99 protein-coding genes, 2 pseudogenes and 1 riboswitch (2 of these 102 cut by a window edge) are annotated in these 114,509 nt (G+C 70.0%); of the genes and pseudogenes, 41 read left to right on the top strand and 60 right to left on the bottom strand.

Features of this window, described 5'->3' with window-relative positions:
• The 3 genes from SLUN_RS34270 to SLUN_RS34260 form a co-directional block, all read right to left on the bottom strand.
• Positions 1-528, bottom strand: the 5' portion of a protein-coding gene (locus SLUN_RS34270; RefSeq protein WP_108153808.1) for an SGNH/GDSL hydrolase family protein. It extends 264 nt beyond the left edge of the window; 528 of the gene's 792 nt are visible here — the first part of the coding sequence; the start codon lies at positions 526-528; the stop codon falls past the left edge of the window.
• Positions 529-739: 211 nt separating this feature from the next.
• A complete protein-coding gene (locus tag SLUN_RS34265) occupies positions 740-1,681 on the bottom strand; it encodes a LysM peptidoglycan-binding domain-containing M23 family metallopeptidase (protein WP_108153807.1) in 942 nt (313 codons plus the stop codon).
• A gap of 2 nt (positions 1,682-1,683) precedes the next feature.
• Positions 1,684-1,859, bottom strand: a riboswitch (cyclic di-AMP (ydaO/yuaA leader).
• A 385-nt stretch (positions 1,860-2,244) separates the two neighbouring features.
• Complete coding sequence (locus tag SLUN_RS34260) at positions 2,245-4,338, bottom strand: alpha-galactosidase (RefSeq protein ID WP_108153806.1); 2,094 nt, start codon at positions 4,336-4,338, stop codon at positions 2,245-2,247.
• A 193-nt stretch (positions 4,339-4,531) separates the two neighbouring features.
• Here SLUN_RS34260 and SLUN_RS34255 point away from each other — a divergent pair, with 193 nt between their 5' ends.
• Positions 4,532-5,335, top strand: a complete 804-nt coding sequence (locus SLUN_RS34255) for a tyrosine-protein phosphatase (RefSeq protein WP_170146671.1) — start codon at positions 4,532-4,534, stop codon at positions 5,333-5,335.
• Positions 5,336-5,352: 17 nt separating this feature from the next.
• Here SLUN_RS34255 and SLUN_RS41730 read toward each other — a convergent pair whose 3' ends face one another.
• From SLUN_RS41730 to SLUN_RS34165, 19 genes are all read right to left on the bottom strand, one after another.
• Complete coding sequence (locus SLUN_RS41730) at positions 5,353-5,484, bottom strand: DUF6126 family protein (RefSeq protein WP_246339064.1); 132 nt, start codon at positions 5,482-5,484, stop codon at positions 5,353-5,355.
• 20 nt (positions 5,485-5,504) lie between these two features.
• The gene (locus SLUN_RS34250; protein ID WP_108153804.1) at positions 5,505-6,125 is read right to left on the bottom strand and encodes a helix-turn-helix domain-containing protein; all 621 of its coding nucleotides are present in this window, start codon (positions 6,123-6,125) and stop codon (positions 5,505-5,507) included.
• Positions 6,126-6,186: 61 nt separating this feature from the next.
• Entirely contained in the window at positions 6,187-7,599 is a 1,413-nt protein-coding gene (locus SLUN_RS34245; protein ID WP_108153803.1) for an aspartate aminotransferase family protein, read from the bottom strand.
• A 3-nt stretch (positions 7,600-7,602) separates the two neighbouring features.
• Complete coding sequence (gene dxs, locus SLUN_RS34240; RefSeq protein ID WP_108153802.1) at positions 7,603-9,477, bottom strand: 1-deoxy-D-xylulose-5-phosphate synthase; 1,875 nt, start codon at positions 9,475-9,477, stop codon at positions 7,603-7,605.
• A 24-nt stretch (positions 9,478-9,501) separates the two neighbouring features.
• Positions 9,502-10,668, bottom strand: coding sequence for a flavodoxin-dependent (E)-4-hydroxy-3-methylbut-2-enyl-diphosphate synthase (ispG, locus tag SLUN_RS34235; RefSeq protein ID WP_108155096.1), 1,167 nt, complete (start codon positions 10,666-10,668; stop codon positions 9,502-9,504).
• A 4-nt stretch (positions 10,669-10,672) separates the two neighbouring features.
• On the bottom strand, positions 10,673-11,695 hold the full coding sequence (gene hpnH, locus SLUN_RS34230) for an adenosyl-hopene transferase HpnH (protein WP_108153801.1): 1,023 nt from the start codon (positions 11,693-11,695) through the stop codon (positions 10,673-10,675).
• A gap of 5 nt (positions 11,696-11,700) precedes the next feature.
• Positions 11,701-12,354 (bottom strand): phosphorylase family protein, encoded by a 654-nt coding sequence (locus tag SLUN_RS34225; protein ID WP_108153800.1) that lies wholly within the window; start codon positions 12,352-12,354, stop codon positions 11,701-11,703.
• Positions 12,354-14,354 carry a squalene--hopene cyclase gene (shc, locus tag SLUN_RS34220; protein WP_108153799.1) on the bottom strand — a complete coding sequence of 667 codons (2,001 nt, stop codon included), beginning with the start codon at positions 14,352-14,354 and terminating at the stop codon, positions 12,354-12,356. Before shc ends, SLUN_RS34225 begins: the two co-directional genes overlap by 1 nt.
• Before the next feature lie 140 nt (positions 14,355-14,494).
• Positions 14,495-15,571, bottom strand: coding sequence for a polyprenyl synthetase family protein (locus tag SLUN_RS34215; protein ID WP_108155095.1), 1,077 nt, complete (start codon positions 15,569-15,571; stop codon positions 14,495-14,497).
• Positions 15,572-15,609: 38 nt separating this feature from the next.
• Positions 15,610-16,998 carry a hydroxysqualene dehydroxylase HpnE gene (gene hpnE, locus SLUN_RS34210; RefSeq protein WP_108153798.1) on the bottom strand — a complete coding sequence of 463 codons (1,389 nt, stop codon included), beginning with the start codon at positions 16,996-16,998 and terminating at the stop codon, positions 15,610-15,612.
• An 82-nt stretch (positions 16,999-17,080) separates the two neighbouring features.
• Complete coding sequence (gene hpnD / locus SLUN_RS34205) at positions 17,081-18,019, bottom strand: presqualene diphosphate synthase HpnD (protein WP_108153797.1); 939 nt, start codon at positions 18,017-18,019, stop codon at positions 17,081-17,083.
• Between the two features lie 8 nt (positions 18,020-18,027).
• Entirely contained in the window at positions 18,028-18,939 is a 912-nt protein-coding gene (gene hpnC / locus SLUN_RS34200) for a squalene synthase HpnC (protein ID WP_108153796.1), read from the bottom strand.
• A gap of 420 nt (positions 18,940-19,359) precedes the next feature.
• Entirely contained in the window at positions 19,360-20,145 is a 786-nt protein-coding gene (locus SLUN_RS34195) for an ABC transporter ATP-binding protein (protein ID WP_108153795.1), read from the bottom strand.
• Positions 20,138-21,067 (bottom strand): ABC transporter permease, encoded by a 930-nt coding sequence (locus SLUN_RS34190; RefSeq protein ID WP_108153794.1) that lies wholly within the window; start codon positions 21,065-21,067, stop codon positions 20,138-20,140. Before SLUN_RS34190 ends, SLUN_RS34195 begins: the two co-directional genes overlap by 8 nt.
• A gap of 98 nt (positions 21,068-21,165) precedes the next feature.
• Positions 21,166-22,011: a glycosyltransferase family 2 protein gene (locus SLUN_RS34185; RefSeq protein WP_175313029.1), complete on the bottom strand. Its 846-nt coding sequence runs from the start codon at positions 22,009-22,011 to the stop codon at positions 21,166-21,168.
• Positions 22,012-22,046: 35 nt separating this feature from the next.
• Entirely contained in the window at positions 22,047-22,829 is a 783-nt protein-coding gene (locus tag SLUN_RS34180) for a CDP-alcohol phosphatidyltransferase family protein (protein ID WP_175313026.1), read from the bottom strand.
• A complete protein-coding gene (locus SLUN_RS34175; RefSeq protein WP_108153792.1) occupies positions 22,807-23,868 on the bottom strand; it encodes an iron-containing alcohol dehydrogenase family protein in 1,062 nt (353 codons plus the stop codon). Before SLUN_RS34175 ends, SLUN_RS34180 begins: the two co-directional genes overlap by 23 nt.
• Positions 23,856-24,593: a phosphocholine cytidylyltransferase family protein gene (locus SLUN_RS34170; protein WP_108153791.1), complete on the bottom strand. Its 738-nt coding sequence runs from the start codon at positions 24,591-24,593 to the stop codon at positions 23,856-23,858. The genes SLUN_RS34175 and SLUN_RS34170 overlap by 13 nt, the downstream gene beginning before the upstream one ends.
• Positions 24,590-26,476 (bottom strand): DUF5941 domain-containing protein, encoded by a 1,887-nt coding sequence (locus SLUN_RS34165; protein ID WP_108153790.1) that lies wholly within the window; start codon positions 26,474-26,476, stop codon positions 24,590-24,592. The genes SLUN_RS34170 and SLUN_RS34165 overlap by 4 nt, the downstream gene beginning before the upstream one ends.
• 282 nt (positions 26,477-26,758) lie before the next feature.
• Here SLUN_RS34165 and galE point away from each other — a divergent pair, with 282 nt between their 5' ends.
• From galE to idi, 4 genes are all read left to right on the top strand, one after another.
• On the top strand, positions 26,759-27,739 hold the full coding sequence (gene galE, locus SLUN_RS34160) for a UDP-glucose 4-epimerase GalE (protein ID WP_108155093.1): 981 nt from the start codon (positions 26,759-26,761) through the stop codon (positions 27,737-27,739).
• A gap of 141 nt (positions 27,740-27,880) precedes the next feature.
• Positions 27,881-28,822: a cation diffusion facilitator family transporter gene (locus tag SLUN_RS34155; protein WP_108153789.1), complete on the top strand. Its 942-nt coding sequence runs from the start codon at positions 27,881-27,883 to the stop codon at positions 28,820-28,822.
• A 210-nt stretch (positions 28,823-29,032) separates the two neighbouring features.
• Positions 29,033-30,280, top strand: a complete 1,248-nt coding sequence (locus SLUN_RS34150; RefSeq protein WP_108153788.1) for a bifunctional class I SAM-dependent methyltransferase/N-acetyltransferase — start codon at positions 29,033-29,035, stop codon at positions 30,278-30,280.
• Between the two features lie 144 nt (positions 30,281-30,424).
• Positions 30,425-31,018, top strand: a complete 594-nt coding sequence (gene idi / locus SLUN_RS34145) for an isopentenyl-diphosphate Delta-isomerase (protein ID WP_108153787.1) — start codon at positions 30,425-30,427, stop codon at positions 31,016-31,018.
• A gap of 24 nt (positions 31,019-31,042) precedes the next feature.
• Here the strand turns inward: idi and SLUN_RS34140 are convergent, their stop codons facing one another.
• Positions 31,043-31,513 carry an ATP-binding protein gene (locus tag SLUN_RS34140; RefSeq protein WP_108153786.1) on the bottom strand — a complete coding sequence of 157 codons (471 nt, stop codon included), beginning with the start codon at positions 31,511-31,513 and terminating at the stop codon, positions 31,043-31,045.
• A gap of 197 nt (positions 31,514-31,710) precedes the next feature.
• On the opposite strand from SLUN_RS34140, the gene SLUN_RS34135 reads away from it, so the two are divergent.
• Complete coding sequence (locus SLUN_RS34135) at positions 31,711-32,463, top strand: enoyl-CoA hydratase/isomerase family protein (protein WP_108153785.1); 753 nt, start codon at positions 31,711-31,713, stop codon at positions 32,461-32,463.
• Here SLUN_RS34135 and SLUN_RS34130 read toward each other — a convergent pair.
• Both SLUN_RS34130 and SLUN_RS34125 read right to left on the bottom strand, forming a co-directional pair.
• Positions 32,438-33,085 carry a DJ-1/PfpI family protein gene (locus tag SLUN_RS34130; RefSeq protein WP_108153784.1) on the bottom strand — a complete coding sequence of 216 codons (648 nt, stop codon included), beginning with the start codon at positions 33,083-33,085 and terminating at the stop codon, positions 32,438-32,440. The two genes, SLUN_RS34135 and SLUN_RS34130, sit on opposite strands and share 26 nt — an antisense overlap.
• Before the next feature lie 22 nt (positions 33,086-33,107).
• The gene (locus SLUN_RS34125) at positions 33,108-34,073 is read right to left on the bottom strand and encodes a GlxA family transcriptional regulator (RefSeq protein WP_108153783.1); all 966 of its coding nucleotides are present in this window, start codon (positions 34,071-34,073) and stop codon (positions 33,108-33,110) included.
• Positions 34,074-34,185: 112 nt separating this feature from the next.
• Between SLUN_RS34125 and SLUN_RS34120 the strand changes: the two genes are divergently transcribed.
• Together SLUN_RS34120 and SLUN_RS34115 are read left to right on the top strand one after the other, a co-directional pair.
• Entirely contained in the window at positions 34,186-35,049 is an 864-nt protein-coding gene (locus SLUN_RS34120; RefSeq protein WP_108155092.1) for an SCO6745 family protein, read from the top strand.
• A 107-nt stretch (positions 35,050-35,156) separates the two neighbouring features.
• Complete coding sequence (locus SLUN_RS34115; RefSeq protein ID WP_108153782.1) at positions 35,157-37,562, top strand: Tex family protein; 2,406 nt, start codon at positions 35,157-35,159, stop codon at positions 37,560-37,562.
• A gap of 83 nt (positions 37,563-37,645) precedes the next feature.
• On the opposite strand, the gene SLUN_RS34110 is transcribed toward SLUN_RS34115, so the two are convergent.
• The 6 genes from SLUN_RS34110 to SLUN_RS34085 form a co-directional block, all read right to left on the bottom strand.
• Positions 37,646-39,283 carry an ABC-F family ATP-binding cassette domain-containing protein gene (locus SLUN_RS34110; RefSeq protein ID WP_108153781.1) on the bottom strand — a complete coding sequence of 546 codons (1,638 nt, stop codon included), beginning with the start codon at positions 39,281-39,283 and terminating at the stop codon, positions 37,646-37,648.
• A gap of 32 nt (positions 39,284-39,315) precedes the next feature.
• The gene (locus SLUN_RS34105) at positions 39,316-39,849 is read right to left on the bottom strand and encodes a TrmH family RNA methyltransferase (RefSeq protein WP_108153780.1); all 534 of its coding nucleotides are present in this window, start codon (positions 39,847-39,849) and stop codon (positions 39,316-39,318) included.
• Between the two features lie 124 nt (positions 39,850-39,973).
• Positions 39,974-41,002, bottom strand: coding sequence for an oxidoreductase (locus SLUN_RS34100; RefSeq protein WP_108153779.1), 1,029 nt, complete (start codon positions 41,000-41,002; stop codon positions 39,974-39,976).
• Positions 41,003-41,124: 122 nt separating this feature from the next.
• A complete protein-coding gene (locus SLUN_RS34095; protein ID WP_108153778.1) occupies positions 41,125-42,867 on the bottom strand; it encodes a BCCT family transporter in 1,743 nt (580 codons plus the stop codon).
• Between the two features lie 84 nt (positions 42,868-42,951).
• Positions 42,952-44,232 carry a M14 family metallopeptidase gene (locus SLUN_RS34090; protein WP_108153777.1) on the bottom strand — a complete coding sequence of 427 codons (1,281 nt, stop codon included), beginning with the start codon at positions 44,230-44,232 and terminating at the stop codon, positions 42,952-42,954.
• Positions 44,229-46,205 (bottom strand): Xaa-Pro dipeptidyl-peptidase, encoded by a 1,977-nt coding sequence (locus SLUN_RS34085; protein WP_108153776.1) that lies wholly within the window; start codon positions 46,203-46,205, stop codon positions 44,229-44,231. The genes SLUN_RS34090 and SLUN_RS34085 overlap by 4 nt, the downstream gene beginning before the upstream one ends.
• Positions 46,206-46,491: 286 nt before the next feature.
• Here SLUN_RS34085 and SLUN_RS34080 point away from each other — a divergent pair, with 286 nt between their 5' ends.
• Positions 46,492-47,532: a LacI family DNA-binding transcriptional regulator gene (locus tag SLUN_RS34080; protein WP_108153775.1), complete on the top strand. Its 1,041-nt coding sequence runs from the start codon at positions 46,492-46,494 to the stop codon at positions 47,530-47,532.
• 6 nt (positions 47,533-47,538) lie between these two features.
• Here the strand turns inward: SLUN_RS34080 and SLUN_RS34075 are convergent, their stop codons facing one another.
• On the bottom strand, positions 47,539-50,319 hold the full coding sequence (locus tag SLUN_RS34075) for a glycosyl hydrolase (RefSeq protein ID WP_108155091.1): 2,781 nt from the start codon (positions 50,317-50,319) through the stop codon (positions 47,539-47,541).
• Between the two features lie 252 nt (positions 50,320-50,571).
• Between SLUN_RS34075 and SLUN_RS34070 the strand changes: the two genes are divergently transcribed.
• The 4 genes from SLUN_RS34070 (at position 50,572) to SLUN_RS34055 (ending at position 55,288) form a co-directional block, all read left to right on the top strand.
• Entirely contained in the window at positions 50,572-51,876 is a 1,305-nt protein-coding gene (locus tag SLUN_RS34070) for an extracellular solute-binding protein (protein ID WP_108153774.1), read from the top strand.
• 116 nt (positions 51,877-51,992) lie between these two features.
• Positions 51,993-52,937: a carbohydrate ABC transporter permease gene (locus tag SLUN_RS34065; RefSeq protein ID WP_108153773.1), complete on the top strand. Its 945-nt coding sequence runs from the start codon at positions 51,993-51,995 to the stop codon at positions 52,935-52,937.
• Entirely contained in the window at positions 52,934-53,839 is a 906-nt protein-coding gene (locus tag SLUN_RS34060) for a carbohydrate ABC transporter permease (protein ID WP_108153772.1), read from the top strand. Before SLUN_RS34065 ends, SLUN_RS34060 begins: the two co-directional genes overlap by 4 nt.
• Before the next feature lie 48 nt (positions 53,840-53,887).
• Entirely contained in the window at positions 53,888-55,288 is a 1,401-nt protein-coding gene (locus SLUN_RS34055) for a GH1 family beta-glucosidase (protein WP_108153771.1), read from the top strand.
• On the opposite strand, the gene SLUN_RS34050 is transcribed toward SLUN_RS34055, so the two are convergent.
• Positions 55,260-56,135: an oxygenase MpaB family protein gene (locus SLUN_RS34050; RefSeq protein ID WP_108153770.1), complete on the bottom strand. Its 876-nt coding sequence runs from the start codon at positions 56,133-56,135 to the stop codon at positions 55,260-55,262. The genes SLUN_RS34055 and SLUN_RS34050 overlap by 29 nt on opposite strands.
• A gap of 238 nt (positions 56,136-56,373) precedes the next feature.
• Between SLUN_RS34050 and sph the strand changes: the two genes are divergently transcribed.
• From sph to SLUN_RS34035, 3 genes are all read left to right on the top strand, one after another.
• Positions 56,374-57,357 (top strand): sphingomyelin phosphodiesterase, encoded by a 984-nt coding sequence (gene sph, locus SLUN_RS34045; protein ID WP_108153769.1) that lies wholly within the window; start codon positions 56,374-56,376, stop codon positions 57,355-57,357.
• Positions 57,358-57,441: 84 nt separating this feature from the next.
• The gene (locus SLUN_RS34040; protein WP_108155090.1) at positions 57,442-58,362 is read left to right on the top strand and encodes a cation diffusion facilitator family transporter; all 921 of its coding nucleotides are present in this window, start codon (positions 57,442-57,444) and stop codon (positions 58,360-58,362) included.
• Between the two features lie 169 nt (positions 58,363-58,531).
• Entirely contained in the window at positions 58,532-59,644 is a 1,113-nt protein-coding gene (locus tag SLUN_RS34035; RefSeq protein WP_108153768.1) for a S1 family peptidase, read from the top strand.
• A 100-nt stretch (positions 59,645-59,744) separates the two neighbouring features.
• Here the strand turns inward: SLUN_RS34035 and SLUN_RS34030 are convergent, their stop codons facing one another.
• Positions 59,745-60,224, bottom strand: coding sequence for a macro domain-containing protein (locus SLUN_RS34030; protein WP_108153767.1), 480 nt, complete (start codon positions 60,222-60,224; stop codon positions 59,745-59,747).
• A gap of 170 nt (positions 60,225-60,394) precedes the next feature.
• Between SLUN_RS34030 and SLUN_RS34025 the strand changes: the two genes are divergently transcribed.
• A complete protein-coding gene (locus SLUN_RS34025; protein ID WP_108153766.1) occupies positions 60,395-61,123 on the top strand; it encodes a MerR family transcriptional regulator in 729 nt (242 codons plus the stop codon).
• Positions 61,124-61,191: 68 nt separating this feature from the next.
• Here SLUN_RS34025 and SLUN_RS34020 read toward each other — a convergent pair whose 3' ends face one another.
• From SLUN_RS34020 to SLUN_RS34005, 4 genes and pseudogenes are all read right to left on the bottom strand, one after another.
• Complete coding sequence (locus tag SLUN_RS34020) at positions 61,192-63,366, bottom strand: 3-hydroxyacyl-CoA dehydrogenase NAD-binding domain-containing protein (RefSeq protein WP_108153765.1); 2,175 nt, start codon at positions 63,364-63,366, stop codon at positions 61,192-61,194.
• A 32-nt stretch (positions 63,367-63,398) separates the two neighbouring features.
• Positions 63,399-64,613 (bottom strand): acetyl-CoA C-acetyltransferase, encoded by a 1,215-nt coding sequence (locus SLUN_RS34015; protein WP_108153764.1) that lies wholly within the window; start codon positions 64,611-64,613, stop codon positions 63,399-63,401.
• A gap of 48 nt (positions 64,614-64,661) precedes the next feature.
• Positions 64,662-65,803: pseudogene (locus SLUN_RS34010) on the bottom strand (acyl-CoA dehydrogenase family protein).
• Positions 65,800-66,951: a CaiB/BaiF CoA transferase family protein gene (locus SLUN_RS34005; protein ID WP_179955309.1), complete on the bottom strand. Its 1,152-nt coding sequence runs from the start codon at positions 66,949-66,951 to the stop codon at positions 65,800-65,802. The pseudogene SLUN_RS34010 and the gene SLUN_RS34005 overlap by 4 nt, the downstream one beginning before the upstream one ends.
• 215 nt (positions 66,952-67,166) lie before the next feature.
• On the opposite strand from SLUN_RS34005, the gene SLUN_RS34000 reads away from it, so the two are divergent.
• Positions 67,167-68,366, top strand: a complete 1,200-nt coding sequence (locus tag SLUN_RS34000) for a saccharopine dehydrogenase family protein (protein WP_108153762.1) — start codon at positions 67,167-67,169, stop codon at positions 68,364-68,366.
• 1 nt (position 68,367) lies between these two features.
• Here SLUN_RS34000 and SLUN_RS33995 read toward each other — a convergent pair whose 3' ends face one another.
• Positions 68,368-69,066, bottom strand: a complete 699-nt coding sequence (locus tag SLUN_RS33995; RefSeq protein WP_108153761.1) for an endonuclease V — start codon at positions 69,064-69,066, stop codon at positions 68,368-68,370.
• 232 nt (positions 69,067-69,298) lie between these two features.
• On the opposite strand from SLUN_RS33995, the gene SLUN_RS33990 reads away from it, so the two are divergent.
• Positions 69,299-69,598 (top strand): YciI family protein, encoded by a 300-nt coding sequence (locus tag SLUN_RS33990; protein ID WP_108153760.1) that lies wholly within the window; start codon positions 69,299-69,301, stop codon positions 69,596-69,598.
• 42 nt (positions 69,599-69,640) lie between these two features.
• Here SLUN_RS33990 and SLUN_RS33985 read toward each other — a convergent pair whose 3' ends face one another.
• On the bottom strand, positions 69,641-70,744 hold the full coding sequence (locus SLUN_RS33985) for a WD40/YVTN/BNR-like repeat-containing protein (RefSeq protein WP_108153759.1): 1,104 nt from the start codon (positions 70,742-70,744) through the stop codon (positions 69,641-69,643).
• A gap of 159 nt (positions 70,745-70,903) precedes the next feature.
• On the opposite strand from SLUN_RS33985, the gene ssgD reads away from it, so the two are divergent.
• The 6 genes from ssgD to SLUN_RS33955 all read left to right on the top strand — a co-directional run bounded on the left by ssgD (position 70,904) and on the right by SLUN_RS33955 (position 76,634).
• A complete protein-coding gene (ssgD, locus tag SLUN_RS33980) occupies positions 70,904-71,320 on the top strand; it encodes a spore wall synthesis regulator SsgD (protein WP_108153758.1) in 417 nt (138 codons plus the stop codon).
• A 411-nt stretch (positions 71,321-71,731) separates the two neighbouring features.
• Positions 71,732-73,366, top strand: coding sequence for an ABC-F family ATP-binding cassette domain-containing protein (locus tag SLUN_RS33975; RefSeq protein ID WP_108153757.1), 1,635 nt, complete (start codon positions 71,732-71,734; stop codon positions 73,364-73,366).
• Positions 73,367-73,535: 169 nt separating this feature from the next.
• Positions 73,536-74,312: a dimethylargininase gene (ddaH, locus tag SLUN_RS33970; RefSeq protein WP_108153756.1), complete on the top strand. Its 777-nt coding sequence runs from the start codon at positions 73,536-73,538 to the stop codon at positions 74,310-74,312.
• 115 nt (positions 74,313-74,427) lie between these two features.
• The gene (locus SLUN_RS33965; RefSeq protein WP_108153755.1) at positions 74,428-75,402 is read left to right on the top strand and encodes an acyl-ACP desaturase; all 975 of its coding nucleotides are present in this window, start codon (positions 74,428-74,430) and stop codon (positions 75,400-75,402) included.
• Between the two features lie 138 nt (positions 75,403-75,540).
• On the top strand, positions 75,541-76,323 hold the full coding sequence (locus SLUN_RS33960; protein ID WP_108153754.1) for a peptidoglycan recognition protein family protein: 783 nt from the start codon (positions 75,541-75,543) through the stop codon (positions 76,321-76,323).
• 83 nt (positions 76,324-76,406) lie between these two features.
• A complete protein-coding gene (locus SLUN_RS33955) occupies positions 76,407-76,634 on the top strand; it encodes a hypothetical protein (protein ID WP_108153753.1) in 228 nt (75 codons plus the stop codon).
• 222 nt (positions 76,635-76,856) lie between these two features.
• Here SLUN_RS33955 and SLUN_RS33950 read toward each other — a convergent pair whose 3' ends face one another.
• Both SLUN_RS33950 and SLUN_RS33945 read right to left on the bottom strand, forming a co-directional pair.
• Positions 76,857-77,231 (bottom strand): VOC family protein, encoded by a 375-nt coding sequence (locus tag SLUN_RS33950; RefSeq protein ID WP_108153752.1) that lies wholly within the window; start codon positions 77,229-77,231, stop codon positions 76,857-76,859.
• Positions 77,232-77,375: 144 nt separating this feature from the next.
• Positions 77,376-78,497, bottom strand: a complete 1,122-nt coding sequence (locus SLUN_RS33945; protein WP_108153751.1) for a baeRF3 domain-containing protein — start codon at positions 78,495-78,497, stop codon at positions 77,376-77,378.
• A 186-nt stretch (positions 78,498-78,683) separates the two neighbouring features.
• Here SLUN_RS33945 and SLUN_RS33940 point away from each other — a divergent pair, with 186 nt between their 5' ends.
• On the top strand, positions 78,684-79,235 hold the full coding sequence (locus SLUN_RS33940) for a hypothetical protein (protein WP_159100390.1): 552 nt from the start codon (positions 78,684-78,686) through the stop codon (positions 79,233-79,235).
• Positions 79,236-79,296: 61 nt separating this feature from the next.
• On the opposite strand, the gene SLUN_RS33935 is transcribed toward SLUN_RS33940, so the two are convergent.
• The 3 genes from SLUN_RS33935 to SLUN_RS33925 all read right to left on the bottom strand — a co-directional run bounded on the left by SLUN_RS33935 (position 79,297) and on the right by SLUN_RS33925 (position 81,541).
• Positions 79,297-80,205 carry a YhjD/YihY/BrkB family envelope integrity protein gene (locus tag SLUN_RS33935; RefSeq protein ID WP_257153847.1) on the bottom strand — a complete coding sequence of 303 codons (909 nt, stop codon included), beginning with the start codon at positions 80,203-80,205 and terminating at the stop codon, positions 79,297-79,299.
• 155 nt (positions 80,206-80,360) lie between these two features.
• Positions 80,361-80,606 carry a WhiB family transcriptional regulator gene (locus tag SLUN_RS33930; protein ID WP_108153749.1) on the bottom strand — a complete coding sequence of 82 codons (246 nt, stop codon included), beginning with the start codon at positions 80,604-80,606 and terminating at the stop codon, positions 80,361-80,363.
• Positions 80,607-80,743: 137 nt separating this feature from the next.
• Positions 80,744-81,541 (bottom strand): VOC family protein, encoded by a 798-nt coding sequence (locus tag SLUN_RS33925; protein WP_108153748.1) that lies wholly within the window; start codon positions 81,539-81,541, stop codon positions 80,744-80,746.
• Positions 81,542-81,677: 136 nt separating this feature from the next.
• On the opposite strand from SLUN_RS33925, the gene SLUN_RS33920 reads away from it, so the two are divergent.
• Positions 81,678-82,325 (top strand): TetR/AcrR family transcriptional regulator, encoded by a 648-nt coding sequence (locus SLUN_RS33920; RefSeq protein ID WP_108153747.1) that lies wholly within the window; start codon positions 81,678-81,680, stop codon positions 82,323-82,325.
• Positions 82,326-82,356: 31 nt separating this feature from the next.
• On the opposite strand, the gene SLUN_RS33915 is transcribed toward SLUN_RS33920, so the two are convergent.
• Positions 82,357-83,250: an alpha/beta hydrolase gene (locus SLUN_RS33915; RefSeq protein ID WP_108153746.1), complete on the bottom strand. Its 894-nt coding sequence runs from the start codon at positions 83,248-83,250 to the stop codon at positions 82,357-82,359.
• Positions 83,251-83,362: 112 nt separating this feature from the next.
• Positions 83,363-84,445, bottom strand: a complete 1,083-nt coding sequence (locus tag SLUN_RS33910) for a multicopper oxidase domain-containing protein (protein WP_108153745.1) — start codon at positions 84,443-84,445, stop codon at positions 83,363-83,365.
• Positions 84,446-84,638: 193 nt separating this feature from the next.
• Between SLUN_RS33910 and SLUN_RS33905 the strand changes: the two genes are divergently transcribed.
• Both SLUN_RS33905 and SLUN_RS33900 read left to right on the top strand, forming a co-directional pair.
• Positions 84,639-87,122, top strand: coding sequence for a ThuA domain-containing protein (locus SLUN_RS33905; RefSeq protein ID WP_108153744.1), 2,484 nt, complete (start codon positions 84,639-84,641; stop codon positions 87,120-87,122).
• Positions 87,123-87,178: 56 nt separating this feature from the next.
• The gene (locus SLUN_RS33900; protein WP_108155087.1) at positions 87,179-89,323 is read left to right on the top strand and encodes an OmpL47-type beta-barrel domain-containing protein; all 2,145 of its coding nucleotides are present in this window, start codon (positions 87,179-87,181) and stop codon (positions 89,321-89,323) included.
• Positions 89,324-89,382: 59 nt separating this feature from the next.
• Here the strand turns inward: SLUN_RS33900 and ligD are convergent, their stop codons facing one another.
• Positions 89,383-90,393 (bottom strand): non-homologous end-joining DNA ligase, encoded by a 1,011-nt coding sequence (gene ligD / locus SLUN_RS33895; RefSeq protein ID WP_108153743.1) that lies wholly within the window; start codon positions 90,391-90,393, stop codon positions 89,383-89,385.
• Between the two features lie 52 nt (positions 90,394-90,445).
• Between ligD and SLUN_RS33890 the strand changes: the two genes are divergently transcribed.
• Complete coding sequence (locus SLUN_RS33890) at positions 90,446-91,516, top strand: ATP-dependent DNA ligase (RefSeq protein ID WP_108153742.1); 1,071 nt, start codon at positions 90,446-90,448, stop codon at positions 91,514-91,516.
• Between the two features lie 41 nt (positions 91,517-91,557).
• Here SLUN_RS33890 and SLUN_RS41725 read toward each other — a convergent pair.
• A pseudogene (locus SLUN_RS41725) lies at positions 91,558-91,909 on the bottom strand (AMP-binding protein); the annotation flags it as partial.
• A gap of 127 nt (positions 91,910-92,036) precedes the next feature.
• Here SLUN_RS41725 and SLUN_RS33880 point away from each other — a divergent pair.
• Positions 92,037-92,294 carry a hypothetical protein gene (locus tag SLUN_RS33880; protein ID WP_108153741.1) on the top strand — a complete coding sequence of 86 codons (258 nt, stop codon included), beginning with the start codon at positions 92,037-92,039 and terminating at the stop codon, positions 92,292-92,294.
• A gap of 98 nt (positions 92,295-92,392) precedes the next feature.
• Here the strand turns inward: SLUN_RS33880 and SLUN_RS33875 are convergent, their stop codons facing one another.
• From SLUN_RS33875 to SLUN_RS33865, 3 genes are all read right to left on the bottom strand, one after another.
• Positions 92,393-92,812, bottom strand: coding sequence for a VOC family protein (locus tag SLUN_RS33875; protein ID WP_108155086.1), 420 nt, complete (start codon positions 92,810-92,812; stop codon positions 92,393-92,395).
• 134 nt (positions 92,813-92,946) lie between these two features.
• Positions 92,947-93,909 (bottom strand): GlxA family transcriptional regulator, encoded by a 963-nt coding sequence (locus SLUN_RS33870; protein ID WP_108153740.1) that lies wholly within the window; start codon positions 93,907-93,909, stop codon positions 92,947-92,949.
• A 383-nt stretch (positions 93,910-94,292) separates the two neighbouring features.
• The gene (locus tag SLUN_RS33865; RefSeq protein ID WP_108153739.1) at positions 94,293-94,727 is read right to left on the bottom strand and encodes a YchJ family protein; all 435 of its coding nucleotides are present in this window, start codon (positions 94,725-94,727) and stop codon (positions 94,293-94,295) included.
• Between the two features lie 114 nt (positions 94,728-94,841).
• Between SLUN_RS33865 and SLUN_RS33860 the strand changes: the two genes are divergently transcribed.
• Positions 94,842-96,623: a hydroxysqualene dehydroxylase gene (locus SLUN_RS33860; RefSeq protein ID WP_175313701.1), complete on the top strand. Its 1,782-nt coding sequence runs from the start codon at positions 94,842-94,844 to the stop codon at positions 96,621-96,623.
• A 4-nt stretch (positions 96,624-96,627) separates the two neighbouring features.
• On the opposite strand, the gene SLUN_RS33855 is transcribed toward SLUN_RS33860, so the two are convergent.
• The gene (locus tag SLUN_RS33855; RefSeq protein WP_108153737.1) at positions 96,628-99,942 is read right to left on the bottom strand and encodes an NACHT domain-containing protein; all 3,315 of its coding nucleotides are present in this window, start codon (positions 99,940-99,942) and stop codon (positions 96,628-96,630) included.
• A gap of 163 nt (positions 99,943-100,105) precedes the next feature.
• On the opposite strand from SLUN_RS33855, the gene SLUN_RS33850 reads away from it, so the two are divergent.
• From SLUN_RS33850 to SLUN_RS33830, 5 genes are read left to right on the top strand one after another with little or no spacing between them, the layout of a single operon-like run.
• Positions 100,106-101,161 carry an NAD-dependent epimerase/dehydratase family protein gene (locus tag SLUN_RS33850; protein WP_108153736.1) on the top strand — a complete coding sequence of 352 codons (1,056 nt, stop codon included), beginning with the start codon at positions 100,106-100,108 and terminating at the stop codon, positions 101,159-101,161.
• Between the two features lie 11 nt (positions 101,162-101,172).
• On the top strand, positions 101,173-101,907 hold the full coding sequence (locus tag SLUN_RS33845; RefSeq protein WP_108153735.1) for a glycosyltransferase family 2 protein: 735 nt from the start codon (positions 101,173-101,175) through the stop codon (positions 101,905-101,907).
• Positions 101,904-102,674, top strand: a complete 771-nt coding sequence (locus SLUN_RS33840) for a TIGR04282 family arsenosugar biosynthesis glycosyltransferase (RefSeq protein WP_108153734.1) — start codon at positions 101,904-101,906, stop codon at positions 102,672-102,674. Before SLUN_RS33845 ends, SLUN_RS33840 begins: the two co-directional genes overlap by 4 nt.
• Complete coding sequence (locus tag SLUN_RS42455; protein WP_108153733.1) at positions 102,671-103,687, top strand: methyltransferase domain-containing protein; 1,017 nt, start codon at positions 102,671-102,673, stop codon at positions 103,685-103,687. The genes SLUN_RS33840 and SLUN_RS42455 overlap by 4 nt, the downstream gene beginning before the upstream one ends.
• Before the next feature lie 16 nt (positions 103,688-103,703).
• Positions 103,704-105,119, top strand: coding sequence for a hypothetical protein (locus SLUN_RS33830; RefSeq protein ID WP_159100389.1), 1,416 nt, complete (start codon positions 103,704-103,706; stop codon positions 105,117-105,119).
• Here the strand turns inward: SLUN_RS33830 and SLUN_RS33825 are convergent.
• Both SLUN_RS33825 and SLUN_RS33820 read right to left on the bottom strand, forming a co-directional pair.
• Positions 105,080-105,601 (bottom strand): hypothetical protein, encoded by a 522-nt coding sequence (locus SLUN_RS33825; RefSeq protein WP_257153845.1) that lies wholly within the window; start codon positions 105,599-105,601, stop codon positions 105,080-105,082. The two genes, SLUN_RS33830 and SLUN_RS33825, sit on opposite strands and share 40 nt — an antisense overlap.
• Positions 105,601-106,797: a molybdopterin-dependent oxidoreductase gene (locus SLUN_RS33820; protein ID WP_108153731.1), complete on the bottom strand. Its 1,197-nt coding sequence runs from the start codon at positions 106,795-106,797 to the stop codon at positions 105,601-105,603. The genes SLUN_RS33825 and SLUN_RS33820 overlap by 1 nt, the downstream gene beginning before the upstream one ends.
• Positions 106,798-106,910: 113 nt before the next feature.
• On the opposite strand from SLUN_RS33820, the gene SLUN_RS33815 reads away from it, so the two are divergent.
• On the top strand, positions 106,911-108,323 hold the full coding sequence (locus tag SLUN_RS33815) for a glycosyltransferase 87 family protein (protein WP_108153730.1): 1,413 nt from the start codon (positions 106,911-106,913) through the stop codon (positions 108,321-108,323).
• Positions 108,324-108,412: 89 nt separating this feature from the next.
• Here the strand turns inward: SLUN_RS33815 and SLUN_RS33810 are convergent, their stop codons facing one another.
• Together SLUN_RS33810 and SLUN_RS33805 are read right to left on the bottom strand one after the other, a co-directional pair.
• Complete coding sequence (locus SLUN_RS33810; protein WP_108153729.1) at positions 108,413-108,649, bottom strand: DUF397 domain-containing protein; 237 nt, start codon at positions 108,647-108,649, stop codon at positions 108,413-108,415.
• Positions 108,650-109,510: a Sco1979 family transcriptional regulator gene (locus SLUN_RS33805; protein ID WP_108153728.1), complete on the bottom strand. Its 861-nt coding sequence runs from the start codon at positions 109,508-109,510 to the stop codon at positions 108,650-108,652.
• A 126-nt stretch (positions 109,511-109,636) separates the two neighbouring features.
• On the opposite strand from SLUN_RS33805, the gene SLUN_RS33800 reads away from it, so the two are divergent.
• The 3 genes from SLUN_RS33800 to SLUN_RS33790 are packed head-to-tail and all read left to right on the top strand — an operon-like array spanning position 109,637 to position 110,895.
• Complete coding sequence (locus SLUN_RS33800; RefSeq protein ID WP_257153844.1) at positions 109,637-110,128, top strand: ATP-binding protein; 492 nt, start codon at positions 109,637-109,639, stop codon at positions 110,126-110,128.
• Positions 110,122-110,541 carry a hypothetical protein gene (locus SLUN_RS33795; RefSeq protein WP_371413881.1) on the top strand — a complete coding sequence of 140 codons (420 nt, stop codon included), beginning with the start codon at positions 110,122-110,124 and terminating at the stop codon, positions 110,539-110,541. Before SLUN_RS33800 ends, SLUN_RS33795 begins: the two co-directional genes overlap by 7 nt.
• 60 nt (positions 110,542-110,601) lie before the next feature.
• A complete protein-coding gene (locus SLUN_RS33790; RefSeq protein ID WP_108153726.1) occupies positions 110,602-110,895 on the top strand; it encodes a hypothetical protein in 294 nt (97 codons plus the stop codon).
• Between the two features lie 113 nt (positions 110,896-111,008).
• Here the strand turns inward: SLUN_RS33790 and ahcY are convergent, their stop codons facing one another.
• The 3 genes in view from ahcY to metH are tightly spaced (each overlapping or abutting the next) and all read right to left on the bottom strand, a layout consistent with a single transcriptional unit that may run on beyond the window.
• Positions 111,009-112,445 carry an adenosylhomocysteinase gene (ahcY, locus tag SLUN_RS33785; RefSeq protein WP_108153725.1) on the bottom strand — a complete coding sequence of 479 codons (1,437 nt, stop codon included), beginning with the start codon at positions 112,443-112,445 and terminating at the stop codon, positions 111,009-111,011.
• Positions 112,423-113,325, bottom strand: a complete 903-nt coding sequence (gene metF / locus SLUN_RS33780) for a methylenetetrahydrofolate reductase [NAD(P)H] (protein WP_108153724.1) — start codon at positions 113,323-113,325, stop codon at positions 112,423-112,425. Before metF ends, ahcY begins: the two co-directional genes overlap by 23 nt.
• Positions 113,322-114,509 carry the final stretch of a methionine synthase gene (gene metH, locus SLUN_RS33775; RefSeq protein ID WP_108153723.1) on the bottom strand. It continues 2,310 nt past the right edge of the window, so 1,188 of the gene's 3,498 nt are visible here — the last part of the coding sequence; its start codon lies off the right edge, out of view; its stop codon occupies positions 113,322-113,324. The genes metF and metH overlap by 4 nt, the downstream gene beginning before the upstream one ends.

The following is a 114,509-nucleotide window of genomic DNA, read 5'->3' as shown; positions in this document are numbered from 1 at the left end:
CCGCCTGTCCTGGACGGATTTGAGCGACCACAGATCGAGTACGGGACAGTCGTAGCGATCGGCGATGGCCCGTACGTGCGCGGTGTACGTGGCGATCTTGCCGCGCAGATGGCGCAGTACCGGCACCCCACGCGTATCGAATCCGGTGGTCACCATGACGGTGCCGACCGAGCCCGCGAGGTCGGCGACGGCGCGCTCGAAGCGCTCGGCCACATCGTCGGGGTCGGTGCCGGGCCGGATGATGTCGTTGCCCCCCGCGCAGAACGTCACCAGATCCGGGGCGAGTTCCCTCGCCCTCGGGACCTGTTCCTCGACGATCTGATCGAGGAGACGGCCGCGTACGGCGAGATTGGCGTACCTGAAGGTGTGCTCCGGCATCCGGTCGTCCAGCAGGACCGCGAAACGGTCCGCCCAGCCGACGTACATCCCATCGGGGCCCGGGTCGCCGACGCCCTCGGTGAAGCTGTCACCGATCGCCGCGTACGACCCGAATGCGCCATCTTCTTCTGTTCTCGAATCGTCTGCCACGAGACCTCATCTTTCCCTTACGGATGTGACCTACGCGACCGTAAGGAGGGGTTGACGAGGGGTGATCTTTGCCACCGGTCACGTTTCGCCCACGCCGGAATACGCCGAATCCCCCCGCGCCACTCAGGACGGCGCGGGGGGATTCGGCGTGCTGGATTCGTCGGGCGTCAGGGCATCGGCCCGTTCATCAGCGCGTCAGTTCACCAGCGCGTCAGATGCTGACGCCGTGGCTGCGCAGGTAGGCCAGCGGGTCGATGTCCGAGCCGTAGCCCGGGCCGGTGCGGATCTCGAAGTGGAGGTGCGGACCGGTGGAGTTGCCCGTGGAGCCGGAGAGGCCGATCTGCTGGCCGCCGCTCACGTTCTGGCCGGAGGAGACGGACAGGGAGGAGAGGTGGGCGTACTGCGAGTAGGTGCCGTCGGTGTGCTGGATGACGACCTCGTTGCCGTACGCGCCGCCCCACCCGGCGGAGACGACGGTGCCCGGGCCGACGGACTTGACGGTGGTGCCGGAGGACGCCGCGAAGTCGACACCGGTGTGGTAGCCGCTGGACCACATGCCACCGGCGAGGTGGTACGGGGTGCTGATGGTCGCGCCGGAGACGGGCGAGGTGAAGCCGGAGCCGCTGGTCTGCGCGGCGGTGCTGCCCGTGCCCTTGGACGACGCCTGCTTTGCCGGCTTGGCCGGCTTCGAGGAGGAGTCCGGGGAGCCACTCGAAGAGGACTTGGCCGGGCCCTCGGAGCTGGGCTTCGGCTTCTCCTGCGCGGGGGCCTTCGCCTTCGCCTTCGCGCCGAGGGTGAGCTTGAGGCCCGGGTGGATCAGCGAGGGGTTCTCGCCGACGACCGCACGGTTGTCCTCGTACAGCTTCTTCCAGCCGCCGCGGACATCGTGCTTGTCGGCGATCTTGGCCAGGTAGTCGCCGGAGACGACGGAGTACGTGGTGGGGGCGGCCTTCTTGGCGGGTGCCGGAGCCGCGGCGGCGGTCACTGCCACCGTGTGCGAAGCCGCGGCGGGCGCGGCCTTGTCGGCGGCGTGGGCGCCGGTGGCACCCATGAGCGGAAGTGCGATGACGGCGCCACCCGTACCGGCGGCGGCGACGAATCCGCGCGTGATCGGGTTGACCTTGGGACGGCGGTGCTTACCCTTCGCGGGCATGGCGAATTCCTCTCCGGCGCCTACGAGGTGAGCTGTCGGGTTCGGGCTGGAGATGCCCGGCCGCGCAGTTGCGCGACTTAACCCCAAGCCGTCTCCGGACCTCCGGAATCGGCGTACTTACCTGGGTCCCCCGCTCCTGCCACACGTGGGTGGGTGGAATTCCGGGCGGCGGCAGGATTAGGCGTTCCGTCCGGATTGGTCGTGACCGTAAACCGGCAAACCGACCGGAAACAAGCTGCCCCTTTCCCCGGTCAATGATCCCTTTGATATTGCCGGGGAATTCCGGTCACCCTCCGTGAATCGAAGTCCTTGGCTCGCCGCCTGGCAGCGGAATTGGCTTCCGCCGTACCGCCACACACCGTCACGAATATGATCCTGCTCACGGGTCGTGCCCCATCTGCATTGCAGACGGGGCACGTTATGCCGAATCGACCAATTCGGACAGAAGCGTCATTTATTGACGAGGTGGCTTATCGCCATCACATACACCTCATTCCCGCCTTGCGGGCGGAATTCGGCGGCCTTCCGGCTCGGATCAGCGGGTTCGGATCAGCGGGCTCGGGTCAGCGGCGGCGCAGCCGGATCACCGTGGCGTCCATGTCACCCTTCAGCCCGGTGTGCAGCCCGTGGTGCAGGAGTACGGAGCCACGGTGCACGGCGCCGGTGTCCAGGCACTCGTACGCGGCCGCCGGGTCGAGCCCCCGCAGCCGGAGCCTGGGCGGCAGCTCGCCGTAGTGCTGTGCCTGGAGCCAGGCGAGCACGACGGTCTCGTCGCCGCGCACGTACTGCACGGCGCTCAGCCCGCCCTCCGGGGCCCGCAGCCGGTACAGCCCGCCGTGCTGCACCACCGGCCTGATCTTCTTGTAGAGCTCCGCCCAGCCGCGCGCCTCGGTGAGCTCCCCCTCGCTCCATTCGGTCAGGTCGCCGCCGACTCCGAGCACTCCGGCCATCGCGCTGACAAAGCGGAAGCGCAGCGTGCTGAAGCGGCCGTTGAGCTGGACATTGGGGCTGTCGGTCACCCAGGCCGCCATGACCCGTGCCGGGTGCAGCTGGGTGAAGCCCTGCTGGATGCCGAGCCGGTCCAGCGGATCGGTGTTGTCGGACGTCCATACCTGGTCGGTACGGGAGAGGATGCCGAGGTCGATCCGGCCGCCGCCGCCGGAGCAGGACTCGAACGCCACCGTCGGGTGCGCGGCCCGCAGCCGGTCGAGGAGTGCGTACAGCGCGTGCACATGCTCGACCCACAGCTTCTGCGGATACTCCTCACCGGGCCAGCCGACGTCCGTGAAGCAGCGGTTGAAGTCCCACTTCACATAGTCGATGGGCGCGCTGCTGAGCAGTCCGTCCAGCTGTTCCCAGAGACAGGCCTGTACGTCCTCGCGGGCGAGGTTCAGTACGAGCTGGTTGCGGAACTCCGTGCGGGCCCGGCCCGGGTGGTGCTGCACCCAGTCGGGATGCGCGCGGTAGAGATCGCTGTCGGCGTTGACCATCTCCGGCTCGACCCAGATCCCGAACTGCATGCCCAGCGCGTGCACTTCGTCGGCGAGCGGCTTCAGTCCCTGCGGGAAGCGTTCGGCGTTGGGGGTCCAGTCGCCGAGTCCGGCCCGGTCGCTGGTGCGCTGCCCGAACCACGCGTCGTCGACGACGAACAGCTCGATGCCCATGGCGGCGGCCCGCCGCGCGAGCGCCCGCTGCTGTTCCTCGGAGATGTCGAAGCCGGTGGCCTCCCAGGAGTTGTAGAGCACCGGACGCTCGCTCGCGGCGTCCGGGATGACGTGCGCCAGCTGCCAGGCGTGCCAGGCCCGGCTGGCTCCGCCGAATCCGCCGTCGCTCCACAGACCGGCGAAGACGGGCGAGGTGTAGGACTGGCCGGGCGCGAGCCGCAGCAGTCCGGAGTCGTCGTAGCCCGCGCCGCCGGTGATCTGGACGAGTCCGTCGGGCAGCCGCTGTACGGCGATCCGCCATGACCCGGACCAGGCGAGCGCGCAGCCGTACACCTCTCCGTGCTCCTCAGTGGCGCCTTCGGCGTCGAGGGCGACCCACGGCAGGTGCTGGTGACCGGTGTGCCCGCGCCGGCTGCTCAGTACCTTCTCGCCGTACGTCAGCTCCGACCGTACGAGCAGGGACTCGGCCGCCCAGCGGCCGTGCAGCTGGCTGAGCCGCCAGTGGCCGCGCTGCGGCAGTGTCCAGGTGGCGGCATCGGCCCGCAGCAGCTCCAGGTCCGGTCCTTCGCCTTCGTGGGTGACGGTGACCCAGCGCTCGATGACGTCCGCGTCGCCGCGCATCCGGTGGTGCAGGGTGAGCCCGAGGCCGTGCAGCGCGTCGGTGAAGCGGAGCCGCAGCTCGTCGCCGTCGATCACCTCGGCGCCGGCGAAGGTCCACTGGGTGCCGCGGACCATGTCCGTACGGACGGAAAGCGCGGGCCGTACGAAGCGGGGCCCGCCCTCGACGGGATACTCCTCGTGCCCGTCGAGCTGCGACTCGAACGGCCAGCAGGGCGGCAGGCCCTGGGCCGCGAGTGCCTCCGCATCGGCGCCCGAGATCCGTGGTCCCCAATGAAGATGCAGCAGTTCGTCGCCGTCGGTGAGGTGCAGCCCATAGCTGCTCGCCGTTCCGGAGAGAACCCACGTACGACCCTTGCCAACGCTCTCAATCATCCCGACCCCTCAGATACTCACAGGTCCGCACAGGCCCGCACATCATCCGACCGCGACCGCTGCCTGTGCAACGCCCTTGCGGGCACGGCCGAGATGATTGCCCCAGGAATCCATGTCGTATCGTCGGGAAAGCGCCATCGTCGGCGAGCAGCGCCGACGGCAGTCACTTCAGGAGCCCCCCGTGACGCAGCAGCTGCCGCCGCAGGTCCCGTCGACAGAGCCGGAGCTGTCGGGAGTGCGCAACTTCCGGGACGTGGGCGGCCTGTCGACCGCGGACGGCCGGCGAGTGCGGTACGGCAGCCTCTTCCGCAGCGGCCATCTCGCGCACGCCACGGAGAGCGACGCGGCGTTCCTGTCCACCCTGGGCCTGCACACGATCTTCGACTTCCGCAACGCCGCGGACCACCGGCTGGAGGGCCAGGACGTCGAGCTGCCCGGCGTACGCAATGTGAACCTGCCGCTCTCCGACCCGGCCGACGGCGCCGAGTTCTGGAAGATGGTGCGGGACGGCAACCTCGACCAGCTGAAGTCGATCCTCGCGGACGGCAAGGCGGCAGGCCGGATGTCGGAGTCGTACCGGCGGATCGTCAAGGAGCGCACGGCCGAGCACAGCCGCGTGCTGCACGCCCTGGCGGAGGACAGCGTCCCGGCCCTGATGCACTGCGCGGCCGGCAAGGACCGCGCCGGTATCTCGATCGCGGTGTCCCTGCTCGCGGTGGGTGTGGAGCGCGAAGCGATCGAGGCGGACTACCTCAAGTCCAATGACCCGCACCGCCGTTACCTGGTCCGCCGCAGCGACAACTCCCCGGCCGGGATGTCCCCCGAAGTGATGGAACTGCTGAGCCCGCTGTTCGACGCGCGCGCCGAGTACCTGGCCGCGGCCTTCGAGACGATCGACCGGACCTGGGGCACGACGGACCGGTATCTGGCGGAGGGCCTGGGGCTCGCGCCCGAGACGCGCGAGCGCCTGCGCGACCGCCTCCTCGACGAGGTGTGACCTCAGGCGGGCGACCGCTAGTGGCCCTGGCCGCCCAGCGTGAACAGCAGGAAGAGGAACCCGGCGAACAGATGGCCCGCCACCAGATAGGCGAAGAGCCGGATCACCAGCCCCCGGGGGAACGACTTCTCCTCGTTGTGTCCGGACATGGCGGACCTCTCTTCTGATCTCAGCGGTGCGGATGGAGCTCGGGGCTCTGCAGCAGCGTGTGGACGAACAGCAGCTCGGCCCCCTCGCGCGTCGCCGCCGCGATGCGGTGCGGCGTCAGCGAGTCGAAGTGCGCACTGTCCCCGGGGGCCAGCTCGTGGACCGTGTCCCCCAGGCTCAGCCGCAGCCGTCCGTTCATGACGTACAGCCACTCCTCGCCGGGGTGCACCCGCACGAGATCGCCCTGGGTGCCGTACGGGACCACCAGCCGCAGGGCCTGCATCGCCCGGCCGGGGCCGCCGGCCCGGTGGTAGGTCCAGCCGTCGGCCGCCGCGGGTTCCCGGCGGTCGGCGCGGATGACCGGGTCGCGCTCCGGCGCCGGCTCGCCGAGGAGCTCGGCGACCGTCGTACCGTAGATCCTGGCGAGACCGAGCAGCATCGGCAGCGACGGCTGCCGGCGGCCCGTCTCCAGCCGGGACAGATGCGCCGGGGAAAGCCCCGCGCGCTGCGCGGCGGCCTCCAGAGTGAGGCCGCGACGGCGGCGCAGTTCACGCAGCCGTGGCGCGACCTCAGGCAGCGCGGGCGCCGCCTCCGGGTCAGGAGACCGGGGGTCCGGGGGGTGCCCCCCGGGATGGCTCAGCATGAGTCCATTGCGCCAGGTTCCTTCCTCAGGGGCAAATTTTTTGCCCCGGAGGCAAAGGAGCTCAGCGGTTGGAGACCGCCTGCTTGACCAGCGTCCTGCCGAAGTCCCACATCAGCCCGCCACCGCCGTGCGCATCGTCCATGACCTCGGTGAAGGCCGCCACGAACCGCTCGACCTCCCGTTCCCCGATCGTCAGCGGCGGAATCAGCTTGATCACTTCGAGATGGTCGCCGGAGACCTGGGTGAGGATCCGGTGCTTCTGCAACAGCGGCACCACCACCATCTGCGCGAAGAGACCCTTGCGGGCGGCCTGCAGCATGGTCCAGCGGCTGCGCAGCTTGATCGAGTCCGGGCGGCCGAACTCGATGCCGATCATCAGGCCTCGCCCCCGCACATCGTGCAGCAGCTCATAGCGCTCGACGAGCGCGGCCAGCCGTGACCTCAGCAGCTCCCCGGTCACGCGCGCGTTCGCGACGACGTGCTCGTCCTCCAGCACCGAGAGCACCGCGAGCCCGGCGGCCATCGCCTGGGCGTTGGAGCCGAAGCTGGCCGAGTGCACCAGCACCCGGTCCATCGACGAGTAGACCTTCTTGAAGATCCAGTCCTTGCCGAGGGTCGCCCCGACCGGTACGTACCCGCCCGAGAGCGCCTTCGCGACGCAGACCAGATCCGGCTCGACCCCTGCCTCGTACTGGTACGCGTAGAAGTCTCCGGTCCTGCCCAGGCCGGTCTGCACCTCGTCGGCGATCAGCAGCGCCTTGTGCCTGTGCAGCAACTCCTGTGCGGCGTACAGGAATCCGGGCGGGCTCGCCTGCACGCCCTTGCCCTGGATGGGCTCCACGACGAAGCCCGCGACATCGCCCCGCCTCAACTCCCGCTCCAGCGCGGCCAGATCACCGAGCTCGATCGCCGTGTCGGGCAGCAGCGGCGCGAATCCGTCGCGGAAGCCCGACTCGCCGTTGACCGACAGTGACCCGGTGGTCAGCCCGTGGAAGGCGTGCGAGCAGTACAGGATCCTCGGCTTCCCGGTCGCGTACCGGGCGAACTTCAGCGCGGTCTCCACCGCCTCCGTACCGCTGTTGCCGAAGAACACCCGGTCCAGATGCGGGCTGTGCACGAGCAGCTTCTCCGCGAGGAGCCCCGGTAGCGGCTGGCAGTCGAAACGGGTGAGGTCCGCGAGCGAAGCGTCGAGGACGTCGTGCAGCGCCTTGCGTACGACGGGGTGATGCCGGCCGAGCCCCATCACCCCGAAGCCCGCGAGCATGTCGAGATAGTCGTTGCCATCGGCGTCCCAGAAGTACGCGCCCTCGGCCCGTTCGTAGACCTTGTCGAAGCCGATGGTGTGCAGCATGCGCGGCAGCTGGTGGTTGAGATGCCGCGCATGCAGCTCATAGCGTTCTGCCCCGCGTTCCGCGAGGAGCCTCGCCAGATCGAAGCCCTTGAGCGGCTCGCTGCCCGTGGCCGGCTCGGTCATTCCTCAGCTCTCCTTGACTGCCATCGAGGCACTGATACGCCCCGCGATCTCGACCGGTGTGAGGCCGATGTCGGCCAGCACCTCGCCGCGTTTCGCGTGCGCGAGGAACTGCTCGGGGATGCCGAAGGTACGCAGCGGCACATCCACGTCCGCGTCGCGCAACGCCTGTCCGACGGCCGAACCCACACCGCCGTTGCGGCTGTTGTCCTCCACGACCGCCACCAGCCGGTGCTGGGCCGCGAGCGGCGCGAGCTGCTCGTCGACTGGCTTGACCCAGCGCGGGTCCACGACGGTGCAGCGGATCCCGCGCCCCCCGAGCAGCTCCACCGTCTGCAGACAGACAGAGGCGAGTGCGCCGACCGACACCAGCAGCACCTCCGCGTCGTCCGCCCGGTGCAGTACGTCCATCCCGCCGATCCGCCCGATCGCATCGACGGGTTCCCCCACCGACTCCTTGGGGAAGCGCACTACGGTCGGCGCGTCGGCCACCTCGACGGCCTCGCGCAGTTCCTGGCGCAGCCGTTCGGCGTCGCGCGGCGCGGCGATCCGCAGCCCGGGTACGACCTGCAGGATCGACATGTCCCACATGCCGTTGTGCGATGCCCCATCGACACCTGTGATGCCCGCCCTGTCGAGGACGAAGGTCACTCCGCACTTGTGCAGGGCGACATCCATCAGCAGCTGGTCGAAGGCTCGGTTGAGGAAGGTGGCGTAGACGGCGACGACCGGGTGCAGCCCGCCGGTGGCGAGCCCGGCCGCGGAGACCGCGGCATGCTGCTCGGCGATCCCGACATCCCACACCCGCTCGGGGAAGCGCTCCGCGAACTTCGTCAGACCGACGGGATGCAGCATCGCCGCGGTGATCGCCACGACGTCCGGCCGCCGCCCACCGATGTCGGCGATCTCGTCCCCGAACACCGAGGTCCAGGAAGGCCCGTTGGAGGGCGCGAGCGGCTCACAGGTGAGCGGGTCCATCACACCGACGGTGTGGAAGCGGTCCGCCTCGTCCTCCAGCGCGGGCTGGTAGCCCCGCCCCTTCTCGGTCAGACAGTGCACCAGCACGGGCCCGTGGAAGCGTTTCGCGCGCCGCAGCGCCGACTCGACGGCCGCGATGTCGTGCCCGTCGATCGGCCCGACGTACTTAAGGCCCAGGTCCTCGAACATCCCCTGCGGTGCGAAGGCGTCCTTGAAGCCCTTTTTCGCACCGTGCAGTGATTCGTACAGCGGCTGACCGATGACGGGCGTGTGCTGCAGGACGTCCTTGCCCCAGGCCAGCACCCGCTCGTAGCCGTCCGTCGTACGCAGCGTGGCGAGGTGGTTGGCGAGGCCGCCTATCGTCGGCGCGTAGGACCGCTCGTTGTCGTTGACGACGATGATCAGCGGCCGGTCCTTCGCCGCGGCGATGTTGTTGAGCGCCTCCCAGGCCATGCCGCCGGTGAGCGCGCCGTCCCCGATGACCGCGACGACATGACCGCTGCTGCCCAGCACCTGATGCGCCTTGGCAAAGCCGTCCGCCCAGCCGAGGACGGTGGAGGCGTGGGAGTTCTCGATGACGTCGTGCTCGGACTCCTCGCGGGAGGGATAGCCCGAGAGTCCGCCCTTGCCGCGCAGTTTGGAGAAGTCCTGCCGGCCGGTGAGCAGCTTGTGCACGTAGCTCTGGTGCCCGGTGTCCCACAGGATGCGGTCGACGGGCGAGTCGAAGACCCGGTGCAGGGCCACGGTCAGCTCCACCACCCCGAGGTTCGGTCCCAGATGGCCCCCTGTTCTGGCCACCGCCTGGACCAGGAACTCCCTGATCTCCTCGGCGAGTTCGTCGAGTTCCGCTTCGGTCAGCGCCTTCAGATCGCGCGGCCCCCGGATGCTCTCAAGAATCGTCACGGTCGGACCCCCTTCACATGCTGTTCAGCTCACGGTGACGGCGGGCCGCCCGGAGGCCACCCCTGCGTCCTCCATGGATTCGGCGATCTTCATCGCCTCTTCGATGAGGGTCTCGACGATCCTCGACTCGGGCACGGTCTTGATGACCTCGCCCTTCACGAAGATCTGACCCTTCCCATTGCCCGACGCCACACCGAGGTCCGCTTCCCTCGCCTCGCCAGGACCGTTGACGACACACCCCATGACGGCGACGCGCAACGGCACCTCCATGCCCTCGAGTCCCGCCGTGACCTGGTCGGCGAGCTTGTACACATCCACCTGCGCCCGCCCGCAGGACGGGCAGGAGACGATCTCCAGCCGCCGCTGCCTCAGATTCAGGGATTCCAGGATCTGGATGCCGACCTTGACCTCTTCGGCGGGCGGAGCCGAGAGCGAGACCCGGATCGTGTCGCCGATGCCCTCACTGAGCAGCGCACCGAAGGCCACGGCGGACTTGATCGTCCCCTGGAACGCCGGTCCCGCCTCCGTCACCCCCAGATGCAGCGGATAGTCGCAGGCGGCCGCCAGCTGCCGGTAGGCGCCCACCATCACCACCGGGTCGTTGTGCTTGACCGAGATCTTGATGTCGCGGAAGCCGTGCTCCTCGAAGAGGGACGCCTCCCACAGCGCGGACTCCACCAGCGCCTCCGGCGTCGCCCTGCCGTACTTCTTCAGCAGCCGCGCGTCCAGCGAACCGGCGTTCACCCCGATACGGATCGGGGTGCCGGTGGCCGAGGCCGCCTTCGCGATCTCCTTGACCTTGTCGTCGAACTGCTTGATGTTGCCCGGGTTCACCCGCACCGCCGCGCAGCCCGCGTCGATCGCCGCGAACACGTACTTCGGCTGGAAGTGAATGTCCGCGATCACCGGAATCTGCGACTTGCGCGCGATCGTGGCGAGCGCGTCGGCGTCGTCCTGCGTGGGACAGGCCACCCGCACGATCTGACAGCCCGACGCCGTCAGCTCGGCGATCTGCTGCAGCGTCGCCCCGATGTCCGAGGTACGCGTCGTCGTCATCGACTGCACCGACACCGGCGCGTCCCCACCGACGGCCACGGTGCCGACCTGGATGCGCCGCGAGGTGCGGCGCATCGCGATCGGCCGGGCCGGCAGCTCCGGGAGCCCCAGTGCGACCGGCTCTCCTTGGGACATCACGTCACCCGCGGTTTCCCGAGACGGTGTCCCGTGCCGCCCTGAGGGACTCCTTGAGGGAGCCCATGGTGGCGAGGACGGCGGTGGGCTCGTAGCCGCAGTGCGCCATGCAGTTGGCGCAACGCGGGTCCTTGCCGCGGCCGTACTTGCTCCAGTCGGTGTCGTCGATGAGCTCCCGGTAGGTGGGGACGTATCCGTCGGCCATCAGATAGCAGGGTCGCTGCCAGCCGAAGAGCGAGTAGTTGGGGATCGCCCACGCCGTGCACGGGAAGTCGACCTTGCCCTCGAGGAAGTCGAGGAAGAGCGGTGAGTGGTTGAGCCGCCAGCGCCGCCTGTTGCCGCCCGCGAAGGACTTCTTGAACAGCTCGCGGGTCTGCTCGACACCCAGGAAGTGTTCCTGGTCCGGCGCCTTCTCGTAGGCGTACGCGGGCGAGATCATCATCTCGTCGACCTTCAGATCGTCATTGAGGTAGTTGAGCACCTCGATGACGGTCTGCGGGGTGTCGGTGTTGAAGAAGGTGGAGTTGGTGGTGACCCGGAAGCCGCGCTTCTTGGCCTCCTTGATCGCCTCCACGGCCTCGTCGAACACCCCTTCCTTGGCGACCGATTCATCGTGGCGCTCCCGCAGCCCGTCGATGTGCACGGCAAACGCGAAGTAGGGAGAAGGGGTGAAATTCTCGATCTTCTTGCGCAGCAGCATCGCGTTGGTGCACAGGAAGACGTACTTCTTCTTGGCCACCAGCTGCCGGACGATCTCATCGATCTGAGGGTGCATCAGCGGCTCGCCGCCCGCGATGGAGACCATCGGGGCACCGGACTCGAGCACCGCCCCGACGGCCTGGGCGACCGGCATGCGCTGCTTCAGGACTCCGGCCGGATGCTGGATCTTCCCACACCCCTCACACGCCAGATTGCAGGCGAAGAGGGGTTCCAGCTCGACGATGAGCGGGAACTTCTCACGCTTGCGGAGCTTTTGTTCAAAGAGGTACGTCCCGACCCTGATGGTCTGGCGGAGCGGCATGGCCATCTAGCTCACCTCCTGGGGAGCAGCAAAGAACGGTGCCATTCATAGAAAGCAGGAAGGACGGCGCGAAGAACACGGAAGGCTGATATTCCACCGCGCACCGTGCCAATACGGACCAGCTCATGCTCTGGAGCGTCCACGACCACCCGGACGGCCGCAACCGGGCGGGGCCCGGCGCTCAGAGCGCTGCGCAGGGTGGCGGCCGATTCCATGTCCACCGCGATCGCCCCGGTGGCACGCAGCTCGGCCCGCTCATGCCCGCGTACGACATGGTCGGACCCGGTCAGCGGGCCGGTGTGCACGGTGCGTCCCGGGACAGCCCTGGCGACCGCCTTGACCAGCAGTTCCGTGCTGGTGCAGACCGTGGCACCGGCCGCGCCACGGGTCTCGTCGGCGACGACCAGGTCCCCGGGGTGCATCCCTGGGGCCAGCCCCGCGCAGAAGCCGGACGCGACGACCGCCGCGTCCCTGAGCGGACCGCCGGCCAGCGCGCCGAGCAGGGCACGTTCCGCGTTGTCCGGCCCCATGCCCGTACGGAGCACGGTCACCTGGCCGCGGGCGCCACTGCGGTCGCCGCTTCGCAGGGCGAGCTTCTCGATGCCGAGCGCACAGGCGATCAGCAGCGGCGCGGCAGAGCCGGACGGCTCCGGGGAATCGTGCATCAGCCCCCCTCACGGTTGTCCGTGCGGCCGGCGAAGGGCTCCCCGTGCACATAGCGGCCGAGCGCGGTGAGCGGGAAGACCTGCCGGTACAGGTGGTAGTTGATGGAGAAGTCCCAGGGGAAGCCGGTGCCGGTGAAGTACGGCTCGTCCCAGGAGCCGTCCGCCCGCTGGGTCTCGGCGAGCCAGGCCACGGCCCGCTCCACCGGTTTGGTCTCCCGCTCCCCCGCCGCGAGCAGGGCAAGCAGCGCCCAGCCGGTCTGGGACGCGGTGGAGGCGCCGTGACCGATCCACTTGTCCTCGCGGTAGGAGCGCAGGTCCTCGCCCCAGCCTCCGTCGTCGTTCTGGACGGATTCGAGCCAGCGGACGGCACGGCGGATCGCGGGGTGCGCGGCGGGCATCCCGGCCGCGATCAGCGCGGGCACCACCGACCCCGTCCCGTATACGTAGTTGACGCCCCAGCGCCCGAACCAGGGGCCGTTCGTCTCCTGTTCGGCGAGGAGCCACTCGATGCCGCGGCGGGTACGGGGGTGATGCGTCTTGCCCTCGTACGCCAGCATCTCGACGACATGCGCGGTGACGTCCGCCGACGGCGGGTCGATGACCTCGCCGAAGTCGCAGAACGGCAGCCGGTTGGGGAACGAGCTCGTGTTGTCGGCGTCGAACGCGCCCCAGGCACCGTTCCTGGACTGCATGCCCAGCGTCCAGCGCGCACCACGCTCGACCGCCGAGTCCACCCGCCGGGGGTCGTGGTGCTTGACCCGCCGCAGGGCGAGGACGACCTCGGCCGTGTCGTCGATGTCGGGGTAGTTGTCGTTGTGGAACTCGAACGCCCAGCCGCCCGGGGTGAGTCCGGGCCGGCGTACGGACCAGTCGCCCGGCCGAACGATCTGCTCGCCCAGCATCCAGTCGGCGGCCTTGACGAGCGCCGGGTGGTCGGCCGGCAGTCCCGCGTCGGCGAGCGCGATGGTGGCGAGGCAGGTGTCCCAGACCGGCGACTGACAGGCCTCGATCATGCGGGCGCCGTCGTCCCGCCACACGGCGAAACGATCCAGCGACTCAAGTCCCGCACGCATCACAGGGTGCTGGAGGTCGTAGCCGAGCAGGTGCAGGGCGATCACGGAGTACACGGCGGGCGGCTGGATACCGCCCCAGCAGCCGTCGTTCTCCTGTCGCTCGATGATCCAGCGCGCGGCGGCGTTCATAGCGACGCGGCGCAGCCGGCGCGGCGCGAACCGGTGGTACACGTGCAGTGCCTTGTCCGCGCGCTGGAAGAAGCCGTCCCAACTCGCGGCGGGCGCCATCGGCTTGGGCGGGTTCGGCACCCGGGCGTCGGTGTGCAGCTCGTCGAGGGGGAACGGCGCCGGCCGTACCGGCCGCTTCGCGGAGACGACGGTGAGCGGCACGATCGTCTGGCGCGCCCAGCAGCCGAAGTCGTAGATGTTCAGCGGCATCCACTTGGGGAAGAAGATCAGCTCGGGCGGCAGCTCGGGCAGGTCGTCCCACTTCCACCAGCCGAACAGCGCGAGCCAGATCCGGGTGAAGACCCGGCCGGCGGCGATGCCGCCCTGCTCGCGGATCCAGGCGGAGGCGCGTGCCATGTGCGCTTCGTCCGGCCGGTCCCCGGCCAGCCGCAGCGCGACGTACGCCTCGATGGTGGCGGAGAGTTCACCGGGACCGCCATAGAAGGTGGCCCAGGTCCCGTCCTCGCGCTGCTCGCCCCGGATGAAGCGGGCGGACGCCTCGGTGGTCGTCGCGTCCTGGATGCCGAGGAACTGGCGCAGGAGGAGATCCTCCGCGTCCATCGTCACATTGGTCTCGAGATCGCCCTTCCACCAGCCCTCGGCGTCCTGGCGGCCCAGCAGATGCTGGACGGAGCGTTCCGCGGCCCGCCCGGCAGCCTCGAGGATGTCGCTCGCGGCGGAAGTCGTGTCCGTTGTCCTGCTGGCCGCGGCTGCGCCGGCCCTCACGGGCCCGGCGCTTCCGTCGGTCGTCGCTGTCATGGCTTCCCCTTCGGTGCAGTGGTTCTCTGCTGTGCTGGGGTCTCCGTCGGCCGGTACCACGAAGGGGCACCGGCCGGCGACTGCTTGAGGGCCTGAGGGGGGCTAGCCCCCAGAAGACACGCATATACGGGCGATAGCGATCATCTCTTTCGTACGACGACGAAGTCCGCGAGCGCGACGAGCTGCGTACGGACCTGTTCCGGCATGTCGACACCGCTGAGGGCCTCGATCGCGACGGCGTGCTGCCTGCGGGCCTCCTGGGAGGTCCACTCGCGGCCGCCCGCCTCCTCGATCAGGGCCGCCCTCGTGGCGAATTCCGCCTCGGAGAAGCTGTCGAAGTCATTGCTCTTGGCGTCGGCCGCGAGCAGCTCCCCGAGACGCTGGGAGGCCGGTCCGCCGGCAGCGAGCGCGGCGACGACCGGCAGGGACTTCTTGCGCTGGCGCAGATCGCTCCAGGTCTGCTTGCCGGTGGAGACAGGGTCGCCCCAGATGCCGAGCAGATCGTCGACGGCCTGGAAGGCGAGGCCGAGGTGGTAGCCGTACGCCTCCAGCGTGTCGGCGGTCTTGTCGTCGGCCCCGCCGAGCACCGCGCCGATGGAGACGGCGCAGGCCAGCAGCGCGCCGGTCTTGTTGCCCTCCATCTCCAGGCACTCCTCGACGGTGACCCGCTCGCGGTGCTCGTAGGAGATGTCCTGGGCCTGGCCGTCGATCAGCTTGCGCGATGCGGTGGTCAGCCGGCGCGTGGCACGCCCGGCCTCGACGGTGCCGAGCTCGAGGAGAACCTCGTTGGCGAGGGCGAAGAGGGCGTCGCCGACGAGGATCGCCTGGGCGGGGCCGTGCACCTTCCATACGGTGTCGCGGTGGCGGCGCTGCTCGTCGCCGTCCATCAGGTCGTCGTGCAGCAGCGAGAAGTTGTGCACCAGCTCGACGGCGACCGCGCCGGGGACACCGACCTCGGGCGCGGCTCCGGCCACCTCGGCGGAGAGCAGCGCGAGCGCCGGGCGTACGGCCTTGCCGCCGTCGCCGGCGGAGGGCTGTCCCTCCGCGTCGATCCAGCCGAAGTGGTAGGCGGCGACGGTGTCCATGGGCGGCGCGAGCCGGTCCACGGCGGCGCGAAGCACCGGGGTGGACATGGTCCGCCCGCGCTCCAGCAGCGCGAGGATGTCCAGGCTCTCTCCGCCAGCTGCGGTGTCATCAGCCGGGTTCGCCGAGGGCACAGTCGGCACGGTCTCTCCTCTTGTTCCAGTACTAAGGCTCACGCCGCCTCCTTGAGCGGATGTTCATGGGGGCGGCCGAGCGCGGAGAGTGCGGCGCCCGCGGCGCTGAAACCGCTGCGTACGGCGCTCTCCATGGTCGCGGGCCAGCCGGTGGCGGTCCACGCGCCGGACAGGTACAGGCCAGGTGCGCGGGTGCGCGCACCGGGTCGCAGCCGGCCGACGCCCGGGGCCGGGGCGAACGTCGCTGTCCGCTCCCGGGTGACGAAGAAGTCACGCACCCGCGCGCCGCGCGCGGCGGGCAACAGCCGCTCCAGCTCGGGCAGATAGCGCTCACGCAATTCGGCCACAGGTGCGTCGATCTCGTCCTGGGCCGCGGACTGGGACAGCGCCAGATACTGGCCGTCCTTCAGCCCGGATGCGTCGGTGCGGTCGAAGACCCACTGGACCGGGGTGCCGAGCGCGGCGAAGAAGGGGCGGCGCAGCACCTTGCGGTCGTACAGGACATGGATGTTCAGGATCGGCGCGGTGCCGATGTCGAGCAGCCGGTCGGGGACCTCGAGCGCCCCGTCGGGCAGCAGGGCATGGGTCTCGCGCTGCGGTACGGCGAGGACGACGGTGTCCGCGTCCAGCTGCTCGCCGTCCACCTCGACACGCCAGCGCCCGTGCTCCGCGCGGGAGATCTCCCTGACGCGGGTCGAGCGCTCGGTGCGTACGCCCGCGGAGTCGAGGGCCTTGCGGGCCAGGGTGTCGTGCAGTTCGCCCAGGGGCACGTGCGCCCAGCCGATGTCGGCGGCGCCCGGCTCGGAGAGCAGTCCGGTCTTGAAGACCATGGCGGCGAGCCCCATCGAGGCGTTCGGCGCGGTGGCGTTCAGGGTCGCCACGCCGACGAGGTCCCACAGGGCCTCGATGGTGCGCTGCGACTGGCCGTGGCGGCGCAGCCAGGTCGCGAAGTCGATGCCGTCCAGGGCCGGATCGGCCGGGTCGAGCCTGCCCAGCGCGAGTGCGGCGCGCCCGACGCCCGCCCGCTCGGCGAGCGAGAGGTGCGGGTAGGTGGCGAGGCTGCCGGCGAGGTGCAGCGGTACGGGCAGCGCGGTACGGCGCAGCCGTCCGAGCCGCGCGCCCCTGGCCCGCGCGACGTCCAGTACGGGTACGTCCAACCGGTCCTGGAGCGGGGCGAGATGAGCGCCTTCGACCCGCTCGAGGAACCAGCGGTAGGCGGTGCAGCAGCGAAGATAGACATGCTGGCCGTTGTCGACGGTGAGGTCGCCGCGGCGGAATGAGAAGGCGAGGCCGCCCAGACGAGGGCGGCCTTCGACCAGAGTGACGCGGATTCCCGCGTCGGCGAGTTGCAGCGCCGCCGTGACTCCGGCGAGTCCCCCGCCGACCACCACCGCGTTCCGGGACCGCAAGCCGTCGTCGTCCGTCATGCGACCTCCCCTCGGGCCGTTGCATTCAGGGACGCCGCGCCGCGCCGGACGGTTGCCCACCGGTTGTACGCGTACGGACGCATCAGGAACGCCCCCTGAGGGTCAGCCGGGTCACGTGCCTGGCGTCGAGTCCGGACAGGCCGCGGACGGCAACGTACGCCTTCTCGCGTCCGGGCAGGGACACGCGGCCGCGCAGCACCGCCTCGGGGTCGCGCTCGATGCGGTCGAGCAGCCGGCGGTAGATGCCCGCCATAGCGGCGACGCAGGCGCCGCTGCGCCGGTCGAGCATGGGGAGCAGCCGGTAGCCCTCGGCGAAGAGGGCGCGGGCGCGCCGGACTTCGAAGTGCACGAGTCCCGCGAAGTCGGATCCCGGCGGCGGGGTGGCGCTGTGGAAGGCCGCGGAACAGCCGAACTTGGCGAGGTCGTCGGCGGGCAGATAGGTACGTCCGTTGCCCGCGTCCTCCCGAACATCCCTGAGGATGTTGGTGAGTTGGAGGGCGAGGCCGAGCGTGTCGGCGTACTCGGAGGCCCGCTCGGCGCCGGGCGCGCCGGGCTGCGTGCCGAACACGCCGAGGGAGAGCCGCCCGATCGCGCCCGCGACACACCGGCAGTAGACCCTGAGGTCGTCCCAGGTCTCGTACGTCCGGCCGTGCACGTCCATCAGGACGCCGTCGATGAGCTCGTCGAGCCCGCCGAGCGGCAGCGGGAAGCGGCGCGACGCGTCCGCGAGCGCCACGGCGACCGGGTCGGTGTCGTCCTCGTCGACCGCGCCGTGCCGGATGCGGTCGAGGAGTTCGCGCGTGCCTTCGAGCCTGTCCTGCTTTGCCTTCGGCTCGAGCGTGCCGTCGCCGATGTCGTCGACGCGCCGCGAGAAGGCGTAGAGCGCCGACATGGCCTGTCGCTTCTCGGCCGGCAACAGCCTGATGCCGTAGGCGAAGTTACGCGCCTGCTGCCCGGTGACGGCTTCGCAGTAGCTGTACGCAGCCTGCACCGGCGCGGACACCTCCGTCGGTCCCTCCATCGTCCGGCTCACCCCTCTCTACGCGCTCTTCGCAAGACAGCTCCCACTTCACGCAGCAGATTCGCCTTGGTGGGCTTGGGCGGTCCGGGCAGGACATCGTGTCCGGCGGCCGCGATCGCGGTGAGGGCTGCGCGCCCCCCGGCCACGAACCCGGCGAGCAGCAGCCGAAGCCTGCCGTGGACGCTACCCACCAGCGGGGTGCCTTCATTCAGCAGCCGCCCCGCGCGTTCGGCTTCGTACGCGACCAGCGCGCGCACCGACGCGCCCCCGGTTCCGGCGGCGAGGTCGGCCTCGGTGACATGGAACCGCTGCATGTCCTCGGCGGGCAGGTAGACCCGGTCGCGGCCCAGGTCCTCGGTGACGTCCTGGAGGTGCTCGACGACCTGGAGCGCGGTGCACACGGCGTCGGAGCGGCGGACGCGCTCGGGGCTGGCGGTCCCCGTGATCTGCAGAACCAGGCGGCCGACGGGGTTGGCGGAGAGTTCGCAGTAGGCGAGGAGATCGTCGTACGTCTTGTAGCGCCGTACGAGCTGGTCCTGGCGGTTGGCCGCGATCAGACCGAGGAAGGGCTCGGGGGTGAGCGAGCGGCGGCGCACGGTCGGCTGGAGGGCGAGCAGCAGGGGGTGCCGGGGCGTGCCGTCGAAGACGCGCCGCAGGTCGGCCTCGAAGGCGTCGAGCATGGCGAGCCGGTCCTCGGCCGACGCCGCCTCGACCCCGAGATGGCGGGCGTCCGCTCCGCCGGGTGCGAGGTCGCCGTCGCCGATGTCGTCGACGAGGCGTGCGTAGCCGTACACGGCCATCAGGTCATCGCGCCACGCGCGCGGCAGGAAGAAGGGGGCAACGGGAAAGTTCTCGTGGGCGGCCTTGTCGAGGGTGGCGCGCGCGGCGGCCTCGGGGTGCGCCTGCCGGGTGCCCGTCATTGCGCGCTGCCCGGTGCGGGGACGGCGAAAGCCTCGCGGAGCTGGAGATTTCCCGTCATTGCCGTCACATCTCCCGTTCTACACTGCTGACCCAATACATCCCATTTCGGACACGCCGCCGGACCTCCCGACTGGGGGACCTCCTGGCGGACAGGATGCCTAGGGGGTATCGCCCCACTTGCCTCGATTCGGCACCGGTACAGCTTACGTTGTACAACGCCCAGTGATACGCCGGGGTGTTGCGCGCATTACAAGAACACTCCAATCCGGGTCAACCTTCCCCGGCACCACAGGACTTGACCTTGGCTTGACGATCCAGGCCCGAATGTCCGGTTCCGGCTCACGGCCCGCCGTCTCCTCCAAGGACGCGGAAGACCCCCGCCCGGATGCCACGGCGGGGGTCTTCGACCGGGAACCGGACTACTTGCCGGTCTCCTTCTCGTACGCCTTGATGACCTCGTCGGTCGGGCCGTCCATCAGAAGCTCGCCCCGCTCCAGCCACAGGACGCGGTCGCAGGTGTCCCTGATCGTTTTGGCGCCGTGACTGACCAGGAAGACCGTGCCGGCCTCCTTGCGGAGCTCACGGATGCGTGCCTCGGAGCGGATCTGGAACTTGCGGTCACCGGTCGACAGCGCCTCGTCGATCATGAGGACGTCGTGGTTCTTGGCCGCTGCGATGGAGAAGCGGAGCCTGGCTCCCATGCCGGAGGAGTAGGTACGCATCGGCAGGGTGATGAAATCGCCCTTCTCATTGATTCCCGAGAAGTCGACGATCCCCTCATACCGGTCGCGGATCTCCTCACGCGACATGCCCATGGCCAGGCCGCCGAGTATGACGTTCCGCTCGCCGGTCAGATCGCCCATGAGCGCGGCATTGACGCCGAGCAGGGACGGCTGGCCGTCGGTGTACACCTTGCCGCTCTCGGTCGGCAGCAGGCCGGCGATGGCGCGCAACAGGGTCGACTTGCCGGAACCGTTGGTACCGATCAGGCCGATCGCCTCGCCGCGGTACGCCGTGAAGGACACGCCGCGCACGGCGTGCACCTTGCGGATCGCACGGGACTCGCCCTTGTCCCGACGGATCATGCGGTTCAGCGCCGCCGTGGCGCTGCCCTTGCCGCCGCTGCCACCGCTGACCCGGTACACGATGTGGACGTCGTCGGCGATGACGGTGGGGATGCGCCCCTGCACGTTTTCTTCAGCCACGGCCGTATCGCTCCTCAGCCTTCCAGAAGTACACAAAGCCGGCTACGCCCACGAGAAGGGCCCACAGGCCGCCCACGAGCCACACGTGCGAGGGCAGGTTGGACGCGCCGTATCCGTCGATCAGCGCGAAGCGGACCAGGTCCATGTAGACGGCCGCCGGGTTGTACTGCAGAACATCGGCGATCCAGGACGGCTTGCCCGCGAGCATCACGGGAATCGAGAACATGACGCCCGAGGCGTACATCCAGGTGCGCATGACGAACGGCATCAGCTGGGCCAGGTCCGGCGTCTTGCTGCCCAGCCTGGCCATGATCAGAGCCAGACCGATGTTGAAGACGAACTGCAGGGCCAGTGCGGGCAGGATCAGCAGCCAGCTGAGGGACGGGTAGCTGCCGAAGGACACCGCGATGACGAAGAGCACGATCATCGAGAACATCAGCTGCTGGAGCTGCTGCAGGGCGAAGGAGATCGGCAGTGCCGCCCGGGGGAAGTGCAGGGCCCGTACCAGTCCCAGATTGCCCGCGATGGAGCGGACGCCGGCCATCACGGAGGTCTGGGTGAAGGTGAAGACGAACACACCCGTCACCAGGAACGGGATGAAGACCGCCTTGTCCATCCCGCGGCCCGAGTCCAGGATCAGGCCGAAGATCAAGTAGTAGACGGCCGCGTTCAGCAGAGGGGTCGCCACCTGCCAGAGCTGGCCGAGCTTCGCCTGGCTGTACTGGGCGGTCAGCTTCGCCGATGAGAACGCCAGGATGAAGTGGCGCCGGCCCCAGAGCTGCCGAATGTACTCGACGAGACCCGGTCGGGCACCGCTCACCGAAAGGCCGTACTTCGCGGCGAGCTGCGCCGAGGTCAGACCCTCATCGGGAGATGGCGGGGCGCTCGTCACGATCGCACCGTCATGGGTTGTGTCACTCACAAGTTGAAACTTTCGTGTTCAAGATGCGCAGCCGGTCGGGCGCAGGCTCAGACGTCCAGGTCCCGGGAGTACGCCCGATGCTCTCAGGACCGAGCATGTCAGACGACAGGAGGGCGACCCAGCCGGGTCAGCCGCCATACCGTACGCCACTTAATGGGCCGGCGTGGCCCGCAGGGCGTCTGCCAGCCCTCCTTGAAGCCGCCGAACCAGGCCTTCAGAGCGGACACCGAAGGGCGCCGGGCCAGCGTGAGAAGAACCCAGACAGCAAGGTAGACGGGGACCAGGGGGGCCGGCAGATTGCGGCGGGCGAGCCAGACCCGGTTACGGGCGACCATGCGGTGGTAGACCGCATGCCGCGACGGGGGCATCGTCGGGTGGAACAGCACCATGTCCGCGCGGTAGTCGATCGCCCAGCCCGCGTCCAGCGCCCGCCAGGCGAGGTCCGTCTCCTCATGGGCGTAGAAGAACTCGTCGGGCAGCGCGCCGACCTCGGCGAGGACCTTCGTACGCACGGCATTGGCGCCGCCGAGGAAAGTCGTCACCCGCGAGGAGCGCATCGGGTCGGAGGCCCGCAGCCGCGGAACGTGGCGGCGCTGGGTGAGCCCCGTCTCCGGGTCGGCGATCCGGAAGCTGACGATGCCCAGCTTCGGCTCGGCCTCGAAGGCCTGGCGCACCAGCTCGCCGGTGTCGCTGCCCGGCAGCAGACCGTCGTCGTCGAGGAAGAGCAGCACATCGACGCCGGAGCCGGAGGGGCCGAAGGCCTCGATGCCGACGTTACGGCCGCCGGGGATGCCCAGATTGTCGGGCAGATCCACGGTGCGTACGCCCTCGGGGACGTCGGTCACCGGGGCGCCGTTGCCGACCACGACGACCTCGATCGGGTCGCCCTCCTGCTTGGCGACCGAGTCGAGCAGGGCGCGCAGATCGTCGGGGCGGTTGCCCATCGTGATGATGACCGCGCCGAGCTTCAGCGGCGCAGTCACTTGAGCCTGCTGGATGCGAGGATCGACACCAGGTGCAGCAGCGTCTGGACGACGGCGATGCCGGCCAGGACAGCGATGCCGAGGCGGGTGAAGAACAGATCGCCCTGGACCTTGTCGAGGATGGCCACGACCAGGATGAAGAGGCTGGCCTCGATGCCGCCGACGAGCCGGTGGAACTTCAGCGCGGCCGCGGCACGGCGGGCCACCGCCAGACCGGAGGAGCGCGGCACGGCGGCCTCGTCCTTGACGGCGGGCAGTCCGCTGCGCTGGCGGGCCACGTCGACCAGGTCCGTCTCGGCCTTGATCAGGATGGCGCCGAGCGCGGCGACGGTGCCGAGGAAGGCCCACAGCCAGTTGGTGGCGCCGTCCTGGTGGAAGACATCGGCGCCGCGGATGCCGAAGCCGACCAGCAGGGCCGCCTCACAGAGGTAGTGGCCGATCCGGTCGAGGTAGACGCCGGTGATCGAGGTCTGCTTGCGCCAGCGGGCGACCTCACCGTCGACACAGTCGAGCAGCAGATAGATCTGGAAGAGCACCACCGCGAGGATCGCGCCGGTCAGTCCCGGGATCAGCAGGGCAGCGCCGCCGAGCACACCCACCACGATCATGAGGTAGGTGAGCTGGTTGGGCGTGATCTTGGTGTTGACCAGGTACGGGTCGATGTGCAGCGAGATCTCTCGCATGTACATGCGCCCGGCCCAGTGCTCGCCGCTTCGCCGGTCCTTCACTCCCTCCGGGTGAACGACCGGACGGAGTTCAGCTACTGATGGTCTTGGCATAGTCGGCGTACGCGTCCCTGATCTGGTCGGTGGAGAGGTCGAGGTGCTCAAGGATGGTGAAGCGGCCCGGTCGGGTCTGCGGTGCGTAATCGACGGCTCTGACGAACTCGTCCACGCTGAAGCCGATCTCCTCGGGCAGCACCGGCAGGCCGTGCCTGCGCAGCACCTCGGCGAAGAGTCCGGACAGGTCGTGCGCACCGCGCAGGTGCATGGCGAAGGCGGCGCCCAGGCCGACCTGCTCGCCGTGGCTGGCGGCGCGTTCGGGGTGGAGCAGGTCGAAGGCGTGGCTGATCTCGTGGCAGGCGCCGGACGAGGGGCGGGTGTCCCCGCTGATCGACATCGCGATGCCGGAGAGCACGAGCGCCTCGGCGAGGACCGTGAGGAACTCGTCGTCGCCGACCCCTCCCGGGTGGCGCAGTACGGCCTCGCCGGCGGTGCGGCCCATGGCGGCGGCGAGGCCGTCGACGGGTTCGCCGTTGACGCGGTGGGACAGCTCCCAGTCCGCGATCGCGGAGATGTTGGAGATCGCCTCGCCGATGCCGGAGCGTACGAAGCGGACCGGTGCCTCACGGATGACATCGAGGTCGATGACCATGGCGATGGGGGTGGGGACGCCGTAGGAGCCGCGGCCGTTGTCGTTGTCCAGCGTGGCGACCGGGGAGCAGATGCCGTCGTGCGAGAGGTTCGTCGCGACGGCCACCATTGGCAGGCCGACACGGGCCGCCGCGTACTTCGTGACATCGATGATCTTGCCGCCGCCGAGGCCGACCACGGCGTCGTACCGCTTGCCCCTGATGTCGTCGGCGAGCTTGACGGCGGAGTCGATCGTGCCGCCGGCGACCTCGAACCAGGTGGCGCCCGGCAGCACCGGCGAGAGCTTCTCGCGCAGCGCCTGGCCGGAGCCGCCGCTGATCGCGATCGCGAGCTTGCCGGAGGAGGAGATCCGCTGGTCGGCCAGGAGGCCGGCCAGATCGTCCAGGGCGCCGCGTGCGATGTCGACGACGACCGGGGACGGGATCAGTCGGGTCAGTACAGGCACGCGATCTCACGGCCCTTCGCGAGGTCGTCGTGGTTGTCGATCTCGACCCACTTGACGTCGCCGATGGGGGCCACGTCCACGGTGAAGCCGCGGTTCACGAGCTCCTGATAGCCGTCCTCGTAGTAGAGGTCGGGGTCGCGCTCGAAGGTGGCCTTCAGCGCGTCGGCGAGCTCGTCGGCGGCCTCGGGCTCGATGAGGGTGACGCCGATGTACTCGCCCGTGGCGGTGGCCGGGTCCATCAGCTTGGTGATCCGCTGCACGCCCTTGCCCTCGGCGGTGATGACCTTCATCTCCTCGTCGGCGAGGTTCTTCACCGCGTCGAGGGCGAGGATGATCTTCTGGCCGTTGCCGCGGGCGGCGAGCAGGGTCCGCTCGACGGAGACCGGGTGCACGGTGTCGCCGTTGGCGAGGATGACGCCCTGCTTGATGACGTCACGGGCGCACCACAGGGAGTAGGCGTTGTTCCACTCCTCGGCCTTGTCGTTGTCGACGAGGGTCAGCTTCAGGCCGTACTTCGCCTCCAGGGCTGCCTTGCGCTCGTAGACGGCTTCCTTGCGGTAGCCGACGACGATGGCGGCCTCGGTGAGCCCGATCTCCGCGAAGTTCCCCAGGGTGAGGTCGAGGACGGTGGTGTCGCCGTCGACGGGCACGAGGGCCTTCGGGAGCGTGTCGGTGTAGGGGCGAAGACGCCGTCCGGCACCGGCTGCCAGTACGAGGCCGATCATGCGGGTTCTCCTTCGTCATGTACGGCGGGTGCTCCGGAGGACACCCAGAAGCGGATGCTCTCGACGAGCACCACGAGCGCGACGGCCACAGCGAGGGCCGTGAGCGCGAGGGTGAAGTCCGAGCTGTTGAGCAGGGCGGCCGCCAGCACGACGGCCAGGATCCGTCCTTCGTGTCCGCCGATCGCCCGCACCAGCCAGTGCGGGGGCGCGCCCGTACCGCCGCGGATGCGGTACACCGTGTCGTAGTGATGGTAGGCGACCGCCGCAACCAGACCGAAGGCCGCGGGCAACGCCCCGTTCACATCGGCGTGGGCCGCGAGCACCAGGACGGTGCAGTACTCGGCCGCGCGGAACACCGGCGGTACGAGCCAGTCGAGCGCGCCCTTGAGAGGGCGGGCAACAGCCAGACCCGAGGTGACGACGTAGATCACGGCGGCGACGGCCGGCCAGAGGCTGCCGTAGTCGGTGAAGGCGGCGGTCGCCACCAGCACGGTGCCGCCCAGCAGCGCGATCGCGAGCGGCAGGAATCCGGGAAAGCTCCGAGCACGCTGCTTGAAGCCGCCGGCGACGGCTTCGGCGAGCGGGCCGGAGTCGGCGAGGTCCGCGAGCGCCTGGGCGGCGCGGTCCGTCCGACGGGCCTTGCGGGTCAGCGAGCGCAGAACACGGCCCGCGGTGGTGTAGCAGGCCGCGAGGCCGCAGCCGATCAGCAGGGCGCAGAAGACGATCCGGGGGGTGGTGACGGCGGTGAGCACGGCGATCATCGCCCAGCGCTCGCCGATCGGCAGCACGATCATCCGGCGCACCCAGACCGTCCAGCCGATGCTGTCGAGCTTGTCGGAGAGGGCCGCGGTGGGGCTGCCGGTAACAGATTTACCGGCGGCGGTCGCGTCGTGGTTCGCCTCGTTGAAGGAGAAGTCGACGACGTGCCGGCAGGTCTGCAGGATCATCGCGCCGAGGGCGAGCGCCCAGACGTCGTCGCCGCCGCGGGCGGCACCGACCGCGAGTCCCGCGTAGTACGCGTATTCCTTGGCGCGGTCGAAGGTCGCGTCCAGCCAGGCGCCCATCGTCGAGTACTGGAGCGAGTAGCGGGCGAGCTGCCCGTCGGTGCAGTCCAGGACGAAGGAGAAGAGCAGCAGCAGGCCGGCGGCGATGTAGCCGGCGCGGGTGCCGGTGGCCGCGCTGCCGGCCGCGACGAGCGCGGTGAGCAGTGAGGCGGTGGTGACCTGGTTGGGGGTCAGTCCGCGACGGGCGCACCAGCGGGCGAGGTAGCGCGAGTACGGGCTGATGCAGAACGTGGTGAAGAACCCGTCGCGGGCCTTCACGGCGGAGCGCAGCCGTACGGCTTCGTCGTCGACGGCGGTGACGGCCTGCCGGGCCTCGTTGCGGGCCTGGGGGTCACCGGGCACGGTCGCCACGAGCGATCCGAGCTCGGGCCGGTACACGGCCGTACCGTCGGCGTCGAGGGCCTCGGCGAGCGCGTCGGTCACTACGGGGCTCCGCGCGGCCTGGACCGCCGACAAGGTGTCCCCGTCGTCGGCCGCGTTGCCCGCCTGCGCTCCGACGCCACCTGCGGGGACGCCGCTGCCCGGCGCTGCCGACAGGGCCCGGACCAGAGCGGGCCTGGCCTCCGGCTGCACCGTCAGTGCGCCCGCGACCGCGGCCGCGGGGAAGCGCGGGTCGGTCAGCGCCAGTCGCAGAGCGTGTACGTGCCCGACGAAGCGGGGGTCGACGACGGCGACGCGGTCGGCGCCCGGGACTGCGGCGATCAGTGCTGCGGTGTCCTCGGTGCCTGAGGCGATCCGTACGTCAAAACCCAGCGCCCGCAGATCGCCCTCGAGCGACGATCCGGGTACCGGCGGACCGGTGAGGATTGCGGTCGACAGACGAACTCACTCCTTGGAGCTGACGGTGCGGGTGCGCGGCGGCTCGGCCCGTATATGGGCGGCGGCACGTCGGCAGAGGCTATCGGATGTACCTATGCGGGAATTCACCGGCCGTTTACGTCCCCGCTCGACATGGACCGGCCCCCCAAGGCGGCCCATCGAGATCATCATCGTCGATCCATGCCTCGCCCCACAAACCGCGGGGGCGAGGGCCCAGGTCCTGTCCCGACGATCGGGCCGGAGCCCGGCAAGATCCGCCGGACAGGGCCTAGGGTGGTCGGCATGACGTGGCTGATCACAGGTGGGGCGGGGTACATCGGGGCGCATGTGGCGCGGGCCATGACGGCGGCAGGTGAGCGGGTCGTGGTCCTCGACGACGTCTCGTCGGGGATCACCGATCGGCTGCCTGCGGAGATCCCCCTGGTGCGCGGGGCGATCCTGGACCGGGAACTGCTCGATCGCACCCTGGCCGAGCACGCTGTCACCGGTGTCGTACATCTCGCGGCGAAGAAGCAGGTCGGACAGTCCGTCGAGCAGCCACTGCTCTACTACCGGGAGAATCTGCACGGGCTGACGGTGCTGCTCGAAGCGGTCGTCGCGGCGGGTGTGCAGCGGTTCCTGTTCTCCTCCTCCGCCGCCGTGTACGGGATACCGGACATGGAGCTGATCCCCGAGTCCGCTCCCTGTGAGCCGATCAATCCGTACGGCGAGACCAAGCTCGCGGGCGAGTGGCTGGTGCGGGCCACCGGCCGGGCACACTCGCTGTCCACCGCCTGTCTGCGCTATTTCAATGTGGCGGGCGCCGATCGGCCGGAACTGGCCGACACCGGGGTGTTCAACATCATTCCGATGTTCTTCGACCGGATCACCCGCGGTGAGGCGCCGCGGATTTTCGGCGCCGACTACGCGACCCCGGACGGCACCTGCATCCGTGACTACATCCATGTCTCGGATCTGGCGGACGCCCATCTCGCGGTCGCCCGCCGGCTTGCCGAGCAGGACGCCGGGGATCTGACGGTCAACATCGGCCGCGGGGTGGGTGTCTCGGTACGCGAGCTCGCCGATCTGGTGGCCGACGTCACCGGGTACACCGACGAGCCGGTCGTCGAGCCGCGCCGTCCGGGCGATGCCGCGAAGGCCGTCGCCTCGGTCGACCTGATCTCCAAGGAGCTGGGCTGGACGGCTTCGCGAGGGGTACGCGAGATGGTCGATTCGGCGTGGGAGGGCTGGTGCCTCCGGCACCCCGACGCCCGTATCAAGTGATCTTGTCAGAGTCCTGACCTGCGGTCATTTCCGCAGGTCAGGCGAGTTGACAACGGTGTTCAGTCCCGTGTTGCTCGATACCCCCCACCCGTAGTTGACTGAGGTCTCGGCAGATCGTTCCGACGACCAGGAGGCGTCCTCATGGGGGCTGGGCACGACCACGGGCATGCGCACGGCGGACCGCCGCCAACGGGCACCGCGGCCGCGGCCTACAAGGGACGCCTTCGCATCGCGCTGTCGATCACGCTGGGCGTGATGGTCCTGGAGATCGTCGGCGGCATCCTCTCCGACTCCCTCGCCCTGATCGCCGACGCCGCGCATATGGCGACGGACGCGGTCGGTCTCGGGATGGCGCTGCTGGCGATCCATTTCGCCAACCGGCCGGCCGGACTGAACCGCACCTTCGGCTTCGCACGCGCCGAGATCCTCGCCGCCCTGGCCAACTGTCTGCTGTTGATCGGCGTCGGCGGCTATCTGCTGTACGAGGCGGTGCAGCGCTTCATCACCCCGGCCGAGACCAAGGGCGGCCTGACCATCGCCTTCGCCCTGATCGGTCTTGTCGCCAACATGATCTCGCTCTCCCTGCTGGTGCGGGGCCAGAAGGAGAGCCTCAATGTGCGCGGGGCGTATCTCGAGGTGCTCGCGGACACGCTCGGTTCGCTCACGGTGCTGGTCTCGGCCGGCATCATCATCGCCACGGGCTGGCAGACCGCGGACCCGATCGCGTCCCTGGTCATCGGCCTCATGATCGTGCCGCGCACCTGGAAGCTGCTGGGGGAGACCCTCAACGTCCTGCTGGAGGCGGCCCCCAAAGGCGTCGACATGGGCGAGGTGCGGGCGCACATAGTGGCCCTGCGCGGTGTGGAGGACGTGCACGATCTGCACGCCTGGACGATCACCTCCGGGATGCCGGTCCTCTCCGCGCATGTGGTGGTGAGCCAGGACGTCCTGTCCGCGGTTGGGCACGAGAGGATGCTGCACGATCTGCAGGGGTGCATCGGCGATCACTTCGATGTCGAGCACTGCACCTTCCAGCTGGAGCCCGTCGGCCACGCGGAGCACGAGGCGAGGCTCTGCCACTGAGGCGAGGCACTGAGACCCGTGTCACTGGCGGCTGTTAGTGTTTTCGCAGAGGCATGGGAGCCTCACCGCGCTTGAGAGGAGCTGAGGTTGATGACCGTCGCAGTGAAGGCTGCCCCGCGCAGCCGCCCGGTCCATCCTCGGCTTCCGGGCTCCCGGCCGGCCTGATTCCGTACGTCGGCCGGAGCCCGCACACACTCAAGGGTTCCCACGTTGTCCGACAACGCTCTGTACGACGCTTTCTTCGCCCTGCACCACGGTCTTCCGCGGCAGGGCCCCGGTTCCGACAACACCTCCCGTCGGCTGCTCGCCCTCGCCGGGCCGCTGCCGAAGCGTCCGCGCGTGCTCGATCTGGGCTGCGGCCCGGGCCGGTCCGCCCTGCTGCTGGCCGCCGAGGCCGGTGCGCAGGTGACGGCGGTCGATCTGCACGAGCCGTTCCTCGACGAGCTGCGGCACACTACCCAGGCCCGGGGGATCGGTGACACGATCCGTACCGTCAAGGCCGATATGGCCGAACTCCCCTTCCCCGACGGCTCGTTCGACCTCGTCTGGGCGGAGAGCTCCGCGTACAACATCGGCTTCGACACCGCTCTGCGGAGGTGGCGGCGGCTGCTCGCGCCGGGCGGTTCGCTGGTCCTCACCGAGTGCGAGTGGACGGCCGAGGAGCCCTCGGCCGAGGCCCGCGCCTTCTGGGACCAGCACTACGCGCTGCGCACCACCGCCGGGAACACCGCGGCGGCGGTCACGGCGGGCTACAACGTCCTGGGCGTGCACCGCCAGCCCGAGAGCGACTGGGACGAGTACTACGGACCGCTCGGCGAGCGGGCCGAGACCGCGGATGCCACGGCTCCCGGCATGGCGCAGGCGCTCGCCGCCACCCGGGCGGAGATCGGCATGCGCCGTGACCACGGCACGGAGTACGGCTACACCGGCCATGTGCTGCGCCCCGCCGACACCCGCTGGCACACCAGGCCGGAGACCGAGGCCGACATTCCGGTGGTACGGGCCATCAACGCCGCGGCCTTCGCGACCGCCGAGGAGGCGGGACTGGTCGACGCGCTGCGCCTGGACGGCGACGCTTGGCTGCCCGGCACGTCGTACGTCGCCGAGGCGGCGGACGGCTCGGTGGCGGCGTACGCGCTGCTCACCCGGTGCCATGTCGGGGACGTACCCGCGGTGGCACTGGCGCCCGTCGCGGTGGCTCCCGAGCATCAGCGCAAGGGCGCCGGCCAGGCGGTCGTCCGGGCCGTGCTGGATCTGGCCAGGGTGCGCGGGGAGAGGCTCGTTCTTCTCCTCGGGCATCCCGGCTACTACCCGAGGTTCGGCTTCGAAGCGGCCTCGCGGTACTCGATCAGGCCAACCTTCGAGGTGCCCGACGAAGCCATGATGGTCCTCGTGCTCGACGGTTCCGGGGGTGTGCCGCAGGGCACGATTCGCTATCCGGCGGCCTTCGGCGTCTGATGAGTCCCGATGAGCAGGGTCGCCCCCGCCGCGTGCCGTCACGGCGGGGGCGGACATGCCCAGACCGTCGAAGTGCGGACAAGCCGCTTTTGTACGGCAGACTGGGCAGGCCCCCAGGGCCGAGGACCGAAGCGAAGGATGGGTATGCCGACCACACCAGCCACCGCGGCGAACAGCTCGTCGAACGGCGCGTCACAAGCGATCCTGCTCGAACTGGTCGACGAGCACGGCAATACCATCGGCACCGCGGAGAAGCTCGAGGCGCATCAGGCGCCGGGGCAGCTGCACCGGGCGTTCTCCGTGTTCCTCTTCGACGAGCAGGGCCGGCTGCTGCTGCAGCGCCGCGCGCTGGGCAAGTACCACTCCCCCGGTGTCTGGTCGAACACCTGCTGCGGGCACCCCTACCCGGGCGAGGCGCCGTTCGCGGCCGCCGCCCGGCGTACGTACGAGGAGCTGGGGATCTCGCCCTCGCTGCTCGCGGAGGCGGGCACGGTCCGCTACAACCACCCGGACCCGGACTCGGGTCTGGTGGAGCAGGAGTTCAACCACCTCTTCGTCGGGATGGCGCAGGCTCCACTGCGGCCGGACCCGGAGGAGGTCGGCGAGACGGCGTTCGTGACGCCGAAGGAGCTGGCCGACCGGCACGCCGAGGCGCCGTTCTCGGCGTGGTTCATGACCGTGCTGGACGCCGCGCGCCCAGCGATCAAGGAGCTCACGGGGCCGTCCGGAGACTGGTGACAGCGGCGGGGCAGGTACGGGGGCTCAGAGCGGCGCGGCGCCGCCGACCGGTCTCAGCGGCACCGCGGCCCAGATGATCTTGCCGCCGCTCGCGGTGTGCTCGACGTCGCAGGAGCCGCCGGCCTCCAGGGTGATCTCCCGTACGAGCAACAGCCCCCGGCCGCCCGTCTGCGCGTAGTCCGTCTCCAGCGCCTTGGGCCGGTACGGGTGGTTGTCCTCCACGGACACCCGGATCCACTCGGCGCCGATGGCGACCTCGACGGCCACCTCCGGCGACAGCAGAGCGGCGTGCCGTACGGCATTGGTGACCAGCTCGGAGACGATCAGCAGCAGTCCCTGGACGAGGTCGTCCTGGACCGGGACGCCCTGGCGGTTGAGCAGATCGCGTACGGCGTGCCTGGCCTGCGGGACGGAGACGTCGACGGCAGGAGCAGTGAATCGCCAGACGCCCTCGTACGACAGTGGCCGGGCCGGGACGCTCCCGCGGCTCTCCATAGTCCGGCACCCACCCTCGGATCGATTGCCACTGACCATCGAGTAATAAGTGTTGGCAGTCACTTGGTCCGGACCGGGCTGCTGAACACAAGTCAGCGGCAATCGACGGTTTTTGACCGAGTGCGTATGACAGCGTCAGTTGTTCGACTGTTCCTGATCTTCTTCTGGCCGCTTCTCCGGCGGATAGCATCCGGCACATGGAGCCGAAGCTGCACCACTCCGTCGTGGACGGGGTCGCCACCGTCGTCATCAGCAATCCCGACAAGCGCAATGTCATGACCGCCGGCATGTGGCGTGCGCTTCCCGAGCTGCTCGGGCAGCTGGCGGCAGACGACGCGGTACGCGCACTGGTGCTGACCGGCGAGGGCTCGACCTTCTGCGCCGGCGCCGACATCTCCTCGCTGCGGGAGCCCGGCGAGGCGCCGCAGTCCCTCGCCGTACGCGCCGAGGAGGCGCTCGCCGCGTTCCCCAAGCCGACCCTCGCCGCCGTGCGCGGCTACTGCGTGGGGGGCGGCTGCCAGCTGGCCGCGGCCTGTGATCTGCGCTTCGCGGAGGAGGACGCACTGTTCGGGGTGACACCGGCGAAGCTCGGAATCGTCTACCCGGCCTCCTCCACCCGGCGGCTGGTCGCGCTGGTGGGTCCGGCCGCCGCCAAGTACCTGCTCTTCTCGGGCGAGTTGATCGGTACGGAGCGGGCGCTGCGCACCGGTCTGGTCGACGAGGTGCTGCCGGCGGGTGAACTGGGCAAGCGGGTGGCGGAGTTCACCCGTATCGTCGCCTCGCGCTCTCAGCTCACCCAGGCCGCGGCGAAGGAGTTCGCGACGGGCCGCACCGACCGGGACGCCCACTGGGAGGAGCAGCAGCGCGGCAGCGGCGACCCCGCGGAGGGTGTCGCCGCCTTCCTGGAGCGCAGGGTGCCGCGCTTCACGTGGAGCGCTGCTTCAGGATGAACCGGCTCTTGCCGCGCCACTCCTCGACGATGTCGGCCGGGGCCTTCTCCGGCGATCCGGCGTCGTAGGGCGGCTGAGGGTCGTACTCGGTGAGCAGCTGTACGGTCTGGGCGTGCCGCTCACCGGCGATCCTGCCGACCAGGGTGAGCCCCATGTCGATGCCGGAGGATACGCCCGCGGCCGTCACGTACTTGCCGTCGGTCACGACCCGCTCGCCGGTGGGCTCGGCCCCGTACTTCGTAAGGAGGTCCAGCGCCAGCCAGTGCGAGGTTGCCCGGCGGCACCTGAGGAGTCCGGCGGCGGCGAGCAGCAGCGAGCCGGTGCAGACCGAGGTGGTCCAGGTGGTGGTCGCGTCCACGGCGCGCATCCAGCCCAGCAGGGTCTCGTTCTCCATCTGGTCGCTCTGGCCGGGACCGCCGGGGACGACGACGATGTCCGGGCGGGTCACCTCGTCGAAGGTCTTGGCGGCGACGAGCGTGAGGGTGCCGCGGTCGTTGGTGACCCCTCCCGCCTGCTCGGCGACGAAGACAACCTCGGCGCCGGGGAGGCGGCAGAGCATTTCGTAGGGGCCTACGGCGTCCAGCGCGGTGAAGCGGTCGAAGAGGACGATGGCGATCTGCATGGGGTGCCTTCCGGTGGGCGGGTCAGTGGGCGGGCTGTACGGGAGCGTGGAAGCGGCGCCGGTATTCGGCCGGGGCCGAGCCCAGCACCTTGACGAAGGCGCGGCGCATGGCCTCCGGGGTGCCGTAGCCGCAGGCGCGCGAGATCTCCTCCACGCCGTCGGGGGTGTCCTCCAGGAGCCGTCGCGCCTGTTCCAGCCGGACCCGCTCGACATAGCGGCCCGGCGTCATGCCCGTCTCCTCCTGGAAGGCGCGGGCGAAGTGCCGGGGCGAGAGCCGGGCGCGGGCGGCGAGTGCCTCGACGGAGAGATCCCCTTCCGGGTGCTCGGTGATGTGCTGCTGTACGTCGCGCAGCGGCTCGCGCCGGGCGGTCTGGACGGCGAGCTGGGCGCTGAACTGCGCCTGGTTTCCCGGCCGTCGGAGGAAGACGACCAGATGGCGGGCGACCGTGAGCGCGATGTCCCGGCCGTGGTCCTCCTCGACGAGCGCGAGGGCGAGGTCGATGCCGGCGGTGACACCGGCCGACGTGGCCAGCTTTCCGTCGCGTACGAAGATCGGGTCCGGGTCGACCTCGACGGCCGGGTAGTCGCGGGCCAGCCGTTCGCAGACCGCCCAGTGGCTGGTCACCCGGTGGCCGTCGAGCAGACCCGCCTCGGCGAGCAGCAGGGCCCCGGTGCAGATCGAGACGAGGCGCTCGGCGCGCGGGGCGTGGGTGCGCAGCCAGTCGATGAGCCTGGGGTCGGGGGTGCGGGTGCCGTTGCCGCCGGGGACGAGCAGGGTGTGCGGGGCGGCGGCGTCGGCGAGGCCGCTGTCCGGGACGAGCATGAGGCCACTGGAGGTGCGGACCGGGGCGCCGTCCAGGGACGCGGTGCGGATCTCGTACGCGCTGCCGGCGGCCTTGCCGGCGCCGGCGAAGACTTCGACCGGGCCGGTCACATCGAGGCTCTGCACGTCGTCGAAGAGGACGACGAGTACGGATGGCTGCGTCATACCGTCCATCCTTGATCGCGGCGGCGGTGGCCGCAATGACGAGTAGCCCACCTTTCCTGCCATGCGGACCCAGGGCTTCACGACGTACCGACCAGTCGGTAACGTGCTCGGTATGAGTTCACTGCCCGCCCGCGCCGGCCGCCGCTGTCACAACGCCCTCAATCCGCTGCACTCGACGGTGTACTTCTCGCCCGACTTCGCGAAGGAGCTCGCACAGCTCGGCATCGAGGACGCACGCGCCGCCTACTTCGCCGGGCGAGGCGCCGCGATGGGCGCCGTCGGACCGGGTGTGGTCACCGCGACGTTCTACAACTTCAACCACGAGCTGATCGCCCGGCATCTGCCCGCCGTGTGGGACACCGCATCCCCCGGGGCCGTCCTCGATGCCCGGCTGCGCGCCGTCGACAGCACCCTGCGGCGGCTGCTCGGCGACGAGGTCGTCGCATCGCCGGAGCTGGCGGAGGCCGCGCAGCTCGCGCTGCGCGCCGCCGAGGCATGCACCCGGCACGCCCGTCCGCTGTACGCCGCGCACGCCGATCTGCCCGTGCCCGACGAACCCCATCTCGCCTACTGGCATGCCGCGACCCTGCTGCGCGAGCACCGCGGCGACGGTCATCTCGCGGCCCTGCTCTCCGCCGGGCTCGACCCGCTCGAGGCCCTGGTGAGCCACACGGCGACCGGCAAGGGCATGGCGCCGCGCTGGATTCTCGCCACGCGCGGCTGGCGGCGCACCGACTGGGAGGCCGCCGAGGGGCGGCTGCGCGAGCGTGGACTGCTGGACGCCGAGGGCGAGTTGACCGAGGACGGCGTACGGCTCCGGACGGAGCTCGAGGAGCACACGGACCGCATCGACCTGGCCCCGTACGAGCATCTGGGAGCCGAGGGTGTGGAGCGGCTCACCGAGCTGGCACGCGGTTTCCTGATGACCGCGGTGGTCGCGGGCGCGTTCCCCGAGGACATCAGCGGCAAGCACTGACGGCACGCACGGCGGGGCGGGCGCGCGACACGGCGCCCGGCCACCCGGCACAATGCACTCTCAAGCAGAACCAGCACAGCCAGCATGAGAAGGCGAGTCGGGGAACCGTGACGACGTCCATCGAAGGCAGGATCGCCGAGGAGCTCGGCGTACGCGAGCGACAGGTCAAGGCGGCCGTCGAGCTGCTCGACGGCGGGTCGACCGTGCCGTTCATCGCGCGCTACCGCAAGGAAGCGACCGAGATGCTCGACGACGCGCAGCTGCGCACGCTCGAGGAGCGGCTGCGGTATCTGCGGGAGCTGGAGGAGCGGCGGACCGCGATCCTGGAGTCCGTACGCGAGCAGGGCAAGCTGGACGATGCGCTCGAGGCGCAGATCCGGGCCGCCGACACCAAGGCGCGGCTCGAGGACATCTACCTGCCGTTCAAGCCGAAGCGGCGGACGAAGGCGCAGATCGCGCGCGAGGCCGGTCTGGAGCCGCTCGCCGAGGGGCTGCTCACCGACCCGTCGGTGGAGCCGCTCGCGGCCGCGGCGGCCTTCGTCGACGAGGACAAGGGCGTCGCGGATGCCGCCGCCGCGCTGGAGGGCGCGCGGTCGATCCTGGCGGAGCGTTTCTCCGAGGACGCGGACCTGATCGGCGAGCTGCGTGAACGGATGTGGACGCGCGGCCGGCTGGCGGCGAAGGTGCGCGAGGGCAAGGAGGAGGCGGGCGCCAAGTTCGCCGACTACTTCGACTTCACGGAACCGTTCAAGCAGCTGCCCTCGCACCGGGTGCTCGCCATGCTCCGGGGCGAGAAGGAGGAGATCCTCGACCTGGTGCTGGAGCCGGAGGAGCCTTCGGAGCAGCCGGGACCCTCGACGTACGAAGGCATGGTCGCCCGGCGCTTCCATGTCTCCGACCGGGGGCGCCCCGGCGACAAGTGGCTCGCGGACACGGTGCGCTGGGCGTGGCGGACCCGGATCCTGGTGCATCTGGGGATCGATCTGCGGCTGCGGCTGCGTACCGCGGCCGAGGACGAGGCGGTACGGGTCTTCGCGGCGAACCTGCGGGATCTGCTGCTGGCCGCGCCGGCGGGCACGCGGGCGACGCTGGGCCTCGACCCCGGTTTCCGTACGGGTGTGAAGGTCGCCGTCGTCGACGCGACCGGCAAGGTCGTCGCGACCGACGTGATCCACCCGCATGTCCCGGCGAACAAGTGGGACGAGTCGCTGGCGAAACTGGCGCGTCTCGCCAAGGAGCACTCCGTCGACCTGATCGCGATCGGCAACGGCACGGCGTCCCGCGAGACCGACAAACTCGCCGGTGAACTGTGCGCGAAGCACCCGGAGTTGAGCCTCACGAAGGTGATGGTCTCGGAGGCGGGCGCTTCGGTGTACTCGGCGTCCGCGTTCGCCTCGCAGGAGCTGCCCGACATGGACGTGACGCTGCGCGGCGCCGTCTCCATCGCGCGCCGCCTGCAGGACCCGCTGGCCGAGCTGGTGAAGATCGACCCCAAGTCGATCGGCGTCGGCCAGTACCAGCACGATCTCTCCGAGGTGAAGCTCTCCCGCTCGCTGGACGCGGTCGTCGAGGACTGTGTGAACGGCGTCGGCGTCGACGTCAACACCGCGTCCGCTCCGCTGCTTTCACGGGTCTCGGGCATCGGCACCGGGCTCGCCGAGAACATCGTCGCGCACCGCGACTCGAACGGTCCCTTCCGCTCGCGCAGGGCGCTCAAGGACGTGGCACGGCTCGGCCCGAAGGCGTACGAGCAGTGCGCGGGCTTCCTGCGGATCCGGGGCGGGGCCGACCCGCTGGACGCGTCCAGCGTGCACCCGGAGGCGTACCCGGTGGTGCGGCGCATGGTGAAGACGGCGGGCGACGAGGTCGCTTCGCTCATCGGCAACGCGCCGGTGCTGCGGTCCCTGAAGCCGGCGGACTTCGTGGACGAGACCTTCGGTCTGCCGACGGTGACGGACATCCTGCGGGAGCTGGAGAAGCCGGGGCGCGACCCGCGCCCGGCCTTCAAGACGGCCACCTTCAAGGAGGGCGTGGAGAAGCTCGGGGATCTGGCGCCCGGGATGATCCTCGAGGGCGTGGTGACCAATGTCGCGGCGTTCGGCGCGTTCGTGGACGTCGGTGTCCACCAGGACGGCCTGGTCCATGTGTCGGCACTGTCCAAGACCTTCGTCAAGGACCCGCGGGACGTGGTGAAGCCGGGCGACGTGGTGAAGGTGAAGGTCCTCGACGTCGACATTCCGCGCAAGCGGATCTCGCTGACGCTGCGGCTGGAGGACGAGGCCGCGCCGAAGACGGGCGGGGCGAAGCAGCGGGAGCGGGGTGAGCGCGGGGGGCGGCCGCCGCAGCAGCGTCGTCAGCAAGGCGCTCAGGGCGGTCAGGGCGGCCAGGGCGGTCGCGGTGGTGACCGGAGCGGTGACAGGGGAGGTGCCCGGCAGGCTCCGGCGCCGGCGAACAGTGCGATGGCGGATGCGCTGCGGCGGGCGGGGCTCGGGGACGCGAAGCGGCGCGGCTGACGGCGGCTGGGGCGGGGCCCATGGTGGGCTCCGCCCCGGGCCCCGCGCCTCAAACGCCGGCGGGGCTGGATTCGGCGTACACGTCAGTGCTCCGTGACCTTGCCCGCGGAGACCTCGATGCGGCGCGTGGTGTGGACCGCGTCCAGCATCCGGCGGTCGTGCGTAACCAGCAGCAGCGTTCCCGTGTACGAGTCGAGCGCGGACTCCAGCTGCTCGATCGCCACCAGGTCGAGGTGGTTGGTCGGCTCGTCGAGCACGAGCAGATTGACCCCGCGGCCCTGCAGCAGCGCCAGCGCGGCGCGGGTGCGCTCGCCCGGGGAGAGCGTGGTCGCCGGGCGCAGGACGTGCTCCGCCCTGAGGCCGAACTTGGCCAGCAGCGTGCGGACTTCGGCCGGTTCGGTCTCCGGCACGGCAGCGCAGAAGGCGTCCAGGAGGGTCTCGGTGCCGTAGAAGAGCCCGCGGGCCTGGTCGACCTCGCCGACCACGACGCCCGACCCGAGCGAGGCGTGGCCCGCGTCGAGGGGGAGCCGGCCGAGCAGCGCGGCGAGCAGGGTGGACTTGCCCGAGCCGTTGGCGCCGGTGATGGCGACGCGGTCCGCCCAGTCGATCTGGAGGTCGGCCGGGCCGAAGGCGAAGGCGCCGCGGCGGACCTCCGCGCTGCGCAGGGTCGCGACGACCGAGCCCGAGCGCGGGGCCGACGCGATCTCCATCCGGAGTTCCCACTCCTTGCGGGGCTCGTCCACGGTGTCGAGGCGTTCGATCATGCGCTGCGTCTGGCGGGCCTTCGCCGCCTGCTTCTCGCTGGCCTCGCTGCGGAACTTGCGGCCCAGCTTGTCGCTGTCGGTCGCCTTGCGCCGGGCGTTCTTGACACCCTTGTCCATCCAGGACCGCTGCATCTGCGCCCGGCCCTCCAGGGCCGCCTTCTTGTCGGCGTACTCCTCGAAGTCCTCGCGGGCGTGCCGGCGTGCGGTCTCCCGCTCCTCCAGATACGCCGCGTATCCGCCGCCGTAGAGGGTGATCCGCTGCTGCGCGAGATCGAGTTCGAGGACCTTGGTGACGGTGCGGGTGAGGAACTCGCGGTCGTGGCTGACGACGACAGTACCGGCGCGCAGGCCACGTACGAACGTCTCCAGGCGCTCGAGTCCGTCCAGGTCGAGGTCGTTGGTCGGCTCGTCGAGCAGGAAGACGTCGTAGCGCGACAGGAGGAGCGAGGCGAGGCCGGCGCGGGCCGCCTGGCCGCCGGAGAGCGCGGTCATCGGCAGATCGAGGCCGATGGTGAGGCCGAGCGAGGCGGCGACCTCCTCGGCGCGTTCGTCGAGGTCCGCGCCGCCGAGGTCGAGCCAGCGCTCCAGGCTCGTGGAGTACGCGTCGTCCGCGCCGGGCGCGCCGTCGACGAGCGCCTGGGTCGCCTCGTCCATGGCCCTCTGGGCGGCGGCGACGCCGGTGCGGCGGGCGAGGAAGTCCCGTACGGTCTCCCCCTCGCGCCGCTCGGGCTCCTGCGGCAGATGCCCGACGGTGGCGGTCGGCGGGGAGAGCTTCAGCTCGCCCTGCTCCGGCCGGTCGAGTCCGGCGAGCAGGCGCAGCAGGGTCGATTTGCCGGCGCCGTTGACCCCGACGAGACCGATCACGTCGCCGGGCGCGACGACGAGGTCGAGCCCGGAGAAGAGTGAGCGGTCGCCGTGTCCTGCGGCGAGATCCTTGGCGACGAGGGTTGCAGTCATCAGGGGGTCGATCCTAAGGGGTGTCCCATGGATCAGAGCAGGCCGGAGAGCCTGTACAGGGCGAGCGACCCGGCCACGGCCACGTTGAGGCTGGAGCCGCTGCCCACCATCGGGATCTCCACGCACTCGTCGAGCAGGTCGAGGGCTTCGGGCGGGATGCCGCTCTGCTCGTGCCCGAGGACCATGACGGTGGGTTGCCGGGCGGGCGGAAGGTCGGCGAGGCGCACCGCCTCGTCCGCCAGTTCGACGCCGACGATCCGCGCGCCCCGCTCGCGCTGCCGGGCCAGCCACCCGAGCGGGTCGCCGGTCCAGTGTGTGCAGAGCGGTTTGCGCAGGGTGTTACCGCGGGCCAGGGCCTCGGGCACCCACGGGAATCGCGGCACCGTGAGACAGGCGCCCACGGCGTCGCAGGTGCGGGCGAGGGTGCCCAGGTTGGCGCCGTGGAGCGGCCAGAGCGGGGCGGCGTAGAGATGGTCCCAGCAGGAGTGGGCGCGGGGACGACGGGTGCGCCTCAGCTCCTCGCGCGTACGTGTGCGAATGGCGGGTCCGCCGCTGCGGCCGCTCATCGCGGCGAGGCGGTGGGCCTGCGGGTCGTTCGACGCGCGAGGTGTCGGTGCACGGAGTGTCGGTGCACGGAGTGTCGATGCATGAGGTGGGGCGATTCGCGGCTCGCCGGGGCCATCGTCGGTGTCAGTGCACCATCGGTGCGACCAGCACGCTCCCCATGGTGCGCGCCACAAGGAAGGATTGCCCCTTCACGGCCCGCCCGTCCACCGGAATTCGGTGCTCGCCCGGCTCCAGCATCCCGTCGAACAGCTCCCGCGTATGCGTGCGGTGGAGCCGGTCGACGCGGTACGCGACGAGCTGCACCCGGCAGGCCGAGGTGACCTCGACACCGGCCGCTCCGTCCTGGGCCGTCAGCCGGGTCAGCCGCCTGCGCTCCAACGGGCTGCGATCCAGGGCGTGTTCGATCTGGGCGACCAGCAGCGGAATGACGGGGGCGAGACCGCAGACGTACACGACGTCCGCCCCCGCCCGCTCGAACGCCGCGCGCACATCGTCCCGTTCGTGCTCGCCGACCGCTCGCCCGAAGGCGACCGCACCATAGGTGCGCAGTTCCTCGGCGGGCACCTCGGCGGCATCGCTCGTGATCTCGGCGCCGATGCCGATGGTGCGCAGCGCGGCGGCGAGCCTGGCCAGCACGGCCACACGCGCGCCGATCAGCAGCACCCGGCGGCGCTCGGGCGCGGCGTCCCCGCCGTCCGTCAGCAGTCGCTCCAGCTCGGCCCGGTACTCATCGCCGCGGAACCGGAACGGCCCCATCCCGCGGTAGCCGTTGAGCTCCAGGTCCGCCTGCTCGGCCGTCTGCCAGGCGAAGTCCCGCCATACGATGTCGTCCCCGTCCCGCTCGATCACCGCGGTCACCGCGCCGCATTCGATGCCCTCGCACTCCGGGCAGCCGTAGATCACACAGCGCCCGTCCGCCAGCGGCGCCGGCGCCTCCAGCAGCAGCATGCGGACATGGGCGGTGAAGATCGCCGGCGGTACGTCGGAGGCAAGCGGCGATACCGCGTCGAGGTCGGAGAGCTGGAACAGCAGCGGCCGGCCGTCGACGATGAAGTCCATGAAGTCCCGGTGCACTTGGTAGCCACCATTCGCGAGGACTCTCCCGGCCCGCATCGCCGGCGCCAGCCCGAAGGTCGCGTACTCGGCAGACATGTCCTGAGTATCCCCAGTTATGAGGTGATCCGAGCACGCATCGGGCGGTGGTGTCGGACATTGAGCCACGGACAGCACCGCCCGCCCCGGTACGCACCGGAGCGGGCGATGAGCCGGCGTGATCAGCGGCGTTCGGCCGGGCTCCGCTCACCCTCCGGGCCCGCGTCGCTCTCGGGCCCCCCGCCGGGTCCGATGTGGAGCTCGAAGTCCCCGTCGTACTTCTCGTGCCCCGCGATCACCGCGGACTCGACGACCTCCGCACCCCTCTCGCCGCGCACGATCAGCGGGTCCGTGCGCAGATCGCGCATCAGCGCTACACACATGCCCACCATGACGATCACAAACGGCGCGGCCACCAGGATCGTCAGATTCTGCAGGCCCGCCAGCGCATCGCCCTTGCCGTTGCCGATGAGCAGCATGATGGCCGCGACGGCGCCGGTGACCACGCCCCAGAAGACGACGACCAGCTTGGCCGGTTCGAAGGCGCCCTTCTGGGAGAGCGTGCCCATCACGATGGACGCGGCGTCCGCGCCCGACACGAAGAAGATGCCGACGAGGATCATCACGAGCAGACTCATCGCGGTGGCGATCGGGTACTGCTGGAGCACGGCGAAGAGCTGGCCCTCGGGCGTCGATTCGTCGCCGAGCTGCTTGCGCTCCCGCAGTTTCATCGCCGTACCGCCGAAGACGGCGAACCAGATCAGGCTGACGGTGCTCGGCACCAGGATGACCCCGCCGACGAACTGGCGGATCGTACGGCCCCGGCTGATACGGGCGATGAACATACCGACGAACGGCGTCCAGGAGATCCACCACGCCCAGTAGAAGACCGTCCAGCTGCCCAGCCAGTCGGCGACACCCTCGCCGCTGCCGGCTTCGGTACGGCCGGCGAGCTGCGGCAGATCGCCGAAGTAGGAGGCGATCGAGGTGGGCAGCAGGTCGAGGACGATGATGGTCGGCCCGGCGATGAAGATGAACACGACGAGCAGCAGAGCCAGCACCATATTGATGTTGGACAGCCACTGGATGCCCTTCTCGACGCCGGAGACCGCGGAGAGGACGAAGGCCAGGGTCAGCACCGCGATGATGGCGACGAGCAGGCCCGTGCTCACCTTCTCCATCCACCCGAGCTCACGGAAGCCGCTGCCGATCTGCAGGGCGCCGAGCCCGAGCGAGGCGGCGGAGCCGAATAGCGTGGCGAAGATCGCCAGGATGTCGATGACCCGGCCGGGCGCGCCGTGGGCGTTCTTCTCGCCGATGAGCGGCACGAACACCGCGCTGATCGTCTGCCGCCGCCTGCGGCGGAAGGTGCTGTAGGCGATGGCGAGTCCGACTACCGCGTAGATCGCCCAGGGGTGCAGCGTCCAGTGGAAGAGGGTGGTGGCCATGGCCGTCTGCATGGCATCCGCCGAGTCGGCGGGGTCGGTGCCCGGCGGCGGTGTGATGAAGTGCGCGAGCGGCTCGCTGACGCCGTAGAACATCAGGCCGATGCCCATGCCCGCGCTGAACATCATCGCGACCCAGGACACCGTGCGGAACTCCGGCCCCTCGCCGTCCTGTCCGAGCGGGATCCTGCCGTAGCGGCTGATGGCGAGCCAGAGGGCGAAGACCACAAAGCCGGACGCGGCGAGCACGAACGCCCAACCACCGTTGTGGATCAGGCCGCTGAGCATCTTGCTCGAGACGTCTTCGAGCGTGTCGGTGGCGACGGAGCCCCACACCACGAAGGCGAGGGTGAGGACGGCGGTGACACCGAAGACCACACGGTCGGTCGAGGGCCGCCCGGTTTCCTGGGGATGGCCGGGAAGATCCGCCGTCACGGACAGCTCTGCCCGGCCTCCCGGCCGTTGTTCGTCGTGCGACACAAGTGGCACCCTTCAAAGGAGGTCTCGGAATGCGCTTTCGCTCTCTCCGCTACCCACTACCCCAAGTGATGCACGCCACCAGGCTCAACAGGCCGTGATGGGTTGCCCTGATACAAGGTGATATGTCGCGCGGGAATCGAGGAGCAGCGGGATCAGTTCGCGCTGGGGCTGCCGCAGCGACACGAAAGCGCCGCCCCGATCGGGCCGGGACAGGACGCCGTGCAGGGCCAGTTCGTCCTCCACATCCGCGTACTGCTCCACGTCGAGGCGGTAGCCGCAGGGCGGGTCCTGAAGGGTTTCCCCGCCGGTCGCCGGGTCGTTGTCGGCGCCGCCCAGATAGACCGGGCCGCGGTCCTTGAAGCCTGAGAGCCGGGCGCCGGTGGTCGCGGCCTCGACCCGGCCGCGCCGTTCACCGGCGAAGGAGAACAGCCCGCCCAGAGCGTCCAGTTGGCTGTGCACCCGGCGCCGGTTGTTGAGCGACTGGTCGGCCTTCTCCTCCTCCGTCATGGGGTCGACGCGGCTTTCGATGAGCAGACCCACCGAGTTCTTGACGCCGGCCGCATTGCGCAGGATGCGCTCCTGGCCGTCGCCCGCTGTCTGTTTGACGGGGTCGCCGGTGACCGGGTCGGTCCAGATGCCGTACGTGCCGATGCTGAATCCACGTCCGCGCGCGGCCGGCCGGACATAGTCCTCGGAGAGGGTCTGCGACTCCTGGTGGACCTTGGCGTCGGTGTTGAGGTTGCGCGGCCAGAGGTCGAAGAGATCCTTGTCGTAGTACGGCGGGGTCGCCCCGTACTCGTGCATGTCGTAGACGATGTCGGGACGTTGGTCACGGATGACCGCGGCGATCGCCCGCCCCTCGGCGGTCTTCAGCGCGATGTGGTCGCGGTTGATGTCGACCCCGTCGGAGTTGCCGCGGGTGTCGGCGGCCCGTCCGTCCGGGTTGGCAGTGGGGAGGACGAGGACGCGCGTACGGGACAGCAGCCGCCGGGTCCCGCTGTCCTTCGCGTACGCCATATCGCGGATCTTGGTCAGACAGGCGTCGCGGCCCGACGGCTCGTCACCGTGCTGCGTGCAGATCAGGAGCACGGTGCTGGAGGCGTGCTCGGCCCCGACGCGTACGAGCTGGAGCGGACGGCCCTGCTTCGTCGTCCCGATCCGGCTCATCGACACCCGGTCGCTGCCCCGGTCGACGGCGGCCAGGAACTCCTGCTCCTCCGGCTGGCTGGTCCAGCGTGCACCCGTGCTGGTCTCGAAGCCGGTACGGGGCACGGCATGCGCGGCCTCGGCCGGCGCCGTCACCAGCGGTACGGCGAGGGCCGCGGCCGCGACGGTGAGACCGAGGGTGCGGATTCGGGGCGTCATCGGTTGCTGCCTCCCGGAATCGGGCGGATCGGACGCGGCTCGGCCACACCGCGGAGCGGGGAACCGCGCGGGGTGAGGGCCGCGGTGGACCCGGCGGTGGCACGGACGAAGGCGGCAGCGCCGCCCACGATCGGCAGCTTCGCCGATGTACGGGCCAGATCGAGGACCAGCGTCGGCGTGGTGGCCGGCGGGTCGATGAGGTCCCTGTCCGTGCCGCCGACGATCAGGGCCAGCCGGTGTCCTGCCGGGACGACATGGTCACTGGCGTGCAGATCGAGAGTGATGGTGTACGCCCTGCCGGGGGTCAGCGGTCGGCCCGTGGCGTCGGAGGCGTAGTTGCCCAGATCGGCCCAGCCGCGGCTGAAGACCGTGTAGTCGACGGCTGCCGTGCGCGCCTGAGTGTTCTTGAAGCAGGGGCTGTCGCCCGGCGTGCTCGCGCCCCAGCAGCTGCGTTCGGCGAGGGTGCTGATGCCTTCGCCCGCGGCGGCGTAGTCCCGGATGGTGTCGGGTCCGAGATCGACGAGCACGGCGGAGAGATGCGCGCCGGCCGTGGACGGGGTGGCGGTGATCGTCACCTTCGACGAGCCGGACAGCCGCAGATCACGGCCGAGCGGTTTGGTGATGAACCCGGCCTTGCCGGCGGTGGACGTGTCGATCCGGGCGGCCCAGTCGGTCTCGTCCAGCCTCGGGTCGTCGGTGAAGGTCTCGGTGGCGCCGGGGCGTGCGGGCTCGCGACCGAGGGTGCCGACGCCCGCGACCGCGCCCTTGCCGGGGCGGAGGCTGGTGGTGTCGGTGGCCCGGGGCGGCCAGACGCGGTCGGTGGACCACTGGTCGGGGGCACGCTCGATGTCAGCCATCGGCTCGCGGTCGATGCCGTTGTCGTGGCCGAGGAGATAGTGGTCGAACCAGCGGTGCAGCGTCGCCACCCACTCGGCGCGCCGGAAGTCGAACGGGTCGACGTGCCCGGTCTGCGAGAGCCAGACCTTCCGCTCCACGCCCTCATCGGCGAGGGCGTCCCACCACTGACCGAAGTGCTTGCCACGGACGTTGAGGTCCTGCATGCCGTGCACGGCGAAGACGCTGGCCGTGACGTTGCCGGCGTTGCGCACATAGTCGCGCTCGCTCCACAGCCGGGTCAGGTCACCGGTGCGCGGGGCCTCCTCGACCAGACGCTGCTGGACGGCCTGGCAGCGGGCGCGGGCCTCCGGGCTCTCGACATAGCCGGAGAGCCACTCGGGACCCGAGTCGTAGAGCGGGGCGCCCTTGGCGAAGTAGTAGTCGTACCAGGAGGAGATGGCCGCGATCGGGACGATCGTCTCGAGCCCCTCGACTCCGGTGGCGGCGACGCCGTTGGCGATCGTGCCGTCGTAGCTCTTGCCGATCATGCCGGTGCGCCCGTTGGTCCATCCTGCGCGGGCGGACTCGCCGCCGGTGCGCGTGGTGTACCCGCGGGCGCGGCCGTTGAGCCAGTCCACGACGGCCTTGGCGGACTGGACGTCCGAGCGGCCGCCGACGTCGACGCAGCCGTCGGAGCGGTTGGTGCCCGCCAGATCGACGGCGACGAAGGCGTAGCCGCGCGGGACGAAGTAGTTGTCGTAGTAGAGCGGGAACTGGACGACGTTGCCGTTCGCGTCGTACGTCTTCTTCTGGCTCTCGTTGCCGCGTCCGCAGCAGGAGTAGTACGGACTGGCGTCCATGATCACGGGAATCTTCCGGCCCTGCTGCGCGGGTTCGCGCGGCCGGACGATGTCGACGGCCACGCGGTCGGTCCTCCCGTCGCCGTCCGAGTCGAGCCGGGTGTCGACCCACACGGATTCGCGGATCGCGTTCTCGTACGAGTAGACGGGTCTGCTCTCCCGGGCGGGCGCGCTCTGCGCGCCCCCCGGCGCGAGCGTTAAGGACATCAGGGCGGCCGAAGCCGCCACCACCAGCGATCTGCACGTCAAGCGGGCGCCCCGCGCGCGTTTCGGCATGGGCGGAAGGTACTCCGGTCAACTCCCCCGCAACAGTGGGCCGTATGGGCACAGAAGCGACTGATGGGACGGCGAGGATCATGTCGGCCGAATGGCGATCATGTGAAGCAGGAGGCGCCGCGCCGGGCACCGGTCGTCCCCCTCCCAGAGGGCGGGCGGCGCCCGGCGTCTGCCGTCTGGAAGCGCTCTCAGCCGGTGATCGCGAGTACCGGATATCCTGTATCCGGCAGCGTCCTCCCCGCTGTCGTCCGAAGCAGCCGGCCGAAGCAGACGAGGAGCGCCCGCCTTGCCCGAGCAGACCACTGGGTCCCGCCCCACTCTGGAAGCCGTCGCCGCCCGCGCCGGTGTCTCCCGGGCCACGGCGTCGCGGGTCGTGAACGGCGGTGCGGGGGTCCGCCCGCCGCTGGTCGACAAGGTGCGCCAGGCGGTCGAGGAGCTCGGATACGTACCGAACCACGCGGCCCGCACCCTCGTCACCCGGCGCAACGGCGCCGTCGCGGTGATCATCGCCGAGCCCGAGTTCAGGATCTTCTCGGACCCCTTCTTCGAGCAGCAGGTGCGCGGTATCAGCCGTGAGCTGACGGCGTACGACTCGCAGCTGGTCCTGCTGTGGGTGGAGGGGCCCGGCGACCACGAGCGGATCGCCCGCTATCTCGGCGGCGGCCATGTCGACGGCGCCCTCGCCTTCTCGCTCCACAACGACGACGAACTGCCCGCCATCATCCGCCGGGTGAAGGTGCCGACCGTCTTCGGCGGCCGCCCCGGCTGGCCCGGCGCCGCCTCCGAGCTCGCCGTGCCGTATGTCGACTGCGACAACCGCGGGGGCGCCCGGGAGGCCGTGCGCCATCTGGTCTCCCTCGGGCGTGAGCACATCGCGCACATCGCGGGCCCGCGCGACCAGACCTCCGCGCTGGACCGGATCGACGGCTACCGCGACGTCCTGCTGGACGCCGACCCCGAGCTGGTCTGCCAGGGCGACTTCACCGTGGACAGCGGCGCCCACGCGATGGCTCAGCTGCTGGACCGCCGCCCGGATCTGGACGCCGTCTTCGCCGCCAACGACCTGATGGCCTCGGGGGCCCTGCGCACGCTGCGCGAACGGGGGCGCCGGGTGCCCGACGATGTCGCGCTGGTCGGCTTCGACGACATGCACTCGGTCGTCGAGTCGACCGATCCCCCATTGACGACGGTCCGTCAGGACATCGAGGGAATGGGCCGGTTGATGGTCCGACTGCTGATGCGGGTGCTGAACGAGGGCGATCCGGGGTCCGGCGCACCAGCGTCGGTGATCACTCCGACCACGCTGGTGCGACGGGCCTCGGCCTGACGCCGGTCAGTGGTACGGGATCACCAGTACCGACGTGGCTGTGCCGGTCTGGAGTTTGGCGGTGCCGTTGCCGATGGCGTGCCACACCTCCAGCCGTACGGTGCCGCCCTGGAGGTCGCCGAGCGTTCCGGTCGCCCCTCGCAGGCCGCGTGACTGCGCGTACTCCTCCCAGCCCGCGACCGGATCGGTCGCGAAGTACTGGTACGTCTCCGTGCGGTCGAACGTGCCGTCGCCGGTGAAGTCGTAGCTGATACGGGCCTGCTGGCCGAGGCCGACCGCGGTGCCCGCGTCCAGCTGGAGGTGGAACGCGGTCGCCGCGCCCGGGGTGAGTGTGCCGTTGACGTATCTGACCTCGTACACGACGGGCTGGTGCGGGGTGCCGTCGTAGTTTCCGCCGGCCGCGGAGGCGATGGTGTCGCTGCCCGCCGTGCCGCCCGTCGCGGTAGTGAGCACCCCTCCCGTGCGGAGCTGCAAGGTGTTGCCCGTCGGCGGATCGGGGTCGGGGTCGGGATCCGGGTCTCCTCCGGTCCCCGTGCCGGTCGCCGTCGAGCGCGCCGGAACGCTGAGCGTCTTGCCGTCCGAGAAGGTCACCGTGCGGGCCGTGGCGCCGTAGTTGTGCGCGGCGTAGGTCCGTACCGTGCCCTTGGTGAAGACCGCGGAGCTCGGGATGTCGCCCGTGACCGTCGCGTCGGGGGCGCCGAGCGCGTCGAGGGTCGAGATCCAGTGGTACGTATGGGCCTTGGACTCGCCCTGCTCAGGGGTGTAGCCCGCGTTGCCCGCGTCCCACTTGGACTTCGCCACCGCCGGGTCGGCGAACGACTGGAACTCCCAGAGGATGTCGCGCCATTCGACGGCCGGACCGCCGTTCTCCCGTTCCATCTCGGCGATGTTGCGGCGGATCGCGGCCTTCTCGCCGCCCAGGTGCAGTGAACCGCCCGTCACCGGAAGCGCGTTGATGCCATGGATCTCCTCGGGGTTGGCGGTCCACCAGGTGGCGTACGCGCCGCCGCTGCCCCACACCATGCCGACCGTGTCATGCCCGAAGGAGGACGGGAAGACCTGCTCGTCGGCGTCGAACCAGTACTGGGCGATCGCCTCCGACTCGGTGGTCAGCAGAAAGGTGCCGAGGTCACGCAGCGCGGTGTCGCCGGTGGCCGAGCCCCACAGCACGAGGGCCGCGCTGAGGTTGGTGGACTCCGACGACGACTCCTGGTTGTTGCCGGCCGCGAAGCCCTGGTGTCCGGAGGCCCAGCTGTGACCGGCGTACACGTCGAAGCCGCGCAGGAAGGGGAAGGCGGTGTCGGTGCGGCTGGGGTTAGCCGCGTCCCGTACCAGGGTCTTGACCATGCCGCCCCAGGCCGAGTCGGCGGCCCAGGCCTGGTCGTACTGGGCGACGATCGCGGCCGCGTAGACGTAGTAGCTGTAGTGGAAGTGGTGGTCGTTGAGCTCGGTGTCGCTGCCGTACGAGGCCGGGTAGCCGGTGAGCGTCTTCCAGTCCTTGTCGTACGAGAACTCGTTCGCGCCCCCCGACGTGAACCAGTCCTGGAGTCGGCCCTTCATCAGGCCCAGCAGCTTGTCCCGGGTGGCGGTCTCACCGATCTGGTCCGCAAGGGGCACGAGCTGGGCGAGCTGCCCGAGCACCTTTCCGGTCCAGTACGTGTCGGTGTAGCCGTTGAAGGGGTCGGGGGCGTTCGCGACCTGGTCGAGATAGCCCTTCAGCCGCGCCGTGTCGACGGCGTTGGTCTTCGGCAGTCCGGGCAGCACCGCGGACGCTTTCTGGCTGGTGGTGAAGGAGGTCGCCTCACGGACTTTCATGGTGCCGCGCGGCGAGATGTACGTGTACGGGCTGAGCGCGTCCGTGGTGTTGAGCCACTGGTGGCGGTAGAGCGCCTGGAGCGTGCCGCGCTCGGTGCCCTCCTTGGCCTCGGTGGTGAGGCTGTAGGTGGCCTTCACCGTGCCACCGGTGTAATTCCAGGTCGCCTGGGAGCCGGTGACAAAGCTGAAGGCGTACTTCTTGAACGTCGCCAGCGCGTCGGTGGAGGGCAGCACGGCGAGCGAGAAGTAGTCCTTGGCGCCGAGACCCGCCGTGACGGTGGAGCCGGCGACCGTCCAGTCGCTGCCGGTCGGCGCGAAGAGCGCGTAGTGGTGTCCGGCGACGGTGATGCCGAGGACATTGCCCTGGTCGGAGAAGACGGTTGGTGCGGCGGCGGTGGTGATCTGGGCGTTGCCGCCGGAGCCCTTCGCGTATACGAAAGGCAGCCCGTGGCCGATGGTGGTGCGCAGTGTGCGGGCGCCGTCGGACCAGTAGGGGGTGACGGTCCAGTCGGACCAGTCGTCGGCCTTGGTGTCCGGTGAGTTGAGCCCGGTCAGGCCGAGGGTCAGGTCCCGCTTGTGGGCGTACTCGTACTGGCGGCCCTCGCCGACGACAGCCGGGGACGTCGGGTAGCCGACCTCGAGTCCGCCTGCGGTGGCCTGGTAGGTGAGCGGATGGCCGTACATCGGGGTGGAGTACGGGTTGTCGCCGTACCGCTGGAAGGCGAGCGATGACCACCAGTCGTTGGTGGGGACCGGCTTGTCCTTGGCTGCGGGGGTGACCTTGGGCGTGACCGGCGCGCCGGTGTTGGTCGTGGGGCCCGACGTACCGGCGGGGCGGGCGTCGGAGTAACTGCCAGAACCTACGGGGACGGTGGCGGCCGCCGCCGGGGTGGCGGCCGGGCCCAGGCCGAAAGCGGCCAGGGCGGTAACCAGAGCCAGCGCGGCAGCTGGTCTGGTGCGGGTGGCTGGCATGGACAGCACCTCGAAGTCATGACGGGAAGGGGCATCCGGGAGCATCCGAGAGCGCTCTCAGATGCCAGGAACGTAAAACTCCTGAAACAGAAGTGTCAATAGATGGGACACAGACGGTAGTTGGCTGCGAGTCCAAGCCGTTACGTCTTCGAGTCTTGACGGGGCGATGACCTCCGGGGCACGCTCCAGACGCAAGTTCTGAGAGCGCTCTCAGGCACTCTCGCTCCACCCCGAAGCCAAGGGAGGCTTCCCATGCCCAACGCCCGAGCCGCCAAGAGAGCCGCGGTCCGCCTGGGTGCGGTCGCGCTCGCGGGGGCACTGCTCGCCGCCTGTGGATCCGGATCGTCGGACGGCGCCTCCGACAGTGCGGGCGGCAAGGTCACGCTCACCGTGGACCTCTTCGGGTCCTTCGGCTACAAGGAGGCCGGGCTCTACGCGGAGTACGAGAAGCTCCACCCGAACGTCAGGATCAAGCAGACCGACACCGAGGACGAGCAGGACTACTGGAAGTCGCTGCAGACGCGGCTTGCCGGCGGTGGCGGACTCGCCGATGTGCAGGGCATCGAGGTGGGCCGGATCGCGGCGGTCACCCAGCAGCAGACCGACAAGTTCGAGGACCTGAAGAAGTACGGCGCCGACAAGCTCAAGGACCAGTTCGCCGAGGCCAAGTGGTCGGCGGCGACCGGCAAGGACGGCCAGGTCCTGGGGCTCGGCACGGACGTCGGCCCGGAGGCGATGTGCTACCGCAGCGACCTCTTCAAAGAGGCCGGTCTGCCCACCGACCGCGCCGAGCTGGCGACGAAGTGGTCCACCTGGGACGGCTATCTCGCACTCGGCAAGGAGTTCAAGGAGAAGACCCCCGGCAAGAGCGCCTGGCTGGACAGTGTGGGCAGCCTCTACACGATCATGATCGGCCAGGAGAAGGAGCGGTACTACGACGCCTCCGGGAAGCTGATCTACGAGAACAACCCGGCGGTCAAGGCCGCCTGGGACGCCTCCACCGAGGCGGCGAAGGCGGGCCTGAGCGCCAAGCTCGACCAGTGGTCACCGCAGTGGAACCAGGCGTTCTCGGCCGGCTCCTTCGCGACCATGCCCTGCCCCGCCTGGATGCTCGGATACATCAAGGGCCAGGCCGGCGACGCCGGCAAGGGCAAGTGGGACATCGCCAAGCTGCCCGCGGGAGCCGGGAACTGGGGCGGCTCGTATCTCTCGATCCCCAAGGCGGCCAAGCACAAGAAGGAGGCGTACGAGCTGATCCAGTGGCTCACCGCCCCCGAGCAGCAGGCCAAGCTCTTCACCAAACAGGGCAACTTCCCCTCGTCGACCGGCGCGATCGAGAAGGTGGCGACCGCCAAGGACCCGTACTTCTCGGACGCGCCGATCGGCCAGATCTTCGGTGACGCGGCCAAGGCGGCGCCGGTGCAGGTTCTTGGGGTCCACGACAAGAACGTCGCCGACCAGATCACCAACGCGCTGAGCGAGGTGGAGCGCAAGGGCACTTCGCCCGACAAGGCGTGGTCGACGGCGAAGAAGAACGTGCAGAACGCGACCGGCTGACCGAGGGCCCGGCACCCGCGTAGCTCCTTCAGGCCGGTCCTGATTCCCGGCCGGACCGGCCTGAAGGCTTCCACAGCCCCGTTACCGACTCCTCGAACTCTTCGAAGGGCCGCACCGTGACCCTGACCGCCAGCGCGAAGCCGGTCTCCCCCCGGCCCTCGGTCGCGCACCGCACCTGGCGCACGCTTTCGCCGTACGCCTATATCGCCCCGTTCTTCACCCTGTTCGCCGCCTTCGGGCTCTTCCCACTGATCTACACGGCCTTCGTCTCGCTCTACCGGGTCGAGCTCCAGACGCCCGGCGAGATGCAGTGGCGCGGCTTCGGCAACTACACCGCGCTCTTCGGCGACGAGATCTTTTGGACCGCACTGCGCAACACCTTCACCATCGGGGTGCTGTCCACCGTCCCGCAGCTGGTCATGGCGCTGGGCCTGGCCCATCTGCTCAACTACCGGCTGCGCGGCCGGACTTTCCTGCGTACGGCGATGCTGCTGCCGTACGCGACCTCGGTCGCCGCGGCCACGCTGGTCTTCGCGCAGCTCTTCGGCCGCGACTTCGGGCTGATCAACTATGTGCTGGGGCTGGTCGGTTTCGGTCCAGTGGACTGGCAGGCCGGTACGGTCTCCTCACAGATCGCCGTCTCGACCATCGTCATCTGGCGCTGGACCGGCTACAACGCGCTGATCTATCTGGCGGGCATGCAGTCGATCCCGAGTGAGCTGTACGAGGCCGCCGAGATGGACGGGGCCTCGCGCTGGCGGCAGTTCGTCCATGTCACGCTGCCGGGGCTGCGGCCCACGATCCTGTTCACCGTCGTCGTGTCGACCATCGGCGCCACTCAGCTCTTCGGTGAGCCGCTGCTCTTCGAGGGCTCCATCTCCGGCGGCATCTCACACCAGTACCAGACGCTCGGTCTCTATATGTACGAGCAGGGCTGGGGCTTCTTCCATCTGGGCCGGGCCGCCGCCATCGCCTGGGTGATGTTCCTGCTGATCCTGGTGCTGGTCGGGGTCAACGCCCTGATCGCGCACCGCCGTTCCCGTAAGGAGGCCGGCCGATGACCGCGCTCGCCGCTCCGCCGACGAAGCCGCCCGCCACGGGCACACGACCCCGGCCCGCCGGGCGGAGGAAGAGCCGGGCCGGCCGCACGATGCAGGGTGGCAAGCTCGCGTACGCGATCCTGATCTTCGCCGTTCTCATCTCGGCGTTCCCGTTCTACTGGACGATCGTCGCCGCCAGCCGCTCCAACGCGGATCTGGCGAAGGTGCCGCCCACGCTGCTGCCCGGCTCGAATCTCTTCCGCAACTTCGAGGCGGTGATGGAGGAGGCCGATATCGGCAAGGCCCTCCTCAACTCCTTCATCGTCTCCGGTTCGATCACCGTCGGCACGGTGCTGTGCTGCACGCTCGCCGGGTTCGCCTTCGCCAAGCTGCGGTTCCGCGGCCGTGGCGCCCTGCTGGCGATCACCGTGGGCACGATGATGATCCCGCCGCAGCTCGGGGTGATCCCGCTCTTCATGCTGATCGCGGAGCTGCAGTGGGTGAACCAGCTGCAGGCCGTGATCCTGCCCGGTCTGGTCTCCGCCTTCGGGGTGTTCTTCATGCGGCAGTACCTGGTGCAGTCGCTGCCCGACGAGCTGATCGAGGCGGCCCGGGTCGACGGCGCGTCCACCGCCCGGATCTTCTGGTCGATCGTGGTGCCCATCGCCCGGCCCGGTATGGCCGTGCTCGGGATGCTGACCTTCATGGCCGCGTGGAACGACTTCTTCTGGCCGATCGTCGCGCTGTCCTCGCAGGAGCCGACCGTGCAGGTCGCGCTGCGCCAGCTGGGCGGCGGCTATGTCCACGACCAGTCCGTGATCATGGCGGGCACGCTGCTCGGCACGCTCCCGGTGCTGCTCGTCTTCGGACTGCTCGGCCGCCAGATCGTCGGCGGCATCATGCAGGGCGCCGTCAAGGGCTGATCCCGTCCCGCCCACCGCTCCGTCTCTATCTCCTGGGAGTCCCACCTCATGACCGCTGTCGACGCACGCCCCGAGACGACGACGGAGCTCCGGTTCCCGCCCGGATTCCGCTGGGGCACCGCCACCGCCGCGTACCAGATCGAGGGCGCAGCCGCGGAGGACGGCCGTACTCCGTCCATCTGGGACACCTTCAGCCGTGAGCCCGGCAGAGTTCGCAACGGTGACACCGGCGACATCGCCGCCGACCACTACCACCGGATGCGCGAGGACGTCGCGCTGATGAAGCAGCTCGGCGTCACCGACTACCGGTTCTCGGTCTCCTGGCCGCGGGTGCAGCCGACCGGGCGCGGTCCCGGCGTGCAGAAGGGCCTGGACTTCTACCGCCGGCTCACCGACGCGCTCCTCGATGCGGGCATCCGTCCGGTGGCCACGCTCTACCACTGGGATCTCCCGCAGGAGCTGGAGGACGCCGGCGGCTGGCCGCAGCGCGAGACCGCCCAGCGTTTCGGCGACTACGCCGGGATCATGGCCGACGCACTCGGCGACCGGGTGCGGACCTGGACCACCCTCAACGAGCCGTGGTGCGCGGCGTTTCTCGGCTACGGCTCCGGCGTGCACGCCCCTGGGCGCACCAGCGCGAGTGCCTCCCTGCGTGCCGCGCACCACTTCAATCTGGCGCACGGGTGGGCCGCGCAGCTGCTGCACACGGCGCTGCCCTCGACGTCCGAGATCTCGCTGACCCTCAATCTGCATGCCGTGCGGCCGCTCACGGAATCCGCGGCCGACCGGGACGCTGCGCGCCGGATCGACGCCGTCGGGAACCGGATCTTCCTCGACCCCGTCTTCCACGGCCGCCTGCCGGAGGACCTGGTCCGTGACACGGCCGCCGTCACCGACTGGTCCTTCGTCCGGGACGGCGATCTGGAGGTCACCTCCACGCCGATCGACTCGCTGGGCATCAACTACTACTCCCCCACCGTCGTCGCGGCGGGCTCGTCGGACTCGCCGTCGCCGTGGGCCGGTGCGGAGGAGCATGTCCGCTTCCTGCCGGCGCCCGGCCCGCGTACCGCGATGGACTGGCCGGTCGACGCCGACGGGCTGTACGAGCTGCTGACCCGGCTGCGCGACGACCTGCCCGGCGTGCCGCTGGTCATCACCGAGAACGGGGCCGCGTACGACGACTACGCCGACCCGTCCGGAGAGGTCCACGACCCGGAGCGGGTGGCGTATCTGCAGGCCCATCTCGCGGCCGTGCACCGGGCGATCGGGGACGGCGCGGACGTACGCGGCTACTTCCTCTGGTCGCTGCTCGACAACTTCGAGTGGGCGTACGGCTACAGCAAGCGGTTCGGCATCGTCCATGTCGACTTCGCGACCCAGCGCCGTACGTTCAAGGACAGCGCGCGCTGGTACGCGGACGTCATCGCACGGGGCGGGCTGACCGGCTGAGCCGGGCGGCCCGCCGCGCCTCGCGCGCGAGCGGGAGGTACCGCAGTCGCTCGGGAAGTACGGGAACCACGGCTCGTACGACCCGGGCGACCGAGCGCAGCCGCCGCTCCTGCTCGTCCGTCCACTCGAGACCGATCGCCTCGCGCGCGTCGGGCGGCATCAGCCCGATGGTCACGAAGCGCCGGATGCGGGCGAGCGGAGGCAGCAGGATCGGCCACAGCAGCCTGAGCAGCAGTCGCACGGCCGTCGGTCCGCGGTCGGGCGGCGGCACCGGCTGGTCGGTGGCGATCAGTTCGCGTACGACGAGGGTCATTTCGATCTCGTCGGCAAGCCTCTTGCGGAAGTACGGCCAGAACTCCTCGATCGTCTGGGGCATGTCCCGGTCGTTGATGCCGAGGATCCGGCCGACCTGGAGCCACTCGGCGTACAGCTGCCGTTCCTGCGCCCCGGTGAGCGGGCGGGCCAGATAGCGCAGCGCGTGCTGGTAGCAGGGGAAGCCGGTGGCGTGGACCCAGGAGTAGTAGGCGGGGTTGAGCGCGTGGTACGGGCGGCCGTGGGCGTCGGTGCCCTTGATGGTCTTGTGGAGCTCCCGGAGTCTGCGGCCCTCATCGGCCGCCTCCTCGCCCCCGTACACCCACAGCTGGACCGAGCGCAGAGAGCGCTCCCCGCGGCCCCAGGGGTCGGTGCGGAAGACGGAGTGCTCGTCGACGCCGGCGCCCACGGCGGGGTGGGCGACCTGCAGGGTGAGGGCGGCGGGCAGCATCAGCAGCGCTCGTATGTCGCCGGCGACGGTCCACAGCACTCCGCCCGGCGGGAGCGGTACGGGTGCTGCCGCGGCCCTGGTCATATGCGCTCCTGCCGTCTCCTGAAGTGTAACTTTCGCTCTCCGGCGCGGGGCGGGAGCACGGGCCGTGACGGATCTTCCGGTACCGCGGCCGCTGCGAAGAATCGCACAGGTTCAAAGGAGTTGGTGTGATCGTGCGCCTCCCGAAAGAAAGTAGGCACCTGGTCATTACCAAGAAGTAACTCTGGCTGATTTGATGTGCGGCGCCGGTCGTACCCCCCACCAAGATTCGGGAGTTCTTGTGCCGCATTCCGCGCTCCGCCGTATCCCTGGCGCAGCCCTGTCCACCGCTCTCGCCGCCGTCGTGCTCGCCGGGACCGCTCCCGCGGCCACCGCGGCCGAGGCGGACGCGACGCCGCGACTGAAGGTGCTGACGTACAACGCGTTCCTGTTCAGCAAGACGCTGTACCCCAACTGGGGCCAGGACCACCGGGCAGCGGCCATACCGGCGGCGCCCTTCTTCCAGGGCAACGACGTCGTCGTGGTCCAGGAGGCCTTCGACAACTCCTCGTCGGACGCGCTGAAGCGGAACGCCGCCGCCCAGTACCCGTACCAGACGCCGGTGATGGGACGGAGCAAGACCGGCTGGGACGCGACCGGTGGTGCGTACTCGGCGACCACGCCGGAGGACGGCGGCGCTGCCGTCCTCAGCAAGTGGCCGATTGTCCGCAAGGAGCAGTACGTCTACAAGGACGCCTGCGGGGCGGACTGGTGGTCCAACAAGGGCTTCGTCTACGTCGTGCTGAATGTGAACGGCACGAAGGTCCATGTCGTGGGCACGCACGCGCAGTCGACCGACCCCGGCTGCGACGCCGGCGAGGCGGCTCAGATGCGCAGCCTGCAGTTCAAGGCGATCGACGCCTTCCTCGACGGCAAGAACATCCCCGCGTCCGAACAGGTCCTGGTCGCGGGTGACTTCAATGTCGACTCGCGCACGGCCGAGTACAACACGATGCTCGCCGACGCCGGGCTCGCGGGTGCGGACGCCCGCACCGGACACCCGTACTCCTTCGACACCGAGCAGAACTCGATCGCCGCGGACCGCTACCCGGACGACCCGCGCGAGGACCTCGACTACGTACTGCACCGCGCCGGGCACGCCAGGCCCGCCGGCTGGACCAATGAAGTGATCAAGGAGCAGACCGCGCCCTGGACGGTCTCCAGCTGGGGCACGGCCTACACGTACACCAACCTCTCCGACCACTACCCCGTGATCGCGCGCTGACCGTAGTCGCAAGCCTTTCGCAGCTGGTCAGAGGCCGCATTTCGGCAGTGGCCGCAAGGGACTTGATGTGTCACGGTGGTGACCATGACGGGGCACTCGCACGTCCGTGGTCACCACCATCACCACACGCACGACCGCATCGACGCCGCGCTGGAGGGTTCGGCGCAGGGGCTGCGGACGTTGTGGTTCTCCTTCGCGGTGCTCGCCGTCACCACGGTCGTCCAGGCGGTGATCGCGAGCGCCTCGGGCTCGGTGGCGCTGCTCGGTGACACCGTCCACAACGCCACCGACGCGCTGACCGCGCTGCCACTCGCCCTGGCCTTCGTGCTCGGCAGGCGCGCGGCCACCCGCCGCTACACCTACGGCTTCGGGCGGGCGGAGGATCTGGCGGGCGTCTTCGTGGTGCTGGTGATCGCCGCGTCCGCGGTCTTCGCCGGGTACGAGGGGGTGCGGCGGCTGCTGGAGCCGCAGGAGGTCAGTCATCTGCCCGCGGTCGCGGCTGCCGGTCTTGTGGGCTTCGCCGGAAACGAGTGGGTGGCCAGGGCGCGGATCCGTACGGGCAGAAGGATCGGTTCGGCCGCGCTGGTCGCCGACGGGCTGCATGCCCGTACCGACGGCTTCACCTCACTGGCCGTACTGCTGGGCGCGGGTGGCGCTTCACTCGGCTGGCGGTGGGCCGATCCGCTGGTCGGGCTCGCCATCGCGGGGGCGATCGTGCTGGTCCTGCGCGGCGCGGCGCGCGAGATCTGGCACCGGCTGATGGACGCGGTCGATCCGGCGCTGGTCGACGAGGCCGAGCACGCGCTCTCCCATGTCGAGGGGGTACGGGCCGTGGGGGACGTACGCATGCGGTGGCTCGGTCACGGGCTGCGCGCGGAGACCTCGATCGTCGTCGACCCGGCGCTGACGCTGGTTCAGGCACATGCCGTGGCCCTCGCCGCGGAGCACGCCCTGCTGCACGCGGTCCGGCGGCTGACCGCGGCGACGGTCCAGGTCCATCCCTGAACCTCTGCACGAGTGGGGCTGTGCGGGGCCGCACAGGGGCTCTTCCGGGTTTCACACTTGTGTGCATGACAGGGCCATGTCACATTGAGGTCGGCACTCCGGACTGGTCCAGTCCAAACTGCTCCTCGACATCCCCCCACTGTGGACTCGTACGAAGGAGAAGCCCCCCATGAGACGCACGCTCCGCGCGCGCATCTGCCTTTCCGTCCTCATTGCCCTACCGGCCGTCGCCCTCGGATCGACGCCGGCGGGCGCGGCCGACCCCACCGCCGGCCCCACCGCCAACCCGTCCGCCGAGGCCCCCGCCGCCGAACCCACGCCGGGTGTCTCCGCCTCCGCCTCGCAGTACACGCTGCACTCGTCGCTGGAGCACACGCTCGGCGACGACCGCACCGCCGGCTCCTATCTCGACGCCCAGAGCGGCGAGTTGGTCGTCACCGTCACCGATGAAACCGCGGCCGAAGAGGTACGGGCCACCGGTACCCGAGCGAAGATCGTCAAGCGCAGCACGGCAGGGCTCAGGTCCGCCATGGGCACCCTGGAGACCGACGCGAAGATCACCGGTACGTCGTGGGGCATCGACCCCGCGACGAACCAGGTCTCCATCGAGGCCGACACATCGGTCTCGGGGCGCTCCATGCGACAGCTGAGGAGGGTGGCCGCGGGCCTCGGCGAGGCCGTGCGGATCAAGCGCGTACCCGGAGTCTTCAAGAAGGAGGTGGCCGGCGGAGACGCGATCTACGGCGGCGGCTTCCGCTGCTCGGCGGCGTTCAACGTCGCGAAGGGCACGGTGCGTTACTTCGTGACGGCCGGCCACTGCACGAACGAGGCAACCAGTTGGTCCGCGACGTCCGGCGGCGCGTCCATCGGAACCCGCGTGGGCACCAGCTTCCCGACCAACGACTACGGCATCGTCCGCTACACGGGCACCGCGTGGCCGGCCGGGAACGTGAACCTCTACAACGGCAGCTACCAGGACATCACGTCAGCGGCGGACGCGATCGTCGGCCAGGCCCTCAAGAAGAGCGGCTCGACCACGCACGTGACCAACGGCAGAGTCACGGCCGTGAACGTCACCGTCAACTACAGCGACGGCCCCGTCTACAACATGGTCCGCACGACGGCCTGCTCTGCGGGCGGCGACAGCGGCGGAGCGCACTTCTCCGGCTCGACGGCCCTGGGCATCCACTCGGGCAGCTCCGGCTGCACGGGCACGAACGGCTCGGCGATCCACCAGCCGGTGAAGGAAGCCCTCACCGCGTACGGCGTGAACGTGTACTGACGCACTCGGGGCGTGCCCACCGTGCCTACCCTGCCTACCGCGCCCACGAGGGTGGGCACGCCCGCCGACGCGTGCTCCGGGGGAGTGCGCCGACGTGCGGTCAGCCGTCGTGGTCGTACACCGTCACGGGTATCTCCCTGGCCACCAGGCGCGCAACGATCAGCGGCTCGATCCGTGACCACTTCCCGCCTGCCAGCCCGCACCCGATCCGCGGCATATGGACGGACGCCCCCAGCTCCACCGCCTTGTCGCCCACGGAAGCAAGCGCCGCGTCGATCGCCTCGTACCGCACCGGAACCCCCTTGCTGCCGGTCCGCATCCCCCGCTGCCCCACCATGTTCGCCACCCACAGATACGGCCCCACCTGTACCGACCGCACGGCGCCCAGTCCGAAGTCATTGCCGGCCCGCTCGCGGTGCCAGAGCCGGTAGGCCGCCTCGGGCTCCGGCCAGCGACGGGACAGGGCGAGGACGAAGCCCTTCCCCCAGCCGCCCAGGTCGTTGCAGACATGCGCGATCAGCTTGACGCCCTTGCCCTGTGGCGCGGTGGCGTCCCCTCGTACGTACTCGATTCCGGACATGCAACCACCCTACGGACGGGCACTGACAATCGGTCCTCGCAGCTCGATCCGCCGGATCGACCGGGCGAGACCTTTCACAACACTGGTGAGACAGCAATACTGTTGCACTGCATTGCGACAGGGCACGACCGTGCACGGCACAGCACGGAAGCGGGAAGCGAGGCGCACAGATGGCGACCGGGACCGAGGAGACGACGCTCACCGTCGACGAGCTGGCCGCGCGGGCCGGGGTCACCGTGCGGACCATCCGCTTCTACGGCACGCGCGGGCTGCTGCCGCCTCCGGTGATCGGGCCACGCCGCGTGGGTCGGTACGGCCCGGGTCATCTCTCCCGGCTCGCCCTCATCGAGGAGCTCCAGCAGCAGGGCATGACGCTCGCCGCCATCGAGCGCTATCTGGAACAGCTGCCCCACGATCTGAGCGCACACGATCTCGCGATCCACCGTGCGGTGGTGGCTTCCTGGGCGCCGGACTCGGCCGAGGAGGCGACCCGCACCGAGCTGGAGCGGCGCACCGGCCGGGCGCTGACGGAGGAGGACATCGACCGGCTGGCCGCGATGGGGGTTGTGCAGCGCGCGGACGGGCCCGACACGTTCCGGGTCGATCCCGGGCTGCTGCGGCTCGGGGTGCAGTTGCTCGACGTACCGATAGCGCACGAGACGATCCTGGCTGCCCGTACGGTCCTGCTCGAGCACACGCGCTCGGCGGCGCACGAACTGACCCGGCTCTTCCGGGACGAGGTCTGGAGCCCCTACCGGGAGCGGGAGTCGGACCCGGAGCATGTCGAGGCGATGAAGTCACTGTCGGCGCATATGCAGCCGATGGTGGTGCAGGCGCTGGTGACGGCGTTTCAGCGGTCGCTGAAGGAAGAGCTGCGGGGCGCGTTCACCGCGGAGTGACTGGGGCTCCGCCCCGGACCCCGCGCCTCAAACGAGCGGGGGTCCGGGGGCAGAGCCCCCGGGTCGCCTCACGCGTCGCTGAACTTCTCGCCCCGCTCCGCCTTCTCCACCAGCAGCGCCGGCGGGTTGAACCTCTCTCCGTACCGCTCGGCGAGCTCCCGGGCGCGCGCCACGAAGCCGGTCAGTCCGCCCTCGTAGCCGTTGATGTACTGCAGTACGCCACCTGTCCAGGCCGGGAAGCCGATGCCCATGATCGAGCCGATGTTGGCGTCGGCGACCGAGATCAGGACGTTCTCCTCCAGGCAGCGGACGCTGTCCAGAGCCTCGGAGAAGAGCATCCGCTCCTTCATGTCGATGAACGGGACGTCCACGTCGGAGCGCTTGAAGTGCTCGCGCAGCCCCGGCCAGAGCCCGGTCCGCCTGCCGTCCTCGCCGTACTCGTAGAAGCCCGCTCCGCCACTGCGGCCCGTGCGCCCGAACTCGTCGACCATGCGGTCGATCACCACGTCCGCCGGGTGACCGGCCCAGCTGCCGCCCGCCTCCTCGACCGCGCGCTTCGTCTCGTTGCGGATCTTGCGCGGCAGGGTAAGGGTCAGCTCGTCCATCAGTGAGAGCACCTTGGCCGGGTAGCCGGCCTGCGCGGCTGCCTGTTCCACCGACGCGGGCTCGACGCCCTCGCCGACCATCGCCACGCCCTCGTTGATGAACCGGCCGATCACGCGCGAGGTGAAGAAGCCGCGCGAGTCATTGACCACGATCGGGGTCTTGTTGATCTGGCGCACCAGGTCGAAGGCGCGGGCCAGCGCCTCGTCGCCGGTGCGCTCGCCCTTGATGATCTCGACCAGCGGCATCTTGTCGACGGGCGAGAAGAAGTGCAGCCCGACGAAGTCGACCGGCCGCGAAACGCCTTCGGCGAGCACGGTGATGGGCAGGGTCGAGGTGTTGGAGCAGAGCAACGCGTCCGGCTCGATGACGTCCTGGATCTCCTGGAACACCTTGTGCTTGAGGCCGGTGTCCTCGAAGACCGCCTCGATCACCGCGTCACAGCCCGCCAGGTCCGCCGGGTCGGCGGTCGGCGTGATGCGAGCGAGCAGCGCGTCGCGCTTCGCCTCGGTCGTACGTCCCCGGGAGAGCGCCTTGGCGAGCAGCTTCTCGGAGTACGCCTTGCCCTTGGCGGCCGCATCGGCCGAGACGTCCTTGAGGACGACCTCGATGCCGGCGCGGGCGCAGGAGTACGCGATGCCCGCGCCCATCATCCCGGCGCCGAGGACCGCGACCTTGCGGACCGGGCGCGGCTCGATGCCCTTGGGGCGGCTGGCGCCGGAGTTGACCGCCTGGAGGTCGAAGAAGAACGCCTGGATCATGTTCTTGGCGATCTGCCCGGTGACCAGCTCGGTGAAGTACCGGGCCTCGATGGTCAGCGCGGTCTCGAAGTCGACCTGCGAGCCCTCGACGGCCGCCGCGAGGATATTGCGCGGGGCGGGGTAGGGAGCGCCCGCGGTCTGCTTCTTCAGGTTCGCCGGGAAGGCGGGGAGGTTCGCGGCGAACCGCGGGCTGGACGGGGTCCCGCCCGGGATCTTGTAGCCCTTGACGTCCCACGGCTGCTGCGACTCGGGGTTGGCGTCGATGAAGGCGCGCGCCTTGGCGAGCATCTCCCCGTTCGTGGTGGCGATTTCGTGGACCAGGCCGTTCTCCAGGGCGCGCTGCGGGTTGTACTGGGTGCCCTGGAGGAGCACCTTCAGCAGCGCGTCGGCGATGCCCATCAGCCGTACGGTCCGGGTCACGCCGCCGCCCGCGGGCAGCAGGCCGAGGGTCACCTCGGGCAGGCCGATCTTGGAGCCGGGCGCGTCGAGCGCGATGCGGTGGTGGCAGGCGAGGGCGATCTCGTAACCGCCGCCGAGGGCCGCTCCGTTGATGGCGGCGACAACCGGCTTGCCGAGGGTCTCGATGCGGCGCAGCGAGTTCTTGATGGCCGTACCGGTGTCGAAGGCCTGCTGGGCGTTTTCCGGGCCGACCTTCATCATGTCCTTGAGGTCACCGCCCGCGAAGAAGGTCTTCTTGGCGGAGGTGAAGATGATGCCCCGGATGGAGTCCTTCTCGGCCTCGGCGCGGTCGGCGATCGCCGCGATCGACTCCTTGAAGGCCTGGTTCATGGTGTTGGCGGACTGGTTGGGATCGTCGAGGACGAGGGTGACGACACCGGTCTCGTCCTGTTCCCAGCGGATGGTGGTGCTCTCGCTCATTGCTGTTTCTCCGTAAGGGTGGGACGGGACGGTCAGAGACGTTCGATGACGGTGGCGATGCCCATGCCGCCGCCCACGCAGAGCGTGACGAGGCCGTACCGCTTGTCCTGGCGCTCCAGTTCGTCGATGACGGTGCCGAGGATCATCGCGCCTGTCGCTCCCAGCGGGTGACCGAGCGCGATCGCGCCGCCGTTGACGTTGATCTTGTCCAGCGGGAGGTCCATGTCGCGGGCGAAGCGCAGCACGACACCGGCGAACGCCTCGTTGATCTCCACGAGATCGATGTCGTCGATCGTCAGTCCCGCCTTGGCGAGCGCCTTGCGGGTGGCGGGCGCGGGGCCGGTGAGCATGATGGTCGGCTCGGAGCCGGAGACCGCGGCCGAGACGATCCGGGCGCGCGGCGTGAGCCCGTACCGCTCGCCGACCTCCTTCGTACCGATCGCGACGAGCGCCGCGCCGTCGACGATGCCGGAGGAGTTGCCCGCGTGGTGGACGTGGTCGATCTTCTCCACCCAGTGGTACTTCTGCAGGGCCACCGCGTCGAAGCCGCCCATGTCGCCGATGCCGGCGAAGGAGGGCTTGAGGGCGGCGAGGGAGTCCGCGGTGGTGCCGGGGCGCATGTGCTCGTCGTGGTCGAGGACGACGAGGCCGTTGCGGTCGCGGACCGGCACGAGTGAGCGGTCGAAGCGGCCGTCCTTCCAGGCGGTGGCGGCCCGTTCCTGGGAGAGAGCGGCGTACTCGTCGACATCGCGGCGGGAGAAGCCCTCGATGGTGGCGATGAGGTCGGCGCCGATGCCCTGCGGGACGAATCCGGTCTCGTAGTTGGTCATGGGGTCGGCGAACCAGGCGCCGCCGTCGGAGGCCATCGGCACCCGCGACATCGACTCGACGCCGCCGGCCAGCACCAGGTCCTCCCAGCCCGAACGGACTTTCATCGCGGCCATGTTGACGGCTTCGAGGCCGGAGGCACAGAAGCGGTTCTCCTGTACTCCGGCGACGGAGTCGGGCAGCCCGGCGGCGATCGCCGCGATACGGGCGATGTCGGAGCCCTGGTCGCCGACCGGGCCCACGACGCCGAGGACGATGTCGTCGATGGCCGCCGGGTCGAGGCCCGGGAAGCGGCTGCGGATTTCGTGGATCAGGCCGACGACGAGGTCAATCGGCTTGGTGCCGTGCAGGGCACCGTTGGCCTTGCCGCGCCCGCGCGGGGTGCGGATCGCGTCGTACACATACGCTTCGGTACTCAAGACAGCAGCCTTTCGAGGGTTACGTGATCAGGGTCGGGCCGGGGAGGCTCAGGCCAGGATGGAGCGGCCGATGATTTCCTTCATGATCTCGGTCGTACCGCCGTAGATCGTCTGGATGCGGCCGTCGGTGAAGGCCCTGGCGACGCGGAATTCCGTCATATAGCCGTAGCCGCCGTGCAGCTGGAGGCAGCGGTCGGCGACGCGCTTCTGGAGTTCGGTGGCCCACCACTTGGCCATCGAGGCGTGGACCGCGTCGAGTTCCCCGTCCGAGTGATCGACGATGCAGCGGTCGAGGAACGTACGGGTGACGGCGCACTCGGTGGCCATCTCGGCGATCTCGAAGCGGATGTGCTGCAGCTTGGAGAGCGGCCGCCCGAAGGCCTCGCGCTCCTTGACGTACTGGGTGGTGATCTCCAGCAGATACTCGGCGGCGGCGATCCCGGCGACCGCGATGCCCATCCGCTCCTGCGCGAGATTGGTCATCAGGTGGACGAAGGCGCCGTTGAGCTCGCCGAGCAGATTCTCCTTGGGGACGCGTACGTCGTTGAAGAACAGCTCTGCCGTGTCCTGGGACTTCTGGCCGATCTTGTCGAGGTTGCGGCCGCGCTCGAAGCCCTCGGTGCCGCGCTCGACGACCAGCAGGGAGAGCCCCTTGGCGCCGCCCTCGGGGGTGGTCTTGACGACGACGACCACCAGGTCGGCGAGAATCCCGTTGGAGATGAAGGTCTTCGATCCGTTGAGTATCCAGTGATCGCCGCGGTCCTCGGCGGTGGTGCGGATGCCCTGGAGGTCGGAGCCCGCACCCGGTTCGGTCATCGCGATGGCGGTGATGATCTCACCGCTGCAGAAGCCGGGCAGCCAGCGCCGCTTCTGCTCCTCGGTGCCGAGGCCGGTGAGGTACGGGCCGATGATGTCGTTGTGCAGCCCGAGCGCGAGACCGGCGGCGCCTGCCCGGGTGAACTCCTCGGCGAGCACGGCGCTGTAGCGGAAGTCCGCGTTCCCGCCGCCCCCGTACTCCTCCGGCACAGCGAGACCGAGCAGCCCCTGCCTGCCCGCGGCCAGCCAGGCCTCCCGGCTGACGATGCCGTCCTTCTCCCACTGCTCGTAGTGCGGCAGGACCTCCTTGGCGAGGAAGGTACGGACGGTCTCACGGAACGCGTGTGTTCCGCGGTGAAGATCTGACGCTTCAACGGTCGTCCTCCTTGGCGAGGCCGGTGAGGCCGGTGAGGCCGGGCAGGTCCCAGTCGCGGGCCACTTCCGCGGTGTCGGCGCCCGGCTGGGCGGGGCCCCGGTACACGGAGCCGGGCGTGGCGGAGAAGCGGGGCGCGGGCGCCGGCTGGGTGATTCCGCCGTGGTCGAGGAAGGTTCCGCGGGCCGCGAGATGCGGGTGCGAGGGGGCTTCCCCGAGAGAGAGCACCGGCGCGACACAGGCGTCCGAGCCCTCGAAGACGGCGGTCCACTCCTCGCGCGTCCTGGTCCTGAAGCGGGCGGCGACCGCGGCGCGCAGCTCGTCCCAGCGGGCGAAGTCCTTACGGGCCGGGGCCTCGCCCTTGATGCCGAGCAGCTCGATGAACTCGTTGTAGAACTGCTGCTCAAGGGCCCCGACCGCCATGTACTCGCCGTCGGCGGTCTCGTAGTTGCCGTAGAAGGGGCAGCCGCCGTCGAGCAGATTCGCCCCGCGCCGGTCCTGCCAGCCGCCGGCCGCCATCATCCCGTGGATCATCGTGGCCAGATGGGCGGCCCCGTCGACGATGGCCGCGTCGACGATCTGGCCGGAGCCGCCCTCGGTGCGGGCGTGCTGGAGAGCCGCGAGTACTCCGATGACGAGATAGAGGGAGCCGCCCGCGTAGTCGCCGACGAGGTTGGCCGGGACGGCGGGCGGCTCGTCGGCCTTGCCGATCATGCCTAGGGTGCCGGTGATGGCGATGTACGCGATGTCGTGCCCGGCGCGCTGCGCGAGCGGTCCCTCCTGGCCCCAGCCGGTCATCCGCCCGTAGACCAGACGAGGGTTGCGCGCGTGGCACTCCTGCGGGCCGACGCCCAGGCGCTCCGCGACACCGGGCCGGTATCCCTCGATCAGTACGTCGGCGCGCTCGACCAGATCGAGCACCTGACCGGGGCCGTCCTCGGCCTTGAGGTCGATCAGCACCGATCGCTTGTTGCGGTTGGTGAGGTCGTAGGCCGGATCGATGTTCAGCCCCGCGCCGCCGGGCCGGTCGACCCGTACGACGTCGGCGCCGAGGTCGGCCAGGAGCATGGCGGCGAACGGGCCGGGCCCGATACCCGCCAGCTCGACCACACGCACCCCGGCCAGCGGGCCGTTCCCTGTCGCCGTCATCAAGCCCCCAGCACTGTGACACAACTGATGTAACACCAGCGATGGTAAGAACGCGTTCCACTCCGCACAAGGGTCTCGGCCGAGCAAGCGCTTAGATCTGATGTTACCGATGGGAAACACATCTTCTGCCTGGCCAATTCGCACGCTAGCCTCAGCCACCGACATCAGCGCGACCAGCAGCGTCCAGCAGCGCGGCGGAAACGGCGGAGGGGCCATTGAACACGCGGAACGGGACCGATCGCACGGAGCGCCCGTACGACATCGTGCTCTTCGGGGCGACGGGCTTCGTCGGAGCGCTCACCGCGGAGTACCTCGCGGCACACGCGCCCGACGGCTGCCGCTGGGCCGTCGCGGGCCGCGGCCGGGAGAAGCTCGAGCTGCTCCGTGAGCGACTTGCCGCGATCAATCCCGACTGCGCCGAGCTGCCGCTGATCCAGGCGGACGCCGACGATCCGGGGACGCTGCGCGAACTCGCCGAGTCCACCCGCGTGGTGGCCACGACGGTCGGTCCGTACGTCTGGTACGGGGAGCCGCTGGTCGCCGCCTGCGCGGAGGCCGGGACCGACTACGCCGACCTGACCGGCGAGCCCGAGTTCGTGGACCTGATGTACGTACGCCATGACGCGCGGGCCCGGGAGACCGGGGCGCGCATCGTCCACGCCTGCGGCTACGACTCGGTCCCGCACGACCTCGGCACGTACTTCACCGTCCAGCACCTGCCGAAGGACGTGCCGCTGAACGTCGACGCCTTCGTACGCTCCAACGCCACCTTCTCCGGCGGGACGTTCGCCTCCGCGCTCACCGCGATGAGCCGCGGCCGGCAGACGCTGCGGGCCGCGCACGAGCGGCGGCTGCACGAGCCGCGGCTGATGGGACGGCGGGCTCGGGCCCCGCTGGGCAGCCCCCGGTTCAGCCGGGAGACCGGCGCCTGGGCCCTGCCGCTGCCGACTCTCGACCCGCAGATCGTGGCGCGATCGGCGGCCGCCCTGCCGCGGTACGGACCGGACTTCCGCTACCGGGAGTACGCGGCGGTCAAGTCCCTGCCGATGGCGCTCGGCGGTACGGCGGCCGTGGGCGCGGGCTTCGCGCTGGCCCAGCTCCCGGCAGCCAGGCGGTGGCTGATGGACCGGGTCAAACAGGGCGAGGGGCCGAGCCCCGAGCGCCGGGCGCGGAGCTGGTTCTCGGTGCGCTTCGTGGGCGAGGGCGGCGGCCGCCGGGTCTTCACCGAGGTCTCGGGCGGCGACCCGGGCTACGACGAGACGGCGAAGATGCTCGGCGAGTCGGCGCTCTGCCTGGCCCTCGATCCGCTGCCGAAGACGTCGGGTCAGGTCACCACGGCCGTCGCGATGGGCGATGCGCTGCTGGAGCGGCTCCGGGCGGCCGGGATCAGCTTCCGGGTCGCGGACTCGCGCTGAGTCAGGTCCCGGCCTTGGCTTGTTCCAGGGCAATCCTGCACAGCCGGTCGGCCCGGCGCGTGGTCTCGGGGAGCCGGTAGCGGGACGCGAGGTGGAGGGTGTGCGCGCAGGCGCCCTCCAGGCTCACACGGTGCCCGACGGAGACGAAGAGCGGCTTGACGCCGTCCTGGGTGCGCAGGGCCCGGCCGACCTCCTCGCCATCGTCCGCGAGGAGCGGGGCGAAGTCACCGCGGTGCGGGCCGAGTTCGCCGTAGGAAAAGACGAAGGGGTTCTTGGCGACGCCGATCACGGGCAGCCCGGTCAGTACGCCGAGGTGGGCGGCGAGCCCGAAACGGCGGGGGTGCGCCCGGCCGTAGCCGTCGCAGACGACCAGACCGGGGTCTGCCGTGAGGGACTCCAGGGCGGCCAGCACGGTCGGGATCTCCCGGAAGGCGAGCAGGCCGGGGATGTACGGGAAGGCGACGCGGCCGACCGCGGTGGCCTCCTCGACGACGGTGAGCGTCGCGGCGTCGAGGACGACGGCCGCCGCCGCGACGACATCGCGCTCGTCGTCGTACGCCACATCGACGCCGGTCACCAGACCGGTGGCCGGCGGCGGCCCCGGCTCGTCCAGGACGACGCGGGTGCGCAGTTCGTCCTGAACGGCGAGGGCCGCGGGCTCGTCGGCGGGCCAGTCGGGAGGCGTCTCGATGATCATCATGATGCCGCCCAGCCTAGGCCGTGTCTGACAAATGGCGCCGTCCGCCCGCAGGGCGGGGTGCGCGGCGTCCGGTGCGTGCAATCGCAAGGCGGAGGATCATCCTCGTACTGGACGTACTTGGATGACTCCGACAACACAGCGAGTGTGCGTGCCGGGCGTCGCGCACCAGGCGGGATTTGTCAGACACGGCCAAGGCCGGTCGGTCCGGTGCTGGTCACGTAATCTGGCGATCATGTTCGTACTGGAATTGACCTACACCGCGCCCGTCGAGCGCGTCGATGAGCTGCTCGAAGCGCATGTGGCCTGGCTGGACGGGCTGTACGAGGAGGGCGTTTTCATCGCATCGGGGCGCAAGAACCCGCGCGACGGCGGGGTGATCCTGGCCGTCGGGGACGACCGCGCGCGGATCGAGGAGATCGCGGCGGCCGACCCCTTCACGGTCGGCGGCGTGTGCGAGTACCGGATCACGGAGTTCATCGCGACCAAGACCGCGCCGGGACTCGCCCCGTACCGCCGACAGTTGCCCTCGTAGGACGGCTCAGAACTCCCTGACGGCTCAGAACCCCCTGACGGCTCAGAATTCCAGTCGTGCGACCCGGCCCTTCTCGCCCGAGGCCCAGCAGCCGAAGTCGGGGGTGCAGTCGACCGTGTCGTACGAACCGGTGTCGACCGTGCGCCAGTTGCGCCCGCCGTCCACGGTCAGATCGGTCCCGGTCGGGCCGACGGCGAGTGCCGCGACGCTGCTGTGCGGCAGCCAGGCCACACCCGAGCGGTAGGCGGGCGGCGGTGTCCTCGACTGCCGCCAGCTGCGCCCGCCGTCCCCGCTGACCGCCGCGGCCTGCGGCGATGCCTGGTCGCCCCGGTAGTCGCCGCCGGCCGCGATACCGTGCGTACGGTCGCGGAAGGCGAGCCCGAAGACCCCGCGTGCCGGGTCCCCGGCGGGGATGGTCGATTCCGCGACGGTCCAGTTCAGGCCGCGGTCGGCGGAGTGCAGTACGCGCGCCGTGGCGCCGCCGCCGGTCGCCAGCCACACATCCCTGCTCCCCGAACTGACCAGGCACTGGCCGCTTGCGGCAAAGCCCGCCTCGCCGGGGAGCGCAGCCGGCATCCCGGCGCTCGGCAGCACCTTCCACGACGTGCCGCCGTCATCGGTCGACAGGATGCGGAACCTGCCGTCCACCGGGTCGCTCATGGCGAGTCCGTGCCGGCTGTCGAAGAAGGTGATGCAGTCGTAGAAGGCCTTCGGGTCGGTGTTGCGGAAGGACTCGGTCCAGCTCGCCCCGCCGTCCTCGGTACGGAGGACCCGGGACGCCTCGCCCTCGCCGATGGCCAGCACCACCGCGCGCCGGTCGTCGAAGGCCTCGATGTCTCGGAACTCCAGCTCGCCGGCCGCGGCCGGGGAGACGTTCTGCCAGCTGCGGCCGCCGTCCGGCGTACGCAGCACCGTGCCCTTCGAGCCCGCGACCCAGGCGGTCCTGCGGCTGACGGGCGCGAGGCCCCGGAACCGTACGTCGGTTCCGGTGTCCTTGAGGCTCCAGCTCGGCCCCTTCCCGCTCCCCCCTGCCGCGGTACTGCCCGATTGCCCGGCTGCCTGCGCCGGCGCGGCCAGGGCAGCGGCCACCGCCGCCGCGCACAGCCCCACCGACACCGTTCGTCTCGTCTTCCCCATGGACGTCATGGCGCTGGAAGCTAGCCCACCGGCCCGACCCCGTCCAGGGTGCCGCCGGTGCGCACGGTGACACAGGTCACGTTCCCTTTGGATGCACGTAATCGCTCGTTCTGCCGTCTCTCCAGGTGTCAGGGAGACATCAGCGAGCCGCGCACGAAGGAGCAGGCCTTGTCCACCGTCATCGAACAGGCCGTGCAGGCCCGCCTGGTCGCCTCTGCGCCGCAGATGGAGTCAGTTCCGGCCACTCTTCGTTACGACCGCGAGGATCCCTTCGCCATCCGGATGGCCTTCCCGCCTCCAGCGACGCTGGAGGGCAACGAGGTGTCCTGGGCGTTCTCCCGTGAGCTGCTCGCGGCGGGCATCGATGCCCCGGCCGGCGTCGGCGACGTACGCGTCAGACCGTTCGGCTACGACCGTACGGTCGTGGAGTTCCACGCCCCCGAGGGCATCGCGGTGGTGCACATCCGGACCAGCGAACTGCGCCGCTTCCTCACGCGCGTCCAGGGCCTGGTCCCCACCGGCCACGAGCACCTCTATCTGGACCTCGACCACAATCTCGCCGAGCTGCTGCGCGACGCCCACTGAGGCTCGGCTCGTACTTCCGCTCCGCGCCTACTGGGGCTCCGCACCGAGGAGTGCGTTGAGCTCCATGTAGTCGTAGCCGTCGGCCAACGAGCACCTCGCGGATCGTGTCGGGGGTTCGCGCAGGTCCCGCTCACGATAATTCTTTGACAGTGCCCGAGCGCGTTCGTACGGTGTACAGCGGTTCTGTTGTCGTCGATCGGAGTAGGACGTTGCTCGTCTGAGGTCCTTGAGACACCGTGTTGTACAGCTCTCTCGGCATGCTGTGCGCATTGCGTGCGACCTCGGCGCTCGAGCCGTCCTGATCCACCGGAACCTCCTTGGTGTTCCGGTCCGCGTTCCCGCGATCGTCGCCCGTATTCCGGTGTCCCCACCCGTTGCCCTAGCCCCCTTCCACGCAACCGGGAGACCCGTATGTCTACTGCCCCCACCCACATCACCTGCTCCTCACTCACCTTCGCCTGGCCGGACGGCACCGGGGTGTTCGACGACTTCCAGCTCGCGGTCGGCCCGGGCAGGACCGGCCTGGTCGGCGTCAACGGCTCTGGAAAGTCAACGCTGTTGCGGCTGATCGCCGGTGATCTCACACCGTCCGGCGGAGTGGTACGCACCGCGGGCGGGATCGGCTACCTCCCGCAGAACCTGGTGCTGGACACCGGCCTGCCGGTGGACGAGGTGCTGGGCATCGCCGCCGCGCGCACCGCACTGCACGCCATCGAGGCGGGCGATCCGCGCGAGGAGCACTTCACGGCGGTCGGCGACGACTGGGACGTCGAGGAGCGGGCCCTCGCCGCCCTCGATCAGCTCGGCCTCGGCCATATCGGGCTCGACCGCACCATCGGCGAGGTGTCGGGCGGCGAGGGCGTACTGCTGCGGCTGGCGGCCCTGCTGCTGGCCAGGCCCGGAGTGCTGCTGCTCGACGAGCCGACCAACAACCTCGACCTGTACGCGCGGCGGCGGCTGTACGACGCCGTCGCCGCCTGGTCCGGGGTGATGGTCGTGGTCAGTCACGACCGCGAACTCCTGGAGCTGGTCGACCAGATCGCCGATCTGCGCGACGGCGAGGTCCACTGGTACGGCGGCAAATTCTCCGCGTACGAGGAGGCACTCGCCGTCGAGCAGGACGCCGCCGAGCGCATGGTGCGCGTCGCGGAAGCCGACGTACAGCGGCAGAAGCGTGAACTGGCGGATGCCCAGATCAAGTTGGCCCGCCGCAAGCGGTACGGACAGAAGATGTCGGACTCCAAGCGAGAGCCGAAGATCGTCATGGGGGCGCGCAAACGCGCGGCGCAGGAATCGGCGGGCAAGCACCGCATCATGCACACCGAGCGGCTCGCCGATGCGAAGGAGCGGCTCGGCGAGGCCGTGGACGCGGTCCGCGACGACGACGAGATCCGTATCGAGCTGCCGTTCACCAAGGTCCATCCGGGCCGGGGCGTACTGCGGCTTTCTGATCTGACGCTTCGTTACGGGGCCGAGGTGAAGGGAGAGTTCGAGGTCCGCGGCCCGGAGCGGATCGCGCTGGTGGGACGCAATGGAGCGGGCAAGACGACGCTGCTGCGTACGATCACCGGCGAGTTGGCGCCGGTCGCGGGCGAGGCGGTGGCCGAGGTACCGCTCCACTTTCTGCCGCAGCGGCTCGATGTGCTCGACGACGAGCTGAGCGTGGTGGAGAACGTGGCGCGGTTCGCGCCCGACGCGGCCAACAACCGGATCAGGGCGCGGCTCGCGCGTTTTCTGTTCCGGGGCGCGCGTGCCGACCAGCCGGCCGGGACCCTGTCGGGCGGCGAACGGTTCCGCGCGGCGCTCGCCGCACTGCTGCTCGCCGAGCCGGCGCCGCAGCTGCTGATGCTGGACGAGCCGACGAACAATCTGGACATGGCGAGCGTGCGGAAGCTGACGGCGGCCCTGGAGTCGTACGAGGGAGCGCTCATCGTGGCGAGTCACGATGTGCCGTTCCTGGAGTCGATCGGCATCACGCGCTGGCTGCTCCTGGACGGCGAGCTCCGTGACATCCGCGCGGACGAGGTACTCGGTGATCCGCGTTGAGCACCCTTGGGCCGTGTACTCAAACGCCGGACGGGCTGACGTGTCAGCCTCGTGGGGGTCCCCCCGGACGAAGGTAGGGGAAGAGGGTGGGGGAAAGAGCATTCCGTCCCCCCGGCACCGCGCGCCATGATGGGCGCCACCAGACCCCGACCCACCTGGAGCCCCACCCGTGCCCAGCCAGAAGGCCCTGATCCGCCGCCCCAGCCCCCGGCTCTCCGAAGGTCTCGTCACCCACATCGAGCGCACCCCCGTCGATGCCGCCCTCGCGTTGGAACAGTGGGAGACCTACGCGGAGACGCTGCGCGAGCACGGCTGGGAGACCGTCGAGACGGAACCGGCCGACGACTGCCCGGACGGCGTGTTCATCGAGGACACGGTCGTCATGTTCCGCAATGTCGCGCTGATCGCCCGCCCGGGGGCCGAGTCCCGCAGGCCGGAGACCGCGGCCGTTGAGGAGACCCTGGCCCGGCTCGGCTGCTCGGTGAACTGGGTGTGGGAGCCGGGCACCCTCGACGGCGGCGATGTGCTGAAGGTCGGCGACACGATCTACGTGGGCCGCGGCGGCCGTACGAACGCGGCAGGCGTCCAGCAGCTGCGCGCCGCCTTCGAGCCGCTGGGTGCACGCGTCGTCGCCGTCCCCTTGAGCAAGGTGCTGCATCTGAAGACCGCTGTGACCGCGCTGCCGGATTCCACCGTCATCGGATACCCGCCACTGGTGGAGAACCCGACCGTCTTCCCCCGTCATCTCCCCGTCCCGGAGGAGTCCGGCGCGCATGTGGTGCTGCTCGGTGGCGGGAAGCTGCTGATGGCCGCCAGCGCACCGAAGTCCGCGGAGCTGTTCACGGATCTCGGCTACCAGCCGGTAGCGGTGGACATCAGCGAGTTCGAGAAGCTCGAAGGGTGCGTGACCTGCCTCTCCGTACGCCTCCGTGACCTGTACGCATAACGGAATGTAACCGGACATCGCGGAAGCGGGCTTGGCCGATGGCTTACCGCCGCCTTAACCTACGGTCTCGTAACCTACGAATCCGTAAGTAACTCTCCCGTCCCCAGGAGCACCCGTGACGATCACCTCTCCCCACCTCGGCAGTTCGGAAGCGTGGACCGACGCCCGACTGCTGTTCGCGCTGGAAGAGGTGGTGGAGAAGGAACTCAACCGCCATCTCAAAGTTGCCAAGGACTGGATGCCCCACGAGTACGTCCCGTTCTCCGACGGCCGGAACTTCCCCGGCTTCTTCGAGGACGGCCAGGCCTGGGAGTCCGAGCAGTCCAAGGTGACCGACATCGGCAAGATCGCGCTGGTCGTGAACCTGCTGACCGAGGACAACCTCCCCAGCTACCACCACGAGATCGCCAGCCTCTTCGGCCGCGACGGCGCCTGGGGCACCTGGGTGCACCGCTGGACCGCGGAGGAGGGCCGGCACGGCATCGTGATGCGCGACTACCTGCTGACCTCGCGCGCCGTCGACCCGGACAAGCTCGAGCAGTTCCGTATGGCACACATGGCCGAGGGCTTCGAGTCCGACAACCGCCACTCGATGCTGCACTCCGTGGCGTACGTCGCCTTCCAGGAGCTCGCGACCCGCGTCTCGCACCGCAACACCGGCCACCAGTCGGGCGACCCGGTCTGCGACCGGATGCTGGCGCGGATCGCGACCGACGAGAACCTGCACATGGTCTTCTACCGCAATCTGCTGGGCGCGGCCTTCGAGATGGCCCCGGATCTGACCATGCAGTCCGTGCGCGATGTCGTCGTCAACTTCCGGATGCCCGGACACGGCATGCCCGGCTTCGAGCGGGCCGCCGCACAGATGGCGATCGGCGAGATCTACAACATGCGGATCCACCACGACGATGTGCTGCAGCCGGTGCTGCGCTTCCTGAAGGTGCTGGAGATCGACGGTCTCGGCCCCGACGGGCTCAAGGCGCAGGAGGAGCTCGGCCTGTACATGGGCGGGCTGGACTCCGAGGCGAGCAAGTTCGACGCAAAGCTCGCGGCCCGCAAGGAGCGGATGGCGGCCCGAGCGGCGCTCTGACCCTTTCCTGGATGGGGCTCCGCCCCGGACCCCGCGCCTCAATCGCCGGCGAGGCCCCAGTTGCCGGCGATTGAGGACACACGCACAGCCCCCGAGCAGCGGAGGCGCGCCCGGAGGTGCCGCCTTACGCTCAGGATCATGACCATCGACCGGCGCATGCTGCTGCGCGGCATGGGCAGGGCAGCCGCGGCAGGCGTGATCGCGGCCGCACTGGCCGCGAGCGACAAGGGAAGGCCGTCCGCGTCGGCGCCCGCGGAAGGCCGCACCCGGCCGCGTCCGCGGGCCGAGCCCGCCGCGCCGTGGACCGCAGCCCGGCCGGCTGTCGTACTCCGGACGGACTGGCAGCCCACACCGCTGCCGCGGCGGAAACCCGAGCTGTCCGCGACCTCGGTCAAGGCGGTCTTCATCCATCACTCGAACAGCGGCAACGACTACACGCCGCAAGACGTCCCCGCTCTGATCCGTGCCCTCTCCGACGACCACGTCGACAACCGGGACTGGGACGACGTCGGATACAACTTCTTCGTCGACCGGACCGGCACCATCTACGAGGGGCGCACCGGGGGCATCGACAATCCCGTCGTCGGCGCGCACACCGTGGGATTCAACATCGGCAGCGTCGGCATAGCGGCCATCGGGACGTACGGCACCGGGGCGAGCGTGCCCGCGCCGATGCTCGAGGCGATATCCCGCCTCGCCGCGTGGAAGCTCGGTCTGTACGGGATCGACCCCCGCGGCAGCACACTCCTGGTCTCCACCAACGACGCCAGCAAATACCCGAAGGGCAGCCGGGTCACCTTTCCCACGATCTCGGGGCACCGCGACGGCTGCTGGACACGCTGCCCCGGCTCCGCGCTCTACACGCTCCTGCCGGAGATCCGCGACCGCGCCGCCCGTCTCCAGGGCCGAGTGCCTGCTTAGGGCGCCTTCGGGATCAGGCCCCAGGCCCCTTCCGGCCGAGCCCCGGACATGCTGTGAGCGGCGATCCGTCGCAGCCTGGGTACATGGCCGCCCACCCGCCGATCGTCGTGCACCGGATCTCCCCGTCCGGTGGCCGAAGAGTCACCGTGCGGGACCAGATCATGGGCCTCGCCCACTCCGACCGGGACCTGCTGGAGTTCCTGCGGCTGGCCGGCCTGCCCGACGCTGACGCACTCCTCGACGATCCGACGTGGATCGAGTGGGTCGGTGGCCGGGAGCACGAGTACGAACCACTGGAGATCATGCCGTGACGCCCGGCGCGCAGGGCGGATGGGCTGCGGCCGTCCTGGCGCGCACCGGCCCGGACAGGACCTGAGCGGCCCCGGGGAAGTCCGGGCGGCGTCGCGGGCCGATGGCTGTCGCCTGGCTGCGTTGTCGTCAGTCGCCGACGCTCCGCGTGGACTCCTTCCTCCGCCTTGCCAGACTCGGCCCTCGACCCGCTCCTTCACCCACCCGGACCTCCCCGACACCGCTTAGGTGTCCTGGAGCACGGAGATGACGTTGCCCGCCGGGTCCGTGAACCACGCGATGTCCGGGCCGCCGCCGCCCCGGACGATGCCCTTGTCGTCGCCCTCCATGCCGGGGTACCGCTCGAATCGCACGCCTCGTCGGACGAGCTCGTCGACGGCCGCGTCGATGTCGTCCACGGGGAAGTTGAGAACCGTGAACGACGCCGGCGTGTGCACGGCCTTGGGATAGACCAGCACCTCGGCGCCGCTGCCGAGGTGCAGCCGCAGCATGCCGTACTCCTCGGTCACCTTCAGGCCCAGAGTCTGGCTGTAGAAGGCCTTCGCCTTCTCGATGTCGTCCGCGGCGAATCCGCTGAACGCCTGCGTGTTGCCGAACATGATCTCTTCCTTTCGCGAGCCGTGGCCCCAGCCCGGAGAGGCGGGCCGTCCACAGGGGTAGACCCCGCGGCCCGGTCCCACTCATCGCTCATGGGCGCGGGAGATGCCGAGCTGCCGGCCGTGTGCGGTGGCTGAGCCGCGAGGTCAGTAGCGCAGGTCGGCCGCGATGCGGTTGTGGCCGGCGAGTGCGTCGCCGGGAACGAAGACGACCTCGGCACCGCTGTCCAGGGCGGCTTCCACGATTTCGTCGACGATGTCCTCACGGACGCCGTCCTCGGAAGGAGCCGAGCCCGGTTCCGCCGGGTCGACGGGCACCAGATGCCCTTGGTCGACCCGAACGGTCTGCTGGAAGTTCTCCTCGACGGCGACGAGTGCGGCCCGTCCCTCCTGGGCGGCCTCCCGTACTTCGTCGAGGCCGGCGGCGAAGGTGCGCCGGCCGCGGGCCGCGACGAGCCGGTCGATGGTGCGTGCCGCCTCCTTCCGGTGGAACTCGCCGATGCCGGCCTCCAGTTCTCGGTACAGAACGTGCGCCGGTCCGTTCAGCAGGCCGCCGTTGAGTACCTTTCCCGCGACGTCGCGTTCGACGGTGCCCACCTCCTCCAGCAGGGCCAGCGCGGGAGCCAGGCCGACGAGGTAGAGGGGGCGGGGCTCGGCGGCGAGAACGGCGGACAGCGCGGCGTCCACCTCCCGCAGGAACCGGTGGATCTGCTCGTCGCGGAAGGTGCTGGCCGAATCGCCCACGCGCTCCTCGCGCTGCACATCCTGCACCTCCGGCTCCATGACCTTGGGGAACCCGTTGCGATTGTGCTCTCGTACGGACTCTCCGGAGCCGTGCCACAGCGTGGCGCGGTCCGCGGCGACGGCGAGGATCCAGTACGGGCGGTCCATGGCCTTCGCGGCGACCAGGTTCCGGGTCAGGTAGGTGTCGCTCAGCACGACACGTTCCGGTACCCGCCGGGGGAGGTACCAGATCTGGTGCTCGCCCGGATTCGCGAGGATCACCAGCCCGTCGAGGGTGTGTCGCAGGTCGACCTCGGCGACAGCCTGATCGAGCTGCGTCTTGATGTCGATCCGGGCCTGCCGCGACACCGTCTCGTCGGAGTCGAGCCGACGCTCTGCCTCCGCCACAAGATTGCGAAGGCGTACCGCGTCCTGAGCGTTGTCGGGCTCGCGCCGATGCGTGGGGACGGTCACGGATACGACCGGATAGGGCTGCGTCTCGCGCAGGGTCCGCAGCAACGCAGGCGTCAGGGCGTCGGTTTCCATGGCTCCCTCTCTGGTGGTTCCCTCCCTGGATTCCTCCCGGTCCACGATCTACCGGCGACGTCTCACGTGCATCCGGAAGGCAGCCGTCCGACGGGCTGGAGCACCTGTTCCTGCGATCGCACTCTGTGACCTTGTGGACTAGTTTTGGCGGCTAGATGCTATTCATTCCGGTATGTGGAGGTTTCCGTGGCCACTCTCACGGTGCGGAGGAGAGCCGAGGGCGTCGTGGCGACCGCGCTGGCAGCGCTTCTGGCAGTCGGCCTGACCGCATGCGGAGGGGACGACGACAGCTCCGGCCCGGCCACGCCGAGCCGCACCGGATCCGCCGCATCGCCACCTCGTGAGACGGCATCGTCCAGCCCTCGCTCCAAGGAGGACTTCGAAGCCTCGGTCTCCGCGGAGGCCGCACGCATCCGGGCCTCCGCCTCCGCGGCTCTCGCGGACGCTCCCGGTCAGGGCAACGCCATGGCGGACGTGTCCCAGGGCGGCGTACCGACCTCGCGTACCGACGGAAAGCGTGCCGCCCTGGTCAGAGTGACCAACAGCACCGACGAGAAGGCGTTCTACTCCGTGCAGGTCGACTTTGCCGACGCCGACGGCAAGACCCTCGATTCCGTCGTACTGGGCTTCGCCGACGTCGCCCCCGGGGCCCGAGCCGAGCGCTACGCCATCAGCAGCAAGGCAGTCGGGGAGAAGAGCGTCCCGCGGATCGTCAAGGCTCAGCGGACCGCCCCCTGATGACCGCGTCATGGTGACGCACCATCCGCTGCCTGGTGCGGCGACGCCCTGCTGGAGTCGATCAGTCCTGATCAGGACCGCTCCGGTCAGGATCCGAGTTCCGGGTAGCGGTGCCGAGTAGTCGGGCCACGAACGGCTCGGTCGCGACGACTTGGCCGAGGGCGATGGCCGCCGTGACGGCGGCACACAGGACGATCAGCCACGACAGGAGGCTGAACACCGCTCCGTACGGCCCGAACTGCGCGACGCTGCGGTCCAGTTCATTCGGCAGATACAGGCGTGCCGCCCAGCTCAGCACCACCACGGCCGTACCGCTCATCACCGCACCGGGCAGCAGCGGCAGCCAGGGCACGCGGCCGCCCAGCAGCAGATACTGGGTCCACCACCACAGCAGCACACTCGAGACCACCGTCAGCGGCACACCCAGCGCCGTACCCGCTCCGAAGGCATCGTGCAGCGGTCCCAGCAGAAGCAGCACGACCAGCCACACGACCAGCCACACCATCCACCTCCAGGCGACCACGTGGATCGCCGCCCCGGGCAGGTGCCAGGAGCGCTCGCACACCCGCTGCAGGGCACGGCTGCACGTCGTCGCGGACAGCAGGACCACCACTGCCCCGACGGCACCGAACGCGTCCCGGGTCTCGCTGTCCCCGCCCGCCCGCAGCAACTGCTGCACCTGGGAGAGCGTCTCGCCCCGCAGGCCGAACTCCGCTCGCACCGTGGACACCAGCTGGTCACGCAAGACGGCCGGGGCGAATGCGGTGATCACGAACAGCGCGGGAATGACGCCGACGAAGACCTGCGCCGCGATCCGCGTGCCGTTGTCCAGGATGCTGACGCGCAGCAGCTGTTCGGCGGCGCGGGAGACGAACGGCAGGCGCGTGCGCAGCGACTGGACAGCCTTGGCAAGGCGGCGTGCGGACTGCCTCATCGAGGCGCCGCCCGCGTCATCGTCACGGTCATGCACGGGTAACGCCCCAGGCCCGGCCAGGTCACCTACTGGGCTTGCAAACGAACCGGGCGCTCTGTCAGTGCCGCGTGCCCCTGGCCACCCCTGTGAGGGGCCGGCCGAGGACGGAGGCCACGTGCGGCACTGGTTCTGAGGCCGGCGCCCACCCTGATTCAGCCCTGGTCGCGCTTCAAGCTGTACCGCTCCTTCTCCGAAAGCCCGCCCCACACCCCAAATCTCTCATCATGAGCCAGCGCGTACTCCAGGCACGCCACCCGCCCCTCGCAAGCCCCGCACAACTGCTTCGCCTCGCGCGTCGACGACCCCGGGGCCGGAAAGAAGAATTCCGGCCCCGTCTGGGCGCACAACGCGGTCTCCTGCCAGGAGAGTTCTTTGTCGGTGGTGGTATTGATCGGCATGCCGCACACGCTGCCCGCCGCCGATAAACGCCCGGTCAATGAAGCATCAACGCCCCCATCACCCCCACCCCGTCAACGGCCTCGGGACGCCACAATGCGCCCCGAGGCTGTCGAGAACAAGCCAAACCCGAGGCCCGTCAGCCCTCCGACTGTGCGCCCTGCAGCACCGCGAAATGTCCGCCCGCCGGGTCCGCCAGCTTCGCGAAGCGGCCCACGCCCTCCATGTCCACCGGCGCCATCCTGACCGTGCCGCCCAGTTCCTGCGCCTTGGCCACCGTCGCATCGCAGTCCGCGACCTCGAAGTACGGCAGCCACGACGGCCCGTCCGCCGCCTCGACCGGGTCCGACGCCAGGGGTGCGACGCCGCCGAACATGTCGTCCGCGCTCGTCCCGGCCGGGTTGAGCATGGTGTACGAGCCGCTGCCGTCCGGCAGCGGCATCGAGGATGTCTCCCAGCCGAAGACGCCGCTGTAGAAGCGCAGCCCCTGCCCGGGGTCCGGCGTGTAGAGCTCCGCCCAGCACAGCGAGCCGGGGGCGTTGACGACGTCCAGGCCCTTGATCTGGCCGGGCTGCCAGGTCGCGAAGCCCGCGCCCGACGGGTCGGTGAAGATCGCCATGCGGCCCAGTTCGAATACGTCCATCGGTTCGACGACCACGGCGCCTCCGCCCTGCTCGACCGACTTGGCCGTGGCGTCGGCATCGGGCGTCTGGAAGTAGAGGCTCCATCCGGGGGCGCCCTGGTCCGGGGCGACCGTCATGCCGCCGGCGACGGTCTTACCGTCCAACTGGAACATGCCGTAGCCACCGGCCTCCGGCCCCGCCGACTGGAACGTCCAGCCGAACAGGCCGCCGTAGAAACTGTTCGCCGCCTCGATGTCGGGTGTGCCGAGGTCGATCCAGTTCGGGGAGCCTGTGACAAAGCGGGTCGTGAGCATGGTGTGCTCCTCCTAGGTCCTGTCCGGTCGGGATCCCATTGCCTGTCGTCCCGAGTCTGCTACCGATCCCGGGGAGCCGCACCCACAGGGTTCGGCGCGATATGCGCACGATCGTGCGTTCAGTACGATGGGGCGCATGACCGGCAGCACACACACGGACGGACGCGTCGAGCGCGGCAACCAGACCCGGCGCCTGGTGCTCGGGCGCACGATGAACATCGCCTCGGTCGAGGGCCTCGAAGGCCTCTCCCTGGGCCGTATCGCCACCGAACTGAAGCTCAGCAAGAGCGGCGTCTTCGCCCTCTTCGGCTCCAAGGAGGAGCTCCAGCTGGCAACGGTCCGCGCGGCGATCGCCGTCTTCGCCGACCGGGTGGTACAGCCGGCCGGCGAGCTGCCGCCGAGCGCCGACCAGGTGTGGGCCCTGTGCCGGAGGTGGCTGGACTACTCCTGTGACCGCGTCTTCGCCGGCGGCTGCTTCTTCTACACCGTCACCGCCGAGTTCGACGCCCGCAGCGGCCCCGTGCACGACGCGGTCGCCAGGACCCGGGCCGACTGGGTGGCGTACGTGGAACGGACGATCGAGGATGCCCGGCTCACGGGCGGCTTCGATGCGGACCTCGACGTACCGCAACTGGCCTTCGAGATCATCGCGATGATGGAGGCGGCCAACGCCGAGTCCGTGCTGCACGACGACAACTCCGTGTACGAGAAGGCCGCGCGCGGCATCCTGAACCGCCTGCGCGCGGCGGCGACCGACCCGGCCGGGCTGCCGGAGCGGACCTGACGCCAGGGCCCGTCTTCTGGATCGGGCCGGATCAGGGAGCGGGGTCTGGTGCGTGCGAGCCCACGGCGGCCTCGTCACGGCCGGAGACGGCGAAGGCCACCGCCTCGGCGACGACTTGGGGGTCCGCCAGGATCCGGCGGTGTCCGAGTCCACGGGTGACGACGAGGCGGGCGCGCTCACCGTGCGCGGCCGCGGTGAGCCGTGACTGCGACAGCGGCACCATGTCGTCGCCCTCGTCGTGGAAGAGCAGAACCGGGACGCCGACCTCCTCGGGCCGGTAGGCGACGTTGAAGCGCTGCCATATCCCGGGCTCCCCCGGGAAGAGCAATCCTTCGATATGGCGGCGCAGTTCATGCTTCAGCCGGTCGCGCAGTCCGAGGCCGGCACAGAACCCGTCGACGAGATAGTCGAAGCTGCCGACGCCGCCGACGCCCACGATCCGACGGGCCACCACACCGTCGCGCAACGCGAAGAACGTGGCGAGGACTCCGAAGGAGTGCGCGACGACGGCCTCGAAGTCGCCGTGCCTGGCGTGCAACTTCCGGATGATCTCGCGGTATTCGAGGATCGTCGTGGCACGCCCCTCCGAGTCACCGTGCCCGGGAGCATCGAAGGCGACAGGGCTGTAGCCCCTGTCGCGCAGGGCGGTGACGAAGTCGGTGAAGCGCGAGCCGCGCGAGGACCAGCCGTGCACCAGCAGTACGGGGCGCTCACCGTCGCCCCATGTGTAGGTGACGACGCGCTTGCCGTTCACCGTGAGCCGGCCGGCGCGCGCCTGGGCGAGCACTTCCCGTTCGGACGGCCGCGGTCGGCTGCGGCCGAGGGGGCGGGCGAAGAGGGCGAAGACCGCCCGTCCGGCGAGTCCGGGCGCGATATGGGAGGTCGCGTTCAGAACGGTGCGAAGGAGCGGTGCCAGGGGGTGCATTGCCGGTTCTCCTCGGTCGGCCGATGAAGTGGGATGATTTTAGCACGATCGTTCGCATAGTTTCAGGACCAGGCATACGGCGCCCGTCGATGCCGGGCGCCGACACGTCTCCTCAGTGGCTGTGGCCGCCCGGACTCGCCCCGTCGGCGCCCGACTTGGCACCCGCCTCCGCGCCCGTCCCGGCGCTTGCCCCGGCGCTTGCCTTCGCGTTCGACTTCGCGTTCGTCCTCGCGCCCGCCGGATGGTGCGCCTCATACCCCGGAATCGTGCCGTCCGGCTTCGCCACCAGGAACAGCCCTGCCATCCCCATGTCGGAGTGGCTCTGCACATGGCAGTGGTACATCCAGGCCCCCGCCCCCACATGCTCGCCCGCGATGATCTGGAAGCCGAAGGAGTCCGCCGGACCCGTGATCTTGTTGTCGATCACCCGGCTGACGTCGGCCGCCCCCTCCAGCAGACCCGTTCTGTTGTCGGCCCAGCGATGACCGTGCATATGGAACGTGTGGTAGTACTCGCCGTGCGTGATCATCACGATCTCGACCCGGTCGCCCACCGTGGCCCGGAAGTCGGGGCTCTGGTCGGCCGGCTTGTTGTTGATCGTCATGTCGTTGAAGACGATCGTGAACTGCTTGTCCGGCAGGATGTCGCCCTTCCTGCGGACCACCACAGGACCGTAGAGCCCCTTGCGGATGCCGCCCGTGCCGTGCTCCGTGCCCACCACATGGTCGTGGTAGTGCCAGTAGCCCGCACTGCCCGCCCGCCACGTGCCGTCGGCGCGCTTGCCCGGCGTGTGGGTGCGCCAGGTGTACGTACGGGTGCCGCCCGGCTCCACATGGCTCTTGCTCATCCTGGTGCCGTCGTTGGCGATGTCGTAGTCCACGCCGTGCGCATGCAGACTGACCGGCACATCCATGGCGTTCTCGAACTCGATGTGCAGCGTGTCACCCTCGACCAGTTCGATCAGCGGTCCCGGGATCGACGCCTTGCCCTTCTCCAGGCCGTAGGCCATCTGACCGTCCGCCAGCTTCTCCGCGTACAGCTTGAGATGGCGTACCGCGCCCCCGGCCGGGGCAGTCCTGGGTGCGCCCTCCGCCGAGGTCGCGCTCGGGGCGGAGGCGAGCGACAACGATGTCACTCCCGTCGCCGCGACCGCGCTCCCCGCCAGCAGGCGCATGTTGAAGCTCCGTCTGTCCATGCCGAACTCTCCAGTCTTGTACGGAGATTGACGGGGCACGGGCCCCCGGGACGGCCACACGGTAGCCGGGTGATCTTCGTTTATCCACACCCAGGACAAAGTTCGCGCCATGGGAGTCATTCCTCTTGGCGAACCACGAAAAGAGGTCTAGTTTCACGGCTGTTGTTGTGACCAAAGAGGGGTGGGTGACCACATGCAGCGCGCACCACATCACCGGTCTGGATCCCGAAGGAGCGGTCTGGCGGCGGCCCTTGGGGTCGGCGCACTGACCGCGTCATTACTCGGCGGCGGGACTGTAGCATCCGCCAAACCCTATCCGGAGCCATCGGCGACAACGTTGTCCTTGCCGTCGCCGCCGGGCGGATCGAACGTACGGGTCCTGGTCTTCCACGCCTCGGCCACCGAGGAGTCGCCGACCGTCGACGCCGGTATCGCGGCGATCGAGAGAATCGGGCTGACCGGGCCCGCCGCCGGACGTTTCAAGACCGAGGCCACGGACGACGCCTCGGTCTTCACCAATGCCACCAAGCTCGGCAGGTACAACGCGGTCGTGTTCCTGACGGGCGGCGGCGATGTCCTCGACCCGGAGCAGGAATCCGGGCTCGAGTCGTATCTGGAGGCCGGCGGAGGCTTCCTCGGCCTGCATGACGCGGCACGCACCGAGCCGTACTCCGACTGGTTCACCGGGCTGATCGGTGCCCGTCCGGCCGGTGCCGCGAGCGCGGTCCGGCGCGCCACTGTCGAGGTCGGCGACCGTCAGCACCCGGCCACCAAGTCCCTCCCGCTGCAGTGGAAGCGGCCCGACAAGTGGTTCAACTGGGCGGTGAACCCCTCCGGCAGCGTGCACACCGTGGCGCGCGTCAAGGAGAACTCGTACACGCCGGGCACGGGCGCCAACGGCTGGGACCACCCGGTCTCCTGGTGCCGTGACTACGACGGCGGGCGCTCCTTCTACACCGGTATGGGCGGCACGGTCGACAGCTTCGCCGAGACGGACTTCCGTAACCATCTGCGCGGCGCCCTCGCCTGGACCACCCGGATCTCGCCCGCCGACTGCAAGGCCACCATCAACGCCAACTACACCGCCGAGCGCGTCACCCAGGCCAACCAGCCCGGGCAGAACGACCAGATCGGCGAGCCGCACGGCCTGGTCACCGCCCCGGACGGACGGGTGCTCTACATCGGGCGCGGCGGCGCCGACGCCGGCAAGCCCGTCGTCACCGACTGGAACAACCCCGACATCGGCAAGGGCCAGGGCGAGATCCATGTCTACGACCCCAGGACCAGGAAGGTCGCCCTCGCCGGTGCTCTGACCATCTTCGGCAACAAGGGCGGCGGCGACGAGCTGATCAAGGTCGAGGAGGGGCTGCTCGGCATTGAGCTCGACCCCGGCTTCATGACCAACGGCTGGGTGTATCTGCACTACACACCGCACTCGCAGATCGACCGCGATACGCGGATGGCCGAGCGGCGCGTCTCCCGCTTCACGCTCGACCCGACGAGCAACAAGCTGGATCTCGCATCCGAGAAGGTCCTGCTCAAGTGGCCTGTGCAGATTCACAGTTGCTGCCACGCGGGCGGCGGCATGGCCTGGGACTCCGAGCAGAATCTCTACATCGCCACCGGGGACAACAACTCCTCGGGTTTCAGCGGCGGTTACTCCGGCAACAACCCGGAGCCCAACTACAAGGGCGTCTCGTTCGCCGACGCGCGCCGCACCGCGGGCAACACCAACAACCTCAACGGCAAGATCCTGCGGATCCACCCCGAGGACGACGGCACCTACACACTCCCGGCGGGCAACCTCTTCACGGGCCAGGAGCCGGACGAGGGCGGCGGCAAGACCCGCGGCGAGATCTATGTGATGGGTGTGCGCAACCCGGCGCGTATCTTCATCGACAAGTCGACGGACATCCTCTACGCGGGCTGGGTCGGCCCCGACGCGGGTGCGCCCTCGACCACCTGGGGGCCGGCCAAGTACGACACCTTCTCCGCCATCATCAAGGCGGGCAACCACGGCTGGCCGTACTGCATGGGCAACAAGCAGCCCTACCGCGACCGCAATCTGCCGGACCCCGGCAAGCCGCTGGGCTGGTACAACTGCGACGCCCCGAAGAACGAGTCGCCGAACAACAACGGCCTGGTGAATCTCCCGCCGATCACCTCCAACACCATCTGGTACTCGCCGCAGGGCGGCGGCGTGGACTACCCACGCGACGCCAACGGCATCCCCAGCTACAAGACGGAGGAGCAGAAGCTGCTGATGCCGTGGCTCAAGGGCGGCGGCCAGGCGACCATGAACGGTCCGGTCTACCGCTACGACGCGGCGAGCGCCGGGGCGGGCAAGTGGCCCTCGTACTGGGACGGGAAGTGGTTCGTCGGTGACTTCTACGACGGCGACCAGCCGCGGCACGCGGTGCTCACCGACCCCAGGACCGTGGGCAAGGGCGGGATCCCGGTGCACGCCGAATCCCTCAAGAAGATCATCCCGGTCGGCGCGGACGGCATCCGCAACCTGATGGACTGGAAGTTCGCGCCGGACGGTTCGCTGTACGTCCTGGACTACGGGCGCGGATTCTTCACCTCCGACGCCAAGTCCGCGCTCTGGCACATCACCTACAAGGGCGGCGAGGCGACACCGTCCGCCGACAAGCTCGCACGAAAGGCGGCGCAGTGAGTCTCGTGAGACACAGAACCGCAAGCTTGTGGACGGCGCTGCTGGCCGCCGTGGTGATGGTCCTGGGACTGACGTCCGCGGTCGCGTACGGCAGGACCGACGATCAGGTCGCGGCCCAGGTGCTGACCTGGACGGCCGGTGACGCGATCGACAAGTACGCGACCTTCCCGTCCACCGCGGTGGCGGGTGCGACGACGATCGTGTTCGAGAACAGCGCGGCGACCGGCAACACCACCGGTATGCCGCACACGCTGACCTTCGACGTCTCGGATCCCGAGTACAACAACGACGTACCGCTGAACATCCTCGCCAATCCCCATGACGCGCAGGGCGGCAAGCACACCGTCGAGGTCACGCTCACGCCCGGCCGGTACCGCTTCCACTGCACCATCCCCGGCCACGGCGCGATGCAGGGCATTCTCACCGTCACCGAGGGCAGTGGCGAGGACACCACGGCTCCCGACACGACGGCGAAGGCCGAGGGCGACAAGAACGCCGACGGTGCGTATGTCGGCCAGGCGACCGTGACCGTGTCGGCGACCGACGCGGGTTCGGGCGTGGACAGGATCGAGTACGCGGTCGGGGCGGCCGGCGCCTGGCAGGCGTACACCGCACCGGTCGTGGTCAACGAGGTGGGCACGCACAAGATCCGCTACCGGGCCAGTGACAAGGCGGGCAATGTCGCCGCGGAGAAGGCGGTGGACTTCACCGTCGTCGCCCCGCCGACGGACGACAGGACCCCGCCGGAGACCTCGGCGACGGTGAGCGGTGAGAAGAACGACCAGGGTCAGTATCTGGGGATGGCCACGGTCACCGTGACCGCCTCCGACGCCGGCTCGGGCGTCAACACCATCGAGTACGCGATCGGTGCGAGCGGTGCCTGGCAGCCGTACACCGCCCCGGTGATGGTGCACGAGGCGGGCACGCACAAGGTCCGCTACAAGGCGACCGACAAGGCGGGGAACGCGGCCGCCGAGAAGTCCGTGGACTTCACGGTCGTCACACCGCCGACGCCGGACAAGACCCCTCCGGAGACCACGGCCGGGGTGACCGGTCAGCGGAACTCCGACGGCGCGTACATCACCAGCGCCAAGGTGACGGTCACCGCGACCGATGCCGATTCGGGCGTCGACAAGGTCGAGTACTCGCTCGACGGCGGTCCGTACCTCGCGTACACCACTCCCGTCATCGTGGACCGCGTCGGCTTCCATTCCGTCCTGCACCGAGCGACGGACAAGGCGGGCAACACCTCCGCCGCGAAGAAGGTGTCGTTCACGATCGCGGAGGGCGGCGGCGTTCCGGCGCCCAACTGCCCCGAGTTCGATGAGCGGTTGACGGTCATCGTCGGTACGGTCGACACGGGTGTGCCCAACCGCATCACCCGCAGCCGCTGCACCGTCAACGAGCTGATCGAGGACGAGAAGGACTGGTCGTCGCACGCGCTGTTCCTCAAGCACGTGGACCAGGTCATCGACAAGCTGCTCGCGGACGGCGTGATAGACCAGCGCGAGCACAAGAAGATCTACCGGGCGGCCAAGCAGTCCGGTATCGGCAAGCCGGGCCAGAACACCGGCTACCGCGATCTGTTCGACGGCACACAGACGTCGTTCAGCAAGTGGCAGCACGTGGGCGGCGGTTCGTTCGCCCTCAGCGGCGACGGCGCGATGACCAGCAGCACCACGGTCCCGGGCATGGGCATGCTGTGGTTCCCGCAGCGGCAGTACGGGGACTTCTCGCTGAAGCTCCAGTGGCGCGACGACGCACCGGGCTCGGGCAACGCCAACGGCGGTGTCTTCGTGCGCTTCCCGTACGTCCATGACAATCCGGAGGAGCCGCGTCCCGAGTGGGTCGCCATCAAGTACGGCCATGAGGTGCAGGTTCTGGACCGGCCGGACGGCGACATGTACAAGTCCGGCTCGATCTACGGCTTCGACCGGGTCGGACTCGGCGGTGCCGGTGTGACGCCGAAGGGCACCTGGAACGACTACGAGATCCGGGTGGTCGACCAGCACTACTCGATCTACCGCAACGGCGTGCTCATCAATGAGTTCGACAACACCGGCGGCCAGGAGTTCGTCCCGCCGCGGGGCGACGACCCGGGCACGGACGGCCGGCGGTACTCCTCCGGCCATGTCGGGCTCCAGGTCCATGGCACGACGGATGTGATCTCGTACCGCAACATCCGGATCCAGGAACTCTAGGCATGGAGCGGTAGCAAGGGAGCAGAGCAACACCCCCCCAGCAGGGCCCGGTGCGGCGTTCAGTCGTCGTGCCGGGCCCTGCTCGGCTGGACCCGCTTCGGCTCCCCCGGCATCTTCGGGTACTCCGGGGGGTACGGCAGATCGCCGAGGCCGTGCTCCGCCTCATCCTTGCGGGCCAGCTCCAGCAGGCTCTCCAGGCTGAACCGGTGGTCGTCCATGTCCGCGTGCACATCGCCCACCTCGGCGTAGCGGGTGGGCATCGTCCTGATGTCGAAGTCCCGCGGCACGGCGTCGTCGATCTCCTCCCAGCGCAGCGGTGCGGAGACCGGGGCGTGCGGGCGGGGACGTACGGAGTAGGCGGAGGCGATGGTGCGGTCGCGGGCCGTCTGGTTGTAGTCGACGAAGATCCGCTCGCCGCGCTCCTCCTTCCACCACTTGATGGTCACCCGGTCCGGCATACGGCCTTCCAGTTGCCGGCCGACGGCGATCGCGGCGCGCCGGACTTGGGTGAAGGTCCAGCGCGGTTCGATCGGTACGAAGACGTGGATGCCGCGTCCGCCTGACGTCTTGGGCCAGCCCCGCAGTCCGGCCTCGTCCAGCACGACGCGCAGTTCGTGGGCGGCGCGCACGGCGTCGGCGTAGTCGGTACCGGGCTGCGGGTCGAGGTCGATGCGCAGCTCGTCGGGGTGGTCGGTGTCGTCGCGGCGGACCGGCCAGGGATGAAAGGTGACGGCTCCGAGGTTGGCGGCCCACAGGACGGCGGCGGGCTCCGTCGGGCACATCTCGTCCGCGGACCGGCCGCTGGGGAAGGTGATGTGAGCCGTCGGGATCCAGTCGGGGAGGTATTTGGGCGCGCGCTTCTGGAAGAAGGACTCGCCGGTCACCCCGTCGGGGTAGCGCTCCAGGGTGGTGGGGCGGTTGCGCAGCGCGCGGGTGATGCCGTCGCCGACGGCGAGGTAGTAGCGGACCATGTCCAGCTTGGTGTAGCCGTGCTCGGGGAAGTACACCTTGTCGGGATTGGACACGCGTACGGTCCGCTCCCCCACTTCCAGTTCCATCGCTCCGGCCATGCCCGCCAGCGTAGGCCGTGCCGAGATCCCCCGCATACCGGACAATCGCCGTATGGATCTGCCTGTGATGCCGCCCGTGAAGCCGATGCTGGCCAAGTCGGTCAAGACGATCCCGCCGGGCATGCAATACGAGGCCAAATGGGACGGCTTCCGGGCGATCGTCCATCGGGACGGCGACGAGCTGGTGATCGGCTCCAGGACCGGCAAGCCGCTCACCCGCTACTTCCCGGAGCTGGTCGCCGATCTGCTGGATGCCCTGCCCGACCGCTGTGTCGTCGACGGCGAGATCGTCATCGCCCACGAGGGACGGCTGGACTTCGACCGTCTCACCGAACGCATTCACCCGGCCGACTCCCGGGTGAGGATGCTCGCCGAGCAGACCCCCGCGAGCTTTGTCGCCTTCGATCTGCTTGCCATCGGTGACGAGGCGCTCCTGGACGCGCCGCTGTCGCTGCGGCGCACCACGCTGGCCGCCGCGCTGGCCGAGGCCGAACCGCCGGTGCATCTCGCGCCCGCCACCACCGACGCCGCGCTGGCGCAGGAGTGGTTCGAGCGGTACGAGGGCGCCGGGCTCGACGGCATCATCGCCAAGCCGCTGGACCTGCCGTACCGGCCCGACGCCCGGCTGATGTTCAAGATCAAGCACGAGCGGACGGCGGACGCGGTCGTGGCCGGCTACCGCCTCCACAAGAGCGGTCCCGTGGTCGGATCGCTGCTGCTCGGTCTGTACGACGACTCGGGCGCCCTGCAGCATGTAGGCGTCTGCGCCGCGTTCTCGATGAAGCGTCGCGAGGAGCTGATCGGGGAACTGGAGCCGCTGCGGATGGATCCGCCGGACGGCCACCCCTGGGCCGCGTGGGCGCAGGAGAGCGCCCATGAGAGCGCCCGGCTGCCCGGCGCGCAGAGCCGCTGGTCGGGCAAGAAGGACCTGTCGTGGGTGGCGCTGCGGCCCGAGCGGGTGATCGAGGTCGCGTACGACCATATGGAGGGCGACCGCTTCCGGCACACCGCCCAGTTCCGCAGGTGGCGGCCGGACCGCGACCCCGGCGACTGCACCTACGCGCAGTTGGAGGAGCCGGTCGGGTACGACCTGTCCGAGGTGCTGTCACCCCCCGGCGAGTGAGCAGGGGTCGTCGCCGGGGCTGCCGCTCGGCGACGGCGAGGCGTCTGGCCGCCGGCCGCCCGGATGGCGAAGTCCAGCACCGTCAACTCGTAGCGCGTACGCGACATCAGCGCTACCCTGTCCGCCGGGCTCGAGGCCGGCGGCGATCAACCCCTTTGCCACAGCGGTCACTTCGTACGCAAAGGCCACGGCAGTGACCGGCCGCCACTGTCCGTCACTCCCTTTTCGCCGCAGGACCACCGATGCGGGGGCCTCGACCGCGTTCGCGTAAGGTATGTCGGCGGTGCTGCGGGAGGCGGCCGGCGGGGCGAGCCGGACAGTGCGCACCTCTCGTACGACAGCGTCGCTCCCGACCGCCTCGACCGGGGCGCGTTCCGCGAGATCGCCGCGCTGCGGGTGATCCGAAACGGTTGCCGCACAGAGACATCCCCGCCGACAAACCCGGAAGCCCGTCCGGTACGTATGGAGGGGCAAGGCGCCGACCGCCGGCACCGAGAGAAGATGCAGAGAAGGACTACCAGTGACCGCGTCACCCCTCATTCCCGTACCGATCCCCGACGGTGTCGCCGCGCTGATCGGGTCCTGCATGCCGATCCATATCCTGCAGGCGGAGATCGACGCCGAGTGCGCCGTGCGTGAGGTGTACCGGTTCCGTGGTCCGCTGTGTGCCGAGGACCGGGCGGACAGGGAGCACGCGCTGTCGACGCTGGCGCAGGCCAACAAGGTGCTGGCCGCGTACAACCCGCGCCTGATGGTCAAGCCGGGCCGCACCTACTGACAAGCCCCGGCTCCTCACCGGCAACGGACGTCACACGAGTGGTGCCTTTGGCTTCCGGAGATCCACGTAGTGCGATGAAGGACGCTGTGACTGTTTGATCAGGCGACATTGGCGTCGCGTTCGACTGGGAACGTGTCGTCGTCGGCGACGAGCTCGACCTCGTAGCCGTCTGCGTCTTCCAGATAGGCGGCGTAGTGCTGAGCGCCGCCCGCATAGGGATGGCCGTCTCGGAACATGAGGTGCCACCCGTGCTCCGGAGCCTCAGTGGTCAGTGCGTCGACGACGGCCCGGCTTTCGATGTGGAAGGCCAGGTGATTGAGTCCGGGGCGGCACCGTTCGTGCCGGTCGCCGGCCATCGCGGGTGACTGCTCGATGACCAGATAGGTGGCGCCCAGTCGCCAGCTGCGGCCGGCAGCCCACTGCTGGAAGGGCGTGTAGCCCAGCGCCTCCAGCAGCCAGCCCCAGCTTGTGGCGGCCCGCGCGAGGTCGGGCACCCACAGCTCGATGTGGTGCAGCATCCCTGTGACCGGCTTGATCACGCCGTCTCCTCTGTTGACTTCGCTGAGCACGGGCTCGCCCTCCCGACCCGCGCGCCTGCGCAGGCCTCCTCGATACCGGTCAATCGACCACCGGGCGCGGCCGTGAGGCATTGTCAGATCCGTTGAGGCTCCGGCGAGCCCTGGAAGGCGCGGCGGTAGGCGTGCGGGCTGGTGCCCACCTGGCGTTTGAAGCGGTCGCGGAAGGCCGTCGGGGAGCCGAAGCCGACCTGTGCCGCGATCCGGTCCACCGCGTGCGCCGTTGTCTCCAGCAGGTACTGGGCCTGGCGGATACGGGCCCGGTGCAGCCACAGCACCGGGGTCGTCGCCGTCTGTTCGCGGAAGCGGCGGTTGAGGGTGCGGGTGCTCATGCCCGCGTGTGCGGCGATCTCGCCGACGGTGAGTTCGCGTCCCGCGTTCTCCTCCATCCAGCGCAGCAGCGGTTCCAGGGTCGCCCCGTCCGGGCTGGGCGGCTGCTCGTGGACGATGAACTGCGCCTGGCCGCCCTCGCGTTCCAGTGGCATCACCGAGAGCCGGGCGGCGTCCGCGGCCACCGCGGAGCCGTGGTCGCGGCGGATCATGTGCAGACACAGGTCGAGGCCGGCCGCCGCGCCCGCGGAGGTCAGGAACTGTCCGTTGTCGACGTAGAGAACGTCCGGGTCCACCTCCACCTCGGGGTGCAGCGCCGCGAGTGCGGGCGCGCCGAGCCAGTGGGTGGTGGCGCGCATGCCGTCCAGCAGGCCGGTGGCCGCGAAGACGAAGGCGCCGGCGCAGATCGAGGCGATGCGGGTGCCGCGGGCGGCGGCCGCCCGCAGGGCGTCGAGTGCCTCGGGCGGGACCGGCACGGTCGGGTCGGCGCAGCCCGGGAGGATGATCGTGTCCGCCTCGGCCAGCACGTCCATGCCCCAGGGCGCGCGCAGTCTGAACGCGCCCGCGTCGATCTCCGCAGCCGGGGCGCAGACCCGGACCCGGTAGGCGGCCCGGCCGTCGGGCAGCCGGGAACGGGCGAACACCTCGAGGGGAGTGGACAGGTCGAAGGGGATGACCCCGTCCAGGGCGAGTACGGCCACGGTGTGCATGGCCATAATCTAGGCGCCCGTCGACTTTCGGCCAAGGGGGTGAGCTGCGTACCTTCTCCGGAGCAGCTCCCTGATGGGCCTGGCGGGAATCCGTTGGAAGCCGGCATTCACGCCACTGGCCGCTGCCCGAGCCGATGAATAGCGTCGATCCGGCGCCCCACCCGGGGCCTGCCTGCCCAGGACAAGGAAGCTGCCGGGGCAGAGCGCGGTCCTGAGCGACCTCGGCGCCGTCGCCTCCGCCAAGCTCGCCATGTCCACGGGAGCGTTCAATCTCCTGTGGGCGACCGTCACCGTCCTCATGATCCTGCGGCCCGGATCCACCACGGGGGCATGACCCGCCCGGACCGAGCCGGATCCTCCTGAGCACGGCCGCCGCGCCGCGCTCATTCCACGAAGGTGCCTTCCACATAGACCCAGACGCCGTGCTGCCGTTCGAAGGTGCTGTGCTCGTGCAGGGCGCCCCGCTTCCCGTGGTGCCGATAGCGGGCGCGGAAGGTGACGGTGCCCAGGGAGTGGAACGAACTGCCGCCCGTCGTCGCCAGAATCTCCAGGCCCGTCCACTGCATCCCGGGGTCGAGCTCGAGCTGCTGCGGCCTGGTGGCCGGGTGCCAGGTGCGCAGCAGATACGCCTCGTCCTGGGCGACGAAGGCGCTGTAGCGGGAGCGCATCAGCAGCTCGGCGGTGGGGGCGTACTCCTCGCCGCTGTGGAACCGGCCGCAGCACTCGCCGTAGGCGGCGGGCAGCCCGCAGGGGCAGGGCGAGGCGGCGGTGAGTGCGGGCTCGGGGCCGCGCTTGGGTCGTGAGCTGCGCTTGGACATGACTCCATTTTCCAGCCATTGAACGAATGGGCCTACGGGTGGGTTCCGGGCCAGGGGGGATCTCCGTAAGCTCCTGCGCCGGACATGACAGTTACCGTCGGTAAGGGGATGGGGATGGATCGGGTGGGCAGCACACGACGCACCTTCATGGCGGGGGCGGCCGCCGTCGGCGGCGCCACCGCGCTGACCACGGCGGGGATGGCCGCCACGGCCTCCGCGGCGGACGGCGGAGCACAAGGACCGCAGTCGGTCGCCGTACTCGGCGGTGGCGTCGCCGGTCTGACCGCCGCGCACGAGCTGGCCGAGCGCGGTCTGAAAGTCACCGTCTACGAGCGCCGGGCACTGGGCGGCAAGGCCCGCAGCATGGACGTCCCGGACAGCGCCAAGGGTGGCCGCAGACCCCTGCCCGCCGAGCACGGCTTCCGCTTCATCCCCGGCATCTACCACAACCTGCCGGACACGATGCGCCGCATCCCGTTCCCGGGCAACGCAGGGGGCGTCTGGGACAACCTGGTCGCACCGCCCGAGATGTCGTTCGCCCGCACCGGGCGCGAGGATCTGCGGATCCCGCTCCCCTGGCCGGGACACAAGCCGGCCGAGCTCACCCTCGACGAGATCCGCCGCGCCCTGACGGCGGCGCTGGACACGCTCAAGGGCATCCCGGCTCATGAGGCGGCCTACTTCGTGAACCGGGGTCTTGTCTTCCTCACCAGCTGCGACGAGCGGCGCGACGGGACATGGGAGCGCACGCCCTGGTGGGAGTTCATCCGGGCCGAGCGGATGAGCTACGACTACCAGCGCATCCTGGCCGTCGGCCTCACCCGGAACATCGTCGCGACCAAGGCTGAGGAAGCCAGCACCCGTACGGTCGCCACCCTGCTGGAGGCCTTCGTCTTCAACGCGCTGGGCAGGGGCGCCGACGGACCGCTCGACCGGATCCTCAACGCCCCCACCAACGAGGCCTGGATCGACCCCTGGGTGGAGCATCTGAAGAAGCTGGGCGTGGAGTTCCGTATCGGCTGGACGGTACGGGAGGTGAAGTACGGCAGCGGGCGGGTCACGGCCGCGGTGATCGAGGACCCGCAGGGCTTACGCCAGTCGGTGACCGCCGACCACTATGTCTCCGCGATGCCGGTGGAGCACGCGCGGCGGACCTGGGGTGCCGAGCTGCGCGCGGCGGACCCGCAGCTGGCGCGGTGCGACAAGCTGGAGACGGACTGGATGACGGGCATCCAGTTCTATCTGACCGAACGCGCACCGCTGCTGAACGGGCACCTCAACTGCATCGACTCGCCATGGTCCCTGACAGCCATTCAGCAGGCCGGGCACTGGCCGTCCCGTGACTTCCCCGCCGACTACGGCGACGGCACGGTCGTGGACTGTCTGTCGGTGGACATCTCCGAGTGGGACAAGCCAGGGGTCCTGTACGGGAAGACCGCCAAGCAGTGCACCCGTACGGAGGTCGCCCGCGAGGTCTGGGCCCAGCTCAAGGCCTCGCTCAACGACACGGGCCGCACGGTGCTCAAGGACAGCGCGCTGCACTCGTGGTTCCTCGACCCGGGCGTGGACGGCATCGGCACACCGAACCCGACCAACGAGGACCAGCTCCTCATCCACCCGGTCGGGACGTTCCACAACCGCCCGAAGGCCGCCACGCAGATCCCCAACTTCTTCCTGGCCGGGGACTATGTGGCCGTCGACATCGACCTGGCGACGATGGAGGGCGCCAACGCCTCGGCCCGCGCTGCCGTCAACGCCCTGCTGGACAGGACCGGTTCGACGGCGGCGCGCTGCACGGTGAAGCCGCTGTTCCGTGCCCCGGAGGTCGAGCTGATGAAACGGCACGACCGCACCCGCTACCGGCTGGGGCTGCGGAACGCCTTCGATCTGGGGTGAGGGGTCAGGGGGAGCCGGGCGGGTCCGTCTCAAGGCCGTCGACGAACCGGCGTGCCCGGTCGAGGAGTTCGGCCGGGACGGCGCTCAGGCTGTCGGCCGGGGTGTCGGCCAGCAGCCGGGAGACCGCCCGGCCGAGCTGTGCCTGTGCCCGTCCGTAGCGCCGGCTCTCGGACCACAGGGCAAGCACCCGGGCAGGGTAGGCGATCGTCAGGGCGTCGAGGGATTTCCTGGCGCACAGCTGGAGCCCTGTGGTGGGGTTGGCCGCCAGGGCGGTCAGGGCCGCCCGCGCCTTCAGCTCCAGGCAGGTCGTGTCGAGCCGCCCCGGATCCGGTGCGCTCAGCACCTCATCCACGACATCGGCCGGGAGCCGGGCGGCATCGGTGACCAGTTGCCCGAACACGAGCCGGATCACCCGGCGCAGGGTCTCGTCGCCGAGACCGCTCCACGGTTCGATGAACGTGGCGCAGTGTTCGTACAGGGCCGCGAGTTCGGCGTCGGGGACGCCGATGCCGCTCGCGAGCCACAGCGATGTCAGACCGTGGGCGATCGAGGTGGCGGTGCCTTCCGGGGTGCCCACGAAGGTCGTGACGGCGGGGGCCAGCCAGTCGAAGAGGGGGTCCACGGCGTGCAGGACGACGGAGTCGTTGGTGCCGCCCGACACCGCCATCTTGTGGCGGATCTGTTCCGGGTAGGGCCGGGCCCAGCTGACCCTCCTGCCGCGGTCCTCGTTGCCCGGCGGGCGGCCGTACAGCCAGTAGGCGTCCACCGGTTCCGGGGAGTCGACGAGGTCGTGCACCGGCCGGATGTCGAGTTCCCGCCGGTCTCCGTCCCAGGTGTGGCGGATGCTGAGGGCCAGCGCGAAGTCCGTCCACTCCGGTTCGGTGAAGGCCGCCCGCCAAAGCAGTACACGGCGGTGCCAGATCGCCGCCGGTTTGTCGTCGTCGGGGAACAGCATGCTCGCCTTGACCCCGCCGGTGACCAGGAGGGTCAGCATCAGCAGGTTCGCGGAGTACAGGCCGTGACGCGACGACGTGGCCCTGACGGCAGGCCGGTAGTCGGCGAACCGGTGCTCGGTGCGGTTGCGGTGGTCGGCCATGACGGTGATGAGGAGCTCGCCGAGCCGTTGCCGGCCCTCCGGGGCGATGCGCCGGATCCGGGCGCCGACGAAGCGGAGCATCTGACGGGACGAGAGCGGGGCGTAGGACAGCAGCACGTACAGCAGGTCGTCGTCGACACTCGGGCGGCCGACGAAGAGTGCCGGGCGCTGGTCGAGCAGCCCTTCGAGCAGCTGTACGGCGAGGCGGGCGGCGAGGTATTCGCCGAAGGTGGCATGCAGGAATTCGTAGGTCGTCAGGCGCTGCTCGTCGCGGATCGCCTGGGCACGCTGGACGAAGAAGAACCGGCCGAGCGCGATCTCGCCCTGGTCCAGGGGCGCGCGGAATCCGTCCCGTACGGGATCGGGGCGGCCCAGCAGCGCGGTCAGGTCCTGCTCCGCCTCGGCCGTCGTGATCCACTGGCGGCGCCGGTTGAGCATGCCGAAGGAGATCAGGGACAGCCGTTGCAGCTCCTGCTCGGCGCGCCGCGCCAGCTCTCCGTCCCGCCACGCCGTGGCCGACTTGCCGACCTCGCGTACGGCGAAGGACGCCAGCAGCTCCTCGTACAGCTCTGCTTCGCCGATGGGTTCATCGCCGCCGGCTCCGCGTTGCAGGGCGTTTCCGGCGGCGTCGTACAGGGCGAGCATCAGGAGCAGAAGGGGCTGGGAGGCGAGCACCTGGTGACGGACGGCCACGGCGGCCGGCAGCGGTCGCAGGCCGCGCTCGGTGAGGTAGGGCCTGTTGAGACGGTTCCACAGGTCGAGCCAGCGCTCGATCTGCGGCTGCCGGAAGGGTTCGAGCCGCAGGGCAACCGACCCTTCCGGGTACCGCGCCCGGTCGGCGACGGCGGTCCGGCTGGTCACCAGCGCGAACACCGGGCGCCCCTGGTCCGCCTCGCGCTCCTGGAAGCGGGCAACCCGCACCAGGAAGTCGGACTGGCTGAGGCCGGTGGCCTGCAGCAGTTCGTCGAAGCCGTCGAAGAGCAGGACGGGCACGGCACCGTCCGCCGCCCGCACCAGCTCCGGCCAGGAGACCCGCTCTCCGGTCGCGGCCCGGACGGCGTGCTCGATCTGGTCCTGGATGTCGGCGTCGGCGGGCACTTCGCGCAGGACGATCCGTACGGGCAGATAACCGGCAGCGGGCAGCCGGGCGCTAAGGATCTTGGTCAGCACGGACTTTCCGGCGCCGGGCTGGCCGAGGACGACCAGCGGCGCGGTGGTCGACGCCACGGAGGTGAGGACCCCCGCCAGATACTCGGTGAGGTCGGACCGCACGGGCTCGGGCTCCCACCACCCCTCCTGGGCCGGAGTCTGAGCGCCTTCGAGGACCGCGCGCACCCGGAAGTCGGGGTCGACGTACCCCCCGCCGAGCGTGGGCAGACAGATGCCGGAGGGAGCCTGCCCCTCGGAGAGGATCGGCCGGGGCAGAGCGGCCTGGTACCCGGTGGCAAGGGCCGCGGCGGTGTGGTTGAGCGGGCGGAGGTCGCTCAGTCCGGCGAGGGCGGTCTCGATGCCGGTGAGGGCGTGGCGGACGGAGACGCGAGTGGCCTGGTGCTCGATCTGGCCGGACCAGAAGCCGAACTCCGGGACTTCCTGGGCGAGTTGGGCGTACAGCTCCTCGTAGCGCCCGATGGCGAGCCGGGGCAGCCCGATGGGCGCCCGGCCGGTCGCCTCTCGCTCCGTCTCGTTCAGCCGGTCCCACACGGCAAGCCCTTGGACGAACCACAGCAGCCGCCCGGTGAGCTCCGCGTACCAGCCGTGGAGGTCCACCAGGACACGCTCGTACGGCAGGTGAGGGGCGGGCTGCGGCGCCCCGGTGCCGAGCAGTGCCCGAACGAAGGCCTGCCCCTCGTCGTCTCCCCCGGCGATACCGATCTGCTCGCGCCTGGTGAGCTCCACCTCCTGCAGCCGGAAGGGAAGTTCCACCTCGCCCAGCGCCTCGAAGAACGCGGTGACGACCAGAACCGCATGCGCCGCCGCGAGCCGCTCTGTGCGCGTCGCACGATCGGCCGAATCAAGACTCCCCCGGAGCCCCGATGTCAGGTCGCGCCCGAGCCGCAGGATCCGCCCCTGCGCGTCGAACACGCTCAGCACCGTGTCGCTGACTCCGCCCGTCGCCATCGCCAGCGCTCCACCGAGTGCCCGGTCGGCGGCCGCCAGAGCCGCGCTGTCGCCGGTGAGAATCGCCACCGCGTCCCTGTAGCTGAGCAGTTGTCGTCCCCGCACCGATCCCCCGGCCCCTCATCCGCCCTGTCCGCGTCCGGTCTACCACGCGGGACCGCGAAGGTGGCGGCTTCCGTCGGCTCCGTAGGGCCGAAGTCCTTACGGAGCTGTGACGGCACGGCGCGCGACGCCGGTGAGCGGGCGTTCCGGTCGTAGCGTCACCAGTATGCGTGTACTCGTCACAGGAGGCGCGGGCTTCATCGGCTCGCAGGTCGTCGCGGCTCTCGCCGCGCGCGGCCACGACCCGGTCGTGCTCGACGCCCTGCTCCCGGCGGCCCATCCGGAGCCGCCGCCGCTGCCCGACGCCGAATGGATCCACGCGGACGTACGGGACCGGGCGGCGACGGCCCGGGCGCTGCGCGGCGTGGACGCGGTCTGCCATCAAGCGGCCATGGTCGGCCTCGGCAAGGATTTTGCGGACGCACCTGAGTACGTCGGCTGCAACGACCTCGGCACCGCCGTGCTGTTGGCGGCGATGGCCGAGGCCGGTGTCACCGAGCTGGTGCTGGCCGGCTCGATGGTGGTCTATGGCGAGGGCCGCTACGACTGCCCGCGTCACGGCCAGGTGCGGCCGGGCCCGCGCGCGGCCGCCGATCTCACGGCGGGGCGCTTCGAGCCCCTGTGCCGGGAGTGCGGCGCGGAGCTGACACCCGGTCTGGTGGGCGAGGACGCGGGGATGGATCCGCGCAATGTGTACGCGACGACGAAGCTGGCGCAGGAACATCTGGCCGCGGCATGGGCGCGGGCCACGGGCGGGCGAGCCGTGGCGCTGCGCTACCACAATGTGTACGGGCCCGGGATGCCGCGCGACACCCCGTACGCGGGGGTGGCGTCCTTCTTCCGGTCCGCGCTGGAGCGGGGCGAGGCGCCGCGGGTCTTCGAGGACGGGCGCCAGCGGCGGGACTTCGTGCACGTAGGGGATGTGGCGGACGCGAACGCGATCGCGCTGGAGGCGGTGCGCGGCCGCGAACCGGGCGCGCTCAGCGCCTACAACACGGGCAGCGGGACGCCGCACACGGTCGGCGAGATGGCGGCCGTGCTGGCCGCGGCGCACGGCGGGCCCTCGCCGGTGGTCACCGGGGAGTTCCGGCTGGGCGACGTACGGCATATCACTGCGGACTCACGGCGGTTGCGGGCGGAGCTGGGGTGGAATTCGCAGGTCGGCTTCGCGGAGGGAATGGCGGAGTTCGCCACGAGCGGGCTGCGGGGTGCGGTGGGATGACGGTCGGTGGAATGACGGGCGGTGTCGCGGGGGGCGGTGCTCCAGCGGGCGGCGTTCCGGCGGGCGGCGTGGATGTTGTACTTCCGTGTCTGGACGAGGCCGAGGCGCTGCCCTGGGTGTTGGAGCGGATCCCGGCCGGGTGGCGGGCGGTCGTGGTCGACAACGGCTCGGCGGACGGCTCGGCGGAGATCGCCCGCGCGCTCGGCGCGAGCGTGGTCCACGAGACGCGGCGCGGCTTCGGGGCCGCGTGCCATGCGGGGCTGGAGGCGGCCGAGGCGGAGTATGTGTGCTTCTGCGACTGCGACGCCTCGCTGGACCCGGGCCTGCTGACCGATTTCGTACGCCAAGTCGCTGGCGGAGAGAGCGACTTGGTGCTGGGCCGGCGCCGACCACAGGGCAGCGGGGTCTGGCCGCCGCATGCACGCGCCGGGAATCGGGCACTGTCTCGGATGCTGCGCAGGCGCACCGGGCTGCGGCTGCGTGACCTGGGTCCGATGCGGGCGGCGCGCCGCAAGGACGTTCTCGCCCTGGATCTGACCGACCGCCGCAGCGGCTACCCGCTCCAGATGGTGGTCCGCGCGGCGGACGCCGGCTGGCGGGTGAGTGAGCTGGACGTCCCGTACCTGCCGAGGTCGGGGAAGTCGAAGGTGACGGGTACGTGGCGGGGCACATGGGACGCGGTACGGGACATGCGCGAGGTGCTGGCGGAGGGGCCGGCGAACGGGGTCGGGGGTGGTGTGCGATGAGCGCGGGGCGCTCGGGGCCGGAGCGGCGTGCGTTGCCCGGTGGTCCGGGCAGAGACGGGTGGGACGACGACGTACCCGCCCACTCCGAGGGGCACCCGCATCCGGCCGGTGACCGGCGCGCCCGCTCCGGCGGGCCGGCACCCTCCGGCACGCTGCTCGTCATCGCCAAGGCCCCCGTGCCCGGTCGGGTCAAGACCCGGCTCACCCCCGCGTACTCCCCCGCCGAGGCCGCCTGTCTCGCCGAGGCCGCTCTCCTCGACACCCTCGATGTCGTGCTCGCAACTCCCGTACGCCGACGGGTCCTCGCACTCGACGGCCGGCCCGGCGACTGGCTGCCGTCCGGCATCGAGGTCGTACCGCAGTGCGCGGGCGGGCTCGACGCGCGGCTCGCCCACGCCTTCGGGCTGTGCGACGGGCCGACTCTGCTGATCGGAATGGACACCCCGCAAGTGACAGCCGAACTCCTCACCTCCGGACTGGAATTGGGCCCCAAAGACGCGTCCTTCGGTCCGGCCGACGACGGCGGATTCTGGGCGCTCGGACTGGCCGAGCCGGATCCGGCGCTGCTGCGCGGGGTGCCGATGTCCGTACCCCGGACCGGTGCCGTACAGCGCCGGCGACTCACCGGTGCCGGGCTGACGGTGCGCGATATGCCGCTGCTGCGGGACGTCGACACGGCGGACGACGCCCGGCTGGTGGCGGCCGAGGCCCCGCACACCCGGTTCGCCGCGACCTTCGCCGCGCTCGCCGGGACCGGGGCGCGATGACCGCGCCCGCCTGGCAGGCCGATCCGTACACCGACGCGCTGCGCACCGGCCGCGGCCCGCTGTTCCTCCGCCGCCCCGACGGCTGGCTGCTGCCTCTGGAGGTGGAGCGCTGGTGTGCCGCGCCGGATGCCGCGGATCTGACCGTGCTGGAACGCTGCCGCGGCGCGGTGCTCGACATCGGCTGCGGCCCGGGGCGCCTGGTTACGGCACTGGCCGAGCTGGGACGGCCGACGCTGGGCATCGATGTGAGCCCCGAGGCGGTGGCCCGCACGGTACGGACCGGCGGCAGCGCGCTGCACCGCTCGGTCTTCGATCCGCTCCCGCGTGAGGGGAGTTGGGGTACGGCGCTGCTCATCGACGGCAACATCGGCATCGGCGGGGACCCGCGGGCTCTGCTGGCTCGCGTGGCGCGTCTGGTCGCCGAGGGCGGTGTGCTGCTGGCGGAGACCGCGCCGTTCGACGTGGACGAACGGGTGCGGGTGCGGGTCTCCGACGGGAGCGCGCAGGGTGCGGCGTTCCCGTGGGCCAGGGTTGGAACGCGCGCGCTGCTCAGGTACGCGCGGGAGGCGGGCTGGGGGCGGAGGAGGGGGACGGCTGGACGGTCGCGGGGCGGACGTTCGTCGCGCTGCGGCAGGGGTAGCGGGCGGCAGGGCGGCGCCCTGCGCCGCGGTTCCCTGCCGAAGCCGCACACATACCGGATCAGGGATATCGGCATTCAGGTGGTTTTGCCGACCATCTCCCTTCAGCTCCCGGTCATTCGTTGTTCTCCCTCACACGATGAGCGCAGGATTTCCCGATCCGCGGTTGCCCCGCGACCGCGAGGACTCGAGATGAGGACCTGCCTTGACGTCCAGAACGAGAGCCCGGCGAGTTCTGCCACTCCTGCTGGTGACGCTCGCACTGAGCTTGGGCCTGCCACGGACGGCGGCCGGCACTCCGGCGGAGGGCGGGCAGTCCGCCGTGGTGGCGACGGAGGAGATCCGGGTATCCGCGGCGAGAGTCGCCACCCCTAGCGGTGACACCCAGCCGGTGAAACAGACCCCGGTACCGGCGCCGCGGCTCACCGGGACCGCCGAGCAACTCGCTGCGTCCCGGTCGATGAAGCCGCCCGAGCGCCCGGCAGGGCCCGCTCATCGGTCCGGTGTCCTCGCGCCGCCCCCACTCCAGAGCAACTTCGACGGGCTCGGCCAAGGCACGTCCGGCGTACGCCCGCCGGACACGCACGGCGCCGTTGGACTCAACCACTTCGTGGAGGTCACGAACGGCCGTGGGCTGGGCATGTTCCAGAAGTCGAACGGCGCGCTCGTGAAGAACGTGACGTTCGCCAGTTTCTTCGGCTACACGGCGCAGACGATCTTCGACCCTCGGGTCGTCTACGACAAGAAGTGGAACCGATGGGTCGTCGTCGCCGAGGCGTTCCAGGAGAGCGCCACGATCCAGAACGTCTTCCTCGCGGTGTCCACGACCTCCGACCCCACGGGCTCCTTCTACCTCTACAAGTTCGACGCGGCGGAGCCGTCGGGTGACTTCCTCGACTTCCCGCAGCTCGGCATGGACCAGGACGCCGTGATCATCACGGCCAACATCTTCGCCGGGAACACCTACGTCCGTTCACGGGTGATGGGCATCGCCAAGTCGGACATCTACAACGGACGCGCCTTCTCCATGCTTTACCAAAGCCTCGGCGCGGTGGGCAGCGTGGCGCCTCCGATCGTGGAGGACAACAACGCGAACGCGTTTCTCGTGGTGGCCGGCGTCGGTTCGCCCACCGCACTGAGACTGTTCCGTGCGAGCGGTCTCGGCCGGAGCAATGCGAGCATCGCCGCCGCGGTCAACGTGCCGGTGCCCTCGTTCTCCCTGCCGCCGGACGCACGTCAGCCCGGAGTCGCCGACCGGCTCGACTCCCTGGACGCCCGCTTCCAGAACGCCAGCACGCAGATCGGCAACCGGCTCCTCAACGTCCACACCATCAACATGGGCAACTTCCCGACGCCGCGGTGGTACCAGATCAACACCAGCACCAACACGGTGGCTGCCGGGGAGTCGGGCATCCTCCGCGAAGCCTCCGATTCGGACGACTTCAACCCCGCGGTCGCCGGTTCGTCCGTCGGCGGCACCGCCTCGAACCCCATCGGCCGGATGTTCTTCACCTGGTCCTCGACCGATGCGGTCGGCTCGGGCCTCCACCACGCCAGCGTCAAGGGCAGCGGCCGCCTGGCCACAGATCCCGTCAACATCACCGGGGGCTCGACCCTCGCCACGGCAACGACTGCGTACAACCCGTCGACCAGCACCGTTGAGCGATGGGGGGACTACTCCGCGGTGTCGATCGACCCGGTGGCGTATGGCACCTGCGCCGTCGGCCAACGTGCCTGGATCGTGAACGAGCGGCATGTCAACACGACTCAATGGGGCTCGCGATTCGGCAGCTTCGGCTTCTGCTGACCGGGTACGCGTCGGGTCGGGGCGGTCCGGAACGACCCCGCCCCGCCCCGACCCGCTCCGACCCGCTCCGAAGGGGTGAATGCCGCTCGCTCAACGTCTGCGCACCCGGCGGCCACGCAGTCCCCGCACCCAGACAAGCACCCCGCACCCACCCCCACCACCCCCAGCAGGATCAGCCAGTTCCGCAGGTAGTCCAGAGGCAGCACCGACGGGTTGGTCGGGTTGCCCTCGGCCAGCAGGGCGGGCAGGGCGATCGCCGTCAGGCAGCCGGCCACCAGCAGCGCGGCGCGGACCGTGCCGCGGGACGGGACTGCCGCCAGCAGCAGGCCGGTCGCGATCACCAGCGGGGCGATGATCCCGTCGTGCAGGACGACCGAACCCGCCAGCCAGATGGCCACGTCCTTCACCTGCCCGCCCGTCAGCAGCAGTGCCGCGCCGACGGCCATCAGGGCGACACCCAGCGCGCCCGTCACGATCCGCATCACAGGACCTCCATCCTGGTGACCCACTTGGTCTGGAGCACGCCCGGCCGGTTCGGGGCGATGATGCGCGCCGGGAAGCCGTGGTCCGGCGAGAGCACCTGGCCGTTGAGGCGCAGGGCAAGCAGGGTGAGCGGATCGTCGGCGTACTCGCTGCCCATCTCCATCACCCGGTACGCGCCACGCCGCTCCAGCGACACCACGCGTACCGCCGCACCGGGACGCGCTCCAGCCCGGTCGAGCAGGTCCCGTACCCGTACGCCGGTCCACTGAGCCGATTTGCTCCAGCCCTCCACACAGGCGATCGGCAGGGTCACGGTGTGCTGGGCCAGCGCGGCGAGTTCGTCGAGGGTCAGTTCGTACGAGTGCGTGCCGAGCATCGTCAGCCGCCAGTCCGGCGCGGACACGCGGGTCACCCCGGCCGCGGCCGCCGTCCGGTTGACGGGCAGGCCCTGCGGCCCGTGGTCCGGGTGGCGCGGTGCGAGCAGGTCGAAGGCCTTAAGCGGGGTGAAGGACTGGCCGACGGTCGTCAGCGTCACCGCGCCGACCGCCGCCGCGACGCCGGTCAGCAAGGAGCGCCGGTCCGGCCCGTCCGCCGCCGGGAGTTCGAGTGTTCCGGGCGAGCGTTTCCCCCAATGATCCCTGATCTCCGGGTACTTGACTGCCACATGCAGGATCAACGCGCCGATCAGCAGCCAGCCGACGGCGAAGTGCACGGGGACAAAGGAGAACGGCCACGGGTACCACTGCACGGTGTTGAGCAGACCGGTGAACAGCTCGAAGACGGCGGAGGCGACCAGCACCGCGACGGACAGCCGTTCCAGCGCGTGCCGCACCGACCGCAGCGGCGGCCACACGAAGAGCTTCGGGTAGACCGTCCACAGTTTGGCGAACAGCAGCGGGATCGCCGCGATCCCGCTCGACACATGCAGCCCCTGGTTGACCCGGTAGCCCCACGACGGGCGGCTCGGCAGCACGTCCGCGAGCCAGTACGGCGGGTGCTGCAGATAGTGGCTGATCACCCCGGTCACGAAACACACGGCGATCGCCACGCCCAGCCAGCGGCCGAGCGAAGTAGCCGTGCGGGCATCGTGCAGCCTGCCCGAGAAGGTCGGCAGGACCGGTGCGGGCAGTCGCGGCAGACTCGGCAGTCGAGTCGGTCGGCGCGGTCGAGTCGGTCGGCGCGGTCGGATCTTCATGCGTCCATCAGACCTCCGCGACGGCCCCTGTAGAGGGCCGCGACACCTTACGGAATGCGGACGTCGGGGGGCGGCGCCCGGCTCGGGCCGGTTCCGGCTGCGACGCTGAGCCTGTGATCAACCCGCGCACCTTCGCCGCCGGTGCCCTGCTGGCGGCCCTGACGGCCGTACTCGCCCTGACCATCCGCAAGGACGGCTACTTCACCGATCCCGCAGGTCTCTCGTGGTGGTACGCGGCCTGCTGGGCGCTCTTCGCCGTCGCCGTCCTCGCCGTACGCAAGGCGCCGGCGCGCCACGCGGTGGCCCTCGTCCTCGCGGGCGGCATCGCGGTGACCGCCACCGGGCTGCTCGCTCCCCCGCGCACCAGTACCGACTCGTACCGCTACGCCTGGGACGGCCGGGTGCAGGCCGCCGGGATCTCGCCGTACGACCGCACCCCCGCCGATCCGGCGCTCGCCGGGCTGCGCGACCGCTGGCTCTTCCCGACCGGGAGTGGCTGCGAGGGCCCCGACCGGACCAGGATTCCCGGCCCCGAAGGTGAAGTGCACTGCACCCGGATCAACCGGCCGCAGGTGCACACCATCTACCCGCCGGTGTCGGAGGGCTACTTCCTGCTGGTCCACGCGCTCTCGCCGGACGGGGTTCGGCACAAGGGACTGCAGACAGGTGGCGCTCTGCTGTCCCTCGGCACCACCGCCGCGCTGCTCCTCGTCCTGCGGCGGCGCGGCGACCCGCGCCATGCGGCGTACTGGGCGTGGTGCCCGATCGTGCCCATCGAGGCGGTGAACAACGCGCATGCCGATGTGCTGGGGGTGCTCCTCGCGGTCGTGGGGCTGGGCCTGGTGGTGCGGCGGCGCATCCTCGGCGGGGCGCTGCTCGGAGCGGCGATCGTGACCAAGCTGCTGCCCGCCGTGGTGCTGCCGGGCGCGCTGTCCGGTGTGCGGCGGGCGCGGGACGCGGCGGCCGTACTGCTGCCAGCCGCCGCGGTGGTGGCGCTGAGCTATCTGCCGTACGTCCTGGCCTCCGACGGTTCGGTCCTCGGCTTCCTCGGGGGCTATGCGGAGGAGGAGGGGTACGACGACCCCTCCGCCAGCAATCGCTACGCGCTGCTCCGTCTGGTGCTGCCTGACGACTGGGCGCCCGCTGCCCTGATCGCCGTGATGCTGGTGGTGGTTCTGCACGTGCTGCGGCACGGTGATCCCGAACGCCCGTGGAGCGGCGCCCTGTTGGTCACCGGAACGGCCTTTCTGCTGCTGACGCCGGGCTACTCCTGGTACGCGCTCCTGCTCGTCGCGCTGGTCGCCCTCGACGGCAGCTGGGAGTGGCTCGCCGTCGCCGTCGCGGGGGCCGCGAAGTACGTCGGCGTGTACATGGGCGTCAAGCCGGACGGCCTGGGCACCACGGTGTACGCGCTCGCGGCCGGCGTGGTGCTGGCCGGCTTCTTCGTCGCTCGGGCATCCCGCTCACCAAGGCGGACCCTGGGCGGCGAGGGCCGTCCCCGGACACGACCTGTCGTGCGGGACTGAAACCCTGGAGGCCGGCGATCGTCGCTCGCGGTCTCACCGGTCACCTTTCGCTCCACTCTCGCTCCACGTGTCAATGGGACAGCTGAACGTTACGTAAGAAGAAAGTCCGCCTTGCCGGCCTTGGCCCCCTGGATGAAGGCGGCGATCTCGCCGGAGGTGTAGATCAGCGCCGGCCCGTCGGGGTCGGCCGACTGGCGTACCGCGACTCTGCCGTCGGCCAGCTTCATGGTCTCGAAGCAGTTGCCGCCGTTGCCCCCGCTCCACGGTTTGTGCCAGCCCTCGGCGCCCAGCTCAGCGGCGGGCATGCCGTTGTATATGCGATCCATTCACAGCTCCTTGCGGAGATCGTTGAGGATCTCCTTCGTACGTTGTGCAGTCGCCGCCTGCGCTGCCATGCGGTCCAGGACCTCCAGGTGCGAAGCGACCTCGGGGCGCGCGTCCAGATAGACGGCGCCGGTCAGATACTCGCTGTAGACCATGTCCGGGAGTTCGGGGACGGCGAACCGGAAGAGGACGAACGGCCCGTAGGTGCCGGGGTGGTGTCCGGTCGCGAACTCCGCGATCTGCAGGGTGACATTGGGCAGCCGGCCGCCTTCGAGCAGCCGGTCGATCTGGGCTCTCATCACGCCCGGACGGCCGACGGGCCGGCGGAGCACCGTCTCGTCCATGATCACCCAGAGTCTGGGTGCGTCAGGGCGGGTGAGCAGCGACTGGCGTTCCATCCGGAGCGCCACATGCCGCTCGATGTCGGCCGGGTCCGTCCGGCCGACGGCTCCGCCGAGCATGATCGCGCGGGCGTAGTCCTCCGTCTGGAGCAGACCGGGCACAAAGTGCGGCTCGTACGTACGGATGAGGCTGGCCGCCCCCTCCAGGCTGACGTACATGCTGAACCAACCCGGCAGTACGTCATGAAAGCGCTGCCACCAGCCCGGCTTGTTGGCCTCCTCGGCCAGCTCGATGAAGCCACGGGCCTCCTCATCGGTGATCCCGTATGCGTTCAGCAGCAGCTGGACATACGGAATCTTCAGCGCAACCTCGGCCGTCTCCATCCTGCGGATCGTTCCCGCGGCGACACGAAGCACCTTGGCGGCCTCTTCGCGCCTGAGCCCCGCCCGTTCCCGCAAATCCTGCAAGCGCTTACCAAGAACGACCTGACCCACGGTTGGGGCGGACCGCGGTTCGCTCACCCTGAGACCTCCCCCACGCGCTGTTGCGAGCAGTCTGCCACGCCCTTGCGGCCATTGAATATGCCCAGTCTGCATTATTCAGAGTGGGCCTTGCCAAGGTGGGTCTTGCGGAGAGAGAGTGGGCGGGTGCATCGCGACGCGCTCACCCCACAGCTCGTGTACCCGCGCTCGGGAGCCGACCACCACAGGTACGGCTTCGAGCTGCCGGCGCGCGTTGAGTTCGTCGCCAGTGCCAGGAAGCTCGCACGCCGGCGGCTGCACCACTGGGGCATAGAGGGCGACGTTCACGACGCGGCCATGCTGGTCGTCTCCGAACTCGTCACCAACGCGGTCGTGCACACCGACGGCCATCGGGTCGCCTGCGAGCTGCTCAACGGCGCCGAGCGCCTGCGTATAACGGTGCAGGACCAGGGCTCCGCGCCCACCGGCCCCCATGTGTGCCACACCTTCGAGGAGGAACGCGGGCGCGGGCTGCTCCTGGTCGAGGCCGTGAGCGGCGCCTGGGGCTCGCACGACTCGCACGTCGGCCCGGGCCGCATCGTGTGGGCGGAGCTGCCGCACGAGGAGGAGCTGCCGTACGGGACGGAAGTGCCGTACTGGGCGGAGAGGCCATGCTGAGGAACCTGGGCGCCCTCCTCTGTCGGGGCGGCCGCACCGACAGCGAAAGCCGGATGACCCGGCTCACCCTCCCGCCCACGCTTCCGGCCACTCTTGGCTGCGATGCCGTGGGCGTTCCCGCGCGATTCGGATTCCGCCTCCTGGGACGTCTGCCGCGGAACGGCTGCGTCTTCGCCGACGACAACTGGTGGTGGTGGATCGTGCCCGCCGGCTCGGACCTCGACGTGACCTGGCCACTGCCCTCGCACTACGCCCGCGGGGCGTACGTACCGGCGACGAACCCCCGGCTGATCCGCTGGCCCGACGACACCAGCCCGTACACCCCGCCGATTCCGCTTTATCTGATGGCCTGCCAGCTCACCGGCACCGCTCCCCTGTGGACAGCCGGGGTCGGCAGCCCGCACGGCGCGTGAGCGGGCCTTCTCCCCGGCCCCGGCGGTCTGCGCGGGGGCGCGACGGCTAGTCTTCCGGGCATGTCAGAAGCCAATTCGAGCCCGGAACGGCAGGGGCTCACACCACGTCAGGCACGCCACGTACGGATAGCTCTCTCCGCGGTCATCATGATCGCCGTGGGGGTCACTCTGGTACTGCGTCTCGGCAGCACGCACTCGGTGCTGACCATGGGCTTCTACGGCATCGCGCTGATCCTCTCCGGCAGCGCGCTGGTGCTGAGCCGGCAGGGGCGTACGCGGGTGGCGACGGCGGTGCTGGGGGTCGGCGTGGCGGTGGCGGTCGTCGCCGAGTGGGCCGTCGCGTCGATGCGCTGAACCCGGCTCTGAACCCTGCGCTGGACTCGGTGCGTTGACGGTTGAAAGGGGCAGGCCCCCGCCCGGGGGACAGGCGGGGGCCCGGTCTTCGGGATTGATCTGCGCTCGACTGATCAGTAGCGGTAGTGGTCGGACTTGTACGGGCCGTTCACGTCGACGCCGATGTAGGAGGCCTGCTCGGGGCGGAGCGTGGTCAGCTTCACGCCGAGGGCGGCCAGGTGGAGCCGGGCGACCTTCTCGTCCAGGTGCTTGGGCAGCACATACACGTCCGTCGGGTACTCCTCGGGCTTGGTGAACAGCTCGATCTGGGCCAGCGTCTGGTCCGCGAAGCTGTTCGACATCACGAACGAGGGGTGACCCGTCGCGTTGCCCAGGTTCAAAAGACGCCCCTCCGACAGCAGAATCAGGACCTTGCCGTCCGCGAAGGTCCACGTGTGGACCTGCGGCTTGACCTCGTCCTTCACGATCCCCGGGGTCCGCGCCAGACCGGCCATGTCGATCTCGTTGTCGAAGTGACCGATGTTCCCCACGATCGCCTGGTGCTTCATCCTGGCCATGTCCCCGGCCATGATGATGTCCTTGTTGCCCGTCGTCGTGATGAAGATGTCCGCCGTCTCCACCACCTCGTCCAGCGTCGTGACCTGGTAGCCGTCCATCGCCGCCTGCAGCGCACAGATCGGGTCGATCTCCGTCACGATCACCCGGGCACCCTGACCCCGCAGCGACTCCGCACAGCCCTTGCCCACATCGCCGTACCCGCACACCACCGCCGTCTTGCCACCGATCAGCACATCGGTGGCACGGTTGATGCCGTCGATCAACGAGTGCCGGCAGCCGTACTTGTTGTCGAACTTCGACTTCGTCACCGCGTCGTTCACATTGATCGCGGGGAACAGCAGCGTGCCGTCACGGTGCATCTCATACAGACGGTGCACACCCGTCGTGGTCTCCTCCGTCACACCACGAATCTCCGACGCCAGCTCGGACCAGTTGAGGGTGGAGCGGTTCAACAGCTCGAGTACGACACGGAATTCCTCGTTGTCCGCCGTGGACGGGTCGGGAACCGCACCCGCCTTCTCGAACTCGACGCCCTTGTGGACCAGGAGCGTGGCGTCACCCCCGTCGTCGAGGATCATGTTCGGACCGGCGTGGCCCGGCCAGTTGAGCGCCTGCTCCGTGCACCACCAGTACTCCTCCAGCGTCTCGCCCTTCCAGGCGAAGACCGGAATGCCCGCGGGGGCTTCCGGCGTGCCGTTCGGGCCGACCGCGATGGCCGCGGCCGCGTGGTCCTGGGTGGAGAAGATGTTGCAGGAGACCCAGCGGACCTCGGCGCCCAGCGCGACCAGGGTCTCGATCAGGACGGCGGTCTGCACGGTCATGTGCAGAGAGCCGGTGATACGGGCACCGGCCAGAGGCTGGGTGGCGGCGTACTCCTTACGGATCGACATCAGGCCGGGCATCTCGTGCTCGGCGAGGGTGATCTCCTTGCGACCGAACTCCGCGAGAGCAAGGTCGGCCACCTTGAAGTCAGTGGCGGACTGAGAGGGCATGGGTACTCCTCGTCTTCCTGACGCCCCGGTGTATCTCCACCGTCGCAGGCGATCGGTTCAGGGTGATGTAGTGCAGTCCCGGAGCGTCGGCGTCCAGCAGTCGCTCCGCCATCGTGATCGCGTGGTCGACGCCGATCCGATGAGCTTCGTCCGGGTTGTCGCGGGCGGCGTAGAGCCGCCCGGCGAGCTCCTCCGGGAAGGCCGCGTCGCTGAGTTCGGCGAAGCGGCGGATCTGCCGGTAGTCGGTCGCCGGCATGATCTCGGGGATGATCGGGGTGTGGCACCCCGCCGCCGCGGCCCGGTCGCGCAGCCTCAGGTAGTACTCGACGTCGAAGAACATCTGGGTGATCGCGTAGTCGGCGCCCGCCCGGCACTTGGCCGCGAAGTGCCGGATGTCGCTGTCCCAGTCGGGCGACCGGGGATGACGCTCCGGGAAGGCTGCCACTCCGACGCTGAAGTCCCCCAACTCCCGTACGAGCCCGACCAGTTCAGCCGCATAGCTGAGACCCTGAGGATGGGGGACCCACGTGCCCTTCGGATCGCCGGGCGGGTCGCCGCGCAGAGCAAGGACGTCGCGGATGCCCGCGTCCGCGTACTGGCCGATGATGTGACGCAGTTCGGCCACCGAGTGCCCAACGGCCGTCAGATGCGCGACGGGGCGCAGGGTGGTCTGCGTCGCGATCTTCTTCGTCACGGCGACGGTACGGTCCCGGGACGATCCGCCCGCGCCGTACGTCACCGAGACGAAGGCCGGCGACAGGGACTCGATCCTGCGGACAGCGTCCCAGAGCCGTTCCTCACCCGTGTCGTTCTTGGGCGGGAAGAACTCGAAGGAGTACGACAACTCCCCCGCCGCCAGCACATCTCGCAGCGTCCTCACGATCGCGCTCCTCCCGTGTTGAAGTACGTCGCCTCGGGGTGGTGGATGACGATCGCGTCGGTGGACTGTTCGGGGTGGAGCTGGAACTCCTCGGAGAGCTGGACGCCGATCCGCTCGGGCTCGAGCAGGGTGGCGATCTTGGCGCGGTCCTCGAGGTCGGGGCAGGCGCCGTAGCCGAGGGAGAAGCGGGCGCCCCGGTACTTCAGGGCGAACATGTCCTCCACGTCGGCGGGGTCCTCGCCGGCGAAGCCGAGTTCGGAGCGGACCCGGGCGTGCCAGTACTCGGCCAGCGACTCGGCCAACTGCACGGACAGGCCGTGCAGTTCGAGATAGTCGCGATAGGCATTGCTCTCGAAGAGCTCGGACGTGGCCTCGCCGATCCGGTTGCCGACCGTCACGATCTGCAGGCCGACCACGTCGGTTTCGCCGGACTCCTCGGGGCGGAAGAAGTCCGCCAGGCAGAGCCTGCGGCCGCGGCGCTGACGCGGGAAGGAGAAGCGGGTGCGCTCCGAGCCGTCCTCGTTCAGCAGGATCAGGTCGTCGCCCTTGGAGACGCAGGGGAAGTATCCGTAGACCACGGCCGCTTCCAGCAGGTTCCTGGTGTGCAGCTGCTCCAGCCAGCCCCGCAGCCGCGGCCGGCCCTCGGTCTCGACGAGCTCCTCGTACGTCGGCCCGTCACCCGCGCGGGCCTGCTTGAGGCCCCACTGGCCCTTGAACAGCGCGCCCTCGTCCAGCCAGGACGCGTACTCCTTCAGCTGGATCCCCTTGATCACCCGGGTGCCCCAGAACGGCGGCTCGGGGACCGGGTTGTCGATCGCGACATCGGAGCGGGCCGCGCCCTCGGGCTCGGTGACCTCAAGAACCGGGGTGTCACGCTTGGCCACCCGGCGCTGCTTGAGTTCCGGGAGTACGGCTCCGGGGACGCCGCGCTTGACCCCGATCAGGGCGTCCATCAGCCGCAGACCCTCGAACGCGTCGCGGGCGTAGCGGACTTCACCCTCGTAGATCTCGTGCAGATCCTGCTCGACATACGCCCGCGTCAGCGCCGCACCGCCCAGGATCACCGGGAACTCGGCGGCCAGCTTGCGCTGGTTGAGCTCCTCCAGGTTCTCCTTCATGATCACCGTGGACTTCACCAGCAGCCCGGACATCCCGATGACATCGGCCCGGTGCTCCTCAGCGGC

Source organism: Streptomyces lunaelactis (assembly GCF_003054555.1).
Taxonomy (GTDB): Bacteria; Actinomycetota; Actinomycetes; order Streptomycetales; family Streptomycetaceae; genus Streptomyces; species Streptomyces lunaelactis.
This window is presented reverse-complemented; position numbering and strand designations above follow the sequence as displayed.

Excerpts from the sequence above, each read along its gene's own strand:
- SLUN_RS34265 (WP_108153807.1), bottom strand. The coding sequence starts at position 1,681 with ATGCCCGCGAAGGGTAAGCACCGCCGTCCCAAGGTCAACCCGATCACG.
- SLUN_RS34260 (WP_108153806.1), bottom strand. The coding sequence starts at position 4,338 with ATGATTGAGAGCGTTGGCAAGGGTCGTACGTGGGTTCTCTCCGGAACG.
- SLUN_RS41730 (WP_246339064.1), bottom strand. The coding sequence starts at position 5,484 with ATGTCCGGACACAACGAGGAGAAGTCGTTCCCCCGGGGGCTGGTGATC.
- SLUN_RS34250 (WP_108153804.1), bottom strand. The coding sequence starts at position 6,125 with ATGCTGAGCCATCCCGGGGGGCACCCCCCGGACCCCCGGTCTCCTGAC.
- SLUN_RS34245 (WP_108153803.1), bottom strand. The coding sequence starts at position 7,599 with ATGACCGAGCCGGCCACGGGCAGCGAGCCGCTCAAGGGCTTCGATCTG.
- ispG (WP_108155096.1), bottom strand. The coding sequence starts at position 10,668 with ATGTCCCAAGGAGAGCCGGTCGCACTGGGGCTCCCGGAGCTGCCGGCC.
- hpnH (WP_108153801.1), bottom strand. The coding sequence starts at position 11,695 with ATGGCCATGCCGCTCCGCCAGACCATCAGGGTCGGGACGTACCTCTTT.
- SLUN_RS34225 (WP_108153800.1), bottom strand. The coding sequence starts at position 12,354 with ATGCACGATTCCCCGGAGCCGTCCGGCTCTGCCGCGCCGCTGCTGATC.
- shc (WP_108153799.1), bottom strand. The coding sequence starts at position 14,354 with ATGACAGCGACGACCGACGGAAGCGCCGGGCCCGTGAGGGCCGGCGCA.
- hpnE (WP_108153798.1), bottom strand. The coding sequence starts at position 16,998 with ATGACGGACGACGACGGCTTGCGGTCCCGGAACGCGGTGGTGGTCGGC.
- hpnD (WP_108153797.1), bottom strand. The coding sequence starts at position 18,019 with ATGGAGGGACCGACGGAGGTGTCCGCGCCGGTGCAGGCTGCGTACAGC.
- hpnC (WP_108153796.1), bottom strand. The coding sequence starts at position 18,939 with ATGACGGGCACCCGGCAGGCGCACCCCGAGGCCGCCGCGCGCGCCACC.
- SLUN_RS34185 (WP_175313029.1), bottom strand. The coding sequence starts at position 22,011 with ATGGGCAACCGCCCCGACGATCTGCGCGCCCTGCTCGACTCGGTCGCC.
- SLUN_RS34180 (WP_175313026.1), bottom strand. The coding sequence starts at position 22,829 with ATGCCAAGACCATCAGTAGCTGAACTCCGTCCGGTCGTTCACCCGGAG.
- SLUN_RS34170 (WP_108153791.1), bottom strand. The coding sequence starts at position 24,593 with ATGATCGGCCTCGTACTGGCAGCCGGTGCCGGACGGCGTCTTCGCCCC.
- galE (WP_108155093.1), top strand. The coding sequence starts at position 26,759 with ATGACGTGGCTGATCACAGGTGGGGCGGGGTACATCGGGGCGCATGTG.
- SLUN_RS34155 (WP_108153789.1), top strand. The coding sequence starts at position 27,881 with ATGGGGGCTGGGCACGACCACGGGCATGCGCACGGCGGACCGCCGCCA.
- idi (WP_108153787.1), top strand. The coding sequence starts at position 30,425 with ATGCCGACCACACCAGCCACCGCGGCGAACAGCTCGTCGAACGGCGCG.
- SLUN_RS34140 (WP_108153786.1), bottom strand. The coding sequence starts at position 31,513 with ATGGAGAGCCGCGGGAGCGTCCCGGCCCGGCCACTGTCGTACGAGGGC.
- SLUN_RS34135 (WP_108153785.1), top strand. The coding sequence starts at position 31,711 with ATGGAGCCGAAGCTGCACCACTCCGTCGTGGACGGGGTCGCCACCGTC.
- SLUN_RS34130 (WP_108153784.1), bottom strand. The coding sequence starts at position 33,085 with ATGCAGATCGCCATCGTCCTCTTCGACCGCTTCACCGCGCTGGACGCC.
- SLUN_RS34125 (WP_108153783.1), bottom strand. The coding sequence starts at position 34,073 with ATGACGCAGCCATCCGTACTCGTCGTCCTCTTCGACGACGTGCAGAGC.
- SLUN_RS34120 (WP_108155092.1), top strand. The coding sequence starts at position 34,186 with ATGAGTTCACTGCCCGCCCGCGCCGGCCGCCGCTGTCACAACGCCCTC.
- SLUN_RS34110 (WP_108153781.1), bottom strand. The coding sequence starts at position 39,283 with ATGACTGCAACCCTCGTCGCCAAGGATCTCGCCGCAGGACACGGCGAC.
- SLUN_RS34105 (WP_108153780.1), bottom strand. The coding sequence starts at position 39,849 with ATGAGCGGCCGCAGCGGCGGACCCGCCATTCGCACACGTACGCGCGAG.
- SLUN_RS34100 (WP_108153779.1), bottom strand. The coding sequence starts at position 41,002 with ATGTCTGCCGAGTACGCGACCTTCGGGCTGGCGCCGGCGATGCGGGCC.
- SLUN_RS34090 (WP_108153777.1), bottom strand. The coding sequence starts at position 44,232 with ATGACGCCCCGAATCCGCACCCTCGGTCTCACCGTCGCGGCCGCGGCC.
- SLUN_RS34085 (WP_108153776.1), bottom strand. The coding sequence starts at position 46,205 with ATGCCGAAACGCGCGCGGGGCGCCCGCTTGACGTGCAGATCGCTGGTG.
- SLUN_RS34075 (WP_108155091.1), bottom strand. The coding sequence starts at position 50,319 with ATGCCAGCCACCCGCACCAGACCAGCTGCCGCGCTGGCTCTGGTTACC.
- SLUN_RS34070 (WP_108153774.1), top strand. The coding sequence starts at position 50,572 with ATGCCCAACGCCCGAGCCGCCAAGAGAGCCGCGGTCCGCCTGGGTGCG.
- SLUN_RS34060 (WP_108153772.1), top strand. The coding sequence starts at position 52,934 with ATGACCGCGCTCGCCGCTCCGCCGACGAAGCCGCCCGCCACGGGCACA.
- SLUN_RS34055 (WP_108153771.1), top strand. The coding sequence starts at position 53,888 with ATGACCGCTGTCGACGCACGCCCCGAGACGACGACGGAGCTCCGGTTC.
- SLUN_RS34050 (WP_108153770.1), bottom strand. The coding sequence starts at position 56,135 with ATGACCAGGGCCGCGGCAGCACCCGTACCGCTCCCGCCGGGCGGAGTG.
- SLUN_RS34040 (WP_108155090.1), top strand. The coding sequence starts at position 57,442 with ATGACGGGGCACTCGCACGTCCGTGGTCACCACCATCACCACACGCAC.
- SLUN_RS34035 (WP_108153768.1), top strand. The coding sequence starts at position 58,532 with ATGAGACGCACGCTCCGCGCGCGCATCTGCCTTTCCGTCCTCATTGCC.
- SLUN_RS34030 (WP_108153767.1), bottom strand. The coding sequence starts at position 60,224 with ATGTCCGGAATCGAGTACGTACGAGGGGACGCCACCGCGCCACAGGGC.
- SLUN_RS34025 (WP_108153766.1), top strand. The coding sequence starts at position 60,395 with ATGGCGACCGGGACCGAGGAGACGACGCTCACCGTCGACGAGCTGGCC.
- SLUN_RS34020 (WP_108153765.1), bottom strand. The coding sequence starts at position 63,366 with ATGAGCGAGAGCACCACCATCCGCTGGGAACAGGACGAGACCGGTGTC.
- SLUN_RS34005 (WP_179955309.1), bottom strand. The coding sequence starts at position 66,951 with ATGACGGCGACAGGGAACGGCCCGCTGGCCGGGGTGCGTGTGGTCGAG.
- SLUN_RS33995 (WP_108153761.1), bottom strand. The coding sequence starts at position 69,066 with ATGATGATCATCGAGACGCCTCCCGACTGGCCCGCCGACGAGCCCGCG.
- SLUN_RS33990 (WP_108153760.1), top strand. The coding sequence starts at position 69,299 with ATGTTCGTACTGGAATTGACCTACACCGCGCCCGTCGAGCGCGTCGAT.
- SLUN_RS33985 (WP_108153759.1), bottom strand. The coding sequence starts at position 70,744 with ATGACGTCCATGGGGAAGACGAGACGAACGGTGTCGGTGGGGCTGTGC.
- SLUN_RS33975 (WP_108153757.1), top strand. The coding sequence starts at position 71,732 with ATGTCTACTGCCCCCACCCACATCACCTGCTCCTCACTCACCTTCGCC.
- SLUN_RS33960 (WP_108153754.1), top strand. The coding sequence starts at position 75,541 with ATGACCATCGACCGGCGCATGCTGCTGCGCGGCATGGGCAGGGCAGCC.
- SLUN_RS33955 (WP_108153753.1), top strand. The coding sequence starts at position 76,407 with ATGGCCGCCCACCCGCCGATCGTCGTGCACCGGATCTCCCCGTCCGGT.
- SLUN_RS33950 (WP_108153752.1), bottom strand. The coding sequence starts at position 77,231 with ATGTTCGGCAACACGCAGGCGTTCAGCGGATTCGCCGCGGACGACATC.
- SLUN_RS33945 (WP_108153751.1), bottom strand. The coding sequence starts at position 78,497 with ATGGAAACCGACGCCCTGACGCCTGCGTTGCTGCGGACCCTGCGCGAG.
- SLUN_RS33930 (WP_108153749.1), bottom strand. The coding sequence starts at position 80,606 with ATGCCGATCAATACCACCACCGACAAAGAACTCTCCTGGCAGGAGACC.
- SLUN_RS33925 (WP_108153748.1), bottom strand. The coding sequence starts at position 81,541 with ATGCTCACGACCCGCTTTGTCACAGGCTCCCCGAACTGGATCGACCTC.
- SLUN_RS33920 (WP_108153747.1), top strand. The coding sequence starts at position 81,678 with ATGACCGGCAGCACACACACGGACGGACGCGTCGAGCGCGGCAACCAG.
- SLUN_RS33915 (WP_108153746.1), bottom strand. The coding sequence starts at position 83,250 with ATGCACCCCCTGGCACCGCTCCTTCGCACCGTTCTGAACGCGACCTCC.
- SLUN_RS33910 (WP_108153745.1), bottom strand. The coding sequence starts at position 84,445 with ATGGACAGACGGAGCTTCAACATGCGCCTGCTGGCGGGGAGCGCGGTC.
- SLUN_RS33905 (WP_108153744.1), top strand. The coding sequence starts at position 84,639 with ATGCAGCGCGCACCACATCACCGGTCTGGATCCCGAAGGAGCGGTCTG.
- SLUN_RS33900 (WP_108155087.1), top strand. The coding sequence starts at position 87,179 with ATGGTCCTGGGACTGACGTCCGCGGTCGCGTACGGCAGGACCGACGAT.
- ligD (WP_108153743.1), bottom strand. The coding sequence starts at position 90,393 with ATGGCCGGAGCGATGGAACTGGAAGTGGGGGAGCGGACCGTACGCGTG.
- SLUN_RS33890 (WP_108153742.1), top strand. The coding sequence starts at position 90,446 with ATGGATCTGCCTGTGATGCCGCCCGTGAAGCCGATGCTGGCCAAGTCG.
- SLUN_RS33875 (WP_108155086.1), bottom strand. The coding sequence starts at position 92,812 with ATGCTGCACCACATCGAGCTGTGGGTGCCCGACCTCGCGCGGGCCGCC.
- SLUN_RS33870 (WP_108153740.1), bottom strand. The coding sequence starts at position 93,909 with ATGCACACCGTGGCCGTACTCGCCCTGGACGGGGTCATCCCCTTCGAC.
- SLUN_RS33865 (WP_108153739.1), bottom strand. The coding sequence starts at position 94,727 with ATGTCCAAGCGCAGCTCACGACCCAAGCGCGGCCCCGAGCCCGCACTC.
- SLUN_RS33860 (WP_175313701.1), top strand. The coding sequence starts at position 94,842 with ATGGATCGGGTGGGCAGCACACGACGCACCTTCATGGCGGGGGCGGCC.
- SLUN_RS33850 (WP_108153736.1), top strand. The coding sequence starts at position 100,106 with ATGCGTGTACTCGTCACAGGAGGCGCGGGCTTCATCGGCTCGCAGGTC.
- SLUN_RS33845 (WP_108153735.1), top strand. The coding sequence starts at position 101,173 with ATGACGGGCGGTGTCGCGGGGGGCGGTGCTCCAGCGGGCGGCGTTCCG.
- SLUN_RS33840 (WP_108153734.1), top strand. The coding sequence starts at position 101,904 with ATGAGCGCGGGGCGCTCGGGGCCGGAGCGGCGTGCGTTGCCCGGTGGT.
- SLUN_RS42455 (WP_108153733.1), top strand. The coding sequence starts at position 102,671 with ATGACCGCGCCCGCCTGGCAGGCCGATCCGTACACCGACGCGCTGCGC.
- SLUN_RS33825 (WP_257153845.1), bottom strand. The coding sequence starts at position 105,601 with ATGCGGATCGTGACGGGCGCGCTGGGTGTCGCCCTGATGGCCGTCGGC.
- SLUN_RS33820 (WP_108153731.1), bottom strand. The coding sequence starts at position 106,797 with ATGAAGATCCGACCGCGCCGACCGACTCGACCGCGCCGACCGACTCGA.
- SLUN_RS33810 (WP_108153729.1), bottom strand. The coding sequence starts at position 108,649 with ATGGATCGCATATACAACGGCATGCCCGCCGCTGAGCTGGGCGCCGAG.
- SLUN_RS33795 (WP_371413881.1), top strand. The coding sequence starts at position 110,122 with ATGCTGAGGAACCTGGGCGCCCTCCTCTGTCGGGGCGGCCGCACCGAC.
- SLUN_RS33790 (WP_108153726.1), top strand. The coding sequence starts at position 110,602 with ATGTCAGAAGCCAATTCGAGCCCGGAACGGCAGGGGCTCACACCACGT.
- ahcY (WP_108153725.1), bottom strand. The coding sequence starts at position 112,445 with ATGCCCTCTCAGTCCGCCACTGACTTCAAGGTGGCCGACCTTGCTCTC.